Source organism: Paenibacillus germinis, assembly GCF_013141785.1.
Taxonomy (GTDB): Bacteria; Bacillota; Bacilli; order Paenibacillales; family NBRC-103111; genus Paenibacillus_E; species Paenibacillus_E phytorum.
The window spans coordinates 173,014-258,783 of the sequence record NZ_WHOC01000028.1 but is presented as its reverse complement, the minus strand read 5'-3'; the positions used below and the strand labels follow the sequence as shown (position 1 = coordinate 258,783).

Genomic DNA, 85,770 nt, shown 5'->3' with positions numbered 1-85,770 from the left:
GCTTTGGCAACTGCGCGCTGTGAAGTGCACCCCTTAGAATAGACATTGGAAAAACCCCTTGGTTAATCCGATGAATTCTAAGGAGTGTATTTTTATGGCAACAAAAGGTCAAAACTTTTTAATTGACTCACGTACTCTTGTTGCATCTACGGATGGATAAGATTTCACAAGCCATAACCAAAATTCCTCTTAGGTTATTTTTCCCGTCCAAAGTGCTTCGCGGACCTCGATACTAAATCGAGATTTAAACTCCAGCTGCGGTTTATCCATGGATGACCCACCCTCTACAATCATTATCCTACTGTACTTCAGCAGTTATTGGTTAACCCAATTCGCAATATGATGTCCAAAGTACCTGCCTATCTTTTCAACAGTTCTATAAGTAAGAAAGGCTCGACATGCTTGGCCTGCTTTGCAGATCAAGATAACTTTGTTAGTTGTATTCCAACTTCTTGCAACACACTTCAAGAATATCATGTATTTTCAAATGTATTTGTAGCCCTATTTTAATCTCATATCATATTTTTAATATATGATCAAAGAAGTAGAATTGAGTGGGATACCTGTCCGAACATTGTAGTCAAAAGACTTTTCAAGGAGAATTTGTACAATTGTCCGTTTCATTTAAGTGAAATAATTAAATAGAATGATAGAGAAATAAAGTAGATCTAAGAGGACTGTCCATCAACACTCTGCTGAAAGGCAGAATTATAAATAAGTTTTGAAACATGCTGTTTCCACGGTCAACGTCAACACCGCTCATCAAAGATGAACGGGGCAATAAGAAGCAGGGCAGCATCGCCGCTCTCGAAAAACATGTGATTGATAAAAAAAGGGACCAGCCGAAGCGCTTCTACGCTCCAGCTGGCGTGTCTATCTGTTATTCTTCTTCAAACAACCGTTCACCTTTATGCAGCCTCCAGGCAATTTTAGCCGTGTGCGGGAGCTCGCGCGCGGTTGGCGCGTGTGCCGCCAAATATCGGGTGCAGGCGAGCAGCATCGTTTCTTTGGCCTTCTCAGCAAAAGAGCCTGTCGCCGCTTGCCAGCGGTCGTATTCGGCCACTGCGGCCTCATACATTTGAAAAGAATGGAATTCCGCATCCTCCCGCAACAACGCATGGCCAAGCGTGTTAAGCAGCGCTCCCGGCTCACCACCGCCATGAATGTAGTCCATCACCCATTGCGCGGCCGGTCCGACCTGCTGGCGCAGATCGAGCAAATCGAGCAGCTCCTGATGGTCGGCCGACGCGGCGGAGCCGGACGGCTTCGGACGTGCGGCTGTCGGCACGTTTAAGAAACGGTCAAGATATACGCTGACGGCTCCGTGAAAAATCGCCCGCTGCAGCATCGGCTCATCCGATTGCAGCAGCCTTTCATGCACGGCGTGAGCATAAGTGAACGTATGTAGCACTGCAATCCAATCGCCGAAATCGTTCTGCGTATGGAAACGAACGATCCGTTCCGCGGCGGCCAAAGCAACGAGCTGCGCCAATTGCTCCGGAGCCGTTCCCGCGATGAGCAGGTCGCGCAGCAAAGCGATCGTCTGCACAGGCGTATCGCTCAGCAACTGCTTCAGCAATTGCTCTTCCGTATCAGCAGACAGAGCTGTCTGCTGCCGCGCATCCGTTGACCCACCGGCGAGCTTCGCCTGAGCTGCATTCTGCTCCAGCTCGTTGACCGCTTGCTTGATCGGCTCTACGAGGTTCAGCGGCGCTTGCCACTGGTGCAGCTCCTCGCTCCGTGTCGGACGAGCCATCATCGGCACGAGCGAAGTTAAAATCCGCTCCTTTTGCGACACCTCAGCCCACTCCAGCGCCTCAAAAGCTTTGCTGTGGAAATCGAACACATGGCCGCCGTCCAAGTAAAAGTGATCTGTTGCGGCGACAAGCATCATTTCTGACAGACGCTTCGTGTCAATGCCTTTCAAAATGGCAGTGATCAGCACTTTCTCAGCGCCCTGCGTATCCCGCACCTCTATGCAGCTGCGATACCACTCGGTCAACCGTTCGAACGGCACGTCCGCCGACGGCAGCGCCGACAGCAAGTGGCGGGTTCCTCTGCCCGAGCTGCCTCGAGCGACATGGACAAGGCCTTGGTACAACGCGAGTATTTTGCCGTTCTTGTCCAGCTTGTCGACGCTTTGCGCCATCGCGGTAAGAATCGTAAGTCCGGCGTTCCAGCCCGTTCCATATGTCGTGCCGAATTCGATGCCAATGCGGGCGATGTCCTGCTCCGGCACTCCCGCTTCGATCAGTCCGACGACCGCTTTCGAGATGACGATACCAATATTTTGCTCGAGTCCTTCTTTCAGTCTATGCTTATATTTTTCCGCGCCTTCCGCTCTTCTGGAAACCGGATTTACCCACACTTCGCCGCCGTCGACCCTCACTTCATACGACGGAACATCGTCCGCCCACGGATCAAGCGTACCGCCGCTGCAGACGTCAAACCGGGCATGATGCCAATGGCACGTCAAAATCCCGTCGCACAAGCTCCCCATATGGAGGGGAAAGCCTAAGTGCGGGCAGCGATTGTCCACCGCATATACTTGGTCTTCATGATAAAAAACAGCGATACCGCCTCGTATAACCTTTGCGCCCTCTTGTTTAAGCGCTTCCAAATTGCCTGCTGAAATCCAGTTTAAACTGACACTCATCGATACAGCCTCCTTTATTTTTTTAAGCTGCACTCCAAACCACAACAAACGTATCCGGTCAGAACCCTCTGCGTTCTGCTCCATAGATTTATTATACCTTAGTGTCCCGGCCATGGCTTCAGCAAAGAGTAAGGAAATCAGCACGACAAAAACCCCGTTCAATGAAAACAAAAGAAGAGCCACTTAAAGTGCAGCTCCACTATCATTTTCCGTTAGTTTATGCTTAGGTTTCAAGTATATGTAATAACAAGCTTTTTTGAACATGCATCCTATTCTCAGCTTGTTGATAGATAATGGAGTTCTCAGATTCAATCAAATCCTCTTCTATCTCAAAGTCAGGGTGAATTGGCATATCGTGCATGATGTATGGGGAATAACCACCTAGATTTTTCTTGTTAATCTGAAAAGGCATCATTACTTGAATCCTTCTATTTTTCTCCTCGTGATAATCAATATTCCGAAAATATTCCATATCAACCCAAGTGTCCGTATAAATAAAATCAGTCCTTCTAACAGCATCGGACAAACTCTTCAAATTTTCAATATACCCACTCTGATAAGCATTCTGCATAAGTTCTTCATCCCAAGAAGCTTCATTAATTATCGGGGTTACCAACAAAAGCTTAATACCCAATGTGATACAACCTGCTATTAGTGAATTTGCAACATTATTATGAATTCCTACATACGTTACAGTCACACCTGTGTAAGTTCCTTTTACTTCGTATATAGTCATCAAATCAGCTAGTGCCTGACATGGGTGGTACTTATCACAACATCCATTTATAACTGGAACATTGGAGTTATTAGCTAATTCAAGTAAATCTGAATGCTTTTTTAACCTAGCCATAATTACATCGCAGTTTCTTGATGCGTAACGGACTTCATACCTTATTGGTGAGAGGCTAAAATTACTCGAATCCCAATCGATGGTTACAACATAACCGCCCATTTGATTAATGCCAGACTGAAAAGACAAATTGGTATGTTATGTTGGGAATAGAAAATAAATCCCATCTAGGAGTGAACGACTTATGGAGAATATACTCCGTTCTGGTATGCATGATTTTGATTTTACGCTTAAACCGATGATAAATCGCAATAGACGTCGGACGAATGCGATTTATCCGGAAAAGGAAGGCGTCTGGGAAGAGTTTGAAGCTAGTCATACAGGTGAGAAATATCTCGATGGGAAGGTCATCATCGACCATTTTGAAGGAATATTCCCGGATGGTGAAGTTAGAAAAGGGATGACGATACGCGCCTATGACGAGGAAACGCAGCAATGGTCGTTGGTATGGCTGGATAATCGCAACCCTCATGATTTTAGACCGCTGATCGGAAAGTTTGAAAATGGAATTGGTGTGTTTAATCAAGTGGTAGAAACACCAGACGGAAAACCGCTGCACATGAGATTCACTTGGGATGAGATTACGGAGAATACGGCTCGCTGGCAACAGGCCTTTTCGTTTGATGGAGGCAACAACTGGGATACCAATTGGATCATGGAGTTTACGAGAATATAAACGTTCACGCACCGTGGCCATCACCACATTATACTTTCATATCCCCTAACCGTAGGTGAGTAAAAAGGCTGCCGATCACACAGGCAGCCTTTTCGCTTCACTCATTAAATCTTCCCATAATAATGGTGTTATCGTATGTTATCGTTTACATGTGTTTTTAAAAAAATGATCCATAAGATCATTTTCATTACCATTACTTTGATGGAACAAGGTGTGGCATTAAGATTCTATTCTGTACAGAATCCGCTTCACCGTTTAACCGTTTTATTAACAAATCACCAATCGTTTCCCCAAGCTCCTGAGGATTTTGCATAATGACTGATAGATTATGATGAAACAAAGAAGAAAATTCAAGATTGCCGAATGAAACCACTTCGATGCTTTCCAGCGGTATTCCCAATTGTTGCAAACCCAAATAAACACCGAAAGTCATTTCGTTATTTGCTGAAAAAATAGCGGTCGGGCGATCAGGTAATTGCCAGAAGTACCGAATAGCTTCAATACCCGATTCTCTGGTGTAATCACCTTCAAACATGAATTCATTCGTTGGCGTAATCCCCGCTTCTTCCAACCCAATAATCGCGCCTTGCCTTCTTTCCCTTGCGGTACTAATCGTCTTGGGACCATTAATAATACCTATTCGCGTATGCTTTTTCTCCAGTAAATGCTCAATTGCAGACTTAGAGGCGTAAATATTGTCTTCTGTTACTGTATCCAGTTTTAGATTGGAAAAACGGCGGTCAGCCAAAATGACATGTATGCCTGAATCACTGATTGCCTGAATTTGATCCCTGTTCTCACCGGTACCAGCAAGAATGAGAGCCTCAACTCTTTTTTCCGTCAGAAATTCAAGAGCTTCCCTTTCTTTCTCAGGATTCTCTTCGGTGTCGATAAAGAGTAGATGATAGCCTTGTTGGAAACAGCGATGCTGAATCGTACGGGCAATTTTCATAAAATAAGGATTCGCCATATCAGGCAGAACAATCCCCACACTGCGTGATTTTTCTTGTTTTAAGCTTCTGGCTATCGCATTTGGTTGGTAGTTAAATTTGCGGATGACTTCCAACACCTGCTGCTTGATATCCTCACTCACATAACCGGAATTGTTCATAACACGCGAAATCGTTGCTGTGGACACCCCTGCTTCTTTAGCTACATCCTTGATTGTCATTTTGACCAAGAGGATCCATCCTTTACATCAGAGTCATCGAGTCGATTCTCCATGTTAACGTTACCACATTAATACTATCTGGAGAACCATGATTCGTCAACGACCGTAAATGCGAATAACCGCAGCCTTCATGGATGAAAGCAGCGGTTATTCAATTGTTTCATAATCAATAATCAAAGCATGTTTTCAAATCATTCTGATTGAAGGTTAAAATATCAGCAAGCGGCAATCTTTTAGCTACAGGCAAAATAATGGGATGATCTTTATGTGGCTCCGTTTGATACCAATAAGCTGTACTGGAGTAATCATCGCTCCGATGATTATTATGTCCATGCTCGATCGTCACTCTAATGGACGTGTCGAACATCACAGGATCTTCAATGTGGAAACGGTACGCTGAGATTTTGCCTGACCAGTTCGGCCCTCCACCAAGTATAAGACCGTGATTCGGCGTACATTGTTCCTGCTGCGGGCACCAGGCCGTGTTGAAATAATCCTCCATCCCCGTGCCGTGGAGTGAAGGGGGCCATGGTTCCCCATCAATGAAGATCATGTCATCCCCTTCTCCGTACCAGTTCCATTCCCGCGTCATACGCAAGTTATGAATGTTCAGGTTACAGCCGACATAGTGGCCTTTTCCAACCGCATCCAACATCACATAGTTGCCGTCGCCCGTTATATTTTTTCCGCCAAATTCAAACAGTGCATTGGAGATGCTATCTTCGATACCATCCGTAAGTTCACGGCGCCAGATGGCATGAAACCTAAGATCACTGTCGATTGGGAACGCATATTGTTCATAATCGATATAGTAGTAGAATTTGATCGGTTGATCAGCATCGGATTCGACCTCTATTCTGGCATTTCGGCCAAACGGCATCGGGAAGAAGCAATTAAGCGCTCTTCCATCTTCCGGGCTCATCGCAAGGGGCGCCGAGCTGAAGTTTTTGGTAATCCCATGTCCCATACCGAAAAAATCGCCGATCGGAGCTTGTACACTCGGGTTTTCTTCACCGTCCCAATACATCTTAAGCACGACTTTTCGGTGCAAGTATGTTTCGATCGCAGCGTCGTCAAGCGGTGCCATTGTCATCCAGATATGAGTAATACAGCCGGAGCCATCTATATCTAATATTTTGATTTTTTCTCCTGGGTACAATTTGCTATAGTCACGATTTCCTCCCGTTGTATCATAGCTGGAAGCCCTTTTGCGTTTTCCTTGTCGAGTGCGGTACAAATCTCTTAACGATGATCCTAACATGGTCAAATCAGCTCCTTGTTGTAAGTAGCCGGCATCATTTAATACCGGTCATTTTAATGCCTTCCACCAAATATTTCTGCATGACGAAGAATAGTAAAAAAGTAGGTAATGCGGCAATTACGGCTGCAGCAAGCACGATGTTCCATGGCGTCACGTAGCCCCCGCCAACCAAGTTAGCTAGTTGAACCTGAATAACCCACATGCTCTCTTTTTGCGTAATGATAAGCGGCCATATATAGGAATTCCAATTAGCTAAGAAAAATCCGATGGTTAATGGGGCAATGATCGGCATGGAAAGCGGTAAAGCGATTCGGAAAAACGTCCCTGCTTGAGAAAGCCCTTCTATATAGGCTGCCTCTTCGAGATCTTTTGGAAATTCCCGATAAAACTGGCGGAACAGAAAAATTCCATAAGCGTTAAAAATGGCAGGTATGATCAAACCGGCAAAAGAGTTGGTCATGCCTAAATTTTTTGTAATTAAATAGAGTGGCAGCATGATCACAGCGAATGGGATCATTAATGTGCTGAGCATCCATGCAAAGATGACATTTTTCCCTGGAAATTGAAAGCGAGCAAGCGCATATCCGGACATCGCGTGGAACAGCATAGCAACCGCAGTCACGGTTGTGGACACAATCAACGAATTCATAATCGATCTGAGCAAATGCGATGATGTGACAGCCTCTTTGAAGTTGGGAAACTCAAATTCCGTCGGCCACAGCTGAATATCGAAGATATGAGTTTCCGAACGAAAGGAGCCTATAAATAGCATGTAAATGGGAAAAATCATGGCGATCCCGACAATGATCGAAACCGTCGGTAGTATGAATCGGTTCATTATTCTCATAGTAGCACCGCCTAATCTTTAGAAGAGAAAAATTTAAGTTGTATCATCGAAAATGCGAAAACAATCAGGAACAAAACAAACGCGAGAGCGGAAGAATACCCCATATTCAACATTTGGAACGCTTGTTTAAAGATATAAAGTACGCTAACCTCCGTTGAATCCATCGGTCCGCCTTTTGTCATAACGATGATATGGTCGAAAATTTGAAAGGACGCGATCGTCGTGACAATCAAAATAAACGTATTCGTTTCCCGCAATAAGGGGAAAGTGATATGCCGAAAGCTTTGAAAGCGGGTTGCCCCGTCAATATGTGCCGCTTCGAAATAATCAATCGGAATTTCCTTAATCGCCGATAAAAAAATAGTCATGTTATAGCCGATGTTGATCCATAACAATGTCAGAATGACGCAATAGATTGCCTGTGTAGGAGAACCGAGAAATTGTTGTGTTCCGATACCGACAAGAGAAAGCAGTTGATTGGCAAGGCCGTTTCTCGGATCAAGCAGGAACATGACAATGATAGCTGATATGACCGATGTGACCGCAAAAGGTAGTAAAAACATCGTTCTAACCACACCTACTGTTTTTCCTCGCAGCCCGTTTACGAGCAGCGCAGAAAGCAATGCGAGGCAGAATAACAATGGCACATAAACAACACTAAAAAGTAATGTTCGTGTTACGGAATGCCACCACTGATCATCCGAGAGTAAGGTGACATAGTTCTCAAATCCAATATACACTTTAGGCGACAATGCGTTCCAATCATGTAAACTAACATAAAAAGCATAGAGAATCGGTATAAAAACAAATATCATTAATCCCAAGATATTGGGAAGCAAGAAGCTGTAAGCCGTAACCCATTCTTTAATCATGCGGGCATTGCTGCGTCTTGGAGTCACTCTTTACCCCTCCCCGAATTGAAAAGGGAGACCGTCTTGCAGTTTTACGGAGCAAGCCGTCCCCCTCCCGAGATTCCTGTTATTTCTGTTTGCTTAGAATATCCGTGATTTTCGCATCAACGGTTTTGGCAGCGTCGGCACCTGACATTTTACCGAACATGACGTACTGCATGGCATCACCAACTGCATCAACCACTTCGGACGGATATCGCGGTTCTGGGATCGCGGAGTTATAAATTTCTTCAGTGAACACTTTACGCAAGCCTTTGTTATAGATGTCCTTACCTTTTTCGACTACGGATTTCCGTGGGGAGTAAGCGAACTTCACTTCCGTACCCCATTTCAATGCATGGCTGAGATCCGATGAACCGAATGCCCACATCACAAATTTCGCAGCCTCAGCCGCGTGCTTGCTTTGACCGTTTACAGCCATTTTCCAACCGCCTGCATCTGTTGCTGCTTTGCCACCGGCAGGAGTCGGAATTGGAGCTAGACCGATGGGTACATCTTTATATTTTTCTTCAATTCGATTGATAGCCCATGTTCCGACAATTTGCATAGCTGCGGTTTTGTTACCCAGGTTATCGATTTCCCATGGACCGAGCTGCAGTTTTTTAGGAGACAGACCGTCTTTAAAGAAGCTTCCCCAGAAATCAAGTGCTTTTGCCGTCTCTGGTGTGTTGAACGTTGATTTGGTTCCATCAGCACTCAGCACGTTACCGCCTTGCTGCCAAAGGAACGGATACCAGATAAAGTTAAAGTACGGGCCTTTATCCGGCGGGATAATCAGACCGGCTACCTTATCAGTTGTCAGTTTTTTCGCAGCGGCATGGAGTTCATCCCAAGTCTTCGGCACTTGCACGCCTGCCTTATCCAGCATTTCCTTGTTATAGTAAAGACCTAGCGTTTCCAATTCAAATGGCAGAGCCATGATCTTGCCGTTATACGTCACAGCATCAAGAGATGCAGGAAGGAAATCCTCTTTAACGCCTGGCGCGAAATCCGGAGTCAAATCTTTCATTAAACCGGATTTCGCGAATTTCATGAAATCACCCGGGCTGATCATGTAAATGTCTGGACCTTCTCCGCTGGCAAAGCCAGTAGGAAGCTTGGTAGTTGTGTAGGAAGCTTGATCATAGGTTGAATACTCGATTTGCACTTGATCTTGTGATTTGTTGTACTCATCGATCAAATCTTTGAAGAACTTACTCTCGGCTTCGGTGTGCATGTCCCAGAAAGCCAGCTTGACTTTGTTCTTGGCAGCGCTTGTTTCCTTGGTGGCTTCCGTGCTTTTCGGTGCAGCGTCGCCTGCTTTTTGCGTGTCCGTTGTCGAGGATCCGCAACCAAGTTGTAAAACAAGTGCAGAGCTAATCGCCGTAACCCCTAACGTTTTCCATTTCCGTTTCATCTGTTGTATCCCCTTTCATTTCGTTTACATCTTGAGTATAATCCGGGGGAACAGCTGTACATAACGAGAAATTATTTAGTTAGGTGGACTATTTTTGGATTTTGGACAGGAAACGATCGATCTTCTCATCCATGCTTTGAACCACTTCTTTGCCGGATACCCCGCTGTACAATATGCTTTGTAATGACTGGGTAAATGTCCGGTTGATTTCTTCCGGATATTGCGGCTCCATCCGCTCCGTACCGAAAATTTCATTGGTAAAAACCTCTCGCAGACCGCGCCGGTAATAGTCGGAACCAGCTTCCATGACGGACTTGCGCGGGGAATAAGCAAACTTCACATCGCTGCACCACTTGAGCGGTATGCTCGTATCACCGGAAAAAGCCCACATCACAAACTTCGCAGCTTCGCTTGCATAATCACTTCGCGAGTTCACCGCAATTTTCCAGCCGCCTGCAATCGTGAGACGGTTCCCGCCATCCGGTGTCGGCAGAGGAACGACACCGATTGGTTGATCGGCATACTGCGTCTCCAACATGCGAATATTCCACGTCCCGCTTACCTGCATCGCCGTTTCACCATTCGTCAAAATGCCAATATCCGTTGCCGGCCGTGATGGCTGCATATTAATTAACCCCTGACTGACCATACTGTGGAAAAAATTATACATGTTTTCGCCTTTCACTTGGCTCAGCCCGGAATGCTTGCCATCCTCCGATATTAAATCGGCACCGGTTTGCCATAGAAACGGAAACCAGGAGAAGTTCTGGTAAACACCACCGAACGTTTCTATCGTTAAACCGCTTACATGTGATGTTCTAAGCTTCTTTGCCGCTTCCATCATCTCATTCCAGGTTTTGGGAGGTGCTAAATGCTGCTTTTGAAACATTGATTTATTGTAAAATAGCCCCATTAATTCTGTTTCAATCGGAACCGCATAAATCGTATTGTATAGAGTAACGGCTTCCAGCGCCGTCGGGTAGAAATCCTCTTTCATTGTTGGCGTAAAATAGGAGGTCAACGGCATTAACATGTTGACATCCGCGAGTCGCTTGATCATGGGCGATGATACAAAAAAGATATCCGGACCTGTTCCGGATGCGAATGATGCGAGCAGCCGCTCCCCCGTAAAATAATCATCGCTGGACACGTACTCCACCTTGATCTCAATGTCTGGGTGCAGCTGCTGATACTGCTTGGCAAGTTCCTGCCAAAACTCAAACTCCTTAGAAGTATGAAATGACCATAAGCGAAGCACTCTTTTAGGTGCACTCGCATCCTTGCTTGGTCCTGTCTGTGAACGAAACAGCTTGTCGAGTTCAGGTGATTTCGTTGTCGTGTTTTGCTCACAGGCAATTAGCAGGCTGAACACAAGCATTAAAAGCAGCAGCTTTCTGGCAAGCTTTCCACTTATCGATATTGTTTTTTCCATGTCAATCCTCCTTTCGGAAGAAAAATTGCCGATATTCCACAGGGGTGACACCCATTTTCTTCTTAAATAATCGCGAGAAATATTTTACTTCTTGATAACCTACCATCTGTGCGATTTCATACAGTCTCAACCCGGAATCCATCATCAGCGTTTTCGCCTTCTCCATACGAAGCCCTGTTAAAAATTCAACGAATGAACTGCCGGTTTCGAGTTTAAAATAAGTGCTAAAATAACTTGGATTCATCTGGACATGACGCGCTGCGTCTTCTAATGAAATGTCTTGCGAATAGTTCGATTGAAGGAAAGACAGCGCCTTTTCGATCGTCCGATTCTGCTTTTGTGTTTTATTCCATTCCATAGACAAAATACAGGATTCAATCAGTTTTTTCATAAATTCAACATACTCTTCGAGTGTAAAGTTCTTGTCAAATAAATCGATCGGACGAGCCAAATTTTCAATCACAAGATCGTACATTTTTTGTTCATAGGTCAAACGAATAACGGAGGATACCAATTGCAAGCAAAATCTCCGAAACAACCGAAACGAAACATTCCTTTGTTTGACCGTTTCTATGAACGCGATCAGTACGAGCGCAGATTGGTCGGATTGACCTCCTCGAATAGCCTTGATGAGCTCCATTTCCAACCCGTTCGGGTAACCAACCTCAATGATGTCCTCCATTTTCAAGTCATCGTAATCGCTTATCGTTCCACACCCGTAAAGCCATTTATTTTGTAGGGCTACGCGTGCATGCTGCAGAATTTCCGGCAATTCGAGGTAAGAGTCGGTGACGTCGCTGATCCCGATGGAAATCGATATTTTGAGCCAACGGCGGACTTCCTCTATGCTTGTTTTGGCTAACTGTCTCGTATCGTCTTCATTGATGGTGAGAAAGAACAATTGAGCACCGCTCACAAATAAAAAGTGAGAATCCGAGTTTGTTCTCATACCAGTAACATCCTGGACAATATTACGAACGGCGAACAAGACCAATTGTCTGTCCCCCCATTGATCCTCGTTGATCAGTTCATCAATGAGATCCACTTCGATGACCATGATCCGAAACGTAGAAATATCGATAGGGAATAAAGGGCTGAGCAGCTTCGGAGGCTCTTTCTCCTCCTGCAGTCCGAGCAGCCAATCCTTCCACAGCTTAGAATAATTCGGCCGACTGGAGCTGGTCTGAGACACAGCTGGAAACGATTGTCGGTCCTGCTTCACTCTTCTCAGCACACTCTCGATGTCCTCAGGCTTCAGCGGCTTTAACAAATAATCGAAAGCGCCATATTTAACCGCCGTTTGTGCATATTCAAAATAACCGTATCCCGATAAGATGACGACATGTACTGGATATTCCTTCAAATGACTGAGAAGATCCAACCCGTTCATATGCGGCATACGGATATCTGTGATGACCAGATCAGGCATCTCTTTTTTGACCGCCTCCAGCGCATCATACCCATTCTTGGCTTCACCGATCACAATCCAATCGCTGTCAAGCTTCGGAATTAGACTCGTTAGACCTCTGCGAACTCTCGGCTCGTCATCTACCACTAAAACCTTAAACATGTTGATCTCCCCCGTTGTGTCTTAACGAATATAAGGCAGGACAATGGTGACGATGGTACCTTCGCCATAGACCGAATTTATCGTCGTCCCGTAGGTCGGTCCATACTCCATCTTCAACCGCTCGTCCAAATTGTAGATGCCGATACCATGGCTCCGGCGTTCTTTAATTTGTTGCAGCTTATCCACTGAAATACCGCCGCCGTTATCTTCAACGATGACCGTAAGTTTCATCTCTTCTTCACTTCCAGCGCTGACCGTGATCCGAATGACGCCGCCCGTATCGATATCCTCCATGCCATGTATAATCGAATTTTCTAAGTACGGTTGAAACAGCAATCTCGGAACTTTTAAATCCAGTATGTCTATTTTCACATCAAAAACGACTTCAAATTTATCTTCAAATCTCATTTCTTGCAAGTAAGCATAATTTTGCGCCCACTTCAGCTCCTCTTCGATCGTAACCAGCTGTTCGCCCGGCTTAATGGCATATCTCATAATATCGCTAAGAGAGGTAATCATACGGCTGATACGGCTTTGGTCATTCTCAATCGCCATCCAGTTGATGGCATCAAGTGAATTGTAGACAAAATGCGGATTGATCTGAGCCTGAAGCGCTCTAACCTCAGCTTCTTTTTCCTTATTGGAAATCAACCTGACTTCCTTAATCAGGTCGTTTATTCTTCCACGCATTCCGAGAAACGCGGCTTGCAGCATCCCCATTTCATCTGAAGATTGGGATAGCGGCATCATTTCGAAATTGTCTTTTTGAATATGCTTCATCGCCAGTGCCATTTGACGGATCGGGCGTGTAATATAATTCGATGTAAAGGCAGCCAGCACAATGAATAAAGCAGCGAAGGCGACAACCGTTGCTGCCAGAAAGCGCTTCAGATCGTTGGTTTGTGCGTTCAAATCGGATTGTGGTACAAAGGAAAAATAATACCAACCGTTATAAGCGGAACGCAGGAAGGTGCCCCGATAGGAACTGCCGTTAATTTCCTGGGTAAAGTGTCCGTCTTCCTTTTGGTCCAATTGTTTAAAGAAAGGATAAGTCGATAAATTAATGCCGTAGGCATCGGGATTCCTGTTCCAGATCAAGTTGCCTTGATGATCCGTAATTAGTACTACGCTATTGGGGCTTACTTGAACGTTATTAATGATCTTATCCAAAGCATCAATTTTGACGTTAGCAATTAAGGTGCCTAACGATTGTAGAGAATCATATACATCCTTGACCTGCATGCCTACCGCAAAATAATGCGAAGGCTTCGAGTTGTACTGGTTTGGCGGAAGCTCATAGCTTGGCAGCCAAACAGCCCGACCGGTACCTAATGAAATGAAACGCTCCCACAGTGGATGATCTCGGTATAATTGAGCAAAGAAGTTAGGTCCTTTGAAATCACCGAAATAAGTAGCTTTAAGCGTAAATAAATAGATGGAATCCAAGTCATCCTTCCCTCTTAGGAAGTCGCGAAGAAAGCGATTCACAGAATCGTCGCTGAGTGGTATCTGATCACCTAGCTCCGTTTCATATGAATCACTGATTTGTTTAATGATATCTTCATGTTCATAAATATCATTCAATTGGGATTCGTATCCCTTGAGAAGCTGGTTAACGTTTTGATTGACGAGTGTGAGTACCTGCAGCCCCTCTTTATCCGTCCTTTGTGCCACAAGGTCTTTGGAACTCTGGTAGAACAAGATGCCAAATATCATGAGCGGCGATAAAATGAACAACACGAGAACAATCATTAATTTCGTCCGCAGATTCCAAGTTTTCAGGAACGATAGATGCATGGACCGCTTCTCCAATTCACGTAGTCTTTGAAAAAAGTATACCATAAGCTGTCTGGGACGCAGTCAGAAAAATCATCCATCTCCATCTGCTAGATGAAAGAAAAAGTGCTTTACACCTTAGTAGGTAAAAGCACTTGCAGCATGTCTATAAATTTCTGATTCGTTTCAAATTTTTCATAACGCTATCTACATCTTTACCGAATATATCATGAAGCCTTTTATATTGGTTATATAAGTCCTCATAAATCTTAACGTTCTCAGGAATCGGCATTACGGTCTCTTCTTTGACCCTGGCCATGAACACGGCCGCCTCTTGAAGGGAATTGTAACCACCCGCCTCAGAACCGGCTACTACCGCGGCGAACATCGCTGCACCGATAGCAGGAGTTAAATCAGTATCGGACAATGTGATCTCCATATTGTTCACATCCGCGTAAATCTGCATGAGAAGCTTATTGCGTTTCGGCAGGCCCCCGCAAGCATACAGTTCATTTACGTCCAAACCGCCTTTGCGGAAAGCTTCTACGATTGTGCGCGTACCGAATGCTGTGGCTTCGAGCAGCGCACGGTATATTTCATGCGGCTTCGTACTGAGTGTCATACCGAGCATCATGCCAGTCAAGTCTGCATCCATTAACGTAGAGCGATTGCCGTTGTGCCAATCCAGCGAGAGCAAGCCGCTTTCTCCAGGCTGCAGGTGTGAAGCTTTTTCCTCTAATAATTCATGGATGGAAACGCCTCTCTCTTGAGCTTCGGCTTGCACATATGCGGGTACGGACTCCTCAACGAACCAAGCGAAAATATCACCTACGGCTGATTGTCCGGCCTCGTAACCAAACAAACCTGGAATAATGCCGTCCTCCACAACGCCGCAAATGCCCTCTACGGATCGTTCTTCCTCGGCAAGCAGCATGTGGCAAGTGGATGTACCCATCACCATGACCATCTTCCCCGGAGAAACTACGCCTACGGCAGGTACCGCGGCATGCGCGTCAATATTGCCCACTGCGACTGCAATTCCTGGGCAGAGATTCATTTGTTCGGCTATTTCCGGCAGCAAGCTTCCGGCCAAGCTTCCGAGTGGCGACACCTCACCACGCAGCTTCGTCGCATATAAATCTGCTAAGCCGGGGTGCAGTTGCTCCAAAAACTCGCTGGATGGATATCCTTCGTTTTTGTGCCAGTTGGATTTGTACCCGGCTGTGCAGCTGTTTCTTTTCAACTGGCCGGTCATTTGCGCGACGATCCAGTCTGCGGCCTCCACGAATAAATCCGCATCCGCGTAGACTTCTGGATCTTCTTTTAATATTTGTAAGCTCTTCGCCAGCATCCACTCCGAGGATAGCTTGCCGCCGTAACGCTGCAGCCACCGTTCTTCGCGCGCTTCGGCCAGCTTATTAATAGCCGTCGCTTCTTCTTGCGCCGCGTGGTGCTTCCATAGCTTTAACCATGCGTGGGGCCGTTCTTTCCATGCATCTTTCAGGCAAAGCGGCTGAAACTCCGCATCCACAGGCAGCATGGTGCAAGCCGTAAAGTCGATGCCAACGCCGATAACTTGAGACGGATTGATCCCTGAAGCTTTGATCACGGCAGGTACGGATGTCCGCAGTACTTCCAAGTAATCTTCCGGATGCTGCAAAGCCCAATCGGGCTTCAGCTTCATACCGTTAGAGGGGAGGAATTCATCAATCACGCCATGTCGATATGGAGTCACATGTACAGCTTCCTCGTGACCACTCTGAATATCGACGAGCACCGCGCGCCCCGATTGCGTACCATAGTCAATTCCGATTGTAAAAATCCTGTTTGCTGTTGGCATAAGTACCTCCTAAGAGTTTTGCTTTAGCAAAACTTTCTTCGTAAGCGTAAACTGAGTTTTGCTTTAGCAAAACTTACTTCGTAAGCGTAAGCTAGTTAACGATATAACGGTCCGAAGTTCGCGCATGCGCGGAAATCGGCACCTGTAGGTTCCATCACGCCGAATGCGGTCCACGTGCTCGGGCGGAAAACTCGATCTTCCGGAACGTTATGCATGCAAACCGGAATGCGTAACATAGATGCCAGCGTAAGCAAATCGCCTCCAATGTGGCCGTAGCTGAGCGCGCCGTGATTGGAACCCCAGTTATTCATCACAGAGTAAACACTCTTGAAGACACCTTCGCCCGTAAGGTTCGGAACGAACCATGTCGTCGGCCATGTTGGATTCGAACGTTGGTCGAGCTTGTCATGAACGTCATCCGGGAGCTCAACCGTGTAGCCCTCGGCAAGTTGAAGAACGGGGCCAAGCCCTTTGATCAAATTAATTCGAGCCATAGTAACCGGCATTCCTTCGCGTGTCGTAAAGTCGGTGGAATATCCGCCTCCGCGGAAGAAGTCAACGGCCGGGCACCACTGCGTCGCTTCCAGACACTGCTTCACTTCGTCCTGCGTGATTTCCCAGAACGGCTTCATGGCAGGCTTTCCGTCTTTCTCTTGTCTGCCGGTTCCATCCAGTGCCGCAGGGCCGGAGTTAATGAGATGAATGATTCCGTTTGCTGCCGCTCCTGTCAGCTGATGGCCCGTTACGCGCTTCACCGCATTCGGACTCCAGTACGTGCGCACATCAGCGAAAATTTGTGCGCTATCTGTCAAGAGGTGACCGAAAAGCATCGTAATTCCGTTAAGCGTATCATTCTCAGTCGCAAGCATGAACGGCTCGCGAATGCCGTTCCAATCAAAAGAGCTGGTCAGAATCGCTTCCATGAAGTCACCGTTCGGGAAGTGATCCGTCCAAGCCCGTTGGCCTTGGAATCCCGCTGCAATCGCGTTGCGGCCGAGCGCTTCCTCGCCGTAACCCAGTTGTGCGAGCTTCGGATTGCCCACCATCATGTCACGGGCAATGAGCGTCATTTTCACCACAGTCTCCCAATCGCCTTGCTTCTGATCATCTGTTCTTGTCAGATGAGGCGGGTTCACATCCTGGCCGATTTGACAGTTCTCTTTGGTCCACCCAAGGGCTTTCTCAAACTCATCTTGATCATAAATGCCGCGATCCATTCTACGCACGAATTCGCTCATATCCACGTACTCGTTTCTCATGCCCAAGTAATTTTGGAAGAAGTTCTCGTCCACGATGCACCCTGCGATTCCCATCGATACAGATCCCATTGATAGATAGGATTTTCCCCGCATCGTTGCCACGGCAAGACCCGATTTGGCGAATTGCAGCAATTTGGCCTGCACATCCTCAGGGATAGAATTGTCTCCCATATCCTGCACATCTTTGCCGTAAATGCTGAATGCAGGCAGTCCTTTCTGGTTATGAGCGCTTAATGCTGCAGCCAAGTATACGGCCCCAGGGCGTTCCGTTCCATTAAAGCCCCAGATCGCTTTGGGCATATGAGGATCCGTGTCCATCGTTTCAGTCGGGTAGCACCAGGAAGGAGTTACTGTGATCGTTACCCCGACGCCCGCGCGGGCAAACTTTTCCGCTGCCAGTGCAGCCTCCGCAACACCGCCGATACAGGTGTCAGCAATTACGCATTCCACATTCAACCCGTTCGAATGTTTCAAATGGTCGCTCAAGAAACGAGCCACTGTAACGGCCATATCCATCGTGACATCTTCTAACGATTCGCGAATCCCCCCTCTTCTTCCATCAATGACAGGACGAATGCCAATTTTGGGCATAGAACCTTGCAAACGATTTTCAACTTTAACATTTTCCATGATTGATCACTCCAGCTCTTTTGAAATTAGTGTGTTACTGATCATCTGATGTAACGATACCTTTTCTTATCATTACGTTGGCATATAAGGCGCTTTCACTGGTAGCCACTACCGCATAAGCATTTCTGCATCGCTCATAAAAAGCGGAACGTTCCAACGCCACGATTGGAACAGGTAGATTCGCGGCACGCTGAACAATTTGCTTGTAATCTTCCCAAATGCCAGGCACAACAGGGTCGCCGGGATCTACTTGCATGACGGTGACGGCATCAGCTGAAGTATCGATCGGAAAAAGCTTAAGCACAGCCTCAAGAAACGAGGAAATTCCATGCCCGTCTGCCCTTACTAATCGCTTGGCGCAACTGGCCGCAGGAAAATTGCCGTCGCCTAGAACCAGTTCATCCCCATGTCCCATCTCCATGAGAATTTTAAGCATCTCGGGTGATATAAGACTCGGTATCCCTTTTAACAAGATTCTCAACCTCTCTTCTTACAGCTGCAAGTTTTATTTACTAATGTGTAATCGATTACGTAATCGTTTACACACATTCTAAATCCGCAAACCTTCGTCTGTCAACCACATTTTGCTTATTCATCCCACGCATTTTTCGAGAACAAAAATAGTCTCCCCCGCCTAAAAAATTTCCCGTTACATCTCCACTTTCGTTGCACTTATACTGAAATATTCGCGGGATATACAAATGCAAAGAAAACTCCATAATCCTGCGTTGTTTTCATGAACCCAAACACAATTAACCACCTTAAGGATATGAATAGTCCTAACAGGTGGTCTGAATTGTGCCTTCAAAGTTTGTAACCAATCTATTTGCTATATCCTGTCCATGCCTAGCTCAGCCAAACGATCCGTCCAATCGGGCTGGATCATTAAATGACTTCCCGTTCATCATTCCCTGGCAGCTCAGGAAACTTCGCATGAGGCTCAGCCTGATACCAGAACACAGTAGAGGCAATATCGCTTTGCTGTGGCAAATATCTTCTTCCGGAACGCCAACCCAAATCTTGGATCGTCACCTTTAGCTCCTGCTCGAAACGAATCGGATCCATCACATGCCAGCGATACATGCCAAAGCGCTGCTGGCTGCGGTACAGACCGTCAGGCTTAATGACCTGGTGCATCCCCAGAAATGGTGTCGAATACGTGCCATACTGCCCTTGTGGCTGTTCCCAATTCCAAGCCCCGCCAAAATAATCTTCGGTTCCGGTACCGCATATCGTCGGGAATTCATCGTCACCGTCCATGTAGAATTTAATTTCTCCTTCTCCCCACCAGCCTGCATTGTTGACCTGCCAAGCCAAGTAAGTGCCCACGTAATGCCCTTTGCCTTTCACGCCGTCGATAAGCGTATGAACACCCTTATAAGGAACAGGGTTGCTTCTTCTCCATTGCGCATGCAAATAAGCCATGTCTTCCGGTACTTCAGTCAACGTGTAGTCGACTTGGTAATACAGGACAACCTTTTCCGGTTCAAGGTTTTCAACTGTAATCTTGGCAGATTTGCGAAAAGGCATTAACCAGTAGCTGTTCATTCCCCCTGCCGGGTTGACAGCTATCGGAATCGAATTGACATTACATCGTTCCTGCCAGCCATTGCAAAAAAAGTCGCCGAGCGGGACTTCGATGGAAGGCTCCGTCTCCTCATCCCAGTACATACGGATAATGAGGTTGCGCCAATGACTGGGGAAGCAGGTTAACCATATATGTTGAATGGCTCCCGGCCCTTCGATTTCCGCCATTGTAAAAATCGCTCCAGCCTCAATCTCAACCGATGGAGACAACTTCCAGCCGATGCCCAAATCCCTTGCGCAATCGGCGCCTGTTCCCTCTACCGCCATGCCTCCTTTTCCATTGTCACCTTGGAAATTCTCCGCGCTGATGGATCGAGTCTTGGCATTCGATAATCTCGCCAAACTTCCCATTCCCATATCCAAACCATTAAACATAACCATGCCGTCTCTCTCCTATCCGTTTTTAATTTGGGGTTACCTCTTGCTCTCCACCTGTTAACCCATATATAATGTAAACGTTTACCGTAATAATCGTATCAAATTTGTCCGTCCTATGCTTTGCCCGTAATTGTTAAAACATGTCCATTCTTGCTTTAGTGGAGGCGAAGATTTTCATGGAAACAGATAAAAAAAATCTCCTCATGCATCTCTCTCCGAACGTACGCAGAGCGTGGAACCATCGTGTACCTGTGATGAAGATGAAACCAAGAATTATTTTCGATTATGAGCTCTTGTATTTGGAACGAGGCGTACTTAGTGTCCGGATTGAAGAAACGGTCTACACCCTTGAGCCGGGCGATATCGTTCTTTTTAAACCAGGAAAGGAACATGAATTTCTAGGGTCAGCCGGTGAAAGCTGGATGCCGCACATTCATTTCGATGTGCTGTACTACGACAATTTTGAGGATGTTCCCATCAATTTCAAAAGGAAGACCGAATGTCAGGAAATCGAGACTACATGGATTCGTCCGGACGTGCTTGGCCATATTTTAAACATTCCCGATGTTATACGGATTAAGAATCACAGTGAGATTCATCTAAGCCTGATTCAATTAATTCATGCCTACGAAAGAAGTGATACAGACTTCCCGATCCTTCAAAAATCCCTGACGCTTAGAATCCTTTATCTGATCTTGAAAGGCCTGGACCCGGCCGCGAGTTCCCCGTTTATCCTTCATCAAACCGCTCTGGAAAACACCGTTACGCACATCATAGAAAACTATGGTCAGCCTATCAGTCTTGATGATTTATCAAAAATAGCCTGTCTGAGCGTTTACCATTTCTCAAGACTGTTCAAGCAAAAATTTGGACTCTCCCCCCATCAATTTCAAATGAAATACCGGTTTGAAAGAGCGAAGGAACTCATGATCTACAGCCAGCTTTCCTTGACATCCATCGCCGAAAAGATCGGCTATAGCAGCGTTTTCGCCTTCAGTAAGGCATTCAAACAGTCAGAAGGCGTGTCACCGAGGCAATTCATGCAGACGTACCCAGGTGTCTAGTGGCGAATCCAAACCCGCTTCAAATCATTAATACTTAAAGGCTGCCCCGAAAGGTCTGAAGACCTATCGGGGCAGCCGTTTTTTCAGACCATTTAGCTGTAATCATTGTGCTTAAAACAAAGAACCATGTGTTCCTTCTCGAGATGGACCTTTTGGGGACTCATCGAACGGCAAATATCCTTGGCATACGAACAGCGATTTGCAAATTTACAACCGTCAAGCCTGTACTCCTTGTCTTCCATATCAGGAAGCACGATATCTTCATTCCATTTCTTTCCCACTCTTGGTATTGAATCTAACAATAATTCCGTATACGGATGTGATGGCTTATTCAATATAAGTTTCGCATCGCCGAACTCAATTAATTGCCCGCGATACATCGTCGCAATATAATCGCTAACATAGTAGGCAGTTGAAAGGTCGTGCGTAATGTAAATAAAATTAACCTTGTACTCGTCTTTGAGCTTTTTAAACAAGTTCACAATATTCATACGTAGAGAAGCATCAATCATCGCTACAGGTTCATCGGCGACAATCAAACTCGGTTTAGGAATCAATGCACGCGCGATAGAAATCCTTTGCAGCTCTCCACCGGAAAATTGATTTGGATATTTCCCTCTAATATGGTCAAGTTCAAGCCCAACTGAATGTAAGACTTCACTCACAACCGTTTGGGCTTCTTGCTTATTCTTGGCAATCTCTAGATTCAATGCCGTCTCAAATAAATAGGTGTCCACCGTTTTTCTCATGCTGAATGAGGTGAAGGGGTTCTGGAAAATGGGTTGTACTTTCTTTAGGAACTCTTTTCGGTTTTTTCGTTTGTCGTAATAAGACAAAGGGATTCCATCTATCTTAATCTCGCCTGATGACGGTTCCTGAAGTCGCAGAATCATTCTGGCCAGTGTCGTTTTCCCACATCCGGATTCGCCTACGATACTCATAATTTGCGGTTTATCGCCTGGCAATTTCAGGTCGATCTTGTCTACAGCTACGATTTTCTTGCCCAACAGCATGCCGCCGATTTTAAACTGCCGTGAGAGATTATTGATTTCCAAACGATTATGCGCCATGTCTCTCCACCTCCGCGGCAATATCCATATCACTCAGCAAGTGGCAGTTGGCAAAATGACCGGCCCCAACCTCATATCGAGCCGGTTCCCTTGTGCGGCATAAGTCCATAGCAACAGGGCATCTTGCAGCAAACCTGCATCCTGCAGGGGGCTGTTTCAAACTAGGAGGCGTGCCTGGAATTCCTTCCTTCTGACTGTTGTCACCTACCTTAGGCAATGCGTTAATTAACATTTTGGTATACGGATGCTGGGGATTAGTAAAGATCTGCTCCGTCGGTCCAACTTCGATCATTTGCCCAGCATACATAATGCCCATTCGATTCGTGATTTGATAATGGACACCCATATCATGGGATACGATGACCATAGAATTCCCCATTTTCTTTTGGACGCGGGACAGCATGGTCAAAATTCCTCTTTGGACGATAACGTCCAGTGCGGTAGTCGGCTCGTCAGCCAGTACAATTTCCGGATGGAGAAACGTAGCCAGTGCAATCAATACACGCTGCCGCATCCCTCCGCTTAATTGATGGGGATAAGCGTTCAACACCTCAGGCGAAAGCTCCAATTCTTTCAAATAGGCCGCAATTTCGGCTTCCAGCTCTTTTTTGTTCTTTTTATCATGGTATTTGCTGATTGCGTCGAAGAACTGGCTTTTGATTCTGGTTACAGGATTCATTACGTGCATCGCACCCTGCGGTACATAAGAAATGATCTTCCACCAACTTTTGTGGATGTCGCCGTTTTTATAAACCAGCGGATTGCCATTTTTATCTGTCGAGTGGATCTCCACTGAGCCTTCTGAAATTTCCAGGGGATAGTTGATCAAATCGCACATGACTTTCAACAATGTCGATTTGCCGCATCCCGACTCACCCGCAATGCCAAAAATTTCGTTTTTTCGAACTTCAAAATTGACATGGTCCACGGCTTTTACGTACTCGGTCAGCATGTTGTATTGTGCGCTTACGTTTTTTAATCGCAGCATGTTATTTCCCCCTCCTTAACGCAGAATATTGCTGATATCCCGTCATAGTTAGGAACAGTGCAATGAAGATCAGAACAATTGCGATTACTGGCGAACCGATCCACCACCATCGTCCAGCTAACATAGCCTGATGCTGGTTTGCCCAGTAGATCATCGTTCCCAGTGTAGCTTTTTCGTTGCTGGACATTCCGATTACGGCCAAACCGGATTCGGAGCCTATGGCAACCAGGATCGTATTGACGAAGTTGGCAACAGACCATCCCGCAACATAGGGAAATATCTCTTTCATAATAATTTTCATTGTGCTTGCACCTGAAAAAACAGCGGTATTGATAAACTCTCTCTCACTCAACGATAATGCCATGGAACGAAGCTGTCTTGCTGGCCACGGCCAGTTAAAAATAATTAAAACTAGAGCGATGTAAAATAACGAGGCTCTTCCTTTCATCAAGCTCCCTAATAGAATCAGTATGGGCAGGGAGGGTATCACGATAAAAGAATCCGTAAGCAGCGTAATCAATCTGTCGAGAAATCCACCTTTAAATCCTGCTAAGAGACCGAGCAGCGCGCCAATCACCGTTGCGAAAAAGGCAACCATAATCCCAATAATAAAGGAGTTTTGTATAGACTTAGCCAATAACCAAAATGTATCTTGACCAAGATTGGTCGTACCGAAAAAATGTGCCGAACTCGGTTTTAAGTTTTTCGGATATGTCCCCCACTCGGTGGGGTTGCCCGAGTGGAAAAGGGGGAGGATGAATCCTAAAATCAGAAAGATCCCCAAAATGAACACCCCGGTTTTCAAACGAAAGTTCCAATTTTTCATGTCATTTCCTCCTGAGAGTTTTGCGGAGCAAAACTGGCTTCACCGCAAAGCGCCATCCGCTTGCTACTTATAACGCACCCGTGGATCCAGGAACGGATACAAGAAATCTATAATAAATGTCGCGCCTGCCACAGCAATAATCGAAATGGTAATTGTACCCATGATTAAATTATAATCTGATTGCAAAATGGCTCCAAAGATTAAAGTTCCTATGCCCGGATAGCCGAATAAAAATTCCGTTATCAATGCGCCATTAAAAATGCTCCCGAGTTGCAGCGCGAGCATTGTAACTTGAGGCAAAGCGGCATTGGGCAGCACATATTTGGTCATGATTTTTCTTTCTTTCAGCCCTTTCAAGCGGGCGAAATGCACGTAATCTTCTTCTGCAATGCCTGCAGACAACGTCTTCATACTAATGACCCACCAGCCGGTTCCAACTAAAACAATGGAAAGCGCCGGTAGTGCCGAGTTAACAAGCAGACTCTTTATATGCTCCCAGGAAAAACCTTTCCCCATAAAATTCGCAGAAAGCGGAAAAATGGGAATGATGTACGCAAAAAGCATGATTAAAATTAATGCAAATATATAATATGGGATTGGATACAAGGCGATAGAAATGGCTTCCAGCACTTTGGAGTACGCTTTCTCTTTGCGGAATCCTGACAAGAGACCTATGGCATTTCCGATAAGCCAAGAAATGAGTGTGGAAATAAGCAGCAATCCCATCGTCCACGGCAAAGCACGGCCAATCAGCTCGTTTACCGGTGTCGGGTAATTAGCCAGGGACGGTCCGAAATCATGGGTAAAAACAACTCTTTTGATAAAACCGAAATATTGCTGCATGATCGACCCTTGCAAACCGAACGATTCGTTTAATGTTTTACGCATGGACTCAACTGCTGTCGGTTCCATAAAAGCCGATTTGGAAGTCATTCGACCGATCATTGCTTCCACGGGATCAGAAGGCAAAAATCTCGGCACAAAAAATACCGTTGTGATGCCAATAAAAATGACGAGTACAAACGTTATTACTCTAGATAGCAAAAACTTATAAAATCCCACAGGAGTCACTTCCCCTCGTTTAACATCTAGATCCAATGGCAAGGCTAAAATCGCACACCGAGCCAAACGGGCCCGGTATGCGACCTATGTTGGAAAATAAGGCTTTACTTACCCGTAGGCTTGAAGTGAGGCGTGTAGTATTTAAACTGTGACCACCACCACCACGGACCTTCAAATGCATTTTTAGATGTTTGGAAACCAGTCCAATAATACGTATCGACAGGTACGAACTTCGAGGTACCAAACATAGGGATGAACGGCATACCCTTAACGAATTCCTTATTGATTTCAGTAATATGGCTAATCACCTTAGGGTCGCTGCTTTGCATGCTGGCTAACTCGTCGATCAATGAGCTTACTTTGTCGTTGGCCCAGCGATTGCGGTTACCTGGCGCTTGTTTTCCGTTATCAACAATGTATTGTTTATGCCATCCTTGGAAGTTAGCGGTGCTGTCAGGCAGCAATCCGCATGCCGGCCAATAGGAACCAACCTCAAATGCGCCAGTAGATTCGCTATCCCAGAATGTAGCACCATCCATTTGTTGTACATTTGCGTCAATGCCGTTCTTTTTCCAGCTGTCTGCTACCGCAAATGCAAGTCGCATGGATTGAACTTCAAAGTTGGCAGGTGCGTTGATCGTCACTTTCCATGGCGTGCCGTCAGGTTTCAACCATTTGTCGCCTTGCTTCTTGAATCCGGCTTTTTCAAGCAATTTACCGGCTTCGGCAGGATCGTATTTGTACCAACCTACTCCAAAGGTGTTTACAGCTTCTTTCGTATCCGTCGGCAAACCTTTAATGCCTTGCTGCTTCAGCATTTCCACCATGTCTGTCGCATAGCTTTCATCAAAAGGCTTGTAACCGTCGCTCAGTTGAAAATCTTTAAGCCAACCCAACATAGGCTTGTGGTATTTCTCTTGCAGCACAGAGATCGGTGGCAGTTGGATTGGTGAAACTCTCAGCATCCCGCCGAAGGTAGCCAAGGAAACGTTCTTGATATCCGTCATTAAAGCCATCGCCCAGCGTACGTCCTTATTGTTGTATGGAGCTTTCGAGGCGTTAAAAGACATACCTCGTTCACAAGGGTCGTTCATATCTGCGTAAGGGAAGTTTTCATACCAGGCAAGAGCCGTTTTGTTCTTTTGACGGAGTACGTCCCAGCTCTCAGGCGTAATATCCTGCAGAATGTCCATGTCATGTTGAATGGATGCGATGATCCGTTTTTCTTCCGGCCCGAAAAACTTGAACAGGATGTATTGCGCGCCTGGCTCGCCAACGATTTTACCGATATCGCTCTTTTGCCAGTCTTTGCGTTTCTCATAGAGGAACCAGTTCCCCTGAGGATCACGTGATTTCAACGTATACGGTCCGAGACCGACAGGATCCTTGAACTTAAATTTCGTCGGATCTTCTTTTTCCCAAATATGTTTAGGCATGACTCGGAATGCAGTTCCCCAGATGACTACACCTAATTTTTGGGCTAATCTGGTTTCAGGGTTAACCGTTTCTACCTCAATCGTATATTTATCTAGAGCTTTCATACTTTTCACGAGGCTCGCGTAATAACCGCTGTATCCGAGTTCTTTCGTTTTAATGATCATGTCTGATGTGTACACAACATCATCTGCCGTGAATTCCACACCATCGGACCAAGCTAAGCCCTCTTGCAGCTTGAATTTGAATTTCGTATTGGTGTTGTCCAGAGGCTCCGGAAATGTCGCCGCCAAGTCAGGAATTTGTTCCCCTTTTTCCGTATTAATTTCCCATAAGCTTGAGAAAATCAATTGATGGAACCCGGCATCCATCGGCACCGCACCTGGCACGTATGGATTTACCAGATCCGGGTCAGCGGTTTTACCGCTCAAAATGTCGACAATCAGTGTTTGATTTCTTGGCGTACCGACATCGGTCATTTTCCCGTCGCCCACAGTGCTTGCAGCTGTTGCAGCTGCACTTGCCATTGGTTTACCCGAGTCCGTACTTGCAGGCTCTTGCGTATTAGTCGCTTCTTCACTGCATGCACTCATCAGCAGCATTAATGTTAAAACCAAGCTGATAAAACCTTGCTTTTTTCTCACTTCGACTCCTCCTTTGTACGATTTATTAGATTGTATCAGTTGTGCAAAATTAAAAATTTTAATAATCTTTGATTTCTTTTAAAAGCATTAGCACTTTTATGAAACCGTTTTCTGAAAATCCTTGGGACTCATATTTTCAACGTTTTTAAACACGGTGCTAAAATAAGCAGCATCTTGAAAACCTACCATTTCTGCCACTTGATACACTTTTAAATCCCTTTGTCTTAAAAATTGCTTTGCCATACGCACTCTCACTTGATTCAAATATTCACTGAAAGTTATATTCATATATTTCTTGAATTGGGTACTAAAATACCATGGATTCAGAAATACGGTGTCCGAAACCGTCTTCAAGCATAGATCTTCCATATAATGAGTTTCAATATATTTCTTCACAACATGAATGTACTGAGGCGTAGGCCCTTCGACATGCAAATTCGTAACGATGTTCATGATCATATTTTTCAACCAATCCAATAACGCACGGCTTGTGGGCAGCAGATTGATTTTTTCAATATAATCCGCAAATTCCCCGCAAATAGGTTGAAGTCCATGATCCATCAATTGATGTTCCAAATACAGTACTTCTTTCACTGCCTCATTCTTCAGTAATTTCGGATCCCAGAAAGAGTCTCTGTGAGACAGTTGACTCCACTTCGTTTCCAGATAGTGACTTAATTTTTCGAAATCTCCATTCAGTAAATATTTCCCCACTGTCTCGCTTGAAAAATAATGACTAAAATGCTGTGTTTTTTGCTTGTCCACATATTTCTGGTACATCTCCACATCCAAAACGATGGTCATTTCATTGAATTGTAGAAAGTCAATCATTTCCACACAAAAATCAAACGTTTGTTTCAAGCGCACTGTGCCTCGATGGCAGTCGGCAACGGCCCAATTCGTGGAATAACCTCTCTGGAACAAGCTTTGACGATAGCTGTAAAATCGTTGCCTTACTGCGGATACATCTAAGGAATGTTGAAAAAGGATTACGTAATGATGATCAACCGCGATACATTCAACATATTCCTTCGGCATATTTCCTTTCTTTAATTCTTGTTTGAGATGCTCCATAAATCCCGAATCTATGAACCCTTGAACAGAAACAACGGCCATTTTTAGGTTATCGTAATCGGTATACTTTTCGAACCATTCTTGCTCGTCCGAAATAGCCGCTTTTTTATCACGCTGCACGATACCTTCTTCAAGCTTACGTAAAATGTCCAAAATGCTCTGATAGTGACACGGCTTTAATAAATAATCATACGCCCCGTTCTTCATTGTCTGTCTGACGAATTCAAAATCGTCGTATCCGCTCAAAACAACCACTTCGGTTTGCGGGTATAACGTCCGAATCTGTTTCGTAAGTTCAATTCCGTCCATATCAGGCATTTTCACATCCGTAATCACGACATCGACGCAAACATCTTGTAGAATGATCAGTGCCTCCGCAGCGCTTTGAACCATGCTTATTACTTCGTAATTCGGGCAATATTTGTTCAAAATATGTGAGATTCCTTGTAAAACGGTCTTCTCATCATCAACGAGCATCATTTTGAGCATATAAAGGTTCCCCCTCTTTATATTTAATGATAGCGCTCACATTACTGCCGCCAGATTCATTTCTTTTTTTATGCCCAGTCTCACTTTAATTGTTGTTCCTTTTCCGACTACACTTACAATAGAAACTCCATACTCCTCTCCATACATATACTTCGCTCTTTGATGAACGAGTTGGATCCCCAACCCCGCTTCCTCGCTTACAGACTCACAAGTAGACAAGAGCATCTGAATTTTCCCCTCTGACATACCAATCCCATTGTCGGTCACCTCAAAATACAAACCATCCGCATCCATATAACCCCGAATATGAATAATTCCATCATGCTTCATATCCTGGAAGGCATATTTAATCGCGTTTTCCACCAATGGTTGAATGACCAGCTTAGGAATTTTATAGTCCGCTATCTCATGTTGAATCTCAAATTTATATTGCAATTTATCTTCATATCTCATTCTTTGGATCATCAAATAGTTCGCTAACTGTTCCATGTCTTCAGTCACTGTCACAAACTCATTTTTATGCGATATCGAGTACCTGAGAATATTGGAGAGGGCAACAATACTTCCTCCAATCTCCTCTTCTTCTCTCATAATGGCCTTCCAATAAATCATATCTAACGAATTGTACAAAAAATGAGGATTTAACTTGGAGAGTAAGCTCAATAATTCCGCTTTCCTATGATGAGTCTGCTGCTGGTAGATCGTTTCAATCAGATTATTAATACGTTCTACCATGTAATTGAAATGAAAGAAGATCGTTCTAAATTCATCATTGCTTTTATGATCCAGAACAACGTGTAAGTTACCTTGCTGAACACTTTCCATCCCTCTCATGATCTTTCTTAAAGGCCGCAAAACGACCTGTGCCGTAGCGATCGCGAATGCCATAATAGCCGCTAGAATACAGATGACCATGAAAATAAAAATCCGATTGAATTGGTCGATTTGATGTAGAATTTCGGCTTGAGGCACAGCGCCAATGATCTTCCACCCCTTTTCCTCGAGCTCATATTCCACTTGGGAACTGAGCATATTGTCCAGAACGGACACCGGTTTTCCAATGAACTCCCGATTTTTCGCGTAAATGATCGTATGATCTTTGGCAAGATAAGCATTCCCTTCCTTTCCCAGATGCACTTCATCTAATATCTGACTAAAAAGGAGTTCATTCAGACTAATTTTGAGTATGCCCAAACGATCTTTTTCATGAATCAGACAAAGGGCGGAGAAGGAATACGGTTCCGACTGTAAATCCGTCCATACCATTTCATCTGGATTGTTTTTGAAACCCTCATTTAACAACTTTATAATCGTATCATCCGCTTCAAAAACAGCAGTCGAATAGTATAAATTAATCGGCTGTGAGCTGACTGGAAAGATGTAGATATTGTCTATCCATTCCATATTGGTTGTTCTTAATATTTCATTACTGATTTTGTATTTGGCGATATTGTAATTAATCGTATGATTTTTAAGATCCGATAAATAATTTTTCACAACTTGATTATTTCTCATCCCCACTGCCAAATTAATAAACTGCTTCGTTTGAAGTTCCACCCGTTTTCCAACCTGATTAACGGTTTCTTGAAAATAGGTGTCCGACTTTTTTAAAATAATGGCGCCCATCCAATGCTGAAATATCCCGATCTGCAACAGTAAGATAAGACTCGAAAAAAGCATAAAAAATAGGATGATCTTCGACTTGAGCGAAGTATGCATGCCATTCTCCTTTGCAAAAAGGTTCATACTCAAATTGTAATCCCATTTATCAAATAAAGATTTAGCCGAACTGAACAAAACTTCCAAGAGAAGCCCCTTGGAAGTTTGTCTGAAAACACTCGCTGTTATGGTTTTTCCAAAATGATATCATCGACTTGAATCCATGAGTCAATCCCCGGTGCCCAATAGCCGACGAATAGGGTAACAGATGTATTAGAACCAGAATTAAAGGAGACTGTTTGCTGCGTATAATTCAGTAAACCTCCATAATTAACTTCGCTAATGACGCCTCCTGATGAATTGCGTACGCCGAAGAAACCGCCCGTGAAGTTGTTCGAGTTCCGAATCCAGCCCTTCAACACGTAATTGGTGTTCGGCAGCACGTTCACTTGCTGCATAAGGGCGTTCCAATTCGTTGAAGAAGTATGGATCCAAGCATTGTTCGCCCCGCTGTGCGCTAAACCGATGCCCCGGTCGATGCCTTTATTATCAGGCCCATCCGTTGTCCAGGGCGCAGAAACCACTGCGCTAGTTTGGTTCTCAAAGCCCGTGTCCTGCACAACGCCGCTCGCATAGTAGACCGCCAATTCACTGAGGGAGGTAAATTTTGCACTGCCTCCTGGCGTACCGATGATGCGAATGCCGTCACCCCATGTATCGTCAAAGGTAAACGTGTACGTCTTGTTCGGACCGGCTGTATTGTTATAAGGGTATTTTGGCCCGACTTGCACGTTCGTTGCGTCTACCCATTGCGAGTTACGGCGTATCTGCACCTTCAAGTCGCCACTGAACCAGCCGCCGTCGCTAAACATTTGTCCGGTTGTGTAGACGAGTTTGTTCATGTTGTAATTCCGAGGCCACGTATAGCCCCACCAGTCTGTCGTCTTGTTCTCTTGATCCCAACTATCCTCATTTTGCGTGGTGCTGCCGTCGTTGTAGAATTGTGTATTACCGTAATGCGCAACCTTCTCGATAGGCTTCGTGCCGTTTGCCGGAGCTGCCAAGTTGGTTGTGTCGCTTTTCGCGTTCGCCGCCGTCGTCGAGACGTATGGCTCTACGACGAACTTGCGCAGTGAGAAATTATAGTTGGTTGCTCCGCCCACGAAAGTATTAGACTGCACGTACATTGTTTTGCCATCCGCGCTAATGAACTTAGAAGGAATAACCGTAGTGTAGCCGCCATTCTTCGTATCCGACCAAGGGTACCCGCCAAAATCTTTGGTCATGAACTTCTTCCACGGGCCCCAGGGCTGCGGCGCTTCATAGAACTCGAACGTGTACTCCGTCCAAGACGTATACAGGTAACGATTTAATGCTTTATTGTAGACGATGCCGCCCTGAGATAAGACAGACGTATTGCTAGGATGGGCGGAGTCACGGGTGCTGACGTATATGCGCCGGTCGTCCTGAAGCACAGGCTTGCGCAGGTTGATATCACTCGACCAGGTCGCGTTACCATTCAAGTCCCCGGTATAAAATTCCCAGGTCGTAAGATTCTGGATACTCGACTTCGGTATCCTTGTGAGGAACAGCTTGTTGGGATCGGACACCGTATTGTCGAACGAATCCCGCCAGTTATTGTCGAGCCCGTAAGCGTATACATAATTGTCGAACGTGTTCCAAGCAGAATTGGGTCCATAGTCAAGGAACATAATCGTAGTGAATGTATGATTGTTAAACATCGGAGCTGCTGTGTTCCATGTCCAAGTCGAACCGTGATCTGTCGATTTCGCGATCGTCGCATTCGGCGCGTCATTGAAGTCGAGGTTTAAATCCTGTACGGCCAAATAGAGCTCTCCGTTCACGCACACCATCCCGGTCGGCTTGCGGTTATAGGCGCCGCTTGTGTTCCAAATTTGCCCAACTGCACTATTGGTGGCGAGCGTCATGCCGCTAAGGCTGCCAATGCTTCCGGTAATGAGGTTTACAGCGATGTCCGGGTTCGGTGGCGCGTGTGGTATGCTGTTAGGTGTGGTGGAACCTAGCGTGAAGCCTTTTCCATCTCCATTGGCCGCATACAGATGGCCGTCATCTGCCCAGCACGATGCCCACAAATCGCCTTGTGAAGCCGTATTGATTGTATCCGACGACTCGATTGCTGTTGTGGAGAAAAAAGTGCTGTCCTGCGGCACGACTGCGTGCGCCGGTAATGACGGCGCACCTGCAAGCATCCAGCAAGAAGCCACTGAAACCAGAACTACGAATTTGCTTTTTTTCCTAAATATCTTCATATCACTTAGCCACCTTCTCCTTTAAAATACTCTCGGATTTTCTGCTGAGGCTATGTTCTCCGATCTTCATTCAACAAGGCATGGCTCACCTCCTTGTAACCGCAACCATTCTCCGATTACATGGCTAATATTATCAGACTACTTACCTATTTTCTTTGTTGGTATTTGTTATTCATTATCCATTCTTGCTATTCACGAAAACGAATACGTACTTTGCCGGTTACGCACAATCAAAAAAGCCTTTCAAGTGAATATAATCCACTTTAAAAGGCTTATTAATTGGTTCCACTTATTAATTTCTAGTCTCTTTTTTATTATGTGCTGGCAGCCTCTTAAGCTTAATCGCTCTCGGCAGAGCTGTTCCGAAATTCGAGCTGAACGGCTTCAGACGGCGTGTTTGTATGAAATAGTTTGACAACTTTGTCGTTGCCACCCCATTCATACACTTCGCAACTCGATCCCGTACCTACACATTTTCCAAGCATCGTTTCCGGTCGCCCCCCTCGTAACATTCCACCACACTTTATTTCATTATACCGGAAAATATGTCACATTTAGTTATTGATATAGCGTTCGAAAATGTAACCGAAATCCTTGACCTTTAACTCAGAGTGCTTATTCTTCAACCAATTGTAGGTAGATTCGTTGATTGCATCGAATTGGGCTACAGGGGAAGTAGTTTGAGTTGTGATACGGCCTGTCGCTTCCTTAGCAATAACTACGCTTTGCTTCGCGTAACCAAACAAGTCCTCGTTATGTGCTACCGTCTCGGAAATCTTAATTAAGGCTTTATACAAGTCTTTGATCTGCTCAATTTGCTTCTTGTCCACATCAATCGAGAAGTTGACGTCACCGATAATGAACTTGATCTCGACGTCAAGATCGATAGTTCCTGCAGTTTCCAAATACACTTTGGAAATTGCATTTGTGTGGTAGCTGTAACGTTTCAGCATACGCTTGCTGCTAATAGCACTATCTCCATCAAGGTGGATTAGGGCAAGGTTGGTAAAGCAGTATTCGTCTTTCTTCGACTTAATGATGAAGAAAATCTTCTCGCCATCCTCATGCATGACATAATCATCTGAATCTACTTTGTCGAAATCACTCGGACTAATTACCTTACCGATATCACTTAAACCTAATGCATCTGCCGCAAACTTCTTGAACAATGGAATCATCCTCTCATTTTGGAAATAAGGATAAGTCGGTATCCAACTCGGGATTTAGAAAAACCGATCCTTAGTGTTACCCTATTATACATTAATGGTAGATTTTACATAAGTAGTTGGATTGCAGTGATTAGAGTGATATGATTCCTGATTATTTCAAGGCTCTTATTCTATTCTCAAATTACAAGTCACAATAGGCGATAGCATTAAAACTTTCCGGACCGATCCGAATTGGCTGCGTGCTGTTAGAACTTACAAACGCGGAATATTGGCTTACAACGAAGACCTTGATGAAACTGCCGGATAAGAGAGTCATAGATCACCGACTAATGCAATACTAAAAAGCAGCTTCTTCGCAGAGGCTGCTTTTTAATTTTGTTTTTCGGCTAGAAACCATCATATAATACTGCTTCTGATGTACTCTCTGAGACAAGGATACGGACCACCAAAAATATGAGCCATGGTTACGATAAATTTATGATGTTCCTCCCAAATTTTCGGGGAAATGCCGACGCGATTGGCTAGTAATTGTTGAACTGCTAATTCACTTTCCGAACTTAGTTGGTTTAGCAAGTCATTGTTTTGTCCGACTGTTTTGCTTATTTCCAATAAAGCCTGTGTTTCGACACCTGATGGCCGATACGCCAAATTCGAAAATTGAATGTCAAACTCCTCCAGCCGTCGCTTTAAGTGAAGAATCTCATCTTGACGTTGTACAGAAGTGTTTGATCTTTTCAATTGAAAAAGCTTCTTCACCTCTTTGGTAACTCTCTTAATAAACATGTCTAATTCCTCCTTTTTTCTCTTGAACGAAAAAAGGAAGCGAGGGAATAGAGTCCTAAAATATAAAGGACACTTTTAATATTTCTATCATTTTCTTTCCACGCTGACGAAGTTAGCTGACGGATTCGGGTTGAAAGCTAACCCTAACACTTAAAAAGTGTACTCACCCCAGAAAACTTGGTTCCCCCGCTTCTTTAATCTAAAGAATTAAGCGTAGTATGATTCATTCTTATTTTATCAATTTACCCCAATACATATCTAGAAACAATAGTAATATTTACTTATATTTTTTATGTCATCAGTCTTGTACCTAGTAACGGAGCATGGATGTCATGTTATTTTATTTCATACCAAATGAGCACTTGATTAACACATCTAGGTAAGCTTACATGACATGTAAATTTTAATTGCTCAATTGCCCAGGATAAGGTAAAACTATACTATTAGACATTTTTAATATAACTGATTGTGAAGGTGGATGAGGTTGTGATTGTTCAAGTGGATAATGAGGTAGTTGCAAGGGAATATGTACATGTCGTTTACGAAACCGTAGTCAAACGTAATCCTTATGAGTATGAGTTCCATCAAGCTGTGAAGGAGATTTTAGAGTCGCTGATCCCGGTTCTCTCAAAGCATCCGAAGTATATGAAATCAGGTATTCTTGAGCGGATCGTGGAACCAGAGCGCTTAATCACTTTCCGCGTGCCATGGGTAGATGACCAAGGGATTACGCAAGTTAATCGTGGTTTTCGTGTTCAATTTAACAGTGCGATTGGGCCGTACAAGGGTGGGTTGCGTTTTCATCCCTCCGTTAACGCTAGCATTATTAAATTTCTTGGATTCGAGCAAACTTTCAAAAACTCCCTTACAGGCCAGCCGATCGGCGGCGGTAAAGGCGGTTCCGATTTCGATCCTAAAGGAAAGTCCGATAATGAAATCATGCGCTTTACTCAAAGTTTCATGACAGAGCTCTATAAATATATGGGTCCGGACACTGATGTTCCGGCAGGAGACATTGGCGTAGGCGCACGCGAAATTGGTTACATGTTCGGTCAGTACAAGAGAATTCGCGGTGCTCACGAGGCTGGTGTACTGACAGGAAAAGGGATCATCTATGGAGGCAGCTTGGGACGTACCGAAGCGACTGGGTATGGATGTGTTTACTTTGTGAATGAAATGCTGCAATCCAAGGGCCTTAGCTTCGAGGGCAGCACCGTAGTAGTTTCCGGCTCCGGCAATGTGGCCATATATTCCATGCAAAAGGCGATACAGCTAGGCGCTAAGGTCGTTGCTTGCAGCGACTCCAATGGCTATATCTATGATAAAAAAGGGATCTGCCTAGACACGATTCGACGGTTGAAGGAAGTTGAGAGAAAGAGAATCAGCGAGTATGTAAAGGAGCATCCGACCGCAACCTATCATGAGGGTTGTAACGACATATGGTCCGTCCCATGCGACATTGCGCTTCCTAGCGCAACACAGAACGAGATTAATGAGGATGCGGCGAAGATCCTTGTAAGCAACGGAGTAATAGCGGTGGGGGAAGGCGCGAATATGCCATCTACCTTGGAAGCGATTGATGTATTCCTGCAGGCAGGTGTGCTTTTTGGACCGGCCAAGGCAGCGAATGCAGGCGGTGTTGCCGTATCAGCGCTAGAAATGTCTCAAAACAGCATGAGATACTCATGGCAATTCCATGAGGTGGACGATAAGCTCCATGTGATTATGAAAAATATTTACAAAAGCGCTGTCCAAGCGGCAGAGGAATACGGGCATCCGGGCAATCTTGTTGTAGGTGCCAATATTGCAGGCTTTACAAAAGTGGCCGACGCCATGATTGCTCAAGGTGTTGTTTAGGGAAAATAGCAATTATCTAGAATAATTCGATTATGACAAGCGTCTTTGCTCCGGTTCATTTCATCGGAATAAAGACGTTTGTTTTTCGATCAAATATTTATTCAAAAAGTCGTTACGAAACTTTCCTTGTGGATCACAATGAAGGAGCAGTTGTCGGAAGTCTTGCAGCTTCTCATAGAGCGGCTTCAACTGAGCGGGCTGCATGGTAAACAGCTTCCCCCAATGAGGACGAGCCCGGAAGGGCGCAAGTTGCTTTTCGATCATCGGCAGCACTTGTTTGACTGACTCCCAATTCGGTTTCCACGTAAAATGAATAGCAACTGAATCCTGATTGTAATTAGGGCTCATCCACAAATTATCTTTTGCGATGGTACGAACTTCAGAAACATAAAGGTGTGGCGAGATATGCTCCCGTATGCCATTAAGTGCATTCAATGCCTGATAGGCATCTTGTCGCGGCACGAAATACTCGCTTTGCAGCTCCTCTCCAGCACTCGGAGTGAAATCCATGCGAAAGTGCGGCAATCTCTCGTGCCATGGTCCCGCGATGCACATCTGCTCGCTGCAATTCTCTGCTGTATGTCCTGGCACTGGATGCCGAGGTGAAGTTGCTAATTGCGCGCCGAAAAACTCAGGTGCCACCTGATCTGAGACTTGATCAGTCAGTTTCCGCTTTAGCCAGACTTGATTGAAATTCGCATTCTTCCAATCGGTGAATAGACTAACACTATAAGCACTGGAAAAAACATCGTCAAAGTGCTCATTTAGTTGCACTAGAGACAGATTATCGTATACATGCTGACTCATTTGAAATGTTGGGATCACATCCAGTGTAATTTTAGTGACTACGCCCAATCCTCCAAGCCCAACAATTGAACCTGCGATGTCTTGTTGCTCGCGGGAGAATACAGCCATGTCCCCATTCGCCTGAACGATTTCCATAGAATCAACCACTGTAGCAAGATTGCCATTCCGATCACCAGAACCATGCGTAGCCGTAGAGCATGCACCAGCAACAGTTATGTGCGGCAGCGACGCCAAATTGTGAAGCGCATAGCCATGGTTATGAAGGTGTTCACAAAGCTCTCCATACCGGATTCCGGCTTCAACAGTTACCTTATTTTGTACAGTATCTAATGCTACCACTTGGTTAAGCTTCTGAAGCGAAAGAAAGCTTTCGGTACAATCGGCGATGCTATTAAACGAGTGCCGCGTGCCAAGCACCTTTATTTGCTTACTGCGAGCCACTAATTCCTGTACTTGTTCCACGCTTGTGGGAATATGGAGTTCAGAGGCACTATACCTGTAGTTACCAGCCCAGTTCCAAATATTTTTCATATCTTCACACTCCTTCGAAAGTATTTATGATTTATTAAAAATTCGATATTGGACTTTAAATTCCTTGTAATACTTTCAGGGACCTTTTAATAACATTCGGTTATCGTCCGGCAAAATCCCGCTATATTTTGTAAAAAGTTATGTGCATCCAAGAATAGCGTAAGAAATAGCCAGGGGATCTCCTGTTAAGGAGATCCCCTGGCGGTATTTATGCAATGACACATCGTACTTCCACAAAACGAAAAGACATGGATCTTGTAGTTTGGATATTGACACCACGATACGTGACGGAACTGATACCGCACAACCGTGTTTGTCATGCGGACTCTCGAAACCTTTACATACATTTATAAGTTACCGTGCACCTCATAATACAATACTTTGGCACAATGAGGTTCTAAGCTGTTAAGTTTCATCGTGTTCGTGTAGGTACCTACTTCCTCATCCGTCCAGAAATCGTAAACCCGATAGCTCCCCTCCAAGCTTATCACGATATCTTTAGGCTGATCGTCAAAATTGAAGACGCAAATGAGATAACGATCCTCCAATTTGATTCGTCCAATCGTATAAGTCTCATCGTCAAAGTAGGCAGCTTTATCGGTTGGAGGCAAGAGCTTCTTCAATACACCGATATTTTCCTCGGACAGAGATGGAATTAAGTCTCCGCTTAGGATCATCCCTCCGGATGCTACGATAACAGCTTTATGAAATTCGAACTCTTGATCTGAAATATCCGATTTCTTCTCTATGACTTCGCCGCTAATCGTCTGGTTACGAAACGTTACTCTTTCGAGGACTATGACATCCGGGTCGTTATACCACAAGGTGTCGTTTTGCCAGTTCCGAGGAAATAGCTCCTTCGCATTGCCGCTGACATGTTTCCAGTCCCTTGCAATATCATTGGTCACCCGGTTCCCGTGAACTAATCCAAGAAGCGGCCAGAAAGGAGCATTGCATCCAAGAATAAAGCTGTCGTGCCCGACTTCATCGACAATCACCTTCATTGCACTGCGAAATGCTTCGATTCTTGTTGCTTGTTTGTCGTAACGGCATCCTGGCAAGGCACCGTATTGCAGAAAATCCAACTTAAAATACCGCCAACCCCATTCATCATGCATAACCCTAACAGCTGACCTCAAATAGTTTTGGGCTTCAGGATGCGTTCCGTCCAGCATATACCATTGCTTTTCTGGCAGCTTCTTTTTTTGGCCGATTCCATTGAAAGGTTTGCCTTCCTGATCTTGAACCAGCCAATCCGGATGCTCAAGGAACAGCTTCGAACCCGGTTCTACAATAAAGGGAGATAGGTAGCCGGCAGCTTCAATCTTGGTTGCCCGGATACCTTCACTAATCGTTTTAACGTCATTTCCAAGCGTGACACTCGGAATTAAGAAGTCGCCGTCGGCTGCTGCATAGCCCCCATCAATTTGAATTCGCTTCAATTCAGGTATTCGCTGGACCATACTGCGTGCATTCTCGTAAAGTCCCTCTGCAGTTATTGGACGAAGACAATAATAGGAACACCATCCCGTAGGTATTTCAGGATAAAGCATACGCGGGTGGTTCCGATTGAGGCATTCAGCCAATTCTTGAAAGAGCAGATCACGGTTCGCCCCAGAAGAAAACATGAATTGTTCCAATTCCCACGATTGGCCAGGTCCCAGCTCTAAATCTTCTGTATCCATAATCACTTCTATATAGGAATTTCTGAATCGAAACTCGCCGGAAAAGCGATTGCATGAAGTAAAGGCCATCAGCAGGTGCTCCTCATGAGAGGGTGACAACGCCATCAGATTGTATACCGTCCATAAGTTCTCATGAAACGGAGTTTCGGGGATCCGGAAGAAGTCCCGATCTTTTCCGTAAGCCCCGATCACATAGGGCAAAGCAAGCGTACCTCCGTATTGAGTAAGCATTTGAAAGCCTTCACCGTAAAATGGCGTATCGGGTGCTAGAGGCATATCCCCAGAAAAAAGTACGACCTCTCTAATCCGCAGTGAATGATCGGACCGATTAACAACTCTAGTGCTTAAAAGATTATTCACCCATGATTTCTCTATGGTAACCTCACGGTCAGTAGCTGTTGTGCAATCGGAAAGTCTAACACTAGATTTGATTTTTTTCACATCGTCCAAATTCAGCATTTTAAGACAGCCTCTCTAAGTGCTTCTTCCACGGAAAGCATTTTGCCTGTTCTCGACGATACAGCAGCAGCATGCACCAAGCTTTGCGACTTCAAATAATCTCTTCCGTTTGGTCGTGGCTCCCGCTTTTCCTTCAATGCAGTTAGAAATTCATCGATCGACAACACGTTTCCTACCCCGTCGAAGGTGTACACTTCATCGGCCTTTCCTTCCTTCATAAGCTGCACTCGGTTGCTCGTTATCACAATCGCGCCATCCGCACCTTCGAAACGCCAATCACCATACCATTCAGTCAGTTTTCCCTTGGCCATCATGCTGCCGTGATAATCCACGACCGTTCCTCCGTCAAGCTCCATCCAAGCACTAAGGTGGACCGTCGTCGTCTCCGTCCAGCTTCCGGGCGGATTGCTGTTCATAGCGAACAATTTCACCGCTTCCTGACCGGTAAAATAACGGATCATATCGAAATGATGAATCGTGACATCTTCCAGCAATCCATTTGCCAGCCGACCGAAATAAGGAACGGGTACGACATGATAGCGGTCGAATTCGATGTGTACGGATGACAAATGTCCGATAACGCCGCTGTCTAAAAGCTCCTTCGCCTTCAGCACCGGGGCGAAGAAACGGTAATTCTCGGAAATCATGAACGGGATGTTTTTCAGTTCGGCTTGGCCGACAATATATTGCGCATCCGTAATATCGTTCGAAATCGGCTTCTCGCAGAGCACAGGCAGGCCATGCGCGAACGCAATCTCGTTAATCGAAGTGTGAATGTGTGGAGGTGTAACATTAATGACGAAATCGGGACGCTCGCTGATGATCGCATCTTCCAATGACGAGTAAAACGGAGTTTCCGGATCAATCGTTTCGCGCAGCTGAACGTTCGCTTCAACAACGCATACCGCATCCACGCCAGCATGACGTCTCAATCTCTTGTACCACCCTGAACCGAAGTTTCCTAAACCAACCAGAACCGCCTTCATATTGCTCACCCTCTCATTGCTTCTTTATAGTTGATTTTTGTTTCGGGACGGTCCGGCATGGCACCAGACAACGACAATAGGATCTTCCACGCTTGAAATGAGATGATGGTCCTCTCCCGGCTCAATAATGACGACATCTCCCGTCTTTACGGGATACATGTGCACTTTGTTGATTTCAACCTCGCCTTTGCCCTGCAGGATAAGAAAAGCTTCGCAATCTTCGTGCACATGATAGTCGATGCCGCCCGGACCGTCGTTCGTATGAGCGCGTGCGCCCGGCTTCTCGAAGGCAAGCCCGCCGTAAGAGAGGTAGTCCCCCGGCATAATGTCTTTCAAAATATGTCCTTCCGTAACATCAGCCAACTGCTGTAAGCGATAAGTTCTCATTTAAAATCACTCCTTCTTTTTATTAACTTACTTCTTGAACAATTCGTCGTATTTTTGCTGGGCTTCCTTCATCACTTGATCGCCGCCCATTTTCTTCCATTCCGCAACGAACGCGTCAAACTCGCTGATCGGCCGTTTCCCGGTAATAAAGTCAATGAAGGCTTTGACGGCAAATTGATCGAGCCGATCTTTATTCTCGTTAAACATGGGTCTGGATACGGGCTCCAGAATATCATATTTTCCTCTGCCGATATGCTCGACTTTTTTCCTCAAATCCCTATATTTCGCGTCGGTCATGAATGGAGTCTGGAAATCATAATCGTTAAAGCTGCCCATAAACGGATATTGCGGTCCGATTCCGAACTTGATTCGTTCGTTTTCTTGGTCATATGGAGGAATAAATTGATAGTCGCCCTCTGGCGTAACGTTATACGTTTTCCCCTTTTCCCCATAGGTGACCGAGGCGCGAACATCCGTGTTAAAGCTGTAGGCATCCATAATCTCAAGGTACTTTTTCAATTTCCCTTGATCTTTTTCCAATTTCTTAGAAAACTGCTGGCCGGAATTTCCTACCGGATTTTTCTGAAGCGCGCCGTAATCTCCATTCGGGCCTTTAGGTCCGGCAAAAAGCGCCCAATCTACGTCGGGTATTTTCTCAAAATATTTCCCTCCGGAGAACGCTCTTGCGGGAAGAAAGTTCCACCAGTTGCTTTCGATGACGCCATATTTCCCGGAAATGATTTTATCATCTATGTTCGCTTTTTTGTTCACGGCAAACTCGAGATCAATGAGGTCCTGTTTATACCATTTGTTTAGTATGGTTAATGCATCCTTGGCGCCAGGCTGAATTTCTCCTTTAATAATTTTTCCGTTTTCTTCGGTGAATGCACCAGGATACACGCCGAATGCCGCGAAGATTGAAGTAAATATATCCGAGAACGGTACCACCCCAGGCTGCAGCTCGGCTTTTGCGGTCATGCCGAACGTATCTTTCTTACCGTTCTTATCGGGGTCGTCGTTTCTGAATTTGATTAACGCTTCTTCCAACTCACCGAGGGTTTCCGGCACTTTGGTAATCCCTACATTTTTCAACCAGTCGTTCCGAATGCCGACTACAGTGGCATCGCTGCCGAGTGTCCAAATAATCGGCAAGGAGTAGATTTTGCCGTCCCGGCGTTGATACTTGAACGGGTCTTGGCCCAAATTTTTGACCAGCCAATTATAATAATTGGGAGCGTTCATCTTGATGAAATCCTCTGAAAGCTCGGCTGGAATGCCCTGTGCGACAAATTTATCGTAGTCAGGCATTTTCAAATCCACCCAATAATCGGGTACCTTTCCCGAAGCGATATCCAAAAGCAGCTGCTGCTGATACGTTTCCGCCTTTTCCGGGTCAATGGTGATATCTACGTTAAACTTGTCCTGTATCACTTTGACTGCATAAGGCTGATCCGTCATTTTATCACTGGCCCAGCTTAAGAAAGTCAGCTTGTATCGTTCTTCCTTACCTGGGCTACCTGCCGTCGCCACCGCATCTCCTTTGGAGCTTTGATTGCCCTGACCGGTGCATGCGGTCATGACCACAAGCGTAATTGCCATAATACTGCCTGCTAACACTTTCTTCTTCAATTGAATCACGCCCTTTTTATATAGTGTATGTATCGATAAAGGCTCCCTGTCCTTCAACGGATTAACCTTTAACAGCCCCCAGCATGATACCTTGAACGAAAAATTTTTGTACGAACGGATAAATGATCAGCATAGGCAATATGGACAAGATCACAATAGTCGCATACAATTCTCTGCCCAAATGCTTCGTCGTATCCGTCCTGTTGACCAAAGCTTGCATGGAATCGAGGTTGTTTTCGAGCACGATTTTACGAAGCACGATTTGCAGTACCTGCTTGCCAGGATCCTTGATATAAATCATGGCGTCGAACCATGCATTCCAATGATAAACCGCTACCCATAGCGCAACCGTTGCCAGAACAGGCTTCGACAAGGGGAGCGTGATCCTGCAGAAAATCATAAAATAACCCGCGCCGTCCACCTTCGCTGACTCTTCCAGACTTTCCGGCAACGACCGAAAAAAATTTCTCATAATGAGAACGTTGTACGTACCGACCAAGGACGGCAGCACTAATGCCCATATCGTGCCCAACAGACCTAAATTTTTGATTAGCAGAAATGAAGGAATTAAGCCGCCGCTAAAGATCATGGTAAACAAGATGAACATCGTGATCGTTCTGTTAAGCGGCAGATCCAACTTGGAAAGAGGATAAGCCAACATCGAAGTAAATAGGAGGCTTAAGGTTACTCCGAGCACCGTCCGCAGCAGCGTGTTTCCATAACCGATCCACAAGCCTGTGAATTCCAGAGCAAGCTTATATGCGGCTAAAGAAAAATTCTGAGGCACCAACATCAACCCGGATGAATAAGCTCCCTTGCCTGAAGATAAGGAGATGACAATCTGATTCCAGAACGGCAGCAAAGTAACCATTAGGATCCCTGATACGAGCGCATAGAGCAGGATATCAAACCATTTTTCACTTTTCGTTTTCTTCATAAGCCCCTCCGCCAGATGCCGGTTTTACCATAATGCATGCTCTTTTCCGCCCATCGTCTTGATGACCTGATTAACCGTTACGATCATGATCAAGGCAACGACCGATTTGAACAAACCAACCGCTGTTGCATAGCTGTACTTCATCTCGACCATGCCTTTTCTGTACACATACGTATCGATAATGTCCGATACCCGGTATACGTTAACACTATACATATTGAAAATTTGATCGAACCCGGCATCCAGAATCCCCGCCATCGACAAAATTAACAGGATGGCCATTACTGGAGCGAGCATGGGGATCGTAATATAAATAACCCTTTTGAATCTGCCTGCGCCGTCGATGATGGCCGCTTCATATAATTCGCCGTTAATGCCCGAAATGGCTGCGAAATAAACGATCGCTCCCCAGCCGAAGCTTTTATAAATTTCCGTCAATACGAGAATGAGCCGGAAATACTGTTCATTTCCCATAAACAAGACAGGATCCATCCCGAGCAGCTTGATAACGGAATTAACGAGACCGTCGATCGAGAGGATACTCATGAAGATCCCCGCCATCACCACCCACGAGATAAAATGCGGCAAATACGATATCGTTTGAGCTAACTTTTTAAACTTTGCACTGGCTACTTCATTCAACAGCAGGGCAAACACGACCGGAACAGGGAAACCGAATATTAATTTATAAAAGCTGATGATGATCGTGTTTTTCAGTACTTGTAAAAAAACCGGATCTGAAAACGCATACATAAAATGGTGCATGCCTATCCAAGGACTGTTCCAAATCCCCTTCATAAGCTGAAAATCCTTAAAAGCCAACACAGCTCCATACATCGGAACATAATGGAAAAGGATGTAGTAAGCTATCGCGGGCATCATCATCACATACAGCACTTTATATTTCTTGAAGCTCTTCATACTGCTCTCCAGAACGACCACCTCCTTGTATTTATTATAGGAGTATCCGTTCTCGCCAACAATTTCAGATTCTTTAGATATGCTTCAATAAATTTCGAACTTTATCCATTCCAATGCAAAAAACACGCACCCGCGGTGACGTTCCGGGCATACGTGTTTCTCATATGATCGTGTTTCGATTCACATGTCAGGCAATAGCTCTTCTCTTTTCGGAAGGCGAATGGTCATTACAGTGCCTTTCCCCAAGACGCTTTCAATCGAGATCCCATACTCCTCTCCGAAGAACAGCTTCAGCCGGTCATTTACATTTTTCAACCCGTATCCTCTGGATTCTCGAGACAGCACCTCTCGGGATTTCTCCTTCGTCATGCCAACTCCGTTATCCTCTACTGTGATCTCGATATACCCGTCACGGCTTCGTCCCGTTATGGCGATCTTTCCCCGCCCGTCCGTTTTGCCCGCGATCCCATGCTCAATGCAATTTTCCACTACGGGTTGCAAAATCAAATTAATGGTCACATAACGAAATATGTCTTCATCAAAATCGTAATGAACGTCGAAGCTGCTTTCCCTCATAATCAGCATGATCTCCATATAGGATTTCATATTGACGACTTCTTCACGTACGGGAATGATATTGTCCCCTTTGTTCAACGCCGTTCGGTAAAATTTGGAGAGAGCGGTGACGATTTTACTGATCTCCTCTTGTCCGGCCTGAACGGACTTCCACTTAATCGCCGACAACGTATTATAAAGGAAATGAGGATTTATTTGGGATTGGAGAGCCTTAAATTCCGCTTTCTGTTGATCGATCTTGTTCTGATAACCGACCAGAATCAACTCGTTTATTTTTTGCAGCATTTGTCCGAATCGGTTGGTCAGTACTCCGAATTCGTCTATTGAATTGGAAGAGACGACAATATCCAAATTCCCGTTTTCAATCAGTTTCATTTTATGGATCAAACGTTTGATCGGTATAGTAAACATGTTGGAAAACATCCAAATCATCAGCAGCAGGATTGAAAAACATACGAGTACGATAATAACAGTCGCTTTAATAATGCTCGTTGCATTGATAGATACCTCATTTAGCGGAATAAAATACGATAACGTCCAGCTCGGATGCTGAATTTGCTCGTCGATAATGAAGTATTCATGATTCCCGATCTTGGAGGATTTGCCCATAGCATCAAAAAAGGGACGTTGTTTTAGGTAGATGGAATTGCTGTAAACGACATTGGAATTCTTATCTCTTACGACGATGCCGAAATTGTTCATTTCTTTGCTCTGCAAGCCTTCGAACATTTTGCTATAGGTAAGATTCATAGAGACAGTGCTCGGATTTCGGAGCTGGAAAATGTCCGGTATTTTCCTGGCCACGATCAAGTTTCCTTCTTCCCAATACCATTCCGTATTGACGTTGGTCGAAGCACTCCGGTACCAATTCGTTTGCGCGACACGGCTGCTGTTTTGAATGAAATCGCCGTATTCCGGCAATTTGTTTTGCGTGTAAACGGTAAGCTGTATAATTTCTTTGTTCATTCCCTTAATCGTGTTGAACGTAGGATCCAGGTAGCTTCTTAAATCATAAGATAAATTGGATACGTCCGTATAATCGTTATTGAATATTTTGAGGATGCCAGTATTGTACACAATAGAATCCATAATCCTGTTATATTGATCCGCCTTATAGTCCATATTGTCCGAAATCGTTCGAATCGTCTCTCGTATTCCCTGTAGCGCCTGCTTTTGGAGCAATAACTTGGACTGATAATAAGAATACAAGCCCAATACCACAATCGGGATCACGATTAGTAATATATAAGATAAGAACAGCTTTTGCCTAATAGAAGCGAATTGAAATGCATGAATCCGGTGGGCCCGCTTCATTCTACTCTCTCCCTATACTTTGCAGGGGTAAGACCGTAATAGTTCTTAAATAAGGTGCAGAAATAAGGCAAATTGGAGAATCCCACTTCTTTGCTGATGTCAACGATCTTCATATTCGTATTCCTCAAGTAATGGCTTGCTTCCTTAAGTCTAATGCTTGTAATATATTTGACCATATTTTCACCTGTTTCTTTCTTAAACAGATGACTTAAATAGCTTGGGGACAAATGAACGCCGGAAGCGATCGAGTCCAAGCAAATATCCTGATTGTACTGTTTGGCGATAAGGTCAACAACTTCCTGGATCACTTTACGATTCTGATCGATATTGTCGTTAGTCGTATCGGAATCCTCATTTTCCAGTAATGTGTAAATTATCTTCTTGATATCTGCGGGCGTCCGAATTAAATAAACGTCTCGAATCACACTTTGAAATTTATGAGCGTGAATGGGGTAATTTGCGCAAATTTCTTTTATAATCTCCACGCACAAATGCTTGACGTAAATACTGGAGAAATGATTGCCTTCCTGAAGCTCGTCAAAGAACATGGAGATACGCCGCTTTCCTTCTTTGAGGTTTCGAAATCGAATCAAGCCCTTTATATCTTCCAAATACCGGTTCATGGTCGGGGAAGGCTGCTCTTCCTTAACATAGAACTGATCCACGAACAATAAACTGCCTTCACCATGACCGAAGAGATGGTAATCAAGCATCGTCTCCATATCTATATATGCATCATGAAGATCCTCGATTTTGTTCACCGATCTGCCGAATACGATCCAGGCGGCGGTAAGGTCATTATTAGTAAAAAACTGTTGTATCCGGTTGCCAATCTCCAACAATTCGGAATGTGCGAGCATATGGTGTGATTTTAACAAGATCACGCTTTGATATTCGTTCAGATTGACATGGTCATATTGCGTTTGAATCATGATGTGCAAATCATTTTCCAACCGATATGCCATTGAATCAAATATTTTGAAGTTCACTTGGATCAAGATCAATTGGAAACAGTTATATTGGTAATCGAAATCGGATTGCCGCATTCTTGTCTTCATCGGCACATCAACACTTGCCCCATGGATGAGATCCAGCATGATTTGTTCCTTCTCGTATTTGATGCTTCGATGATAACCCGCGAGCAGTTTCTCTCTTCTTTCTTTCTCCATTCTTCCGGCTTCGCATGAGCTGAACACTTTTCGAATGACGTCTATAAATTCTTCGATATCGACAGGTTTTAATATATAATGCTCTACGCCAAGCTCGATGGCTTTCTTCGCATATTCGAATTCGCCGTATGCGCTGGAAATGACGATTTTCAACGATTCGTTATGCTTTCTAAGCGACTTCACCAAGCTTATTCCATCCATGATCGGCATTCTAATATCCGTTATCAAAATATCCACTTCATGATGAAGTAGATAATCAAGCGCCTCTTTGCCATTCTGCGCTTCGGTAACACTTACATTAAAGTTGCATTTGGATAGCAAATATTTGATCCCGTCACGTTCAAATTTTTCGTCGTCCACGATCAACACGTTAAACATTGGAATCCTCCCGGCAGTAGTTATATGGACTTGTCCTCTTACATTTTTCGGTCATTGATATAGAAAAAGTGGCTGCCTCAATGGCAGCCGCTCGATGCTGTATTATTTATTTCGCAGACCATCCTATGATCAAAGCATTGGCGTTCGTTCGACGACCCTCAGGGTATGAAGGCCAAACTTGCCGGCAAACGCTTTCAACTATCATTATAACGAATTGATGAAATTTCCAGTATAGATTAATTTATGATCCCCATGTAATTTTTTACGGTTTTAGCCATACTGAAAAAAAGACTGGTGTACATTTATAGATAATGGGATGACGATATGAAAAAGCCCTTCTACATCCAAGTAGAAAGGCTTTTTCATATCAGTCGTTTATTATGTTTTCTGTAATCCGTATATAAATGACCAATTCTTTTAAAAGATGATTTGTTTTTTTGTTTATTAAACAAACCATGCGACGGATTATGAAGATTGACCTCAATAATCCAAATACGTCCTTTTTTATCTACTGCAAGATCTATTCCACATTGAAATGAGTAGAAAGGAAACTTCTGAGAGTAGTGCATAATTTTATAACTTAATGAGATAAGTTGTTTCTTGATACTTTCGATACGCTCTTTATTGAAGAGTAGTGATTGCTTTAACGCTTCTTCAATACTAATTACATAACCTCCACCTCGTTGAACGTTTGAAACAACACTTCCCTGACCAGCTACCTTTACAACCATCCCTGCGTAATTCCACTTACATTGACCATCTCTCATCATCATAACCCGAATGTCAAAAGGGCGACTATTAATCTCAGCTAGATCTATCGCTTTTTGAACAATGAATGTTGTTTGAGGGCTAGTATTTTTTATATGTTGATGGATGTCTTCGATGGATGAAGCAAAGGTTGTTTTGCCGCGCACCTTTACAAACTGATAGCCCTTTGTTGTTTTCCACGCTTTAATGATGCCTTTACCTGTATGTTGTGTATTCGCTTTGATATAGATGGTTTTATATTTTTGCAAAAATGAAGATAAAGTTTCACGAGTATAAAAAGTTGTAGGCGGTAGATGTTTTGCTATCCATGAATGTTTGGAATAAAAACGATGTAGATTCCATTTTGCTAATCTTGCCAAACTTGGGTGCATTTCATCCATCCTTTAACTCTGTTTATTAGACATCATATTATGCTTCATGCAAGATGGATACGGCATTCGTGGAGACCGAAAATTCTTATTTAGTTCTCAAAATAGAATGGATTATTTTGGTGAGATAACCAGATCATTTTCTGTTCTGGAGCATTAACTGAATTGCCAGATCAATCAGTGGCAGCCTCATTCTGATGTTATTGAAACTCTAGTTTTGCGTTAGTTTAATAAACTTAATTAAAATAATTATTTATTAGCTGTTCTGTCGAAAGTATGGTCGCGAACTCATCATTTAATGTAGCTAGAGAAGTATTATGTATAGTCTCGGCGTCGTAATAGTTACCATTTTGGTCTTTTAAACCAAACGCAGCTATCGCATCTGAAATAACGTATGTTTTAAAACCTAAATTCCCACTCATTCTTGTGGTCGTAGATACACAATGAGGCGTAGTCAATCCAGTTATCACCACTGATGTTATACCATTTGACTTTAGAGTCTCTTCTAAATTTGTACCGATAAAACTACTATTTACTTTCTTTGTTATAACTACTTCTTTTTCAAGTGGTGCAACTAATTCTTTTATTGCAAATCCTTCATTCATTGGATGAAATACAGAACTAGGGTTATCGGACATGTGTTGAATATGTATTACTTTCCAACCTTTATGCCGCCACAATGTTAGTACCTTACTAATGTTTTCCTCGGCAATTAGATTGTTTCGCTCTCCCCATTTTTTATCATCAAAAGCTTTTTGTACATCTATAATAATTAAAGCAATATTCTTTTTATCCATGAAAATTCCCCCTGTTTTTTTGAATTTACTACATTTTAAATGCTTATCCTAATTGGTGCAACTGGTGTGGTTATTAAACTAAACTGCGCTTTAGTTGAATGGTAAAAAAGAGACCCACAGCAACGGGCTGAGGGTCTGAGTATAGTAGATCTTGTTATGAAGCTATCGTTCCTCGTTGAACAACCTATACATTTACTTGAGATTCAAGTTAATCGAATATACCACTTTAGGGAGAGCATTATTACATTCCTTCAACGGTTCTGATATTTTCCTCTACATTCACAGACATGTAAACGTCTATGAGATCCTCACTTTCAACTTTAAAACCAAACCGTTCATAAAGACGTTTAGCAGAGCTTCCTTGTAGGACATTTAATGTTACACGTCTTCCTTTTACATCATTTTGTTCAAGCAGTTTTTTTAATACATGACTACCGACTCCTTTACCTTGGTAATTGGGATAAATATAAAAATGTTCCAATAAATAACCATCTAACGTTGGTTTAAGAGCTACGCAGCCAACAAAAGAAGAATCTGACTCAATAATCCAAGTGTGATCTGAGTCGAATGAATTACGGAAGCGTTGACGAACCTTCTCTTCATCAAACCTTCCTAACCTAGTTAAATCATTTCGTAGTACAATTGCCCGTAAATTAGCAATTGTCTCAACATCGGAATTTTGGGATTGGCGAAGAGTAATCTGTTTCATTTAACATAACAGCTCCTTTACTTTTTTAGACAGCATAGGGGTTGTGCCCCCTTAAAAATCATTGAAATTATTTATTTTAAGGTCATTATGTCCTTCGCATATTATAGCGGTTTAATAAGGACGTATCTATATGAGGCTACCGATCGATTCCGCGGTAGCCTCGTGTTGTATTTTATTGAGTTCTTATTCTGCATTGGCTTAACAACCCATTATTTCCTTGCCACTATCATGAAGCGTTTCGTGTTAGTCTTGATTCCCTTCGCTGTTTGATTTGATTCAATAAACTTTTGAAGTATTTCGAAATCATGATCATTTTGCCCGAAGTTAGGAATAACAGGGGTGAATTTCAAAAAGAAGACCAAATCTTCGTAAGTTTGGAAATACTGAGTTGCATCATATTCAAAAGACTGAATATCGGTAAAACCTGCTTGAGCTAGTTCTGTAAGATACTATCACTGTGTCGACAGGATACCACATTAAAAAAGAACTCAGGAAACGTAATATTTTCAGCTTCCATTTGTAAGAAGCGAATATTTGTTTTATTTGATTTTTTTAAGTTTTCAGTAGCGGACTTTATCATTCCTTCTGATTGATCAATGCCAACAAGAAGTAATGCAGCATCGGCAATAGATAATAAAGCTTCTCCACCGCCCGTACCAATATCAAGCAATAAATCGGACTTATTGCATCTTTGAGTTACTTCATAAAGAAAATTCCATTGTTCTCCTTCAGAAGTAGTTCTTAATTTACTAAAGTCCCAACCGTTCAATTGTCCAACCTTGTCGTAGAAATCCTTGTACTCAGACCTGTTCATATTTTCTCCTCCTTTAAAATGAGATAATAAAAAGCCAAGGGGGTTATGGGGCATGAATAGTCCTCTTATAATAATGTCTCATCAACGTGATTGCAAAATTTTAACAAACTTCATTGACACAAACATAACCCTTCAATCTACGTATCAAACCGTATAAATATGATTTGGGGCGGTGCTGTTCATCATTTCAGTCCGATAAGTGCCAAAAGGACAGATAGAATAGTGGGTTTTGATTGCTTCGAGACAAATCGAGCCCACTTCCAAGCGTTACTTTCAATCTCTTTGAGCTCCTGATTATGTTCTCTTATCTTTTCCTCAAAAAAATAAGGATAATTGTGCATGGTTTGTACCTCCAATTCCTTGAAAAGCTGACTTGCCTTCTCTTTGAGCTCATTATAATAAAAAAAGTATGACAACAGTCTGTCATACTTGAAGATATCGATTTAACATTTTTTCAATCTTATCTTTGAGCAATTGCCTTAACGCGAGTGGTTCAAGAACCTCCACATCTTCACCAAAACTTAAAATCGTTTCAACTATCCATTCAACTTCAGAAGGATTGATAATGGTAACCGTAAGCGTGCCATCTTCATTGAAATATTTATCCTCCGCGTAAAAACAATCCAGGGCATGTGCCAAGGATCTGCCTGAGAAATGAAGAACAGCACCCACGATTTCTTCTTTCTGATAGTCCAAAGAAATATCTTGCAGAAGTGTTGGGTGGCTACGCTGGTATAATTCAGGCAAAGTAATCAAATCTAACATTCTTGTAAGTTTAAATACGCGATAATCGTTACGAGCCCTACAGTACCCATGTAAATACCAAGAATAATATTTAAACAGAAGGCTGACTGGTTCAACTATCCTATTGGCTCTCTCATTCTTAGAATTCATGTATTCAAATCGAATGACATGGCGAGCCGTAATGGCTGCTCGAAGTGTATGGAGAGTTGCATTGTTGGCTCGCCAGCTTCCAAGATCCATGGTCAAGCTCGGCATCTTATCACTTTGAATGGTCTGAAGCCTATGCATAGTCTCCGTTGCTCGGTCATCCTTAAACACCGTTGCCGTGCTGTGAAGAAGCGTGATTAATGACTCAATGTCGTTTGCGTGCAATAAACTTTTCTCCATTTTATATTCTTTAATAATCCCATATCCGCCGTTGACGCCTTGAAAGGATACAACAGGGATTCCAGCCGCACAAATAGCCTCTATATCACGGTAAATGGTTCGTTGGGATACATGATATTTGTTCGCAAGCTCTGAAGCAGAAATGACTTCGTTATTTAAAAGCGCATAAGTAATCGATATTAACCTTTCTAGTTTCATTATAATCACCCATTAAGTTTCTATAGAAATTGCTGTGCCACCAGCCGGAATCCTTCCGGATCCGCCAAATGACGTGTAAATCTTAAAGACCTTCTTGGACTAATTTGTTAAGCCATAAAAAGAACATGTGTTTGTGTTTATTACACCATAATTACCCAATAGTATCAAGCGTTTTATTCCGCTATCCTGCCCCTTCGTAGAGAAGGCTACCGATCCATTGCTATCGATAGCCTTCTCCTGATGTTCATTGAACTATCGTGCTAAAGCTCTTCCTCGGATGAGCTCTGCCAAAGTCTTGGCAATAGTTCTCTATAATGGCAAAAGCCCGTTTTTAGCCTGTGAAATGGCTTTAAACGGGCTTTAGTTATTTTTCAGTCGCCTGTACTAACCGCCAGAGGCTCACCGTATTTACTATTTTTTCAACACGGCACGTACCGGACTTCCATCTGCTTCAACTAATGGTAGCGGGAGGGCTATCAATTCATAATCCCCTGGTAAAACATCATCTAAGACAAGCCCTTCCAAGATGTGAATGCCATGACTGGCAAGTTCATGATGGGCTAAAAGCTCTTTACTATCTAATGGATCTACGGACGGCAAATCAAGCCCAATAAGACGAACACCGAGTTCCGAAAGATAAGCGGCTAATGCTGGTTGGAGATGAGGAATTGTTTGTGGAAACACACGCCGATCCTTCCATGCATCTGTACGAATTAACAGACGGGTAATCCCGTTTAGATCTATACCGGATATTTCACCCACTCCGATGGATGTATAGTTTGGCAAATAGACGACACGGGCACTTCCAATATATAAATTGAGATCTAGTTCAATTACTCTTTTTCCCTCATTATCAAAATGAAAAGGTGCATCAATATGAGTACCGGTGTGTATACTCATGGTGATTTGGCCTACATTGACAGACCCACTCTCTTCTTTACTCCAATTAACTTTGTATGAGAAGGGTGTGTCTCCTGGCCAGACTGCGACCTTTTCGTCTAGAGGCTGTGAAATATCAATCCATGTTCCCAAGTATCTTGCCTCCGTTTCTTCCGATTTCTTCTTATAGAGGTTGTTTAAAAAGTCCACTTTGATAACGAAGTCATTCTAGAAGTAAAATCGGCATCGAATCTTGAACGAATCCGGGAAGTCCGGTACTCACGTAGCAAATCTCTACGCTCCGTTCCTCCTTCTCCGGAAATCGTCCAACCTTCTCGGTTCTGAAAGCGGACTTTTTAAACACGAACTTATAGCTTCGCTCTTAGACTCCATAGTTCCGGGAAGAAGTGTTGGTCCAGAGCTCTTTTTAAATAAGTAACACCTGATGAACCACCTGTTCCTTGTTTATGACCAATAATTCTTTCTACTGTAGTCATATGATTAAAACGCCATAATTGCTGCTGGCTTCCAATATCCACTAGTTTCTCTGCTAACTCATATAAATCCCAATATTGATCGACATTGCGGTAAACTGTCAGCCACGCCTCTTCTACACTGGCATTTGGTTGATAGCTTTGCGACCAATCCCTATGAAGAGCTTCTTGATCAATAGGTAATCCACGCACCGCAAGAGCATTGATTGCCGCATCATAAATACTTGGCTCATGAAGAGATTGCTGCATTTGCTCGTATAGATCGATCTGATGTTGAAAAACGGATAACGTATGGACATTCTTGTTGCCTAGCGCAAATTCAATCAAACGATTCTGATGAGACTGGAACCCGGAAGATTGGCCCAATTTATCCCTAAACTCCATGTATTCAGCCGGCGTCAACGTGGCGAGGACGTTCCATGACTGTATCAATTGCTGCTGAATTCTCGAAACGCGCGACAACATTTTAAATGATGGTTCCAAATCGTTATTGCGTATACTCTCGGTAGAAGCTTTCACCTCATGTAAAATGAGCTTCATCCATAACTCACTCGCCTGATGAATAATGATAAAAAGCATTTCATCGTGGTGATCAGAACATCTATGTTGACTAGATAAAATCTTATCCAGATGGAGATAATCTCCGTAAGACATCGCTTTGCTAAAATCGGTTTGAATTTCTTTTTCGAGCCCCATACTTTTGTTTTCTTCATTATTATTCATTCTGTAACGCCCCTCTCCTGATAAGAGAATTTCAACAGTTTGCTGCACTGCATGATGATTAATTGTTCCTTTTTTTCCAAACGAAATAAGCAGCAGACAGAAACAGTAACCATGGAATCCCGAATTGAAGCATAATTTTAAAACCTGTAAACCAAGTTGAAATCATTAAACTAAGTAGAAGAACCGCTCCCAAAATCGTTAAATATGGAAAACCAAGCATTCTCACCGGCAATTGGCGACCACCCATTTTCTCCCACTTTCTTCTGAAAAATAAATGAGAAATGAACACCATAAGCCAAGTGAATATAGCCCCGAACATGGAAATTCCCATCATCAATGCATAGGATGAATCTGGGAGTATCGCATTAATTGCTGCAGCTATAAAAATCCCAAGTGTAGAAACAGCAAGGCTACTAACAGGAACGCCTTTATTATTAATTTTCCCCAAAAAGGCAGGGGCATGATTACCGCGTGATAATGAAAACATCATACGTGTTGAAGCATAAAGTTGACTGTTCATTGCCGATAAAGCAGCCGTTAAAATGATAAAATTCATGATTCCAGATGCTCCTGGAATATTCAAGATTTCCATTACTTTAACGAATGGACTTTTATCGATCCCCGCTGATTTCCATGGAACAATCATTAGCATGATACCAATTGTCAAAACATAGAAAGTAGACAAACGAAATACGGTTGATTTCAATGCTTTTGGTACGGCTACATCGGGGTCTTTTGACTCCCCAGCTGTAACCGCTATCATTTCTGTACCCAAAAAGCTGAATAAAGAAATAAAGATAGCAACCCACATGCCCCACCAACCAAAGGGTAAAAAACCTCCATCATTCACTAAGTTTCCGGGTCCGATATTTGACTGTCCGGATGTTCCAAATAGGATATAAGATCCAAGAAGAATGAAACCGACAATTGCACTTATTTTTATCATAGAGAACCAATACTCAACAGTACCAAATATATGAACACTCTTGGCATTTATATAAATTAGTAAAGTGGCAAACAATAAAATCCATACGAGTTCCGGCACAGTCGGAAACCAGTATTTCATATAAACAGCTATTGCACTTACTTCTACCCCAATAGCAAGAACATTGGCTATCCAATACGAATAACGAACAAGAAAGCCTGCCATGGGATTGATGTATTTTTCAGAAATCGTTCCAAAAGATCCCGAAGTAGGATGAGCAACCGTCATTTCCGCTAAACATCCCATTAACAGCAACACGATAAATGCGCCTATCCCATAACTGAGCAATACACTTGGACCTGCTGTTTTAATGGCTAGCCCGCTGCCTAGAAACAATCCCGTCCCGATGGCACAACCCATTGCAATCATCGTAAGCTGGTTTGTTTTTAAATCACGCTTTAACCCATTCTCTAGTTCAAGTCCATTATTCGATTGCGTTTTTTTATTTATCATATTTCATCCCCCTTTTTCATTAAAAAAGGCTATCTATGCAACGATTTCACGTTCATTATGAAATAATTTGTATTGTTCTTCTATCATGATTTTTTTGAGAATTTGTATGACTTCCCAAACTTCTGCGTAGGAAGTATACAGCGCAACCGGAGCAAGACGAATGATGTTTGGTGCTCGGAAATCCGGAATCACACCGTTTTTTTTCAATGCCTTGCAAATGCGCGCAGCTTCTTCATGCTCAAGACTCACGTGACCTCCGCGACGCACGTCTTCTCTGGGACTTCCAATCATGAACCCATAATCTGCTAACTCATGTTCAATTAAATTCATTAAATATTGATTGATTTGAAGAGACTTTTGGCGAATATTTTCAATACCGGCTTCTGCAAAAATTTCTAAAGATCCTAGTAAAGGCGCAAGGCTTAATACGTGAGGCGTTCCAATTTGATAGGCTCCCGCTGATTCAGCTGGTGTTAACTTATGCTCCATGTCGAATTGTTTATCTTTTCTGGAACCGAACCATCCAGCCAATCCAGGTCTAGTTCCAAAATGTTTGCGATTCACAAATAAACCGCCAACACCGCCAGGACCGCCGTTTAAATGTTTGTAATTGCACCAATACGCAAAGTCAACATCCCATTCGCTAAACGAATGCGGGATCGCCCCGATCGAATGACATCCGTCAAATCCGATTAAAATGCCTCTTCTATGAGCTTCTGCCGTTAATCGCTTCATGTCCAATATTTGGCCGCTGCGATACAGAACGGTAGGCAAGATGATCAAAGCAATGTCATCGGTCATAGCCTCGATCATATCGTCTTCTTCTAAAAATCGGCCATCCCTGCTTTTCACACGGATGAGATGGGTATCTGGATCGTATCCATGGGTGCGAAGTTGGCTTTGAAGAGCATAAATATCAGATGGAAACGTTAGTTCATCTGCCAAAATTTTGGTGCGTGTCCCTTGAGGCTTATAAAAAGTAGCTACAAGTTGATGTAAATTTACAGTCGTGGAACCGGTTACAATAACTTCATTAGGAAAAGCTCCAACTAACGGTGCACTCATCTCACCTAATTTCTCCGATAAGGTGAACCATGGATGAATCCCTTGTGTCCATCCATCGATGCCATGTTCTTTCCAATCGGCTAAAGATTCCAAAAGTGTACGTTCAGCTCTTCTCGAAAGCAGCCCCAATGAATTCCCATCCATATAGATGGAATCAGGCTGTAAATAAAATTCTTCCCGAAAACGCGAAAGGTTATCCTCTGTGTCCAATTGTTTTGCGAAATCTAATGTAGGTTGAAAGAAATTTGAAAGCACCGTATCATCCCCTTCTTTATTTAAAATTACTCTTTACTCTTTCTAGCGACATCATATCAATGAATATGACATGATGTCAATATTATTATCCAGACGATTTTATCTAAACAAATCTTTCCTTTTCAGAGAAATCCTTATATCCTAGAAGATAATTACTAGGGGAGGAATTGTAATGAGTAATGATAAAATAGGGGATAAACGACATTTACGCTCAGCAGTGACACGTCAAAAGTTACTAGAAGCTGCAAAGGAAGTATTTTTAGAAGAAGGTTTTCAAAAAGCGACGATTTCTCAAATGATCAAAAAAGCAAGCATTGGGTACGGAACAGCCTATGTTCATTTTGAAGGAAAAGAGGATCTTTTATGCGTATTAATGGAGAATGTCATGGCGCAATTTTATGAAATTGCCGAGATCTCTTTCTTCCCAAAATCGAAAGACGAAGCAGAGCAAATCATTCAAAAACAAACCTATGATTTTTTAAAAATGGCAGAAGCAGAACGTAATATGATGCAAATCTTCGAGCAGGCCATTGGGGTATCATCTGTTATTTCGGATAAATGGAAAGCCATTCGTGAAAAGTTTATTCATCGAATCTCCGTGGACATTGCCTATTCACAGCAAAATGGGCTAGCTAAAGCTAAACTAAAGCATGAGCTTGTTGCACGAGGCTGGTTTTTTACAAATGAAATGTATCTTTGGGAAATTGTTCGAAATGAACATCATAATTCTGTTGAAGAGATTGCTAATACAATTACAACTCTTTATACTACAGGCCTTTATCTCTAAAGGTATTTCCATAAAATGAAAATAACAAATCATTATTGGCGAAAGAGCCGTTCTCCGTTTTTCTTAGATTTTGTCGATATAGATAGGCAAGGTAACGGAAAAAGGGCGTAGACAATGTCCACGCCCGTAGGATCAACCTCCATTTCGGAGAACGCATGCCGCCACTGCAGTCTTATTCATAACTTCTTCCCTTTTGCAGCAGCCTAACGATGCAAAAACAAATATAAATTTAAACCGTCTGGCAGCGCCGGAACTCACCGGGCGTTTCTCCGGTTATTTTCTTGAACATCCTTATGAACGAGGTGCCGTTGCGGTAGCCGATTTGTTCCCCGATGTTCTGAATGCTGAGACTGGAACCGACAAGCAACTCCTTTGCCTTCTGAATCCGCATCCGATTCATATGCTCGCTGAAATTCGCCCCCGTCTTCTCTTTTATGTATACAGACAAGTAAGCACTGGACAAGTCCAGTTTCTCCGCGATCTGATCTAATGAAATGTCCTCCGAATATTGGGTCTCCATGGTTTTCATCACAAATTCGATAACTTCGTCTTTCTCCTCCTTCTTCAAGCGCACCCAATCTGCATAGATAGGAACAAGCGTGTCAAAGATTTGCTTAAACTCCGTCAAGGTAAAACTGATATCCAATTCCTTACGCAGTCTTACGACCTGGTCTCTCACTGCGTTATCCGCTCTATTTTGCTCCAATGTTTTCACGATACGAGAAGCCCATGCCTCACTGAATTGGCGAAACTGGGCCAATGTCGCCTGGCTTCGCTCCATCGCTTCAAGCATACGATGTAAGGCATGGAGACACAATTTTTCATTGCCGGCTTGAAGATGAGCGTACAATTCCTGCTCCTGTTCCTTGGTAAAAACAAATAAGAATACATCGGGCTCCTGCTTAACGATTATTTGCGTTTCATCCAGCGGACGGGCCTGCTTAATCATTCCTGACACCTGCTCATAGGCCGTGTTCAGCTGGGCGCTTTGTTCGAAAACAGAGCTGACTGCCATCATAATCAGACAGGTTTGACGGTCTTTATCCAGTGTTTCCTTGACCTGCTGAAGTGCTTCCGTCATCCGGTCCGTTTTATCCTGCCGGAAAACGACAGAGATGATCTGATCGTTCTCGATTTGGAACGTATAGGCATTCAGCTCATACTCGGAGAGGACGATTTCAATGTATTCCCGGATATAACGTTTTATATCCTCGCTTAGCCTTTCCATACTTCTTGCATTCAGCTGATACAGAATCAGAGAGAAGGGCCCCTCCGCCTGGACAAATTCGCGCCACTCCGAAATGCCCACATGAAGAGATTTCAGCTTAGCGATATAACCGTAATTGGTCAGCAGCGAGTTACTGTTTTTCAACTCGTCATGAATCCTTGTCCGTTCCTTCGACAGCTTGTCAATGTGATTGCTGATCGTTTCAAACTCATGAATGGCGGATTCCATCCGCAGATGTTGTCCTTCCGGATGCTGCAGGGAGGCGATAATACGTTTCACAGGTGACTGAAGACGACGGCTGAACCAGTAAGACATGCCCAGAGCGATTGCTATGGAAGTAAACAGAACGACGATCTGAGTAACCCTAAGCTTGGAGATTTGTGCTGCGATATTAGCATAAGGAACAGCCGTCATGTAACGAAGGTGATTTTCCGAGTCCTCATGGATAAAGAAATATCGGTTTTGGAATAGTTTGTACGATTCGCCTGCAGCGAAGACGGGAATTTCTTCTATGGACGCAGAGGAATTTGAACGATAGAGATTCTCTCCCTCCTCGGTTTGAATGATAAACGGCACATCGCCCAGCAGTGTCTGGTTCAGCTTGTCTGCGTCCAGCATAGCGATTAATTCGTAATTCGCATTGGGCAGCTTAAATGAGAATGGAATGTAAGTTTTGTTTTCCTTACTAAAGTGATCGAGCGGGTATTCCTGCGCTGGATGCATGTAATAGTTCCTTGGACGCTCAAATTCCTTCTCCCAATAAGACAGGTCGTATGGCGCATGAAAGTTCGTTAGGGAATCCAGGGCGACTTCCGTGCTGCTGCCTTCCTTGTCCGCCATAAACAGATTCGAGCGGTATAGCACCATAAGATTATCTAAGTAAAATAACGGATTACCGGCAGTTTCCCTCAGCTTTCGCACCATATCGACGACCAGAAAATAATTGGCGTTTCCGTTTTCGCCCGAAATCAACTGCCCGTTAAATTTGGTAATCGTATTGTCGTGATACATCTGGAACAGTACGGTTCTCAGGCGGTTAAAATGACTATTGTAATTCTCCGCAGCCTGAGTCAGCTTATGCTCATTGGAACGAATGATCTCCTGCTTGATATTCTGCTGAAAAAAAGAAAATAGTACAAAATTAAAGACGGATAACAACATAATGATGGTCAAAAAGCTGATAAATATTCGGACAAGAAACGATTTGCTCTTCTGATTCAAGAGTTCCATGATGCCCCTCCCTATCCTCTAAATCTCCTATACTCATGCTAGCAGGTCGTAAAAGCAACAATCAACACATTTACAAAACCTTATCATCCTCTGGTAAGACCTCATCATACCATGTACCGTAAGGACTTAACCCATTTCTCCCGCTGCGGAAATCAAAGAAAAGGTCTATTGTCTAAAAAAGAGTCAATTTCTTTTCTACCGGCCACCAACTATGATCAACCTTGAAAACGATTTATTGAAAGCTTCTATTTTGGGAGAATTCTTACCAATACCTTGTCCATCGGGGTTTATCAGATAGCCGCAGGATTCCCTGTACCTATATTATTGGCGCTGATGGTAAATGAGATCGGGCGGAAAAAATTCCAGAAATGGATTCAAACCATCCTGTATGCCCCTCATTTTCTCTCTACCGTAATCGTAGTTGGGTTAATGATGATCTTCCTTTCGCAGGAAAACGGTCTTGTTAATCATGTTCTTGTTTGGATGGGCTTTAAACCGATTGCCTTTTTGACAAATCCGGGCTGGTTCAAAAGCATGTACGTTACTTCCGGCGTATGGCAGCAAATGGGCTGGAATTCCATCATATATCTCGCTGCCTTGGCAGGCATCGATCCCCATCTGCACGAATCCGCACAAATGGACGGTGCCAGCAGACTTCGGCGTATCTGGCATATTAATTTGCCGGGTCTGAGGCCCACCATCATTATTTTACTCATTCTGAATATGGGTACGGTGCTCGGCGTCGGATTCGAGAAAATTTATTTGCTGCAAAACTCACTGAATATGCAGGCCTCCGACGTGATTTCCACGCATGTGTACCGGAGCGGGATTCTCGGAGCGGAATATGGTTTCTCAGCGGCAGTCGGCCTGTTTAACTCGTTGATAAATTTTGTAATGCTGGTTGTGGTTAACGCCATTGTATTTTGTGCTGATTGCCTCCTTCAGCAGCCCACAGCTGGTACTGAACGGAGACGTCTGGCTTTGGCCGAAGGACCTATCCTGGAGGGGCTATGAGAAGCTGTTTCAGAACAAGGAGATCATGCAGGGCTACGGCAAAACGATTCTGTATACGGTGAGCGGAACAGCCATCAATGTTGCACTTACTGTAGCAGCTGCTTTTCCTCTGTCACGGCGGAATTTTATGGGTAGACATTGGATCTCGGGCTTCATGGTGTTTACAATGTTCTTCAGCGGCGGACTGATCCCGACCTATCTGTTAATCAAACAGCTCGGGTTGTTGAATACCTACTGGGTCATGGTTCTTCCAGGCGCAGTTTCCGTATGGAACATTATGCTGATGCGCACCTTTTTTCAAAGCGGGCTGCCCTTTGAGCTTCAGGAGGCTGCTGCCATTGACGGCTGCTCGAATCTAAGAATTTTATGGAGAATTGTGCTTCCCCTATCGGCGCCCATCTTGGCAGTTATGGTACTCTTTTATAGTGTGGGGCACTGGAATGCTTACTTCAATGCGCTGATCTATTTGATGGTTGACGTATCTGAAGGGTCTCTGTCCAGTTCCGTGCTCGACGTGGAATCCATCAAGTATGCTATTGTAATTGTAGCGAATCTGCCCATTCTCATTTTATATCCGTTCCTGCAAAAATATTTTAACAAAGGCGTGATGGTCGGCGCCCTCAAAGGATAAAAATTATAACGGAGGTCTATTAATTATGAAAACAATCAAAACGACAGCCTTGGCGCTGTCCGTCGTACTTACACTTGGAGTGATGAGCGGCTGCGGAGTCACGGAAGATAAAGGAAACACCGCCAAATCGGATGAAAAAGCATCGCGGAATCTTAATGCCACCGGTTTTCCTATTGTGAATGAGAAGCTTAAGCTCAAATTGTTTACGGGCAAATCACCGCAAAACGGTAACAAATTTGAGGATACGACAGTTTGGAAAGAGTATGCCAAGATGTCCAACATTGACGCAGAATTCCAACTGGTTCCTTTTGAAAGTCTTACCGAGAAACGAAATCTAGCGCTGGCAAGCGGAGATTATCCCGATGCCTTCTATTCAGCGAGGGTGCCTGTCGCGGACCTGATGAAGTATGGCAGCCAAGGCGTCTTCCTCAAGCTGAATGATCTGATCGAGAAGAATGCCCCTAATTTTAAGAAGCTTTTGGACAAGTATCCTGATCTGAAAAAGGGATTGACGATGCCGGACGGCGGCATCTACTCCCTTCCTTCCATATATAGTCCCGAATTTTTGCCTATGCTGATCGGCACACCGCTATGGATCAACAAGAACTGGCTGGATAAGCTTAATATGAAAGAACCTGAAACCACAGAGGAATTTTACAATTATTTGAAGGCTGTAAAAGATTCGGACATGAACGGCAACGGTCAGAAGGACGAGGTCCCGTTAAGCGGTATGTTCGGCATTCAAACGATACAACGCTACATCGGCGGTGGCTGGGGATTCGGCAACAGGGGAGCCGTCGCCCATCCGTACGTGGACGTGGATCCGGCTTCCAACAATCTGAGATTCTACCGGACCGATCCAAAGTATAAAGAAGTGCTGCAGTATATGAACAAGCTATATTCGGAGGGACTAATTGATAAAGAGATCTTCACGTTGAAGGATACGGCGCTTTATGCCAAAGGCGAGAAAGGTCTGCTGGGAGCGGCATTCGTCCCTCATCCCCAAGCGGTCATGAACCAGAAGGGCTATGTAGGACTTGGTGCGCTTAAAGGTCCTCACGGGGATCAGTTATTTGTATCTGTGAAAAATCCTATCGCATGGCCAGGGGCCTTCGTCATTACGGATAAAAACAAAAATCCGGAAGCTACACTCCGCTGGATGGATCATTTCTATGGAGATGAAGGGGCTACCTTCTACTTTATGGGACAAAAGGATGTCACCTATACGCAAAAGCCTGACGGTAAGCTGGAGTTTACCGACGAAGTGAAAAATAATCCAAACGGACTGACCCTAGATCAGGCGGTAGCCAAATTCACAACCTGGCCTGGAGGCAGTTATCCGGGATATGTACAGGAGAAATATTTTAAAGGCTCTGAAAGCCTGCCGGAATCCGTCGATGCGGGTAAGAAAGCGTCCAAAAACCTTATTAAAGAGATGTGGTACAGCTTTAACTATACGGAAGAGGAAACAGCATTTATGAGCTCCAAGGGTGCCGACATTCACAAGTTCATCACCGAGACCGAGGCTAACCTTATCAACGGCACAGCATCCTTCGACGACTGGGACAAGTATGTAGCGAATGTACAAAAAATGGGCTTAGACCAATACTTGTCCATCTATAAAGCTGCATACGAAAGATATTCCGGCGGTACCCGTTAGAGGAAGCCGATCTGGAAGAGATTAAGAAAAATCGGGGCACCCTGCGCGTTCGTTCCCGCCAGAGGTGCCCCGATACGTTTCCCCAGCACGATACTCAACAACTTCTATAAAGGGATAATAGCAAGCCCAGATGCTGCATTCCCTACTGTTATCGTATCAATAACCTTATTATCCCTGATTCTTATAACAGAAACTGTATTTTCTCCAAAATTGGCAACATAGGCATATTTACTATTTTGTGTAATGGCTACAATGCCGGGTTTGATCCCCACCGGTATGGTAGCTATCACCTTGTTATTTAAAAGCTTTATGACGGAAACTGTGTTATCCCCTTCATTACCAACGTAGGCAAATTTGTTGTTAGGGGTTATGGCTACACCGATTGGTTTAACTCCTACTTTAATCTTTTTTAGAATCCTTCGGCTATGAATCCCTATAACCAAAACATTATCATTCGTGGTGACATAAGCTAATTTGCTGTTCGCCGTGAAAGCAATTTGATCCGGGCCAACGCCGGCTTTTATCGTGTCTATAACCCTATTGTGTTTCACATCGAAAATAGAAATCGTATTGCTGTCGTGATTACTTACAAAACCTAAAGTTCTTATACCCTTCTTCTGAGGCGTAATGGTTACTCCTATCGGTCTTTTTCCGACCTTTATCGTTTCAACGACTCTTTGTTTCTTTATACATATTACTGAAACCGTATTATCAGCCGAATTCGTAACATAGACGAACTTTCGCGATGTACCTACATCCGATGGACTTTTTCCAACCCGGATGGTTCGGATAATTGTATTTGTTTTTCTTTTGATTACTTGAGCGGTGTTATCACGTTTATTGACAACGTAAGCATACTTCCCATCGGGTGTAACAGCAATCTCAAAAGGTCCTCTACCTGTCTTGATTGTTGCCTTGACCTTTCTTGTTCGGGTATCAATCACCGACACGGTATCATCGTTGTAGTTCGTGACATAAGCGAAATGAAATGATGGCGAAGGTCTACACGTGCTCACAAGAAATACCCCTCCTTCAATTAATAACTTAATCTAGGTTATTAATTTGTTTAAAGGAGTGGCACGGCCATTTTATAGATATTTGGCCCTAAGCTTGAGCGCGGGCTATCTATTGCTTGGATAATGTGCCCGGAAGCAGCTCGCTTAATTTTTTTAAACCGGCCATTCCGAGATTCAAATCAAAGTCAGCCACTATATTTTCAATGACATGTCGAACGCCTGTTTCGCCAGCGATAGTCAGACCATAGAGGTATGGGCGTCCGATAAATACCATCTTTGCCCCTAAGGCCAGAGCTTTAAAGATATCCGCCCCGCACCGGATACCGCTGTCGAACATAACGGGAACGCGTTCCCCAACCACATTCACTATGGAAGGTAGCGCCTCCAATGCCGCGATAGCTCCGTCCAAATGTCGTCCACCATGGTTGGATACGATAATTCCGTCTGCACCGTAATTTATCAACATTTTGGCGTCCTCCGAATGAAGGACCCCTTTCACAATAATTGGAAGTTCCGTGATAGAGCGTAAATAGCGAAAGTCCTCGACAGAGATATGTGGATTGGTTGTCATGTATTGGATTGTTTGAGGTGTTAGTGAGTGGCCGTATTTTTGCCTTACGATCGGGTCCGAGATGAAATTTCCAAGCCCGTAATGGAACATAAATGGGGAAACGCACAACGATAAATTCTGGGCTCTCCACCCTTCCTCCGGTCGGTCAAGCGTGGGGACAATGGCGGAAAACCCAGCTCTTTCTGCACGCAGTACCATACTTTTCAACACATCACGATCGTGACCGATAAACAAATGAAACCACCTGCAGGCCTGAGAGACGGCGACTTCTTCCAAAGAATACGTAGAGACCATGCTTTGAATAAACGGAATGCCCAAAATCGCTGTCGCCCTCGCAGATGCCACCTCACCCTGCACGTGAAACATCGCTTGTCTTCCGATTGGAGCGAGTCCAATCGGGAATGGGAAAGTCTGCCCGAAAAGCTTTACCGAAAGATCTCGATCAGCTACGTCTCTCAATATCCTTGGAACAATTCGCCAACGCTGGAACGATTCCTGGTTTGCCCATATTGTAGATCCCTCGCCGGCGCCACTTGCCGCATATGAAAAAGATCGCGCATCAAGAAGCCTGCGCGCCTCCTGTTCCCATTGCTCAAACGTAATAAGCAACCGCCGTGCATGATCACATTCTCGAATGCGTGCCGCTTGGATGAAAGTTCCAAAATTCATACTAACCACTCCCTCCTCCCTACTATATGATGTAGCGACAACAGGTATAATTCCGAATTCGTTGCGTTTAAGGGGTAATAAAGCGGCACCCAATTATTCTCGAAGTCCCGGTACTCGAAGCATGGTAAAAAAAGACGCTCACCCTGAGAGTGAACGCCATTGTACCAAATTGGTTTCAGTTGCTATTGGCGACATGGATGCTTAATTAAGCATCAGCAGCACAACGAAAACCTATATTACCCGCAGAACTGTCAGGTGTATTTTTACTCCGTGCAGCCACACGATATCGATTACAATAGGAGGCATGGCACAAGTACGAACCTCCCCTTAGAACCCTGTTGTCTCCAGATGGAGGGCCAGTGGGGTTATCCTTTGCGCCATTAATATGATAGGTAGGGCTAAACCAATCCGAGCACCATTCCCACACATTACCAGCTACATTGTAGAGACCATATCCGTTTGGTTCAAAGGATTTGGCTGGCGCGGTGCCCGCATACCCATCGCTAGCATGATTTTTCTCTGGGAATTTTCCTTGCCAAATGTTGCACATATGCCGTCCGTCCGGTTTCAATATATCCCCCCAAGGGTATCTCTTCTGCACCAGTCCGCCTCGGGCAGCAAACTCCCATTCAGCCTCTGTTAATAGTCTTTTCCCAGCCCATCGGCAATACGCAACTGCATCATTCCAGGAGACATGGATGACCGGATGGTCCATCCGATCTTGGATCCCGGAATCAGGACCTTCGGGATGAAGCCAGTCAGCACCATGTACCACCCACCACCATGGTGTTTGTTGTGCCGAATTTTTCACTTGCAACGTAGTCGCTTCAGAAACAAAAAGATGAAAAACATAGGACCACCCAAAGGTTTCAGCTTCTGTTTGAAAGCCTGTATCCTCCACAAATCTCTTAAATTCTTCATTCGTTATCGTCGTAGCATCGATGTAAAAAGGATTAACAGAAATTTCTCTGACAGGCCCCTCGCCATCAGATGGGAATCCTTCTTGATCGTCAGTCCCCATTAAAAACTTCCCACCTGGTATATAAATCATACGTTCTGTTTGGCAATTTGACTTTGCTTGAACCTGTGTAAGATCCATTAAACGTTCTGGGCTTGCGTCTGTTTGATGAATAGCGCTCCGACTTGCTGAGCAGCATGATGGTTTATTGGTATCTATTGGAGATCACCCCTTACTTTTATGTAAACGTAACTAACTGAACAAAGCAATGCCGACTAGGCCTGATAGTAAGATAGCCGTTAATGGGTATAATTTATATTTCAATACTGCAACGAAAACCCCTGCAGCCATTACTGCGATACTCACATTTTTCCAAGTAAATAAGCTTTCAGCTTGGCCCTCGAAACCAAAATGTATCGCTGCATAAATAATCAAACCCGTCACGACAGGCTTCAGCCCATAGAAGATGGAGAGAACCTGTTTATTCTGATCCATCTGGTAGAAGAATGATGCAATCAAGATAATGATGAGAAGTGATGGTAGAATGATGCCAATTGTTGAAACCGTTGCTCCAATAACTCCCGCTGTTTCATACCCGATTAATGTTGCTGTATTCGTAGCAATGGGTCCTGGGGCCATTCCTGCCAAAGCAACTGAATTCGTGAATTGCTCATCTACAAGCCACCCGTGAGCCTCAACTTCATGCCCTATGACAGGAATCATCGCATAACCGCCGCCAAATGACATAAATCCAATTTTAAAAAAAGTAAGGAATAATTCCCATAACATGCCCCCGCCTCCTGTTGTTATATTCCTTCAGCAAAAAAATACTCGTAATTGGCATAGCCTTTACCAAGGGTAGATACCTGAACCTGATCTCCTTTTTCTAAGCGGACTTGGAGTCCTATCGCTTCCTTTACTTTTACCAAGATAATGCCAATAAATAATCCAACGAGGATTACGTACAAGGGATGAATCGGAAAAGACAATAAAATGATTAAAGTACTAAGCGAGGTAATCAATGTTGTTTTATCAAAAATAGCTGATTTTCCCATATTATAAGCGGCTAAAGCAATGAGCCCAATAATTGCAGCATGAATGCCTACCAATGCAGCCTCTACCTTAGCGTTCCCCTGCATGTAACTAAAAGCAAGGCTAAGTAATAGGGCAATCAAGAATGTTGGGAGAGTAATACCGATAACAGCCGCGACAGTCCCGGGAATTCCCGCCAATCGATATCCGATGAATGCCGAAGCGTTAACACCAATGCCACCAGGTGCGGAGCCTGCAATTGAGATAAGATTGGCTATATCTTTCTCAGGAATCCATGCCCGTTTGACGGTAACCTCCCTCTCGATGATCGGAAGCATCGCATAACCACCTCCGAAAGTAGCTGGTCCAATCTTCAAAAACGTCCAAAAAATATCCCTAATGACTTTGAGACGATTTCTCCCCATTATGCAACCTCCCGAATCGTGTTTATAATTCAATTATAACTCACTTTAGTTTATTTCGGAATAAAGTTTTATGTTTTCAATAAATGTTTTCGGTGAAATCGGATAATTATATATCATTTTTCATGAATAACAGGAATTATTCCGATTTAACCTTTAATTAACTTCAATTTGAAATTATGTTTCATTTTACTTCAAATCCGCCTTCCACAACGATAGCGATCATCAAAATTCTAGTAAATATTTCATATATAAATACTCCTTAGTCGTTCCTTCACATAAATTTTAAAATCTACGCTCCTTTTGGAAGCGTAGATTTATAAGTACTTTATGAATTCAACAACCCCAGTAATCCCTCCAGCATTTCATCGGTCATGGCTCCGCCACTGAAAGCAAATAATCCACGAAGCGGCAAAGATTTGATCATAGCTTCCATCATCACGGGGGTCTCTTCATTAGCTGAAGCAACTGCACCAAGCGGCGAGTTCTTTATCAGCTCTTGCACAATAGCTGCTCCCTTCGGATCTTCCATTAAGTCTCCTAAAGTTGAGTTGCGTGTGTACGTTCTCTTTATGTTAACGGTAGATTCAATGCTATGGAAGTGGATTACCTTGACCGTTATACTAGTGCCATTTCACTACTTATCAATTCCCCCCTCCTAAAATAAAATATGCGATCACCCAATAGAGTGAACGCATAAGAGGCTAAACAATAGAAAACAATTGCTTTTTCCCAAAAACTATCTAATTTGTAAGTAGTGGTTGAGAGGGATAATTAGTCCCTACTCAACCATTTTTTTGTTTTCACCGATCAAAGCACGTCGAATGGAGCCATCATAGCCGGTGAATATTGAATTCAAACGCTAGGTCTTGATCGGCTTTGATCAGATACTCATCATGTACCGGCGCGCCCCAGCTGTCGTCACCACCAACGCCCATCTGTCTGCCCGCTACCGTGACGACCGTGTAATGAACGTTCGGCAGCTCGTAATGATGGTAAGCATTTTCCAACTCGAATGCCGTAAACGGCGAAATGTTACATTCGACCGGCTGAGCAGCTGGTGCGGTTATCCGAATACCGTGGCCATCGTCGTTCGTAATGTTCACACGGCGGACGCCCGTGCGGTTCCCCGACTCTTGCGGTACGACATATCCAGACACATTATCAGCAGCGTCATTCTTGAACACCCCGAGCCTAGCTCCGAAGGCGCGATCGATATAGTTCTCCTCAGGTCCCATCGCGTACCAATCCAAATGGAAATAATCAGCTGGAACCTTGAACGACAACGCGAATATCGGCAGTTTCGGAAGACCGGTTGCTCCCTCGTAGCGAGATTTAACGTTCAAACTGCCGTCGGCATACACCGTGTATGCAACCGTCACTAGAACTTCCGCGCTGATGCTAAGCTTGTAACGAAACGTTACCGTGGCGATTCCCGTTTGCTCCGTCAATTCGACTGCTATGCATTTGCGCGTTAAGCTAGCCGCGAACCAAGCGCCTGAATCAAAGCCAAGCGAGAATCCTTTGTCGTTATCCGTTGTCGCACGCCAGAATAACGGCGCTGGCGGAATGGCGATCATCTCTCTGCCGGCATAGTTCAGTGAAATCAGGCTTCCCGCCTGCTTCGAGAACATGATACTAAAATCTCGTCCATGAACCCCTATGTTTACATCGCCATCCACGACTCTGAATGATCCTTCAGGTTGTGCAGACGAAGCCAGATCATCAACCAGAATTACGTACTGCCCGAACGAAACCTCATATCCAGCTTCAGCCCATAGGGTGCACTCCTTCAAATTGAGCGACGCCTGTACGACATACTCACCTGGCTCATCGACGGACGGCAGTTCAAACGGCACATAAGCCTCACTTTGCGCCGGAACGTCGATATTCCTCTTGCCTCGGAATATTTCCTTGCCTTCTTTATGAAGGACAACTAGCAGATCATAGGCCTCAGTACCTTCGAACAGGTTCTCGTTCGTCACCTTCAGACCTTGGCGATCTGGCACAAGCTTGATGTTCTGGTACAAGAACTTCACTTCCTGCATCTTTGGCGACACCTTGCGGTCCGCGTAAACGATACCGTTCGTGCAGAAATTATAGTCGGTGGCGCGGTCGCCGAAATCGCCGCCGAATGCGAGAAACTCTTTGCCGTAACGATCTTTCTTGACGATCACCTGATCGATATAATCCCAAATAAATCCACCTTGATACATCGCATATTTCTGTTCGAGCTCTGTATATTTATGCATACCGCCTACCGAATTACCCATCGCGTGCATATATTCGCAGCTTATATAAGGCTTCTGCGGGTTATCATTCAAATAAGCCTCAATGTCAATCGGCTTCGCATACATGCGGCTCTCCATATCGCTCGTATCGTTATACTTGCGGTTATGAAAAACCCCTTCATAGTGAACTAGCCGACTAGGATCCATCTTTCGGAAATAGTTGGACACGCCCAGCAGAACTTCACCCGCATAGGCTTCGTTACCGACCGACCAGATCAGAATAGAAGGATGGTTCTTGTCGCGCTCGACCATCGAAATTGCCCGGTCCATCACGATATCCTGCCATTCTGGCTTATTCGCCGGAATATTCCAAGACGGCTCTACTGCGCCCATCTTCTGCCATGAACCATGTGTTTCCAAATTCATTTCATCAATGACGTAGATGCCATAGATGTCACACAATTCGTACCATAACGACTGGTTCGGATAATGTGACGTCCGAACGGCATTTAAGTTGTTGCGTTTTAGCGTAGCGATATCCCACAGCATATCTTCCTTCGTAATGGCCCGTCCTCTGCGGCTGTTGAATTCATGACGGTTCACGCCCTTGAAGACGATCCGTTTGCCGTTAAGGTGCATAATTTTATTTATCATTTCAAATTTACGGAAGCCGACCTTCTGCGAAATAACCTCTACGAGCATTCCTGTGTGATCATAAACGCTAACGTACAGAACGTACAAATACGGCTTCTCTGCACTCCACGGAGTAACTTGCCCCGCATCGATAGACAACGAAATAGCTTCGAGGGTTGATACTTCGGAGCGAGCTGTCCCAACAGTATGCCCCACCGCATCCTTCAATTCAAGGTAAACAGCAGCTTCTTGCCTATCAGCAAGCTTAATATCCGCACGTAGGTTGCCATTCGCATAAGCGGCATCAAGATCGGCATGGACAAAAAGATCGCGAACGTGAATACTCGGAACGGTATATAAATAAACGTCACGGAAAATGCCTGAGAACCGCCAAAAATCTTGATCTTCCAGCCAGCTGCCTGTACTTCTTTGATACACTTGGGCAGCAAGCTTATTCTCACCCTCATGCAGGAACGGCGTCAGGTCGAATTCCGCCGGAGTGAAGCTGTCTTCGCTATAGCCGACAAATTCACCATTTAACCACAAGTAAAAGGCTGACTCCACACCTTGGAACGATATGTAAACGGGTCTGCCCTTCATATGATCAGGCAGTGTGAAGTACTTCACATAACTACCGACCGGATTATCATTTTCCGGAATAGCTGGCGGACGAATATCGTGATGTCCATCCCATGGATACATCGTATTTACATACTGCGGCTTTCCGTAACCCTGCAATTGAATGTGTCCTGGCACTTCAATATTGCTCCAACTGCCGCACTCGTAATCGAGCTGGTGGAACAGCTCGGGACGATCAGCAGGCTTCCCGGAATAGTTGAATTTCCAACTGCCGTTAAGGTCGTGCCGTAGCGCCATAGGCGCTATAGCTTCTGCTTCTTCTAGTGTTTCATAATAACGGTGATCGGAGTGCGCCGGCAGACGGTTCACAGCAAATACGCCTACATCTGTAAGCCAGCTTAGGTTTGGCTTCGTCAATTTCATTACATTTTCCCCCGTAAAGTTATTTAAAAGCCAGGTGATATGCGCTGTGTGCGTAATCACCTGACTTTCTTTCTTTCTTTCTTTCTATTTCACCGATCCTGTCATACCTGCTACAAAATGCTTCTGCATGAGGAAGAAGACAAGTGCAGTCGGAATCGTCGAAATCACGATTGCCATCATAATAACACCATAATCAGGTGAATAGCTTGATCCCAAATTCGATATCAGCATGGGTATTGTTTTTTTCTCCGGTGATTGCAGAACGATAAGCGGCCATAAATAATTGTTCCAGCTCGACATGAACGTAATAATACCCGCTGCGGCGTATGTCGTCTTCATCGTAGGCATGAAAATACGGAAGAATAGGCTTAATTCATTCAACCCGTCAATTCGACCAGCCTCTAAGAGTTCCTTCGGAAACATCTTCGTATTTTGACGGAAGAAGAAAATAAGAAATGCCGTGGTGAATGTCGGCAGCACAACGCCGGACACGGTATCCAGCCCGATAAATGGAATAACGCGCGAGATACCACCAAACATTTGAAACAACGGTACCATGATAGCCGCGAACGGAATCATCATCGATAGTAACAGAATGTTAAATACGACGTCCTTCGCCTTGCTTCTATAAATTTCAAATCCGTACCCGGCTAAAGAGCCGATTAACATGGCCAATACGGTCGTTGTAATCGATATTTTAGCGGAACTCAGTAAAGCAGGTACAAAGTCTACCTTACTAAATAAATTTGTAATATTATCCACAAGGTGGCTTCCGGGAAGTAATCTTCCCTTCGTCACATCGGCCGACTTATTCGTGGCGCTGATAATCATCCACAGAAACGGAAATATGGAAATAAACGCAGCGACACTCAGAAATATATAAATAAAGACACGTTTCCATTTATCCATTTTTATCACCTGCTGCTTTAAACTGAACAAACGCCAATATAATGATCATAATCACGATGGAATACGACACGGTGGCCGCATATCCGAAATCCGCTGAATATTTAAAAGACAAATTGTAAATATACTGGGAAATGGACATCGACGCGTTCCCCGGTCCGCCCTTCGTAATGTTAACAACTTCATCAAACAACTGCAGCGTACCAATTGTCGATGTAATGGAAGTAAATAAAATAATGGGCTTGAGCAGAGGCATCGTTATTCCAAAAAACTGTCTCGTTGATGAAGCCCCATCAATTTTTGCAGCCTCGTAAATCGATTGATCGATATTTTGAAGCGCGGACAAGTAGAAGATCATATTATAGCCTGTCCAGCGCCATGTGATTGCAAGAATAACCGTCACTTTCGCCCAGAACGGATCCGTGATCCATTGAATCGGGCCTGCAATAAGATGAATCTTGATCAGAAGTTTATTAACCAAGCCTTCCGTAGCAAACAAATATTTAAAAATAACGGAATACGCTACTAGCGAGGTAACAGCCGGCAAGAAAATCGCCGTACGGAAAAAGCCTTTCAATTTCAACTTACTGTCGTTCAATAACACAGAGATAAACATAGCTAGAACAATCATTACTGGAACCTGGATAATCAAATAAATAAACGTGTTCTTAACTGCCGTTATAAACGTTTTATCGCTAAACAGACGAACGTAGTTATCGAAGCCGACGAAGGATAAATTCATTCCCTTACCCGATTTAAATGATAAAATAAGAGCTTGAATCATGGGATAGAAATAGAACGCTGCAATCATGATTACCGGCAGGATAATAAACATCCAACCAGTCAAGTTAGCTCTTGTGCGAATATTTACGCCAGGCCTCGCTGCTTTCACGTTAGCCTAACCCCTTTCTTTACGGAAATAAAACCATGGAACTTCCCTCCAACTCCTGCAGCCGGAACGTTAACTTAGGAATCAGGAGAAGGCGAAGCCCCAGGTTTTATTAATTGCCGTATAGTCTAAATTATTTAACTTGTGTTTCTGCTTGTGCTTGAGCATCGCTTAATACTTTGTCAATATCCGTACCATTTAAATAATTTTGCATTTGGACTACAAGGATATCTTCAATCGCATACGTATGCATACCATAGTTCACCTTTGGAATTTGCTCTGTCCATTTGGCGAAATCGGCAATTACTTTTTGACCGCCGAAGAATTCGTCAGCCTGCGTGTACGCCGGTCCGGATGCCGCTGCTTTTAACGTACCGATTGCACCAATCTCCGTAACAAGCTTCTGATACAAATCAACGTCAGAGCCAAATGTCTGTTTCAAGAAATCAGCCGCAGCTTCTTTTCCATCGACGTTCATGACGTACCACGAGCTGCCGCCAAGGTTCGATGCATGAACGGATTTTGGGTTGTTTGTCAGTTTAGGAAACGGTACGACAGCCCATTTGCCGGACTGCGACGCTTCTTTTTTAACCGAAGCCGTAATCCAGTTACCGGTTGGAATAGTAGCTACATCGCCACTGTTGAATGCGCCAACGAATTGGCTCCAATCCGATGTGACCTTCACAATGTCCGCTTTCATTATTTCTTTATAGGTTTCAGCCGCTTCCTTCAAGGCCGCATTGCCTGCCAAGTTAGGCGTCGTTCCATCTTCTTTTAAATACCACGAGCCTGCGGACTGAATCATCATGCGAATAAGCCCAAGATCGTTCGGATCTTGCGTTAGCAGTTGTTTGCCTGTTTTGGCTTTCACTGCTTTACCGATCTCAATCAGCTTCTTCCAGTCGATATCCTGCAGATCCTCAACCTTGTACCCCGCTTGCTCTAAGTAATCTCTTCTTACATACAATCCAGCAACGCCGGAATCAAATGGAACCCCATATTGTTTGCCATTTACACTTGTAGGTCCGATTTTGTAATCGGCGAAATCAGTCGGTTTAATCACATTTGTTAATTCAAAGAACGAATCAGGATAAGCTTGCAGGAAGCTTTGTGCACGATAATCTTCGATCAATACGATTGTCGGCAAGCTTTTTGTCGTGCCTGCATTCAATCCTGCGTTCAATTTCTGAATGATATCGGCTTGCGCGTTTTCCACAATGTTGATCTTCAAACCGGAATCGGGATTTTTCGCCGCGTAGGCTGCTTTGGCACGTTCCATAGCACCAATATTAAATACTTTATCCCACGCCCATACTGTAATTTCCTTCGCAGCTGCAGGCGTAGCTTCAGCAGTTTTTCCACCCGTATTCGGCACATTATTCCCTTTGCTCGAGCATGCCGTCAATAGTACTAAGCTGGCCAATAGGATGGCGAGTACCTTTTTCACAAAAATTCATCCCCTTTTAAATGACTATAAATTAGTTTTGAAAGCGTTTGCCCCGCTAACAATAGTCATTATAACAATTCGTTAAAATGACTCGTTAGTAATATATTTGTGTGGATTTGTCATTCTATTGTTAGCTTTCTATTGGCTATTTATGTAAATAGCAATTAATTTGCTTATTGGTATTTTTTTTAGGTATGAAGGAGTGGAAGCTTTATTTTCACTCTCGTTCCCTCGTCGATGTTACTCACAATAGTAACGCCGTATTCCTCTCCGTAAAGCAGTGCTACACGGTCATGTACATTTCGAATTCCAATACCGGAGAAAAAACGACTGCTGCTAACGGAGCTCTGCGAATTATTCCCATTATCAAAGCCTTTCATTCCAATACCATTGTCGATGACCTCGCAGACTAACGCATTTGCCTCGCGCGACACCAGTACATAAATGTACCCTTCGTTCCTTTCATGAAAGGCATGAAAAAATGCATTTTCGATAAAAGGCTGGATGATGAGCTTGGGAACATGATAGGACAAACAATCTTCGGCTACAAAATAATCGACTTTGATCTGCTCACCGTAACGCACGTGATTAATAAATACATAATTTCTCAAATTAACTAGTTCTTGCTCCACGGTTATCGTTTCACTAATGTTGCTGACGGTATTCTGGAGAAGGGAAATAAGGGAGTTGATGGTAGCGGCGGCTTTCTCCTTATTCCCCTGCTGGACCAAAATTTTCACGGATGCCAGCGTATTGTATAGAAAATGCGGGTTAATCTGCATTTGCAGAGCGGATAGCTCCGCGTTGCGCTGGTCCTTCTGAGTCTGAATCAGCTTCTTTATATAATCGTTAAGCTCATCCAGCATGTAATTGTATGCATGTCCGAGCTCCTTGATTTCGTAGCTGCCAGTAACCGTTATATAATTATCGAAATTATTTTCCGTAATGCCCGACATTTGTCTGGCTAGTAGGGTCAATGACTTTGTCAAACGTCTTGAAATAAGAAATACAATAAGCAGAGCTACGAACACGATAGCCATACAGATAAGCGCAACCCTTTTGACATCGACCATCTGGCTAAGCACCATTTGTTTATCAATGAGATTGACTAGATAAAAATCATACGTAGGGAGGTACTCCGAAAGCACTAGTCTGTTTTTCCCCATTACACTTACATCTTTGACATTTATTTTTTTTTGTTCAATTTCTTTCGCATAGCCAAGTAAATCATGCGCCTCTTCGCCAATTAACTCATGGCGGTTACTTGATACGACGTTGCCCGAACGATCCAATATGATAACGTCGTTCCCATCGCTCGTGAAGTTCGTGAAGAACCGCTTAAAGTCACTTTCTCGTATCGCAAAATAAAGAACACCATATGGATTGCCGCTCGTTCTCTCCATAAGTGCCCTAGAAGCGACAATCACCGGGTCTGCTTCAGACGAATTGGTTATGCTTTCTTTGTCCAATTGATAGATAAGCCGCTTTGGCGCGACAAGGGTGTTAACGGTTAACATGCTGTTTCTCAGCTTTTCCAATGAGCTCGGCCAATAATAGCTATCCGTCGAGTGGCTTTTCCTATTCATTCCACTGATCGTAATGGTAACTGGGTAGGCTGCAACATTAGACTGAATCCGTTTCATCTGTTGGCTAGCCTCATAATGACTTCGAACCGTTGAAAGTGTGTCCATATCAGGATTCGTTAGAAACTCTTTAATAGTGCCGTTCTGCAGCACATTATTCGATGCCGTAACGATAGAATAATTGAACGATTCGAAATTCGCTTGAATCTGGCTAATGATTTTTGAATTCGTAATACTGAACGTATTCATGAAGAGTCGTTCCGACATTTGAATCGTGACAAGTGAAGTGAAGAGTGACACGGAAATAATACTAACCACCGTGACGATAAACATTTTAATAAAAAGACCGTGATATTTAAATTTGTCCAGAAGTCTCCTCATAACTTAGTTCCTATTCTTGTTGAGATGAATTTTTTTGTATTGGCTCGGTGATATGCCCGTTAATTTCTTGAATACTTTTGTAAAATAACTATGGTCCGAATAACCTACTTTTCCGCTAATTTCGGATATTGATGCGAAATCCTGCTTCAGAAGGTCCGCTGCCTTCTCGACTCTGATCTTGTTCAAATATTCGCTAAAGCCTTCTTTATTATGCGATGTGAAATAACTCGACAAATAAGAAGGATTAAAATGAAAATGCTTAGCTATTTCTGTTAGACTGAGTGGCTCAGCGTAATGCTGGTGGATATAATCAAGAAGCATTGTCATATTTGGATTTCCGCCCGTTGACCGCTTCATTTTTATAACAGCATTTGTTTCCTGTATAAATGTCTCAAGAAGCTTGATCGCTTCGCTGGCATGAGACGCTTCACCTATCGATTTGAAATAAGCATATTTCGCTTCTTCCAAATTCTTCATATCCAATTCCAAACGGCCAAGCACAATTGTTATATTAAAAATGATGTTTCCCAAAAAGGACTTGAACTCAAACACATCCGTTTGATAATGGTTTGACGCGGCTTGCACGTACCTGAGCAACTCCTGGAAGGCCTCTTCGAACTGTTGTCGATTCATTTGTTCTGTAAAGCGAGTCATATTAAATTTCGCAACCTCTTCCGAATGTTTCGGCAGTTCCCCATATACAATTAAATTGTTGGAGGTAGGTAAAAAAAAGCGATAAGCATTTATTTTCAGGAACCCATCCCTAAAGTTCATGCCGAGCTGTCTCAAATCGCTAAATGCCTCACCGACCGTCCAGCCAATCTCCGGCTGCTGATTCCTTGTCCAAGCGGCAAGCTTCCGAACGATAAATGTGAAACGATCCCACTCGCTCTTGTCCATGTTTACCAGCACAACAACCATATTAGGATCAGTGGGAACGGGATAATAAACCGCATGTTCGAAGCCACTATCAAACTCAGCAGCAATTTTCGCCATCCATTGTGAAGCGGTATGTTGATTCTTGCTCTTGCTCGGCAATTGCTTGAGATCAGCCCCCAGCAGGATGTAACTAGGATATGGAAAAGAAGCGGTGATATCTTTAAAATCGTCATCGACCTCATAACCGGAAATAAGCTTATCGATGACAATCTTAATAGACAAGCTGCCATCGTCATTTGACTCTTCCAGCTTTAAAGAGGGAATCTTACGCGCGGTGCGCTTCAATATGTCGAGCAGCTGCTCAGCTTCTAGCTTTGGCTTTAATATATAATCAGCAACCCCGCTTTGAAAGGTGGACCTCACATAATCAAACTCACCAAAACTGCTTAATATGATCACTTCAATTTCCGGGAACTGCGACTTTATCACACGAGTAAGCTCCGCTCCTCCCATTACAGGCATCACGATATCGGTAATAACGATATGCGGCTGCATGCGCTCTATTTGTTCAAGAGCTTCTTTGCCGTTGGAAGCCTCTCCTACGATCTGAAACCCCTCTTGTTCCCAGTACAACAAGTGCTTGATACCCTGTCTGACTAAAATTTCATCATCTACAATAAGTACACGACAAGAACGAGCCATCCCTTTACCTCCGCATTGAATATCTATTACCTTCTTCAAATCACTCGTAATAACTTCGAATCACGATGTCTTGATCGTAGTTGCCGAATCCCCTACCGAATAAGGTTAATCCACCTCGACCTCGAGCGGTATCTTCAGCACTTATTCGCAATGTCCACTGCGTGTTATCCCATTGTACATCCTTGATCGTGACATCAGAAATTTGCTGACCATCTATGAATGTACCGTTTGCATTTATTCGAAGTACTTTCATTAATCCATATTGATTGACGTCAGAATGCCACCAGTCTGGTGACAATCTACCTCTCATTCGACCGAAATCTCCGGGACTCGTCCACATTCCCAGTAATTTATCATTGATTGTAAATCGGATGTCCGAAGGCCAGTTTTCATTAATATGGGGAGCTTCGGAACCGATTTCCATGGAGATTTCAATTTCTTGTACGATTTGATCTTTGAAGAGATAGTTTGGTAATTTATATTCGACAAACCCTCTAGCAAACCACAAAATGCCTGCATGAACGCGTTCAGGATCCAAAAAATAGGTCGGATTATCGTAATAACCGATCATCTTTTCTGTTGTTGCAATTCCACACGTAGGAGAAGCCGCGAAATCCGTGTATTGGCCGACAGGCATAGCAACCTCAACGAATTTTCTTTTCAAAATAGAAGAACGGGATAATTTTATTTGTAGGTACTCCGTTGATAACGAACAATACTTATAGGTCCCGCCATTAACCCTTTTCATTTTATAGCTTACAAGCCCTGCTCTCTGCAGTTTGGTAACGTGCGTACTGACAATTGCACTGCTTAGGTAAAGCTCAGAAGCCAATTCCTTAATATGCATCTCTTTTGTATATAATAAATCAATAATCTGCAGCCGCACCTCGCTCGCCAGTGCTTCGTAGACCCGAAGCGATTCCGAATCCGTTGTTAAATACATGACTACACACCCATTCTTGAATTAGTAATTTAGTTAATTCTATGTTTTTCACATCCAACGCATTGAAAGTATTAATCTATTATGATAAATATTATAGAGAATATCAACAATTATGATTTAACCATTTCATTAATTCAACTAGGAGGATTATATGCTATGTCCATGAAATCGACTATGCTTATTGATAAGAATTTCACCATTTCAGAAGTAGATCCAAGGCTCTATGGGTCATTTATCGAACACCTAGGACGTGCCGTATATGGCGGAATTTATGAGCCAAACCATCCAACCGCAGATGAGAACGGCTTCCGACGCGACGCTCTGGAGGCTATTCGTTCACTGAATGTTCCTATCATTCGCTATCCAGGGGGAAATTTTGTATCCGGCTATAACTGGGAGGACGGTGTTGGTCCAAAGGGCGATCGGAAGCGTCTATTGGATTTAGCGTGGTGGACAACAGAAACCAATGAGATGGGAACAAATGAATTCGCGGATTGGGCTAAATTAGTCGGTTCAGAAGTCATGATGGCCGTTAATCTTGGTACTCGCGGCGTTGACGCGGCTAGAAATCTCGTCGAATATTGTAACCATCCTTCTGGTTCTTACTGGAGTGATCTGCGAATATCACATGGTTATAAAGATCCGCATAATTTCAAAACATGGTGCCTTGGGAATGAAATGGATGGCCCTTGGCAAATCGGAGCAAAAACGGCTGTCGAATATGGCAGATTAGCAAATGAAACGGCCAAAGCTATGCGGTGGGTTGACCCATCCCTAGAACTTGTGGCATGCGGCAGCTCGTCAAGTGGAATGAGTACATTCGCTGATTGGGAGGCTACCGTGCTCGATCTTACCTACGATCAAGTGGATTATTTATCCTTGCACACCTATTACAATAATAATGAGAATGATTCCTCTAATTTCTTGGCGAAATCGCTTGATATGGACCAATTCATTTACAGTGTAACAGCTATCTGCGATTACATGAAAGCGAAGAAACGGAGCAAGAAAAAGCTCATGCTTTCATTAGATGAATGGAATGTTTGGAATTCCATCGGAACAAGCCGTGCTACTGAACGCTGGCAGGTGGCACCGCCGGAATTCGAAGATGTTTATACATTGGAAGACGCTCTTGCCGTAGGCTGCTTCTTGATTACACTACTGAAACATGCGGATCGTGTTAAAATGGCGTGCATAGCCCAATTGATTAATGTGATTGCACCGATTATGACTGAAAATGGAGGCCCACTTTGGCTGCAAACCACTTATTATCCATACCTTCATGCCTCTTTGTACGGTAGAGGAACGGTGCTTCACCCCATTACTTCATCACCTAAATATGATTCAAAGGATTTCACCGATGTTCCGTATCTAGAGGCAATCAGTGTTTTCAATGAAGAGCAAGGTGAAGTTACGATCTTCGCTGTAAATCGTCATTTATCAGAGGGACTCGAGCTTAACGTTGACGTCCGCAGCTTCGGCGAAGTTAGCATTATCGAGCATTTAGTGTTGGAAAATGAAGATTTAAAAGCGACCAATACAAAAACGAAGCCTGATAATGTCGTCCCTCACAAAGGCGGTAACGCCAAAACAGACGACGGATATGTAAAGGCTGATCTCAGCAAAGCTTCATGGAACGTTCTTCGACTGCAAATAAAAAACAAATAGCTATCATCCTAAGGGTAATACCAGTGTTTCTGTCTTTAACTACGAGATCCCTTGGTTCCCTGCCTTCGCTGCCCAATTGCTCAGCAAGTGCCTCCATCCATTCCTAGATTGTGCGACTTTGAGGCGCACGAAAAACCTGGCCGTTGGCCAGGTTCATCCTTCTAAGAGTTACAGTTGTGATTGGGGGGAGAATTAGAAATTGAGTTATTTTACTTGTTTCCAACGGTCATAGGCCGCCTGATAGATGCCAACTGCTTCGTCCATTTTCATTTTTTTAATCGTATCTACATACTTATCCCAGTTTTGCAGCGGCTCGTTACCTAAAATGAATTTCGCTTCCATCTGGTCGATATACGTATTCAAATCAGCTTCGAGCGTGGACAGACGCTTCTGCTCCTCTTGCGTAAAGTAAACCGACGGATAGCCGTTTCTTAGGTAAGGCGTGTAGGACTGCTTCACTTCTTTGTCCAGATTGGATACGTGCGCCAGGTCAAGCTTCAAAATAAAGTCCGAATCGACGATGCCCGGAAGCACAGTGCCGGCGCTTGGGGTTATTTTACCACCGCGGAATTCTTCCGTGTTCTTGTATCCTTCTGGGAGAATTTTGCTCCATTTCGTCTTGCCGGCATCGCTCCACTTCCAGCCGATGCCCTCCAGTCCTTGAGAAGCGAACGCACCGCCCTCCGGGGAATACAAGTAATCGACCCATCGCATCGTCGCTTCCTGATGTTTATTCTTATTCGTAATCGCGAATGTTCCTCGGGTGATACCAGGGCTCTTCGGCCACATCTTGGTCGAGTTCGTGCTGCTCGTGAGCGGTGGCAGCGCCATATAATTATAGCTGTCTTCTACCGTGGAGACGAGATACGCCCCAGCATTGGAGAAAACCCCGATCCTCCCACCGTTTCCTTTTGCCACCATCTGCTGATTCGTCTGCGTAAAAGCTTCCTCGTCCAACAACTTATCCTTCGTCAGCTTGTTCATAAAGGTAAGGTATTGCTTATACCCTTCCTGAACGGATACATAGACGACTTTGTCCTGAATGACATCAACTCTGTTGTTGACAAAGCCAAACGAGCTTAACAGGCTTGTCCGCAGCATCGGGAGCGTCGCTTTATCGAATGACAGCGGGATTTCGTCCGCTTTGCCGTTCTTATTCGGGTCCTTATCTTTGAAGTCTTTCAACACCTGATACAGGCCGTCGATCGTCGTCGGAGGCTGCAGGCCTAAGTTGCTCAGCCATTGCTTATTCAGCCACAGCTTCGCCAACGCCTGATCCCTGGGCACATTGTTGATTTGCGGCAGCGCATAAATATGCCCGTCGATCGTCGTGATCGAGCGCTTCAAATCCGGATTCGTATCGATCAGCTTCTTGACGTTTGGCGCATACTTCTCGATCAAGCTTTCAAGAGGAATTAGCACGCCCTGCCCGCCGTATGTAATTTCGTCATTAACGGTGAGATTGCCTCCGAAAAACAGATCGGGGACTTCTCCGCTCGCGAATGCCAGATTTTTCTTCTCGTTATAGCTGTCAGACGACGGCGTGTCGAATTTCAAGCCGATATTCGTCAATTTTTCCATTTCCTGAAAAAATTGCAGCTGATCCCAAGAGCCTTGAATAGCAGCTTTGGAGCCAAGCAGATTTAAGGTAATTTTCTCTTTGACCACGGGAAAACCTGAGGTATTCAAATTGACGGGTGCACTAGCCTTCCCTTGATTTCCTTCCCCCGTAGGAGCCACCGGCTCCTTCGAGCAAGCTGTTAGCAACATACCCGTTAACGTAAATGACAAACCGATCATGACATGTTTTTGCATGAAGATCCCCCTATTTATTCATCATTGGATTATCCTTTAATCGATCCGATCAGAACGCCTTTCACGAAATACCGTTGAACAAATGGATATACGATAATAACCGGCAGCGTCGAAACCATAATAACCGCATATTTGACGATTTCCGCAATTCGCGCCTGAACCGCCAGCGCATCGAGATCTCCGCCCCCGCCTGTCATCATATCCGTGCTGACCTGCTGTTGGACTAGTATTTCTTTGAGAATTAATTGCAGTGGAAACAAGGTCCGATCGGATAAGTAGATCAAGGCATTGAAGAAAGCATTCCAGTGCCCGACACCATAAAACAAGGCCATTACAGCTATAATAGGAGCCGATAAGGGCAGTACGATGCGTACGAATAAGCGTGTATTGGAGCATCCGTCTATTTCCGCTGATTCCTGAAGCTCTTTGGGAATATTCATCTGAAAGAATGTTCTACATACAATGATATTCCAGATCGTCGCTGCGTTCGGGATCAGCAAAGCCCAAACTGTGTTAATCATCCCGAGGTTTTTGATCAGCAAATAGGTCGGGATCAAGCCTCCGCCGAAAAACATCGTAAAGACGAAAGCGGCCATGATCGCATTGCGCCCGACCATATCCCCCCGGGAAAGCGCATATGCGCATGGCAGCGTCACAAGCAAATTGATAGCGGTTCCAACAATGGTGTACAGGATCGTGTTACGATAGCCGACCCACAACTCCTTGTTATGAAACACCCGCTCGAAGCCTTCGAACGTGATTCCTTGCGGCCACAGCCACAGCTTGCCCTGGTTGACCAGAATCGGGTCGCTGATGGAAGCGCTGATGATATAGATCAAAGGATAACAAACCAAAAGTAAAACGATAGCCAAAAACAGCTTATTGCAAACCGTGAATAATACATCCGTCCACGAATCTCGAATCATTGCCTACCCTCATTTCACCACAAGCTCGTCTGGCTTGTCTTTTTCGCGATTTTATTCACCGTCATCAGCAGCACGAAATTGATTATCGCATTGAATAAGCCCACCGCCGCCGAGAAGCTGTACTGCCCTTGGAGCAATCCGCTGCGGTAAACGAAGGTCGAAATGACATCCGAAGACTCCATATTGATTGGATTTTGCAGCAAAAACACTTTCTCGAAGCCTACAGCCATAAAGCTTCCTACGTTTAAAATAAGTAAAATGATAATAGTGGGCATAATGCCCGGAATGTTAATGTGTCGAACGCGCTGCAAGCGATTAGCCCCGTCGATTACGGCTGCCTCGTGCTGCTGGGGATCAATCCCCGCAAGTGCCGCCAGATAAATGATCGTCCCCCAGCCCATGTTCTGCCATACGCCAGAAAGGACAAAAATCGTTTTAAACCATCCCGGCTCCATCAAAAAAGCGATTGGCTCTCCACC

General features: G+C 44.0%; 64 protein-coding genes, 3 pseudogenes and 1 riboswitch (1 of these 68 only partly in view). Of the genes and pseudogenes, 8 read left to right on the top strand and 59 right to left on the bottom strand.

Annotation, left to right across the window (positions count from 1 at the left end):
* Positions 1-880 precede the first annotated feature (880 nt).
* Together GC102_RS06895 and GC102_RS06890 are read right to left on the bottom strand one after the other, a co-directional pair.
* Positions 881-2,656 carry a Rieske (2Fe-2S) protein gene (locus GC102_RS06895; protein ID WP_171688813.1) on the bottom strand — a complete coding sequence of 592 codons (1,776 nt, stop codon included), beginning with the start codon at positions 2,654-2,656 and terminating at the stop codon, positions 881-883.
* A gap of 223 nt (positions 2,657-2,879) precedes the next feature.
* Positions 2,880-3,635, bottom strand: a complete 756-nt coding sequence (locus GC102_RS06890) for a Rossmann-fold NAD(P)-binding domain-containing protein (RefSeq protein WP_281367630.1) — start codon at positions 3,633-3,635, stop codon at positions 2,880-2,882.
* Between the two features lie 55 nt (positions 3,636-3,690).
* Here GC102_RS06890 and GC102_RS06885 point away from each other — a divergent pair, with 55 nt between their 5' ends.
* The gene (locus GC102_RS06885; protein ID WP_171688796.1) at positions 3,691-4,182 is read left to right on the top strand and encodes a DUF1579 domain-containing protein; all 492 of its coding nucleotides are present in this window, start codon (positions 3,691-3,693) and stop codon (positions 4,180-4,182) included.
* A gap of 193 nt (positions 4,183-4,375) precedes the next feature.
* Here the strand turns inward: GC102_RS06885 and GC102_RS06880 are convergent, their stop codons facing one another.
* From GC102_RS06880 to GC102_RS06825, 12 genes are all read right to left on the bottom strand, one after another.
* Complete coding sequence (locus tag GC102_RS06880; protein WP_246320770.1) at positions 4,376-5,353, bottom strand: LacI family DNA-binding transcriptional regulator; 978 nt, start codon at positions 5,351-5,353, stop codon at positions 4,376-4,378.
* Positions 5,354-5,519: 166 nt separating this feature from the next.
* On the bottom strand, positions 5,520-6,614 hold the full coding sequence (locus GC102_RS06875) for a glycoside hydrolase family 172 protein (protein WP_171688794.1): 1,095 nt from the start codon (positions 6,612-6,614) through the stop codon (positions 5,520-5,522).
* Positions 6,615-6,648: 34 nt separating this feature from the next.
* Entirely contained in the window at positions 6,649-7,461 is an 813-nt protein-coding gene (locus GC102_RS06870; RefSeq protein WP_171688793.1) for a carbohydrate ABC transporter permease, read from the bottom strand.
* A gap of 11 nt (positions 7,462-7,472) precedes the next feature.
* Positions 7,473-8,360 carry a carbohydrate ABC transporter permease gene (locus GC102_RS06865; RefSeq protein WP_216627967.1) on the bottom strand — a complete coding sequence of 296 codons (888 nt, stop codon included), beginning with the start codon at positions 8,358-8,360 and terminating at the stop codon, positions 7,473-7,475.
* A gap of 79 nt (positions 8,361-8,439) precedes the next feature.
* Positions 8,440-9,768 (bottom strand): ABC transporter substrate-binding protein, encoded by a 1,329-nt coding sequence (locus GC102_RS06860; protein WP_171688792.1) that lies wholly within the window; start codon positions 9,766-9,768, stop codon positions 8,440-8,442.
* A gap of 88 nt (positions 9,769-9,856) precedes the next feature.
* Positions 9,857-11,200: an ABC transporter substrate-binding protein gene (locus GC102_RS06855; protein WP_171688791.1), complete on the bottom strand. Its 1,344-nt coding sequence runs from the start codon at positions 11,198-11,200 to the stop codon at positions 9,857-9,859.
* 1 nt (position 11,201) lies between these two features.
* Positions 11,202-12,770 (bottom strand): response regulator transcription factor, encoded by a 1,569-nt coding sequence (locus GC102_RS06850; protein WP_171688790.1) that lies wholly within the window; start codon positions 12,768-12,770, stop codon positions 11,202-11,204.
* A 21-nt stretch (positions 12,771-12,791) separates the two neighbouring features.
* Positions 12,792-14,567 carry a cache domain-containing sensor histidine kinase gene (locus tag GC102_RS06845; RefSeq protein ID WP_171688789.1) on the bottom strand — a complete coding sequence of 592 codons (1,776 nt, stop codon included), beginning with the start codon at positions 14,565-14,567 and terminating at the stop codon, positions 12,792-12,794.
* 145 nt (positions 14,568-14,712) lie between these two features.
* On the bottom strand, positions 14,713-16,386 hold the full coding sequence (locus tag GC102_RS06840; RefSeq protein ID WP_171688788.1) for a ribulokinase: 1,674 nt from the start codon (positions 16,384-16,386) through the stop codon (positions 14,713-14,715).
* A gap of 95 nt (positions 16,387-16,481) precedes the next feature.
* Positions 16,482-18,275 (bottom strand): L-fucose isomerase, encoded by a 1,794-nt coding sequence (locus tag GC102_RS06835; RefSeq protein ID WP_171688787.1) that lies wholly within the window; start codon positions 18,273-18,275, stop codon positions 16,482-16,484.
* Between the two features lie 34 nt (positions 18,276-18,309).
* Positions 18,310-18,747, bottom strand: coding sequence for an RbsD/FucU family protein (locus GC102_RS06830; protein ID WP_171688786.1), 438 nt, complete (start codon positions 18,745-18,747; stop codon positions 18,310-18,312).
* 413 nt (positions 18,748-19,160) lie between these two features.
* Positions 19,161-20,243 (bottom strand): glycoside hydrolase family 172 protein, encoded by a 1,083-nt coding sequence (locus GC102_RS06825; protein WP_171688785.1) that lies wholly within the window; start codon positions 20,241-20,243, stop codon positions 19,161-19,163.
* 173 nt (positions 20,244-20,416) lie between these two features.
* Here GC102_RS06825 and GC102_RS06820 point away from each other — a divergent pair, with 173 nt between their 5' ends.
* Positions 20,417-21,304 carry a helix-turn-helix domain-containing protein gene (locus tag GC102_RS06820; protein WP_171688784.1) on the top strand — a complete coding sequence of 296 codons (888 nt, stop codon included), beginning with the start codon at positions 20,417-20,419 and terminating at the stop codon, positions 21,302-21,304.
* Positions 21,305-21,396: 92 nt separating this feature from the next.
* Here the strand turns inward: GC102_RS06820 and GC102_RS06815 are convergent, their stop codons facing one another.
* From GC102_RS06815 to GC102_RS06770, 10 genes are all read right to left on the bottom strand, one after another.
* Entirely contained in the window at positions 21,397-22,374 is a 978-nt protein-coding gene (locus tag GC102_RS06815) for an ABC transporter ATP-binding protein (protein ID WP_171688783.1), read from the bottom strand.
* Positions 22,364-23,362, bottom strand: a complete 999-nt coding sequence (locus tag GC102_RS06810; protein WP_171688782.1) for an ABC transporter ATP-binding protein — start codon at positions 23,360-23,362, stop codon at positions 22,364-22,366. Before GC102_RS06810 ends, GC102_RS06815 begins: the two co-directional genes overlap by 11 nt.
* Position 23,363: 1 nt before the next feature.
* Positions 23,364-24,188 carry an ABC transporter permease gene (locus GC102_RS06805; protein WP_057303419.1) on the bottom strand — a complete coding sequence of 275 codons (825 nt, stop codon included), beginning with the start codon at positions 24,186-24,188 and terminating at the stop codon, positions 23,364-23,366.
* Positions 24,189-24,251: 63 nt separating this feature from the next.
* Positions 24,252-25,250: an ABC transporter permease gene (locus GC102_RS06800; RefSeq protein ID WP_171688781.1), complete on the bottom strand. Its 999-nt coding sequence runs from the start codon at positions 25,248-25,250 to the stop codon at positions 24,252-24,254.
* A gap of 104 nt (positions 25,251-25,354) precedes the next feature.
* A complete protein-coding gene (locus GC102_RS06795; RefSeq protein WP_216627966.1) occupies positions 25,355-27,328 on the bottom strand; it encodes an ABC transporter substrate-binding protein in 1,974 nt (657 codons plus the stop codon).
* 96 nt (positions 27,329-27,424) lie between these two features.
* Positions 27,425-28,891, bottom strand: coding sequence for a response regulator (locus tag GC102_RS06790; RefSeq protein WP_171688780.1), 1,467 nt, complete (start codon positions 28,889-28,891; stop codon positions 27,425-27,427).
* 36 nt (positions 28,892-28,927) lie between these two features.
* Positions 28,928-30,610 carry a sensor histidine kinase gene (locus tag GC102_RS06785; protein ID WP_171688779.1) on the bottom strand — a complete coding sequence of 561 codons (1,683 nt, stop codon included), beginning with the start codon at positions 30,608-30,610 and terminating at the stop codon, positions 28,928-28,930.
* A gap of 125 nt (positions 30,611-30,735) precedes the next feature.
* Positions 30,736-32,841: a glycoside hydrolase family 183 protein gene (locus tag GC102_RS06780; protein ID WP_216627965.1), complete on the bottom strand. Its 2,106-nt coding sequence runs from the start codon at positions 32,839-32,841 to the stop codon at positions 30,736-30,738.
* Positions 32,842-33,395: 554 nt separating this feature from the next.
* Positions 33,396-34,010: a PH domain-containing protein gene (locus GC102_RS06775; protein ID WP_171688778.1), complete on the bottom strand. Its 615-nt coding sequence runs from the start codon at positions 34,008-34,010 to the stop codon at positions 33,396-33,398.
* 396 nt (positions 34,011-34,406) lie between these two features.
* The gene (locus tag GC102_RS06770; RefSeq protein WP_171688777.1) at positions 34,407-34,793 is read right to left on the bottom strand and encodes a hypothetical protein; all 387 of its coding nucleotides are present in this window, start codon (positions 34,791-34,793) and stop codon (positions 34,407-34,409) included.
* Positions 34,794-34,880: 87 nt separating this feature from the next.
* Positions 34,881-35,017: riboswitch (cyclic di-AMP (ydaO/yuaA leader) on the bottom strand.
* Between the two features lie 262 nt (positions 35,018-35,279).
* On the opposite strand from GC102_RS06770, the gene gdhA reads away from it, so the two are divergent.
* The gene (gene gdhA / locus GC102_RS06765; protein ID WP_312883183.1) at positions 35,280-36,650 is read left to right on the top strand and encodes an NADP-specific glutamate dehydrogenase; all 1,371 of its coding nucleotides are present in this window, start codon (positions 35,280-35,282) and stop codon (positions 36,648-36,650) included.
* 60 nt (positions 36,651-36,710) lie between these two features.
* On the opposite strand, the gene GC102_RS06760 is transcribed toward gdhA, so the two are convergent.
* The 18 genes and pseudogenes from GC102_RS06760 to kynU all read right to left on the bottom strand — a co-directional run bounded on the left by GC102_RS06760 (position 36,711) and on the right by kynU (position 58,023).
* Positions 36,711-37,988, bottom strand: coding sequence for an FAD-binding protein (locus tag GC102_RS06760; RefSeq protein ID WP_171688775.1), 1,278 nt, complete (start codon positions 37,986-37,988; stop codon positions 36,711-36,713).
* A gap of 347 nt (positions 37,989-38,335) precedes the next feature.
* A complete protein-coding gene (locus GC102_RS06755; protein WP_171688774.1) occupies positions 38,336-40,132 on the bottom strand; it encodes a glycoside hydrolase family 36 protein in 1,797 nt (598 codons plus the stop codon).
* Positions 40,126-41,118, bottom strand: coding sequence for a Gfo/Idh/MocA family protein (locus GC102_RS06750; protein WP_171688773.1), 993 nt, complete (start codon positions 41,116-41,118; stop codon positions 40,126-40,128). The genes GC102_RS06755 and GC102_RS06750 overlap by 7 nt, the downstream gene beginning before the upstream one ends.
* Positions 41,119-41,142: 24 nt before the next feature.
* Positions 41,143-41,505, bottom strand: a complete 363-nt coding sequence (locus GC102_RS06745; RefSeq protein ID WP_171688772.1) for a cupin domain-containing protein — start codon at positions 41,503-41,505, stop codon at positions 41,143-41,145.
* Between the two features lie 27 nt (positions 41,506-41,532).
* Entirely contained in the window at positions 41,533-43,134 is a 1,602-nt protein-coding gene (locus tag GC102_RS06740; RefSeq protein ID WP_171688771.1) for an extracellular solute-binding protein, read from the bottom strand.
* Positions 43,135-43,195: 61 nt separating this feature from the next.
* Positions 43,196-44,071, bottom strand: coding sequence for a carbohydrate ABC transporter permease (locus GC102_RS06735; protein WP_171688770.1), 876 nt, complete (start codon positions 44,069-44,071; stop codon positions 43,196-43,198).
* Positions 44,072-44,095: 24 nt separating this feature from the next.
* The gene (locus GC102_RS06730) at positions 44,096-44,992 is read right to left on the bottom strand and encodes an ABC transporter permease (RefSeq protein ID WP_171688769.1); all 897 of its coding nucleotides are present in this window, start codon (positions 44,990-44,992) and stop codon (positions 44,096-44,098) included.
* A gap of 180 nt (positions 44,993-45,172) precedes the next feature.
* Positions 45,173-46,882, bottom strand: coding sequence for a sensor histidine kinase (locus GC102_RS06725; protein WP_171688768.1), 1,710 nt, complete (start codon positions 46,880-46,882; stop codon positions 45,173-45,175).
* Entirely contained in the window at positions 46,879-48,429 is a 1,551-nt protein-coding gene (locus GC102_RS06720) for a response regulator transcription factor (RefSeq protein WP_171688767.1), read from the bottom strand. The genes GC102_RS06725 and GC102_RS06720 overlap by 4 nt, the downstream gene beginning before the upstream one ends.
* Positions 48,430-48,791: 362 nt before the next feature.
* Positions 48,792-49,577 (bottom strand): YheC/YheD family protein, encoded by a 786-nt coding sequence (locus GC102_RS06715; RefSeq protein WP_171688766.1) that lies wholly within the window; start codon positions 49,575-49,577, stop codon positions 48,792-48,794.
* Positions 49,578-49,801: 224 nt separating this feature from the next.
* Positions 49,802-50,362: a cysteine hydrolase family protein gene (locus GC102_RS06710; protein ID WP_171688765.1), complete on the bottom strand. Its 561-nt coding sequence runs from the start codon at positions 50,360-50,362 to the stop codon at positions 49,802-49,804.
* Positions 50,363-50,603: 241 nt separating this feature from the next.
* Positions 50,604-51,071 carry a GNAT family N-acetyltransferase gene (locus tag GC102_RS06705; protein WP_171688764.1) on the bottom strand — a complete coding sequence of 156 codons (468 nt, stop codon included), beginning with the start codon at positions 51,069-51,071 and terminating at the stop codon, positions 50,604-50,606.
* A 209-nt stretch (positions 51,072-51,280) separates the two neighbouring features.
* Positions 51,281-51,885 (bottom strand): annotated as a pseudogene (locus GC102_RS06700) (class I SAM-dependent methyltransferase).
* 423 nt (positions 51,886-52,308) lie between these two features.
* The gene (locus GC102_RS06695) at positions 52,309-53,214 is read right to left on the bottom strand and encodes a helix-turn-helix transcriptional regulator (RefSeq protein ID WP_171688763.1); all 906 of its coding nucleotides are present in this window, start codon (positions 53,212-53,214) and stop codon (positions 52,309-52,311) included.
* 411 nt (positions 53,215-53,625) lie between these two features.
* Positions 53,626-54,246 (bottom strand): arylformamidase, encoded by a 621-nt coding sequence (kynB, locus tag GC102_RS06690; protein ID WP_171688762.1) that lies wholly within the window; start codon positions 54,244-54,246, stop codon positions 53,626-53,628.
* A 215-nt stretch (positions 54,247-54,461) separates the two neighbouring features.
* Positions 54,462-55,310, bottom strand: a complete 849-nt coding sequence (gene kynA / locus GC102_RS06685; protein WP_171649373.1) for a tryptophan 2,3-dioxygenase — start codon at positions 55,308-55,310, stop codon at positions 54,462-54,464.
* A 58-nt stretch (positions 55,311-55,368) separates the two neighbouring features.
* Positions 55,369-56,748, bottom strand: a complete 1,380-nt coding sequence (locus GC102_RS06680; RefSeq protein WP_171688761.1) for an amino acid permease — start codon at positions 56,746-56,748, stop codon at positions 55,369-55,371.
* Positions 56,749-56,781: 33 nt separating this feature from the next.
* Positions 56,782-58,023: a kynureninase gene (gene kynU, locus GC102_RS06675; protein WP_216627970.1), complete on the bottom strand. Its 1,242-nt coding sequence runs from the start codon at positions 58,021-58,023 to the stop codon at positions 56,782-56,784.
* A gap of 217 nt (positions 58,024-58,240) precedes the next feature.
* Between kynU and GC102_RS06670 the strand changes: the two genes are divergently transcribed.
* Entirely contained in the window at positions 58,241-58,855 is a 615-nt protein-coding gene (locus GC102_RS06670) for a TetR/AcrR family transcriptional regulator (RefSeq protein ID WP_171688759.1), read from the top strand.
* Positions 58,856-59,084: 229 nt separating this feature from the next.
* Here GC102_RS06670 and GC102_RS06665 read toward each other — a convergent pair whose 3' ends face one another.
* Positions 59,085-61,313: an AraC family transcriptional regulator gene (locus GC102_RS06665; protein ID WP_171688758.1), complete on the bottom strand. Its 2,229-nt coding sequence runs from the start codon at positions 61,311-61,313 to the stop codon at positions 59,085-59,087.
* A gap of 225 nt (positions 61,314-61,538) precedes the next feature.
* Here GC102_RS06665 and GC102_RS06660 point away from each other — a divergent pair.
* From GC102_RS06660 to GC102_RS06650, 3 genes and pseudogenes are all read left to right on the top strand, one after another.
* A pseudogene (locus tag GC102_RS06660) lies at positions 61,539-62,231 on the top strand (ABC transporter permease); the annotation flags it as partial.
* Positions 62,221-62,958, top strand: a pseudogene (locus GC102_RS06655) (carbohydrate ABC transporter permease); the annotation flags it as partial. The pseudogenes GC102_RS06660 and GC102_RS06655, both read left to right, overlap by 11 nt.
* Positions 62,959-62,983: 25 nt before the next feature.
* A complete protein-coding gene (locus GC102_RS06650; RefSeq protein WP_171688756.1) occupies positions 62,984-64,618 on the top strand; it encodes a type 2 periplasmic-binding domain-containing protein in 1,635 nt (544 codons plus the stop codon).
* Positions 64,619-64,722: 104 nt separating this feature from the next.
* Here GC102_RS06650 and GC102_RS40275 read toward each other — a convergent pair whose 3' ends face one another.
* The 13 genes from GC102_RS40275 to GC102_RS06585 all read right to left on the bottom strand — a co-directional run bounded on the left by GC102_RS40275 (position 64,723) and on the right by GC102_RS06585 (position 80,882).
* The gene (locus tag GC102_RS40275) at positions 64,723-65,634 is read right to left on the bottom strand and encodes a YVTN family beta-propeller repeat protein (RefSeq protein WP_171688755.1); all 912 of its coding nucleotides are present in this window, start codon (positions 65,632-65,634) and stop codon (positions 64,723-64,725) included.
* Positions 65,635-65,743: 109 nt separating this feature from the next.
* A complete protein-coding gene (locus GC102_RS06640; protein WP_171688754.1) occupies positions 65,744-66,874 on the bottom strand; it encodes an alpha-hydroxy-acid oxidizing protein in 1,131 nt (376 codons plus the stop codon).
* Between the two features lie 205 nt (positions 66,875-67,079).
* Positions 67,080-68,051, bottom strand: a complete 972-nt coding sequence (locus GC102_RS06635; protein WP_376769351.1) for a formylglycine-generating enzyme family protein — start codon at positions 68,049-68,051, stop codon at positions 67,080-67,082.
* 33 nt (positions 68,052-68,084) lie between these two features.
* The gene (locus GC102_RS06630) at positions 68,085-68,621 is read right to left on the bottom strand and encodes a chromate transporter (RefSeq protein WP_171688752.1); all 537 of its coding nucleotides are present in this window, start codon (positions 68,619-68,621) and stop codon (positions 68,085-68,087) included.
* 17 nt (positions 68,622-68,638) lie between these two features.
* Positions 68,639-69,289, bottom strand: coding sequence for a chromate transporter (locus tag GC102_RS06625; RefSeq protein WP_171688751.1), 651 nt, complete (start codon positions 69,287-69,289; stop codon positions 68,639-68,641).
* A gap of 325 nt (positions 69,290-69,614) precedes the next feature.
* Positions 69,615-69,818, bottom strand: coding sequence for a hypothetical protein (locus GC102_RS06620; protein WP_171688750.1), 204 nt, complete (start codon positions 69,816-69,818; stop codon positions 69,615-69,617).
* A 301-nt stretch (positions 69,819-70,119) separates the two neighbouring features.
* Positions 70,120-73,152, bottom strand: coding sequence for a beta-galactosidase, LacZ type (lacZ, locus tag GC102_RS06615; RefSeq protein WP_171688749.1), 3,033 nt, complete (start codon positions 73,150-73,152; stop codon positions 70,120-70,122).
* An 84-nt stretch (positions 73,153-73,236) separates the two neighbouring features.
* Entirely contained in the window at positions 73,237-74,061 is an 825-nt protein-coding gene (locus GC102_RS06610) for a carbohydrate ABC transporter permease (RefSeq protein ID WP_171688748.1), read from the bottom strand.
* Complete coding sequence (locus tag GC102_RS06605) at positions 74,054-74,893, bottom strand: carbohydrate ABC transporter permease (protein ID WP_171688809.1); 840 nt, start codon at positions 74,891-74,893, stop codon at positions 74,054-74,056. Before GC102_RS06605 ends, GC102_RS06610 begins: the two co-directional genes overlap by 8 nt.
* 187 nt (positions 74,894-75,080) lie before the next feature.
* Positions 75,081-76,394 (bottom strand): ABC transporter substrate-binding protein, encoded by a 1,314-nt coding sequence (locus tag GC102_RS06600; protein ID WP_171688747.1) that lies wholly within the window; start codon positions 76,392-76,394, stop codon positions 75,081-75,083.
* Between the two features lie 188 nt (positions 76,395-76,582).
* Positions 76,583-78,358: a sensor histidine kinase gene (locus GC102_RS06595; RefSeq protein WP_171688746.1), complete on the bottom strand. Its 1,776-nt coding sequence runs from the start codon at positions 78,356-78,358 to the stop codon at positions 76,583-76,585.
* A gap of 3 nt (positions 78,359-78,361) precedes the next feature.
* Positions 78,362-79,939 (bottom strand): response regulator transcription factor, encoded by a 1,578-nt coding sequence (locus GC102_RS06590; protein ID WP_171688745.1) that lies wholly within the window; start codon positions 79,937-79,939, stop codon positions 78,362-78,364.
* 40 nt (positions 79,940-79,979) lie between these two features.
* Positions 79,980-80,882, bottom strand: coding sequence for an ArsR/SmtB family transcription factor (locus GC102_RS06585; protein ID WP_171688744.1), 903 nt, complete (start codon positions 80,880-80,882; stop codon positions 79,980-79,982).
* A gap of 156 nt (positions 80,883-81,038) precedes the next feature.
* Here GC102_RS06585 and arfA point away from each other — a divergent pair, with 156 nt between their 5' ends.
* Positions 81,039-82,550: an arabinosylfuranosidase ArfA gene (arfA, locus tag GC102_RS06580; protein WP_171688743.1), complete on the top strand. Its 1,512-nt coding sequence runs from the start codon at positions 81,039-81,041 to the stop codon at positions 82,548-82,550.
* Positions 82,551-82,754: 204 nt separating this feature from the next.
* On the opposite strand, the gene GC102_RS06575 is transcribed toward arfA, so the two are convergent.
* The 3 genes in view from GC102_RS06575 to GC102_RS06565 are tightly spaced (at most 29 nt apart) and all read right to left on the bottom strand, a layout consistent with a single transcriptional unit that may run on beyond the window.
* Positions 82,755-84,365, bottom strand: coding sequence for an extracellular solute-binding protein (locus GC102_RS06575; RefSeq protein WP_171688742.1), 1,611 nt, complete (start codon positions 84,363-84,365; stop codon positions 82,755-82,757).
* A gap of 29 nt (positions 84,366-84,394) precedes the next feature.
* The gene (locus tag GC102_RS06570) at positions 84,395-85,291 is read right to left on the bottom strand and encodes a carbohydrate ABC transporter permease (RefSeq protein WP_171688741.1); all 897 of its coding nucleotides are present in this window, start codon (positions 85,289-85,291) and stop codon (positions 84,395-84,397) included.
* 14 nt (positions 85,292-85,305) lie between these two features.
* Positions 85,306-85,770: the 3' portion of an ABC transporter permease gene (locus tag GC102_RS06565; RefSeq protein WP_246320765.1), read on the bottom strand. The gene runs 444 nt beyond the window's last position; only the last 465 of its 909 coding nucleotides appear in the window; its start codon lies off the right edge, out of view; the stop codon is at positions 85,306-85,308.

Bases quoted from the DNA above. Each gene is read 5' to 3' on its own strand.
- GC102_RS06790 (WP_171688780.1), bottom strand. From the start codon at position 28,891: ATGCTCAAAATGATGCTCGTTGATGATGAGAAGACCGTTTTACAAGGA.
- GC102_RS06730 (WP_171688769.1), bottom strand. From the start codon at position 44,992: ATGAAGAGCTTCAAGAAATATAAAGTGCTGTATGTGATGATGATGCCC.
- GC102_RS06605 (WP_171688809.1), bottom strand. From the start codon at position 74,893: ATGTTTATTATCCTGCCGGTAATCATGATTGCAGCGTTCTATTTCTAT.
- GC102_RS06640 (WP_171688754.1), bottom strand. From the start codon at position 66,874: ATGAATTTTGGAACTTTCATCCAAGCGGCACGCATTCGAGAATGTGAT.
- GC102_RS06875 (WP_171688794.1), bottom strand. From the start codon at position 6,614: ATGTTAGGATCATCGTTAAGAGATTTGTACCGCACTCGACAAGGAAAA.
- GC102_RS06585 (WP_171688744.1), bottom strand. From the start codon at position 80,882: ATGTATTTAACAACGGATTCGGAATCGCTTCGGGTCTACGAAGCACTG.
- GC102_RS06710 (WP_171688765.1), bottom strand. From the start codon at position 50,362: ATGGATAAAAAGAATATTGCTTTAATTATTATAGATGTACAAAAAGCT.
- GC102_RS06680 (WP_171688761.1), bottom strand. From the start codon at position 56,748: ATGATAAATAAAAAAACGCAATCGAATAATGGACTTGAACTAGAGAAT.
- GC102_RS06665 (WP_171688758.1), bottom strand. From the start codon at position 61,313: ATGGAACTCTTGAATCAGAAGAGCAAATCGTTTCTTGTCCGAATATTT.
- GC102_RS06590 (WP_171688745.1), bottom strand. From the start codon at position 79,939: ATGGCTCGTTCTTGTCGTGTACTTATTGTAGATGATGAAATTTTAGTC.
- GC102_RS06840 (WP_171688788.1), bottom strand. From the start codon at position 16,386: ATGCCAACAGCAAACAGGATTTTTACAATCGGAATTGACTATGGTACG.
- GC102_RS06625 (WP_171688751.1), bottom strand. From the start codon at position 69,289: ATGGGGAGAAATCGTCTCAAAGTCATTAGGGATATTTTTTGGACGTTT.
- GC102_RS06715 (WP_171688766.1), bottom strand. From the start codon at position 49,577: ATGGATGAAATGCACCCAAGTTTGGCAAGATTAGCAAAATGGAATCTA.
- GC102_RS06845 (WP_171688789.1), bottom strand. From the start codon at position 14,567: ATGCATCTATCGTTCCTGAAAACTTGGAATCTGCGGACGAAATTAATG.
- arfA (WP_171688743.1), top strand. From the start codon at position 81,039: ATGTCCATGAAATCGACTATGCTTATTGATAAGAATTTCACCATTTCA.
- GC102_RS06805 (WP_057303419.1), bottom strand. From the start codon at position 24,188: ATGAAAAATTGGAACTTTCGTTTGAAAACCGGGGTGTTCATTTTGGGG.
- GC102_RS06870 (WP_171688793.1), bottom strand. From the start codon at position 7,461: ATGAGAATAATGAACCGATTCATACTACCGACGGTTTCGATCATTGTC.
- GC102_RS06850 (WP_171688790.1), bottom strand. From the start codon at position 12,770: ATGTTTAAGGTTTTAGTGGTAGATGACGAGCCGAGAGTTCGCAGAGGT.
- GC102_RS06695 (WP_171688763.1), bottom strand. From the start codon at position 53,214: ATGAAACTAGAAAGGTTAATATCGATTACTTATGCGCTTTTAAATAAC.
- GC102_RS06860 (WP_171688792.1), bottom strand. From the start codon at position 9,768: ATGAAACGGAAATGGAAAACGTTAGGGGTTACGGCGATTAGCTCTGCA.
- GC102_RS06735 (WP_171688770.1), bottom strand. From the start codon at position 44,071: ATGAAGAAAACGAAAAGTGAAAAATGGTTTGATATCCTGCTCTATGCG.
- lacZ (WP_171688749.1), bottom strand. From the start codon at position 73,152: ATGAAATTGACGAAGCCAAACCTAAGCTGGCTTACAGATGTAGGCGTA.
- GC102_RS06750 (WP_171688773.1), bottom strand. From the start codon at position 41,118: ATGAAGGCGGTTCTGGTTGGTTTAGGAAACTTCGGTTCAGGGTGGTAC.
- GC102_RS06885 (WP_171688796.1), top strand. From the start codon at position 3,691: ATGGAGAATATACTCCGTTCTGGTATGCATGATTTTGATTTTACGCTT.
- GC102_RS06760 (WP_171688775.1), bottom strand. From the start codon at position 37,988: ATGAAAAATATTTGGAACTGGGCTGGTAACTACAGGTATAGTGCCTCT.
- GC102_RS06745 (WP_171688772.1), bottom strand. From the start codon at position 41,505: ATGAGAACTTATCGCTTACAGCAGTTGGCTGATGTTACGGAAGGACAT.
- GC102_RS06670 (WP_171688759.1), top strand. From the start codon at position 58,241: ATGAGTAATGATAAAATAGGGGATAAACGACATTTACGCTCAGCAGTG.
- GC102_RS06810 (WP_171688782.1), bottom strand. From the start codon at position 23,362: ATGCTGCGATTAAAAAACGTAAGCGCACAATACAACATGCTGACCGAG.
- GC102_RS06725 (WP_171688768.1), bottom strand. From the start codon at position 46,882: ATGAAGCGGGCCCACCGGATTCATGCATTTCAATTCGCTTCTATTAGG.
- GC102_RS06595 (WP_171688746.1), bottom strand. From the start codon at position 78,358: ATGAGGAGACTTCTGGACAAATTTAAATATCACGGTCTTTTTATTAAA.
- GC102_RS06610 (WP_171688748.1), bottom strand. From the start codon at position 74,061: ATGGATAAATGGAAACGTGTCTTTATTTATATATTTCTGAGTGTCGCT.
- GC102_RS06620 (WP_171688750.1), bottom strand. From the start codon at position 69,818: ATGGAAGATCCGAAGGGAGCAGCTATTGTGCAAGAGCTGATAAAGAAC.
- GC102_RS06575 (WP_171688742.1), bottom strand. From the start codon at position 84,365: ATGCAAAAACATGTCATGATCGGTTTGTCATTTACGTTAACGGGTATG.
- GC102_RS06815 (WP_171688783.1), bottom strand. From the start codon at position 22,374: ATGGCGCATAATCGTTTGGAAATCAATAATCTCTCACGGCAGTTTAAA.
- GC102_RS06650 (WP_171688756.1), top strand. From the start codon at position 62,984: ATGAAAACAATCAAAACGACAGCCTTGGCGCTGTCCGTCGTACTTACA.
- GC102_RS06785 (WP_171688779.1), bottom strand. From the start codon at position 30,610: ATGCATACTTCGCTCAAGTCGAAGATCATCCTATTTTTTATGCTTTTT.
- GC102_RS06780 (WP_216627965.1), bottom strand. From the start codon at position 32,841: ATGAAGATATTTAGGAAAAAAAGCAAATTCGTAGTTCTGGTTTCAGTG.
- GC102_RS06770 (WP_171688777.1), bottom strand. From the start codon at position 34,793: ATGTTTATTAAGAGAGTTACCAAAGAGGTGAAGAAGCTTTTTCAATTG.
- GC102_RS06705 (WP_171688764.1), bottom strand. From the start codon at position 51,071: ATGAAACAGATTACTCTTCGCCAATCCCAAAATTCCGATGTTGAGACA.
- GC102_RS06855 (WP_171688791.1), bottom strand. From the start codon at position 11,200: ATGGAAAAAACAATATCGATAAGTGGAAAGCTTGCCAGAAAGCTGCTG.
- GC102_RS06895 (WP_171688813.1), bottom strand. From the start codon at position 2,656: ATGAGTGTCAGTTTAAACTGGATTTCAGCAGGCAATTTGGAAGCGCTT.
- GC102_RS06570 (WP_171688741.1), bottom strand. From the start codon at position 85,291: ATGATTCGAGATTCGTGGACGGATGTATTATTCACGGTTTGCAATAAG.
- GC102_RS06630 (WP_171688752.1), bottom strand. From the start codon at position 68,621: ATGTTATGGGAATTATTCCTTACTTTTTTTAAAATTGGATTTATGTCA.
- kynA (WP_171649373.1), bottom strand. From the start codon at position 55,310: ATGAATAATAATGAAGAAAACAAAAGTATGGGGCTCGAAAAAGAAATT.
- GC102_RS06755 (WP_171688774.1), bottom strand. From the start codon at position 40,132: ATGCTGAATTTGGACGATGTGAAAAAAATCAAATCTAGTGTTAGACTT.
- GC102_RS06720 (WP_171688767.1), bottom strand. From the start codon at position 48,429: ATGTTTAACGTGTTGATCGTGGACGACGAAAAATTTGAACGTGACGGG.
- GC102_RS06825 (WP_171688785.1), bottom strand. From the start codon at position 20,243: ATGGTTATGTTTAATGGTTTGGATATGGGAATGGGAAGTTTGGCGAGA.
- GC102_RS06820 (WP_171688784.1), top strand. From the start codon at position 20,417: ATGGAAACAGATAAAAAAAATCTCCTCATGCATCTCTCTCCGAACGTA.
- GC102_RS06880 (WP_246320770.1), bottom strand. From the start codon at position 5,353: ATGACAATCAAGGATGTAGCTAAAGAAGCAGGGGTGTCCACAGCAACG.
- GC102_RS06835 (WP_171688787.1), bottom strand. From the start codon at position 18,275: ATGGAAAATGTTAAAGTTGAAAATCGTTTGCAAGGTTCTATGCCCAAA.